This window comes from Lysinibacillus sp. BSL11 (assembly GCF_052928325.1).
In genome coordinates, this window is record NZ_JAVGCX010000014.1 from 1 (window position 1) to 113630 (window position 113630).

135 protein-coding genes, 1 pseudogene and 2 riboswitches are annotated in these 113630 nt (G+C 38.0%); of the genes and pseudogenes, 31 read left to right on the forward strand and 105 right to left on the reverse strand.

The genetic code is table 11. From position 1 onward, the window contains the following. Nucleotides 1–148: 148 nt before the first annotated feature. Nucleotides 149–673, reverse strand: a complete 525-nt coding sequence (locus RCJ95_RS16600; protein WP_446722503.1) for a GNAT family N-acetyltransferase — start codon at nucleotides 671–673, stop codon at nucleotides 149–151. Nucleotides 674–927: 254 nt separating this feature from the next. Here RCJ95_RS16600 and RCJ95_RS16605 point away from each other — a divergent pair, with 254 nt between their 5' ends. The 3 genes from RCJ95_RS16605 to RCJ95_RS16615 all read left to right on the forward strand — a co-directional run bounded on the left by RCJ95_RS16605 (nucleotide 928) and on the right by RCJ95_RS16615 (nucleotide 1860). Beyond that, nucleotides 928–1233 (forward strand): hypothetical protein, encoded by a 306-nt coding sequence (locus tag RCJ95_RS16605; RefSeq protein WP_446722504.1) that lies wholly within the window; start codon nucleotides 928–930, stop codon nucleotides 1231–1233. A 97-nt stretch (nucleotides 1234–1330) separates the two neighbouring features. Next, nucleotides 1331–1675 (forward strand): hypothetical protein, encoded by a 345-nt coding sequence (locus RCJ95_RS16610; RefSeq protein WP_221682368.1) that lies wholly within the window; start codon nucleotides 1331–1333, stop codon nucleotides 1673–1675. 32 nt (nucleotides 1676–1707) lie between these two features. Next, nucleotides 1708–1860 (forward strand): hypothetical protein, encoded by a 153-nt coding sequence (locus RCJ95_RS16615; RefSeq protein WP_221682370.1) that lies wholly within the window; start codon nucleotides 1708–1710, stop codon nucleotides 1858–1860. 34 nt (nucleotides 1861–1894) lie between these two features. On the opposite strand, the gene RCJ95_RS16620 is transcribed toward RCJ95_RS16615, so the two are convergent. Beyond that, nucleotides 1895–2368 carry a hypothetical protein gene (locus RCJ95_RS16620; RefSeq protein WP_312130964.1) on the reverse strand — a complete coding sequence of 158 codons (474 nt, stop codon included), beginning with the start codon at nucleotides 2366–2368 and terminating at the stop codon, nucleotides 1895–1897. A 134-nt stretch (nucleotides 2369–2502) separates the two neighbouring features. Here RCJ95_RS16620 and RCJ95_RS16625 point away from each other — a divergent pair, with 134 nt between their 5' ends. Beyond that, nucleotides 2503–3180: a hypothetical protein gene (locus RCJ95_RS16625; protein ID WP_257522105.1), complete on the forward strand. Its 678-nt coding sequence runs from the start codon at nucleotides 2503–2505 to the stop codon at nucleotides 3178–3180. Nucleotides 3181–3232: 52 nt separating this feature from the next. Here RCJ95_RS16625 and RCJ95_RS16630 read toward each other — a convergent pair whose 3' ends face one another. Beyond that, the gene (locus RCJ95_RS16630; RefSeq protein ID WP_446722505.1) at nucleotides 3233–4252 is read right to left on the reverse strand and encodes a serine hydrolase domain-containing protein; all 1020 of its coding nucleotides are present in this window, start codon (nucleotides 4250–4252) and stop codon (nucleotides 3233–3235) included. Nucleotides 4253–4412: 160 nt separating this feature from the next. Here RCJ95_RS16630 and RCJ95_RS16635 point away from each other — a divergent pair, with 160 nt between their 5' ends. Continuing rightward, the gene (locus tag RCJ95_RS16635) at nucleotides 4413–5114 is read left to right on the forward strand and encodes a DUF421 domain-containing protein (protein WP_221682267.1); all 702 of its coding nucleotides are present in this window, start codon (nucleotides 4413–4415) and stop codon (nucleotides 5112–5114) included. Between the two features lie 71 nt (nucleotides 5115–5185). Here RCJ95_RS16635 and RCJ95_RS16640 read toward each other — a convergent pair. The 3 genes and pseudogenes from RCJ95_RS16640 to RCJ95_RS16650 all read right to left on the reverse strand — a co-directional run bounded on the left by RCJ95_RS16640 (nucleotide 5186) and on the right by RCJ95_RS16650 (nucleotide 7557). Continuing rightward, nucleotides 5186–5837: pseudogene (locus RCJ95_RS16640) on the reverse strand (DUF2306 domain-containing protein). Nucleotides 5838–5957: 120 nt separating this feature from the next. After that, complete coding sequence (locus RCJ95_RS16645) at nucleotides 5958–6371, reverse strand: GNAT family N-acetyltransferase (RefSeq protein WP_446722506.1); 414 nt, start codon at nucleotides 6369–6371, stop codon at nucleotides 5958–5960. 604 nt (nucleotides 6372–6975) lie between these two features. Next, entirely contained in the window at nucleotides 6976–7557 is a 582-nt protein-coding gene (locus RCJ95_RS16650; RefSeq protein WP_257522103.1) for a group-specific protein, read from the reverse strand. An 83-nt stretch (nucleotides 7558–7640) separates the two neighbouring features. On the opposite strand from RCJ95_RS16650, the gene RCJ95_RS16655 reads away from it, so the two are divergent. Beyond that, the gene (locus RCJ95_RS16655) at nucleotides 7641–7784 is read left to right on the forward strand and encodes a hypothetical protein (protein ID WP_320938616.1); all 144 of its coding nucleotides are present in this window, start codon (nucleotides 7641–7643) and stop codon (nucleotides 7782–7784) included. A 93-nt stretch (nucleotides 7785–7877) separates the two neighbouring features. Here the strand turns inward: RCJ95_RS16655 and RCJ95_RS16660 are convergent, their stop codons facing one another. The 4 genes from RCJ95_RS16660 to RCJ95_RS16675 form a co-directional block, all read right to left on the reverse strand. After that, on the reverse strand, nucleotides 7878–8345 hold the full coding sequence (locus tag RCJ95_RS16660) for a hypothetical protein (RefSeq protein WP_446722507.1): 468 nt from the start codon (nucleotides 8343–8345) through the stop codon (nucleotides 7878–7880). A gap of 72 nt (nucleotides 8346–8417) precedes the next feature. Next, on the reverse strand, nucleotides 8418–8918 hold the full coding sequence (locus RCJ95_RS16665; protein ID WP_257522102.1) for an NUDIX hydrolase: 501 nt from the start codon (nucleotides 8916–8918) through the stop codon (nucleotides 8418–8420). Between the two features lie 8 nt (nucleotides 8919–8926). Beyond that, complete coding sequence (locus RCJ95_RS16670; protein ID WP_221682274.1) at nucleotides 8927–9301, reverse strand: hypothetical protein; 375 nt, start codon at nucleotides 9299–9301, stop codon at nucleotides 8927–8929. A 105-nt stretch (nucleotides 9302–9406) separates the two neighbouring features. Continuing rightward, entirely contained in the window at nucleotides 9407–9859 is a 453-nt protein-coding gene (locus RCJ95_RS16675; protein ID WP_221682275.1) for a hypothetical protein, read from the reverse strand. Between the two features lie 248 nt (nucleotides 9860–10107). Here RCJ95_RS16675 and RCJ95_RS16680 point away from each other — a divergent pair, with 248 nt between their 5' ends. Further along, complete coding sequence (locus RCJ95_RS16680; protein WP_369354175.1) at nucleotides 10108–10425, forward strand: GNAT family N-acetyltransferase; 318 nt, start codon at nucleotides 10108–10110, stop codon at nucleotides 10423–10425. Between the two features lie 193 nt (nucleotides 10426–10618). On the opposite strand, the gene RCJ95_RS16685 is transcribed toward RCJ95_RS16680, so the two are convergent. Both RCJ95_RS16685 and RCJ95_RS16690 read right to left on the reverse strand, forming a co-directional pair. Beyond that, nucleotides 10619–10852 (reverse strand): helix-turn-helix domain-containing protein, encoded by a 234-nt coding sequence (locus RCJ95_RS16685; RefSeq protein ID WP_320938622.1) that lies wholly within the window; start codon nucleotides 10850–10852, stop codon nucleotides 10619–10621. A gap of 24 nt (nucleotides 10853–10876) precedes the next feature. After that, nucleotides 10877–11266 carry a hypothetical protein gene (locus RCJ95_RS16690; RefSeq protein WP_446722508.1) on the reverse strand — a complete coding sequence of 130 codons (390 nt, stop codon included), beginning with the start codon at nucleotides 11264–11266 and terminating at the stop codon, nucleotides 10877–10879. 66 nt (nucleotides 11267–11332) lie between these two features. On the opposite strand from RCJ95_RS16690, the gene RCJ95_RS16695 reads away from it, so the two are divergent. Together RCJ95_RS16695 and RCJ95_RS16700 are read left to right on the forward strand one after the other, a co-directional pair. Continuing rightward, entirely contained in the window at nucleotides 11333–11491 is a 159-nt protein-coding gene (locus RCJ95_RS16695; protein ID WP_202342117.1) for a hypothetical protein, read from the forward strand. Nucleotides 11492–11674: 183 nt separating this feature from the next. Then, on the forward strand, nucleotides 11675–11815 hold the full coding sequence (locus RCJ95_RS16700) for a hypothetical protein (RefSeq protein WP_202342116.1): 141 nt from the start codon (nucleotides 11675–11677) through the stop codon (nucleotides 11813–11815). A 334-nt stretch (nucleotides 11816–12149) separates the two neighbouring features. Here the strand turns inward: RCJ95_RS16700 and deoD are convergent, their stop codons facing one another. Next, nucleotides 12150–12857, reverse strand: coding sequence for a purine-nucleoside phosphorylase (gene deoD / locus RCJ95_RS16705; protein ID WP_446722509.1), 708 nt, complete (start codon nucleotides 12855–12857; stop codon nucleotides 12150–12152). A 111-nt stretch (nucleotides 12858–12968) separates the two neighbouring features. Next, complete coding sequence (locus RCJ95_RS16710) at nucleotides 12969–13187, reverse strand: YozE family protein (RefSeq protein ID WP_257522098.1); 219 nt, start codon at nucleotides 13185–13187, stop codon at nucleotides 12969–12971. Nucleotides 13188–13435: 248 nt separating this feature from the next. Between RCJ95_RS16710 and RCJ95_RS16715 the strand changes: the two genes are divergently transcribed. Beyond that, on the forward strand, nucleotides 13436–15277 hold the full coding sequence (locus tag RCJ95_RS16715; RefSeq protein WP_103118074.1) for a methyl-accepting chemotaxis protein: 1842 nt from the start codon (nucleotides 13436–13438) through the stop codon (nucleotides 15275–15277). A gap of 251 nt (nucleotides 15278–15528) precedes the next feature. Here the strand turns inward: RCJ95_RS16715 and msrB are convergent, their stop codons facing one another. The 5 genes from msrB to RCJ95_RS16740 form a co-directional block, all read right to left on the reverse strand. Continuing rightward, complete coding sequence (msrB, locus tag RCJ95_RS16720) at nucleotides 15529–15957, reverse strand: peptide-methionine (R)-S-oxide reductase MsrB (RefSeq protein ID WP_048395692.1); 429 nt, start codon at nucleotides 15955–15957, stop codon at nucleotides 15529–15531. Next, the gene (gene msrA / locus RCJ95_RS16725; protein ID WP_274773169.1) at nucleotides 15950–16483 is read right to left on the reverse strand and encodes a peptide-methionine (S)-S-oxide reductase MsrA; all 534 of its coding nucleotides are present in this window, start codon (nucleotides 16481–16483) and stop codon (nucleotides 15950–15952) included. Before msrA ends, msrB begins: the two co-directional genes overlap by 8 nt. A gap of 12 nt (nucleotides 16484–16495) precedes the next feature. Beyond that, entirely contained in the window at nucleotides 16496–17077 is a 582-nt protein-coding gene (locus RCJ95_RS16730; protein WP_004230217.1) for a YpmS family protein, read from the reverse strand. A gap of 4 nt (nucleotides 17078–17081) precedes the next feature. Next, complete coding sequence (locus RCJ95_RS16735) at nucleotides 17082–18011, reverse strand: GDSL-type esterase/lipase family protein (protein WP_255601626.1); 930 nt, start codon at nucleotides 18009–18011, stop codon at nucleotides 17082–17084. Between the two features lie 373 nt (nucleotides 18012–18384). After that, nucleotides 18385–19227: a DegV family protein gene (locus RCJ95_RS16740; protein WP_446722510.1), complete on the reverse strand. Its 843-nt coding sequence runs from the start codon at nucleotides 19225–19227 to the stop codon at nucleotides 18385–18387. Nucleotides 19228–19502: 275 nt separating this feature from the next. On the opposite strand from RCJ95_RS16740, the gene trhA reads away from it, so the two are divergent. Next, the gene (trhA, locus tag RCJ95_RS16745; protein WP_016993322.1) at nucleotides 19503–20138 is read left to right on the forward strand and encodes a PAQR family membrane homeostasis protein TrhA; all 636 of its coding nucleotides are present in this window, start codon (nucleotides 19503–19505) and stop codon (nucleotides 20136–20138) included. 43 nt (nucleotides 20139–20181) lie between these two features. On the opposite strand, the gene RCJ95_RS16750 is transcribed toward trhA, so the two are convergent. Further along, nucleotides 20182–20658: a dihydrofolate reductase gene (locus RCJ95_RS16750; RefSeq protein WP_221682282.1), complete on the reverse strand. Its 477-nt coding sequence runs from the start codon at nucleotides 20656–20658 to the stop codon at nucleotides 20182–20184. A 160-nt stretch (nucleotides 20659–20818) separates the two neighbouring features. On the opposite strand from RCJ95_RS16750, the gene RCJ95_RS16755 reads away from it, so the two are divergent. After that, a complete protein-coding gene (locus RCJ95_RS16755; RefSeq protein WP_313150138.1) occupies nucleotides 20819–21736 on the forward strand; it encodes an alpha/beta hydrolase in 918 nt (305 codons plus the stop codon). Between the two features lie 62 nt (nucleotides 21737–21798). After that, nucleotides 21799–22995: a class I SAM-dependent rRNA methyltransferase gene (locus RCJ95_RS16760; RefSeq protein ID WP_313150137.1), complete on the forward strand. Its 1197-nt coding sequence runs from the start codon at nucleotides 21799–21801 to the stop codon at nucleotides 22993–22995. Between the two features lie 241 nt (nucleotides 22996–23236). Here the strand turns inward: RCJ95_RS16760 and RCJ95_RS16765 are convergent, their stop codons facing one another. From RCJ95_RS16765 to RCJ95_RS16775, 3 genes are all read right to left on the reverse strand, one after another. Continuing rightward, nucleotides 23237–25225, reverse strand: coding sequence for a S9 family peptidase (locus RCJ95_RS16765; RefSeq protein WP_312128876.1), 1989 nt, complete (start codon nucleotides 25223–25225; stop codon nucleotides 23237–23239). Between the two features lie 71 nt (nucleotides 25226–25296). Further along, entirely contained in the window at nucleotides 25297–25974 is a 678-nt protein-coding gene (locus tag RCJ95_RS16770; protein ID WP_446722511.1) for a precorrin-3B methylase, read from the reverse strand. A 51-nt stretch (nucleotides 25975–26025) separates the two neighbouring features. Continuing rightward, complete coding sequence (locus tag RCJ95_RS16775; protein ID WP_221682287.1) at nucleotides 26026–27018, reverse strand: ABC transporter substrate-binding protein; 993 nt, start codon at nucleotides 27016–27018, stop codon at nucleotides 26026–26028. Nucleotides 27019–27181: 163 nt separating this feature from the next. Then, nucleotides 27182–27368, reverse strand: a riboswitch (cobalamin riboswitch). A gap of 182 nt (nucleotides 27369–27550) precedes the next feature. On the opposite strand from RCJ95_RS16775, the gene RCJ95_RS16780 reads away from it, so the two are divergent. Next, nucleotides 27551–29488: a GTP-binding protein gene (locus RCJ95_RS16780; protein WP_446722512.1), complete on the forward strand. Its 1938-nt coding sequence runs from the start codon at nucleotides 27551–27553 to the stop codon at nucleotides 29486–29488. A 139-nt stretch (nucleotides 29489–29627) separates the two neighbouring features. Here RCJ95_RS16780 and RCJ95_RS16785 read toward each other — a convergent pair whose 3' ends face one another. Next, nucleotides 29628–30383 carry a hypothetical protein gene (locus RCJ95_RS16785; protein WP_446722513.1) on the reverse strand — a complete coding sequence of 252 codons (756 nt, stop codon included), beginning with the start codon at nucleotides 30381–30383 and terminating at the stop codon, nucleotides 29628–29630. 226 nt (nucleotides 30384–30609) lie between these two features. Then, nucleotides 30610–30793: riboswitch (cobalamin riboswitch) on the reverse strand. A 247-nt stretch (nucleotides 30794–31040) separates the two neighbouring features. Between RCJ95_RS16785 and RCJ95_RS16790 the strand changes: the two genes are divergently transcribed. Continuing rightward, nucleotides 31041–31808 carry a GNAT family N-acetyltransferase gene (locus RCJ95_RS16790; protein WP_446722514.1) on the forward strand — a complete coding sequence of 256 codons (768 nt, stop codon included), beginning with the start codon at nucleotides 31041–31043 and terminating at the stop codon, nucleotides 31806–31808. A 162-nt stretch (nucleotides 31809–31970) separates the two neighbouring features. Here RCJ95_RS16790 and RCJ95_RS16795 read toward each other — a convergent pair whose 3' ends face one another. The 9 genes from RCJ95_RS16795 to RCJ95_RS16835 all read right to left on the reverse strand — a co-directional run bounded on the left by RCJ95_RS16795 (nucleotide 31971) and on the right by RCJ95_RS16835 (nucleotide 39971). Continuing rightward, nucleotides 31971–32351, reverse strand: a complete 381-nt coding sequence (locus RCJ95_RS16795; protein ID WP_221682291.1) for a PH domain-containing protein — start codon at nucleotides 32349–32351, stop codon at nucleotides 31971–31973. Nucleotides 32352–32971: 620 nt separating this feature from the next. Further along, entirely contained in the window at nucleotides 32972–34216 is a 1245-nt protein-coding gene (locus tag RCJ95_RS16800) for a methyl-accepting chemotaxis protein (RefSeq protein WP_320940209.1), read from the reverse strand. A 161-nt stretch (nucleotides 34217–34377) separates the two neighbouring features. After that, a complete protein-coding gene (aspA, locus tag RCJ95_RS16805; RefSeq protein WP_004230240.1) occupies nucleotides 34378–35796 on the reverse strand; it encodes an aspartate ammonia-lyase in 1419 nt (472 codons plus the stop codon). Nucleotides 35797–36198: 402 nt separating this feature from the next. Next, nucleotides 36199–36828, reverse strand: a complete 630-nt coding sequence (locus RCJ95_RS16810) for an NAD(P)-dependent oxidoreductase (protein WP_320940210.1) — start codon at nucleotides 36826–36828, stop codon at nucleotides 36199–36201. Nucleotides 36829–36898: 70 nt separating this feature from the next. After that, a complete protein-coding gene (locus tag RCJ95_RS16815) occupies nucleotides 36899–37312 on the reverse strand; it encodes an Rrf2 family transcriptional regulator (protein ID WP_320940211.1) in 414 nt (137 codons plus the stop codon). 105 nt (nucleotides 37313–37417) lie between these two features. Next, nucleotides 37418–37624: a hypothetical protein gene (locus tag RCJ95_RS16820; protein ID WP_036080672.1), complete on the reverse strand. Its 207-nt coding sequence runs from the start codon at nucleotides 37622–37624 to the stop codon at nucleotides 37418–37420. A gap of 44 nt (nucleotides 37625–37668) precedes the next feature. Beyond that, on the reverse strand, nucleotides 37669–37854 hold the full coding sequence (locus RCJ95_RS16825) for a hypothetical protein (RefSeq protein ID WP_446722515.1): 186 nt from the start codon (nucleotides 37852–37854) through the stop codon (nucleotides 37669–37671). Nucleotides 37855–38037: 183 nt separating this feature from the next. Continuing rightward, nucleotides 38038–39015, reverse strand: coding sequence for a thymidylate synthase (locus RCJ95_RS16830; RefSeq protein ID WP_369354181.1), 978 nt, complete (start codon nucleotides 39013–39015; stop codon nucleotides 38038–38040). Between the two features lie 47 nt (nucleotides 39016–39062). After that, nucleotides 39063–39971, reverse strand: coding sequence for a hypothetical protein (locus RCJ95_RS16835; RefSeq protein ID WP_446722516.1), 909 nt, complete (start codon nucleotides 39969–39971; stop codon nucleotides 39063–39065). A 190-nt stretch (nucleotides 39972–40161) separates the two neighbouring features. Between RCJ95_RS16835 and RCJ95_RS16840 the strand changes: the two genes are divergently transcribed. The 3 genes from RCJ95_RS16840 (at nucleotide 40162) to RCJ95_RS16850 (ending at nucleotide 43373) form a co-directional block, all read left to right on the forward strand. Further along, nucleotides 40162–42342 (forward strand): ATP-binding protein, encoded by a 2181-nt coding sequence (locus RCJ95_RS16840; RefSeq protein WP_369354182.1) that lies wholly within the window; start codon nucleotides 40162–40164, stop codon nucleotides 42340–42342. Continuing rightward, nucleotides 42317–42943, forward strand: a complete 627-nt coding sequence (locus tag RCJ95_RS16845; RefSeq protein WP_221682299.1) for a response regulator transcription factor — start codon at nucleotides 42317–42319, stop codon at nucleotides 42941–42943. Before RCJ95_RS16840 ends, RCJ95_RS16845 begins: the two co-directional genes overlap by 26 nt. A gap of 229 nt (nucleotides 42944–43172) precedes the next feature. Then, on the forward strand, nucleotides 43173–43373 hold the full coding sequence (locus RCJ95_RS16850; RefSeq protein WP_004230248.1) for a cold-shock protein: 201 nt from the start codon (nucleotides 43173–43175) through the stop codon (nucleotides 43371–43373). Between the two features lie 163 nt (nucleotides 43374–43536). Here RCJ95_RS16850 and RCJ95_RS16855 read toward each other — a convergent pair whose 3' ends face one another. After that, nucleotides 43537–44835, reverse strand: coding sequence for a hypothetical protein (locus RCJ95_RS16855; protein WP_263082469.1), 1299 nt, complete (start codon nucleotides 44833–44835; stop codon nucleotides 43537–43539). 150 nt (nucleotides 44836–44985) lie between these two features. Between RCJ95_RS16855 and RCJ95_RS16860 the strand changes: the two genes are divergently transcribed. Both RCJ95_RS16860 and RCJ95_RS16865 read left to right on the forward strand, forming a co-directional pair. Further along, nucleotides 44986–46515 (forward strand): AbgT family transporter, encoded by a 1530-nt coding sequence (locus RCJ95_RS16860; RefSeq protein ID WP_221682301.1) that lies wholly within the window; start codon nucleotides 44986–44988, stop codon nucleotides 46513–46515. 13 nt (nucleotides 46516–46528) lie between these two features. Further along, entirely contained in the window at nucleotides 46529–47719 is a 1191-nt protein-coding gene (locus RCJ95_RS16865) for an amidohydrolase (RefSeq protein WP_446722517.1), read from the forward strand. 288 nt (nucleotides 47720–48007) lie between these two features. Here the strand turns inward: RCJ95_RS16865 and ccsB are convergent, their stop codons facing one another. Further along, nucleotides 48008–49177: a c-type cytochrome biogenesis protein CcsB gene (gene ccsB, locus RCJ95_RS16870; protein ID WP_112118749.1), complete on the reverse strand. Its 1170-nt coding sequence runs from the start codon at nucleotides 49175–49177 to the stop codon at nucleotides 48008–48010. Nucleotides 49178–49520: 343 nt separating this feature from the next. On the opposite strand from ccsB, the gene RCJ95_RS16875 reads away from it, so the two are divergent. Further along, complete coding sequence (locus RCJ95_RS16875; RefSeq protein ID WP_221682303.1) at nucleotides 49521–50258, forward strand: class I SAM-dependent methyltransferase; 738 nt, start codon at nucleotides 49521–49523, stop codon at nucleotides 50256–50258. Between the two features lie 14 nt (nucleotides 50259–50272). Here the strand turns inward: RCJ95_RS16875 and RCJ95_RS16880 are convergent, their stop codons facing one another. The 3 genes from RCJ95_RS16880 to RCJ95_RS16890 are packed head-to-tail and all read right to left on the reverse strand — an operon-like array spanning nucleotide 50273 to nucleotide 51776. Continuing rightward, nucleotides 50273–50707 (reverse strand): GNAT family N-acetyltransferase, encoded by a 435-nt coding sequence (locus tag RCJ95_RS16880; RefSeq protein WP_221682304.1) that lies wholly within the window; start codon nucleotides 50705–50707, stop codon nucleotides 50273–50275. Then, nucleotides 50704–51186, reverse strand: a complete 483-nt coding sequence (locus tag RCJ95_RS16885; protein ID WP_255601663.1) for a GNAT family N-acetyltransferase — start codon at nucleotides 51184–51186, stop codon at nucleotides 50704–50706. The genes RCJ95_RS16880 and RCJ95_RS16885 overlap by 4 nt, the downstream gene beginning before the upstream one ends. A 2-nt stretch (nucleotides 51187–51188) precedes the next feature. After that, a complete protein-coding gene (locus tag RCJ95_RS16890; RefSeq protein WP_221682306.1) occupies nucleotides 51189–51776 on the reverse strand; it encodes an SMI1/KNR4 family protein in 588 nt (195 codons plus the stop codon). A gap of 200 nt (nucleotides 51777–51976) precedes the next feature. Here RCJ95_RS16890 and RCJ95_RS16895 point away from each other — a divergent pair, with 200 nt between their 5' ends. Continuing rightward, the gene (locus RCJ95_RS16895; protein WP_221682307.1) at nucleotides 51977–52528 is read left to right on the forward strand and encodes a GNAT family N-acetyltransferase; all 552 of its coding nucleotides are present in this window, start codon (nucleotides 51977–51979) and stop codon (nucleotides 52526–52528) included. A gap of 51 nt (nucleotides 52529–52579) precedes the next feature. Here RCJ95_RS16895 and RCJ95_RS16900 read toward each other — a convergent pair whose 3' ends face one another. Further along, nucleotides 52580–53137, reverse strand: a complete 558-nt coding sequence (locus tag RCJ95_RS16900) for a histidine phosphatase family protein (RefSeq protein WP_221682308.1) — start codon at nucleotides 53135–53137, stop codon at nucleotides 52580–52582. An 898-nt stretch (nucleotides 53138–54035) separates the two neighbouring features. On the opposite strand from RCJ95_RS16900, the gene RCJ95_RS16905 reads away from it, so the two are divergent. Both RCJ95_RS16905 and RCJ95_RS16910 read left to right on the forward strand, forming a co-directional pair. Then, complete coding sequence (locus RCJ95_RS16905; protein ID WP_004230265.1) at nucleotides 54036–54206, forward strand: aspartyl-phosphate phosphatase Spo0E family protein; 171 nt, start codon at nucleotides 54036–54038, stop codon at nucleotides 54204–54206. Nucleotides 54207–54378: 172 nt separating this feature from the next. Beyond that, the gene (locus RCJ95_RS16910; protein WP_257522081.1) at nucleotides 54379–54849 is read left to right on the forward strand and encodes a hypothetical protein; all 471 of its coding nucleotides are present in this window, start codon (nucleotides 54379–54381) and stop codon (nucleotides 54847–54849) included. A gap of 124 nt (nucleotides 54850–54973) precedes the next feature. On the opposite strand, the gene thrS is transcribed toward RCJ95_RS16910, so the two are convergent. The 10 genes from thrS to RCJ95_RS16960 form a co-directional block, all read right to left on the reverse strand. Further along, nucleotides 54974–56890, reverse strand: a complete 1917-nt coding sequence (gene thrS / locus RCJ95_RS16915) for a threonine--tRNA ligase (RefSeq protein WP_446722518.1) — start codon at nucleotides 56888–56890, stop codon at nucleotides 54974–54976. 377 nt (nucleotides 56891–57267) lie between these two features. Continuing rightward, entirely contained in the window at nucleotides 57268–57498 is a 231-nt protein-coding gene (locus RCJ95_RS16920; RefSeq protein ID WP_337975790.1) for a hypothetical protein, read from the reverse strand. A gap of 14 nt (nucleotides 57499–57512) precedes the next feature. Then, complete coding sequence (locus RCJ95_RS16925) at nucleotides 57513–57869, reverse strand: hypothetical protein (protein WP_274773115.1); 357 nt, start codon at nucleotides 57867–57869, stop codon at nucleotides 57513–57515. Nucleotides 57870–57880: 11 nt separating this feature from the next. After that, nucleotides 57881–58477 carry a hypothetical protein gene (locus RCJ95_RS16930; RefSeq protein WP_446722519.1) on the reverse strand — a complete coding sequence of 199 codons (597 nt, stop codon included), beginning with the start codon at nucleotides 58475–58477 and terminating at the stop codon, nucleotides 57881–57883. Nucleotides 58478–58599: 122 nt separating this feature from the next. Then, nucleotides 58600–59106, reverse strand: a complete 507-nt coding sequence (locus RCJ95_RS16935; protein WP_257522076.1) for a hypothetical protein — start codon at nucleotides 59104–59106, stop codon at nucleotides 58600–58602. 123 nt (nucleotides 59107–59229) lie between these two features. Continuing rightward, complete coding sequence (locus RCJ95_RS16940; RefSeq protein WP_257522075.1) at nucleotides 59230–59694, reverse strand: hypothetical protein; 465 nt, start codon at nucleotides 59692–59694, stop codon at nucleotides 59230–59232. Nucleotides 59695–59741: 47 nt separating this feature from the next. Next, entirely contained in the window at nucleotides 59742–60227 is a 486-nt protein-coding gene (locus RCJ95_RS16945; protein WP_274773110.1) for a GNAT family N-acetyltransferase, read from the reverse strand. Between the two features lie 15 nt (nucleotides 60228–60242). Then, nucleotides 60243–60590, reverse strand: coding sequence for a DUF3147 family protein (locus RCJ95_RS16950; protein WP_016993931.1), 348 nt, complete (start codon nucleotides 60588–60590; stop codon nucleotides 60243–60245). Then, nucleotides 60590–60988, reverse strand: coding sequence for a MarR family winged helix-turn-helix transcriptional regulator (locus RCJ95_RS16955; protein ID WP_131520412.1), 399 nt, complete (start codon nucleotides 60986–60988; stop codon nucleotides 60590–60592). The genes RCJ95_RS16950 and RCJ95_RS16955 overlap by 1 nt, the downstream gene beginning before the upstream one ends. An 86-nt stretch (nucleotides 60989–61074) precedes the next feature. Continuing rightward, nucleotides 61075–61557, reverse strand: a complete 483-nt coding sequence (locus tag RCJ95_RS16960; RefSeq protein ID WP_446722520.1) for a hypothetical protein — start codon at nucleotides 61555–61557, stop codon at nucleotides 61075–61077. Nucleotides 61558–61745: 188 nt separating this feature from the next. Here RCJ95_RS16960 and RCJ95_RS16965 point away from each other — a divergent pair, with 188 nt between their 5' ends. Further along, complete coding sequence (locus RCJ95_RS16965) at nucleotides 61746–61997, forward strand: hypothetical protein (RefSeq protein ID WP_446722521.1); 252 nt, start codon at nucleotides 61746–61748, stop codon at nucleotides 61995–61997. On the opposite strand, the gene RCJ95_RS16970 is transcribed toward RCJ95_RS16965, so the two are convergent. From RCJ95_RS16970 to RCJ95_RS17000, 7 genes are all read right to left on the reverse strand, one after another. Then, on the reverse strand, nucleotides 61973–62947 hold the full coding sequence (locus RCJ95_RS16970) for an HD domain-containing protein (protein ID WP_221682320.1): 975 nt from the start codon (nucleotides 62945–62947) through the stop codon (nucleotides 61973–61975). The two genes, RCJ95_RS16965 and RCJ95_RS16970, sit on opposite strands and share 25 nt — an antisense overlap. Beyond that, nucleotides 62937–63584, reverse strand: coding sequence for a class I SAM-dependent methyltransferase (locus tag RCJ95_RS16975; RefSeq protein WP_221682321.1), 648 nt, complete (start codon nucleotides 63582–63584; stop codon nucleotides 62937–62939). The genes RCJ95_RS16970 and RCJ95_RS16975 overlap by 11 nt, the downstream gene beginning before the upstream one ends. Before the next feature lie 1210 nt (nucleotides 63585–64794). Continuing rightward, complete coding sequence (locus tag RCJ95_RS16980) at nucleotides 64795–65649, reverse strand: hypothetical protein (protein WP_446722522.1); 855 nt, start codon at nucleotides 65647–65649, stop codon at nucleotides 64795–64797. A 1-nt stretch (nucleotide 65650) separates the two neighbouring features. Continuing rightward, the gene (locus tag RCJ95_RS16985) at nucleotides 65651–65917 is read right to left on the reverse strand and encodes a hypothetical protein (RefSeq protein WP_446722523.1); all 267 of its coding nucleotides are present in this window, start codon (nucleotides 65915–65917) and stop codon (nucleotides 65651–65653) included. Nucleotides 65918–65991: 74 nt separating this feature from the next. Continuing rightward, the gene (locus RCJ95_RS16990; protein WP_446722524.1) at nucleotides 65992–66525 is read right to left on the reverse strand and encodes a hypothetical protein; all 534 of its coding nucleotides are present in this window, start codon (nucleotides 66523–66525) and stop codon (nucleotides 65992–65994) included. 14 nt (nucleotides 66526–66539) lie between these two features. Beyond that, entirely contained in the window at nucleotides 66540–67133 is a 594-nt protein-coding gene (locus tag RCJ95_RS16995; protein ID WP_446722525.1) for a replication-relaxation family protein, read from the reverse strand. Further along, complete coding sequence (locus tag RCJ95_RS17000; RefSeq protein WP_446722526.1) at nucleotides 67072–68376, reverse strand: FtsK/SpoIIIE domain-containing protein; 1305 nt, start codon at nucleotides 68374–68376, stop codon at nucleotides 67072–67074. The genes RCJ95_RS16995 and RCJ95_RS17000 overlap by 62 nt, the downstream gene beginning before the upstream one ends. Nucleotides 68377–68716: 340 nt before the next feature. On the opposite strand from RCJ95_RS17000, the gene RCJ95_RS17005 reads away from it, so the two are divergent. Together RCJ95_RS17005 and RCJ95_RS17010 are read left to right on the forward strand one after the other, a co-directional pair. Then, nucleotides 68717–68932: a helix-turn-helix domain-containing protein gene (locus RCJ95_RS17005; RefSeq protein ID WP_446722527.1), complete on the forward strand. Its 216-nt coding sequence runs from the start codon at nucleotides 68717–68719 to the stop codon at nucleotides 68930–68932. A gap of 102 nt (nucleotides 68933–69034) precedes the next feature. Next, nucleotides 69035–69766 (forward strand): hypothetical protein, encoded by a 732-nt coding sequence (locus RCJ95_RS17010; protein WP_446722528.1) that lies wholly within the window; start codon nucleotides 69035–69037, stop codon nucleotides 69764–69766. Nucleotides 69767–69815: 49 nt separating this feature from the next. On the opposite strand, the gene RCJ95_RS17015 is transcribed toward RCJ95_RS17010, so the two are convergent. The 49 genes from RCJ95_RS17015 to RCJ95_RS17255 all read right to left on the reverse strand — a co-directional run bounded on the left by RCJ95_RS17015 (nucleotide 69816) and on the right by RCJ95_RS17255 (nucleotide 110385). Continuing rightward, on the reverse strand, nucleotides 69816–70601 hold the full coding sequence (locus tag RCJ95_RS17015; RefSeq protein ID WP_446722529.1) for an N-acetylmuramoyl-L-alanine amidase: 786 nt from the start codon (nucleotides 70599–70601) through the stop codon (nucleotides 69816–69818). Then, entirely contained in the window at nucleotides 70598–71092 is a 495-nt protein-coding gene (locus RCJ95_RS17020; RefSeq protein ID WP_446722530.1) for a phage holin family protein, read from the reverse strand. The genes RCJ95_RS17015 and RCJ95_RS17020 overlap by 4 nt, the downstream gene beginning before the upstream one ends. A 123-nt stretch (nucleotides 71093–71215) precedes the next feature. Continuing rightward, entirely contained in the window at nucleotides 71216–78493 is a 7278-nt protein-coding gene (locus RCJ95_RS17025) for an LPD38 domain-containing protein (RefSeq protein WP_446722531.1), read from the reverse strand. Between the two features lie 40 nt (nucleotides 78494–78533). Further along, nucleotides 78534–79190: a VgrG-related protein gene (locus RCJ95_RS17030; RefSeq protein ID WP_446722532.1), complete on the reverse strand. Its 657-nt coding sequence runs from the start codon at nucleotides 79188–79190 to the stop codon at nucleotides 78534–78536. Beyond that, nucleotides 79141–80838, reverse strand: a complete 1698-nt coding sequence (locus RCJ95_RS17035; RefSeq protein WP_446722533.1) for a hypothetical protein — start codon at nucleotides 80836–80838, stop codon at nucleotides 79141–79143. The genes RCJ95_RS17030 and RCJ95_RS17035 overlap by 50 nt, the downstream gene beginning before the upstream one ends. Nucleotides 80839–80874: 36 nt before the next feature. Beyond that, nucleotides 80875–81285: a hypothetical protein gene (locus RCJ95_RS17040; protein ID WP_446722534.1), complete on the reverse strand. Its 411-nt coding sequence runs from the start codon at nucleotides 81283–81285 to the stop codon at nucleotides 80875–80877. A 26-nt stretch (nucleotides 81286–81311) separates the two neighbouring features. Beyond that, nucleotides 81312–82349, reverse strand: coding sequence for a hypothetical protein (locus tag RCJ95_RS17045; RefSeq protein ID WP_446722535.1), 1038 nt, complete (start codon nucleotides 82347–82349; stop codon nucleotides 81312–81314). A 1-nt stretch (nucleotide 82350) separates the two neighbouring features. Then, nucleotides 82351–83775 (reverse strand): hypothetical protein, encoded by a 1425-nt coding sequence (locus tag RCJ95_RS17050; protein WP_446722536.1) that lies wholly within the window; start codon nucleotides 83773–83775, stop codon nucleotides 82351–82353. After that, the gene (locus RCJ95_RS17055; RefSeq protein ID WP_446722537.1) at nucleotides 83768–84343 is read right to left on the reverse strand and encodes a phage adaptor protein; all 576 of its coding nucleotides are present in this window, start codon (nucleotides 84341–84343) and stop codon (nucleotides 83768–83770) included. The genes RCJ95_RS17050 and RCJ95_RS17055 overlap by 8 nt, the downstream gene beginning before the upstream one ends. A gap of 227 nt (nucleotides 84344–84570) precedes the next feature. Further along, nucleotides 84571–84720 carry a hypothetical protein gene (locus RCJ95_RS17060; protein ID WP_446722538.1) on the reverse strand — a complete coding sequence of 50 codons (150 nt, stop codon included), beginning with the start codon at nucleotides 84718–84720 and terminating at the stop codon, nucleotides 84571–84573. Nucleotides 84721–85158: 438 nt separating this feature from the next. Then, nucleotides 85159–85317: a hypothetical protein gene (locus tag RCJ95_RS17065; protein WP_446722539.1), complete on the reverse strand. Its 159-nt coding sequence runs from the start codon at nucleotides 85315–85317 to the stop codon at nucleotides 85159–85161. After that, entirely contained in the window at nucleotides 85317–85586 is a 270-nt protein-coding gene (locus RCJ95_RS17070) for a hypothetical protein (protein WP_446722540.1), read from the reverse strand. Before RCJ95_RS17070 ends, RCJ95_RS17065 begins: the two co-directional genes overlap by 1 nt. 15 nt (nucleotides 85587–85601) lie before the next feature. Continuing rightward, a complete protein-coding gene (locus tag RCJ95_RS17075) occupies nucleotides 85602–88433 on the reverse strand; it encodes a pyocin knob domain-containing protein (RefSeq protein ID WP_446722541.1) in 2832 nt (943 codons plus the stop codon). A 9-nt stretch (nucleotides 88434–88442) separates the two neighbouring features. Next, nucleotides 88443–89018, reverse strand: a complete 576-nt coding sequence (locus RCJ95_RS17080; protein WP_446722542.1) for a phage adaptor protein — start codon at nucleotides 89016–89018, stop codon at nucleotides 88443–88445. Between the two features lie 15 nt (nucleotides 89019–89033). Beyond that, nucleotides 89034–89450, reverse strand: a complete 417-nt coding sequence (locus RCJ95_RS17085) for a hypothetical protein (protein WP_446722543.1) — start codon at nucleotides 89448–89450, stop codon at nucleotides 89034–89036. A gap of 60 nt (nucleotides 89451–89510) precedes the next feature. Next, a complete protein-coding gene (locus RCJ95_RS17090; RefSeq protein ID WP_446722544.1) occupies nucleotides 89511–90086 on the reverse strand; it encodes a recombinase family protein in 576 nt (191 codons plus the stop codon). A 145-nt stretch (nucleotides 90087–90231) separates the two neighbouring features. Beyond that, on the reverse strand, nucleotides 90232–91386 hold the full coding sequence (locus tag RCJ95_RS17095) for a phage major capsid protein (RefSeq protein WP_446722545.1): 1155 nt from the start codon (nucleotides 91384–91386) through the stop codon (nucleotides 90232–90234). A gap of 19 nt (nucleotides 91387–91405) precedes the next feature. Beyond that, the gene (locus RCJ95_RS17100) at nucleotides 91406–92473 is read right to left on the reverse strand and encodes a hypothetical protein (protein ID WP_446722546.1); all 1068 of its coding nucleotides are present in this window, start codon (nucleotides 92471–92473) and stop codon (nucleotides 91406–91408) included. Next, a complete protein-coding gene (locus tag RCJ95_RS17105) occupies nucleotides 92470–94545 on the reverse strand; it encodes a portal protein (RefSeq protein WP_446722547.1) in 2076 nt (691 codons plus the stop codon). Before RCJ95_RS17105 ends, RCJ95_RS17100 begins: the two co-directional genes overlap by 4 nt. Before the next feature lie 3 nt (nucleotides 94546–94548). After that, nucleotides 94549–94794, reverse strand: a complete 246-nt coding sequence (locus RCJ95_RS17110) for a hypothetical protein (RefSeq protein ID WP_446722548.1) — start codon at nucleotides 94792–94794, stop codon at nucleotides 94549–94551. 251 nt (nucleotides 94795–95045) lie between these two features. Beyond that, nucleotides 95046–95420 carry a hypothetical protein gene (locus tag RCJ95_RS17115; protein ID WP_446722549.1) on the reverse strand — a complete coding sequence of 125 codons (375 nt, stop codon included), beginning with the start codon at nucleotides 95418–95420 and terminating at the stop codon, nucleotides 95046–95048. A 33-nt stretch (nucleotides 95421–95453) separates the two neighbouring features. Then, nucleotides 95454–96815, reverse strand: a complete 1362-nt coding sequence (locus RCJ95_RS17120; protein ID WP_446722550.1) for a phage terminase large subunit — start codon at nucleotides 96813–96815, stop codon at nucleotides 95454–95456. A 6-nt stretch (nucleotides 96816–96821) separates the two neighbouring features. Then, entirely contained in the window at nucleotides 96822–97409 is a 588-nt protein-coding gene (locus tag RCJ95_RS17125) for a helix-turn-helix domain-containing protein (protein ID WP_446722551.1), read from the reverse strand. Between the two features lie 292 nt (nucleotides 97410–97701). Beyond that, nucleotides 97702–97920, reverse strand: coding sequence for an Acb2/Tad1 domain-containing protein (locus RCJ95_RS17130; protein WP_446722552.1), 219 nt, complete (start codon nucleotides 97918–97920; stop codon nucleotides 97702–97704). Between the two features lie 548 nt (nucleotides 97921–98468). Further along, nucleotides 98469–99017, reverse strand: a complete 549-nt coding sequence (locus RCJ95_RS17135) for a hypothetical protein (protein WP_349531954.1) — start codon at nucleotides 99015–99017, stop codon at nucleotides 98469–98471. Between the two features lie 265 nt (nucleotides 99018–99282). Next, a complete protein-coding gene (locus tag RCJ95_RS17140; RefSeq protein ID WP_446722553.1) occupies nucleotides 99283–99537 on the reverse strand; it encodes a hypothetical protein in 255 nt (84 codons plus the stop codon). Between the two features lie 3 nt (nucleotides 99538–99540). Next, a complete protein-coding gene (locus RCJ95_RS17145; protein WP_446722554.1) occupies nucleotides 99541–99870 on the reverse strand; it encodes a hypothetical protein in 330 nt (109 codons plus the stop codon). A gap of 31 nt (nucleotides 99871–99901) precedes the next feature. Continuing rightward, a complete protein-coding gene (locus RCJ95_RS17150; RefSeq protein WP_306431970.1) occupies nucleotides 99902–100201 on the reverse strand; it encodes a MazG nucleotide pyrophosphohydrolase domain-containing protein in 300 nt (99 codons plus the stop codon). An 82-nt stretch (nucleotides 100202–100283) separates the two neighbouring features. Then, nucleotides 100284–100808, reverse strand: a complete 525-nt coding sequence (locus RCJ95_RS17155) for a hypothetical protein (protein WP_446722555.1) — start codon at nucleotides 100806–100808, stop codon at nucleotides 100284–100286. Between the two features lie 26 nt (nucleotides 100809–100834). Beyond that, a complete protein-coding gene (locus tag RCJ95_RS17160; protein ID WP_446722556.1) occupies nucleotides 100835–102271 on the reverse strand; it encodes a DNA cytosine methyltransferase in 1437 nt (478 codons plus the stop codon). A 35-nt stretch (nucleotides 102272–102306) separates the two neighbouring features. Further along, the gene (locus RCJ95_RS17165) at nucleotides 102307–102504 is read right to left on the reverse strand and encodes a hypothetical protein (RefSeq protein ID WP_446722557.1); all 198 of its coding nucleotides are present in this window, start codon (nucleotides 102502–102504) and stop codon (nucleotides 102307–102309) included. Between the two features lie 28 nt (nucleotides 102505–102532). Further along, nucleotides 102533–102916, reverse strand: coding sequence for a hypothetical protein (locus RCJ95_RS17170; RefSeq protein WP_446722558.1), 384 nt, complete (start codon nucleotides 102914–102916; stop codon nucleotides 102533–102535). Between the two features lie 24 nt (nucleotides 102917–102940). Beyond that, nucleotides 102941–103231, reverse strand: coding sequence for a hypothetical protein (locus RCJ95_RS17175; protein ID WP_446722559.1), 291 nt, complete (start codon nucleotides 103229–103231; stop codon nucleotides 102941–102943). After that, complete coding sequence (locus RCJ95_RS17180; RefSeq protein WP_446722560.1) at nucleotides 103228–103458, reverse strand: hypothetical protein; 231 nt, start codon at nucleotides 103456–103458, stop codon at nucleotides 103228–103230. Before RCJ95_RS17180 ends, RCJ95_RS17175 begins: the two co-directional genes overlap by 4 nt. Before the next feature lie 105 nt (nucleotides 103459–103563). Further along, nucleotides 103564–103881: a hypothetical protein gene (locus RCJ95_RS17185; RefSeq protein ID WP_446722561.1), complete on the reverse strand. Its 318-nt coding sequence runs from the start codon at nucleotides 103879–103881 to the stop codon at nucleotides 103564–103566. A gap of 16 nt (nucleotides 103882–103897) precedes the next feature. After that, a complete protein-coding gene (locus RCJ95_RS17190; RefSeq protein WP_446722562.1) occupies nucleotides 103898–104095 on the reverse strand; it encodes a hypothetical protein in 198 nt (65 codons plus the stop codon). Between the two features lie 2 nt (nucleotides 104096–104097). Beyond that, nucleotides 104098–104637: a Holliday junction resolvase RecU gene (locus tag RCJ95_RS17195; protein WP_446722563.1), complete on the reverse strand. Its 540-nt coding sequence runs from the start codon at nucleotides 104635–104637 to the stop codon at nucleotides 104098–104100. Between the two features lie 32 nt (nucleotides 104638–104669). Next, nucleotides 104670–104909, reverse strand: a complete 240-nt coding sequence (locus tag RCJ95_RS17200; protein WP_446722564.1) for a hypothetical protein — start codon at nucleotides 104907–104909, stop codon at nucleotides 104670–104672. 58 nt (nucleotides 104910–104967) lie between these two features. Then, a complete protein-coding gene (locus tag RCJ95_RS17205) occupies nucleotides 104968–105936 on the reverse strand; it encodes a ParB/RepB/Spo0J family partition protein (RefSeq protein ID WP_446722565.1) in 969 nt (322 codons plus the stop codon). A 44-nt stretch (nucleotides 105937–105980) separates the two neighbouring features. Continuing rightward, nucleotides 105981–106736, reverse strand: coding sequence for a ParA family protein (locus tag RCJ95_RS17210; RefSeq protein WP_446722566.1), 756 nt, complete (start codon nucleotides 106734–106736; stop codon nucleotides 105981–105983). Beyond that, a complete protein-coding gene (locus tag RCJ95_RS17215) occupies nucleotides 106733–107644 on the reverse strand; it encodes a rolling circle replication-associated protein (protein WP_446722567.1) in 912 nt (303 codons plus the stop codon). The genes RCJ95_RS17210 and RCJ95_RS17215 overlap by 4 nt, the downstream gene beginning before the upstream one ends. Before the next feature lie 299 nt (nucleotides 107645–107943). Continuing rightward, complete coding sequence (locus RCJ95_RS17220) at nucleotides 107944–108072, reverse strand: hypothetical protein (RefSeq protein WP_446722568.1); 129 nt, start codon at nucleotides 108070–108072, stop codon at nucleotides 107944–107946. Further along, entirely contained in the window at nucleotides 108069–108422 is a 354-nt protein-coding gene (locus RCJ95_RS17225; RefSeq protein WP_446722593.1) for a sigma-70 family RNA polymerase sigma factor, read from the reverse strand. The genes RCJ95_RS17220 and RCJ95_RS17225 overlap by 4 nt, the downstream gene beginning before the upstream one ends. Further along, the gene (locus tag RCJ95_RS17230; RefSeq protein WP_446722569.1) at nucleotides 108314–108604 is read right to left on the reverse strand and encodes a sigma factor; all 291 of its coding nucleotides are present in this window, start codon (nucleotides 108602–108604) and stop codon (nucleotides 108314–108316) included. Before RCJ95_RS17230 ends, RCJ95_RS17225 begins: the two co-directional genes overlap by 109 nt. 24 nt (nucleotides 108605–108628) lie before the next feature. Next, nucleotides 108629–108784 carry a DUF6906 family protein gene (locus RCJ95_RS17235; protein ID WP_446722570.1) on the reverse strand — a complete coding sequence of 52 codons (156 nt, stop codon included), beginning with the start codon at nucleotides 108782–108784 and terminating at the stop codon, nucleotides 108629–108631. 197 nt (nucleotides 108785–108981) lie between these two features. Next, on the reverse strand, nucleotides 108982–109326 hold the full coding sequence (locus RCJ95_RS17240) for a hypothetical protein (protein ID WP_446722571.1): 345 nt from the start codon (nucleotides 109324–109326) through the stop codon (nucleotides 108982–108984). A gap of 268 nt (nucleotides 109327–109594) precedes the next feature. After that, nucleotides 109595–109807 carry a hypothetical protein gene (locus RCJ95_RS17245; protein ID WP_446722572.1) on the reverse strand — a complete coding sequence of 71 codons (213 nt, stop codon included), beginning with the start codon at nucleotides 109805–109807 and terminating at the stop codon, nucleotides 109595–109597. 40 nt (nucleotides 109808–109847) lie between these two features. Then, complete coding sequence (locus RCJ95_RS17250; protein ID WP_446722573.1) at nucleotides 109848–110078, reverse strand: helix-turn-helix transcriptional regulator; 231 nt, start codon at nucleotides 110076–110078, stop codon at nucleotides 109848–109850. A 133-nt stretch (nucleotides 110079–110211) separates the two neighbouring features. Beyond that, nucleotides 110212–110385, reverse strand: coding sequence for a hypothetical protein (locus RCJ95_RS17255; RefSeq protein ID WP_446722574.1), 174 nt, complete (start codon nucleotides 110383–110385; stop codon nucleotides 110212–110214). A gap of 155 nt (nucleotides 110386–110540) precedes the next feature. Here RCJ95_RS17255 and RCJ95_RS17260 point away from each other — a divergent pair, with 155 nt between their 5' ends. The 4 genes from RCJ95_RS17260 (at nucleotide 110541) to RCJ95_RS17275 (ending at nucleotide 113431) form a co-directional block, all read left to right on the forward strand. After that, complete coding sequence (locus tag RCJ95_RS17260; protein WP_446722575.1) at nucleotides 110541–111035, forward strand: helix-turn-helix domain-containing protein; 495 nt, start codon at nucleotides 110541–110543, stop codon at nucleotides 111033–111035. Between the two features lie 14 nt (nucleotides 111036–111049). Beyond that, the gene (locus RCJ95_RS17265) at nucleotides 111050–111244 is read left to right on the forward strand and encodes a hypothetical protein (RefSeq protein WP_446722576.1); all 195 of its coding nucleotides are present in this window, start codon (nucleotides 111050–111052) and stop codon (nucleotides 111242–111244) included. Between the two features lie 107 nt (nucleotides 111245–111351). Next, a complete protein-coding gene (locus RCJ95_RS17270) occupies nucleotides 111352–112536 on the forward strand; it encodes a tyrosine-type recombinase/integrase (protein WP_446722577.1) in 1185 nt (394 codons plus the stop codon). A 241-nt stretch (nucleotides 112537–112777) separates the two neighbouring features. Next, a complete protein-coding gene (locus tag RCJ95_RS17275) occupies nucleotides 112778–113431 on the forward strand; it encodes a FusB/FusC family EF-G-binding protein (RefSeq protein WP_221682322.1) in 654 nt (217 codons plus the stop codon). Nucleotides 113432–113630: the final 199 nt, after the last annotated feature.

Genomic DNA, 113630 nt, shown 5'->3' on the forward strand with positions numbered 1-113630 from the left:
CTTCGAACAATTGAAGGATATATAGTTTCAACTCGAGTGAATGTTTGCTTCGCCCCATAAAAAATACTCCCCTTAGATAAACAGATTTTATTTTTTCATCTGTCTACCTAATAGGGAGCATATCACTTATAGGAATCTGGTCTCCCTATTATTTAATAAGTGAGTATATATAAGTATCATGGGGCACATTATGTTGATGCATATATTTTTTTAATAAGCCTTCTTGTTCGAAGCCTATTTTCTGCAATAGTAGATTGGAAGCTTCATTTTCTTTAAATACAATGGCTCCAATTCGTACTAAATCCATTTCTTCAAAACCATAGGAAATAGCTCGTTTGACAGCTTCCTGAGCATAGCCATTTCCCCAATATTCAGGCAAAAGGGCGTAGCTGATTTCCGCTCTTCGATGCTCTATTGACCACTCTTGAAAGCCGATTGTACCAATAATTCCTTCATGATCCTTTAATGCAATGCCCCATTTAACACCACGTTTTTCGGCAAAATTGTTTGCAAAATTTCGAATGATTTGCTGCACTTGACCTAAGCTCGTTAAGGGCTGTTGTCCATAATGGCGCAAAACTTCAGGATTCGAAAAGCACGCAAGTAGAGCTTGTCCATCAGAACTCGTCAATTCCCTTAACACTAATCGTTCAGTATGTAATATTGGAAACATCATATACCTCTTTTATCGTAGATTTATGAATCAAATTTTACATTTATCCACTGGCTATTGCAATCTCTATTTCCACTTGGTGCTACTTTATTAAAAGGACAAGGCTAGTTGCCCTGCCCCTTTTGTGCGTGTTAGTTTGCTTGTGCACCCCAACAGAGTAAGTCTACCATAGCTATCTATACATTCTCTCAACAAATCCTCAATGATTTCTATGTCCACAATAAGTTGTAAATTGTCAATGCGAGGTGAACGGAATGAAACACTTTCCACTCATACATACAATTTTTTTGGATGCCGTCGTTGCAGTCCTTGTAGTTATGATTATTACGCACCTAATTAAGAAAATGTGTCATATAAAGCCTTTCTGGGTTCAGACCATTGCACTAGTTGTCGGCTTATTCATTTCTATTTTCATCAGCCACCGAAATAATCTTCTTGCAGGACTATTCATGGGCTGGTTTTATGGCTATACAGCAATTGGAAGTTATGCTTCCTTAAAAACTTCTTATCTTACCTATAAGCAAAAGAAACGAAGAAAGAAGAAGTATACTGCTCCTTAATGGTAACTATTGCACCTTCATACACGAGAGTTTATACTAAATTTTAACAAAAACACTTAATAAATTTCATACTTGTTAAGTTGCCTTTTGATAAACAATGAATTGGAGAGGAGGAAAAAATATTTCTGAACAAGATCTTACACCTGAAGAAATCGATGCTATTTTATCTAGTCAGAAGAAATTTAATCGCCCTGCAAGCCAATTAGATATACAAAATATGACGACAGCAATCACTCTTGAACTAGAAAAAGAAACAAAAGCTGAAAAACCGAATGAACAAATAATCCAACAATTAAAGCAATTGCTAGAAAATTATACTACTTACACTGTCTATATTAATGATAATTCAGCCGACAGCATTTTCTATTCTTTTTACCCAAAGAAAAAAAGTTTAGTTACTGAAAATATCAACGACATTCAATTTCTTATAATTCGCCCATGAATGTGCACCCTAGGAAACGGAGGAAAATCAACGTGTCTAAATTCATTACGTTTTCCTTTAATACGAAATATACCGATCAAATTCAGGAAACATTTTCATTTGAACAATTAGGGATTAATGAGCAATTACCTAGCGATGAAATAAACTATGTGATCGTCTCAACCTTTCCTTTAGCATCTTTTTAGAAGAAGATGAATGACCGTTGTATCACCTTTTACTTTAGAATATCTTTACTTGTTCTCGCAAAGTGGTAATGAACACGCGAATTTGTTCCATCGTCACAATAATACATAATGCAGGCCCACATTCTCTTGCACCATAATGATTCTTTTCATAAGCATCTAGTACAAACATTAATTTATAACGTTGCTCTGCTTCCTCCCTCTCCTCTTCAGGAATTTGAAAGATACCGTATCCAGGAAAAAAATATTCGCCATAATGAGGGATATGATAGATGCATAGGCCAGGATCATGCGGCTCCAGCATACTTAAATAAGCAAGCTCCAATTGTGTTATGTCTTCTAATAATTGAAGGAAATCTCTTTTTAAACAGGAAATCTCAGTATTTATCGCTGGGAAAGCTGGCCCAAAGCGAAATTCAATACGAAACTTTACACTTTCCTCATTCACCATTAAAATATCTAGCTCTACCTCACAACTCGGCTGACTCGAATAATCTTTTAAAATTGCCACTATACCGCCCCTTACACTTGCTTAATCGTCGTTCTCTCTACAATATACTACGAAACTATTATTTTACCAAATAAATGAAATTATTCACATTTATGTATGGTATAATAGATTTTATTCATTTTTGGGAGGTGAAGGTGTTGAAAAGATATTTGGTGACAAGCATTTTAGTAGGAGCCATCTTCCTGACAGGCTGTGAAAAGAATGACAAAGCAGCCTCAACACTATCTACATCAGTAGATGAACAAATAATCACAACGGAATCTGTCAGGGTACCTGTTCCATTAGTCTTAACGCTAGCGCAGAAAGAATACTACTATAAAGAATATTCGGCAATTGTCAATAAACTAAATGAAGAGTATGGGACAGGCTTTAAGCTAGATCCCATCACATCATTCTCAGCAAATTATTGGCTTGAATTGAAAGATTTTGAAGACATGTTAAAAGGTAGAATAGACACTTCTTATGTCGTGGTCGATAATAAGGAAGTTTTTTCTCCAGTTAAAGTACCGAAATTCGTTGAATTACATATGGGGGCACATCGAACAATGATTCGAGTGGATGGTTCATTTGACACCCAACTAAGCATGGACATTCCTGGGGGAAGACAGTTATTTTCGGTTATGCATTCCTTGTCTTCTACAATTGAACAGGGTAAGGGCTACTGGACGCAAATGGGGTATGACCCTTCCATTAAAGATCAAGGCAGTGCTTACAATATTGCGATCGGTGGCTACTATTCATATAATGGTGTATCCTCACCTCATATTATTGAGATCGAGTATTATTGTAATATACATGGTGGCATTACTTAATAACTAGCAATACGCTTGTCTGTAATCTTTTTCACAGACAAGCCTTATTCTTTTATAGGGTAGCCTCTATTCCTTTCATCATATCAAAAGCTCCCTTAGATTTATTGGAACATACGACAACTTTGATGGAAGAAGCAGGATAATAGGCTGAATGGAAGCACACGCCAGGATCATACCCCATTACATGGTATTTCAGTATTGCTTGTTCACTATTCTTCTTAATCCATACACCATAGCCATAACTATCATTTTCATTGAGTTCAACATGTGGCATTAATAGCTGATTCGTTAAATCTTCATTTAAAAGTTCAAAATTCATCAGTGCACTCCAGAACTTTGCCATATCCTTCCCCGTTACGAATGCACCCCCATCAGAACCCCCCTTTACAGGTAAAGAATAGATATTTGTTTTCCAGGTTCCATCTGGGTTGTCTATGTACCCTAATGCTGTATTAGCTGGCAAAGAATCTAACGAAAAATAGCCTGATTCCGTCATATGCACCCGATCGAATAGATGTTGTTGAATGTAATCGGAAAAATCCATACCAGTTGCTTGCTCTACAATTAAACCTAATACAATATATCCTGCATTATTGTAGTGAAATCGCTCACCGACTTTATATTTCATTGGACGATTCTGAAATAAAGGTAAGAAATCAGACAATGTTCGAAGCTGATACATTGGATTATCAACCCATAATGCTTCAAAATTCTCCATTTCTTCCTCATCAAAATAATCAGGTATTCCTGACGTATGTGTTAGCAGATGAGCGATGGTTACTTGCTCATCGAAGTGCTGAAAATGTTGAGGCAGACAATCGTATAATTTCGTGTCAAATGCAATCTTCCCTTTTTCAATAAGCTGACAAATAGCGACTGCAGTGAAAATTTTACAGCCAGATGCAATGCCAAAACGAGTTTTGGCATGATTGTCGATTTGTTCTGAGCGATTCGCATAGCCAAAACTTTCTCTAACTAAGGCAACCTTCTCCTGATTTTCCACTAGCACCGTTCCTGAAAAATTAACCTTCTCTTGTATGTCGATTAGAATATTTTGTAATTTTGTGTGCATAGGTATTCTCCTGATTTTCTTAAAATTACTAAATAATAGCTTTTTTATTTTAACCATATCGTTTTGAACATATTTTTACAAGTCTATTTAGTTTCAATCCTGAAGATCCGCATAATCATGTAACGGAAGGAAACAATAAGAAAAAAAAGGATGTGTCGCTGTGGAATTTTTTCATAGTCAAGAATCACTTACTGCTATTCAATGGATTCTGCGAGCCATTGTCGCTTTTTTCTTCCTACTTTTCGCAACAAAAATTATGGGACAGCGCTCTATTTCTCAGTTAAGAATGCTGGATTTTGCAATGGCTATCACACTTGGGAATATTATCGCACATCCCTTATCTGATGAAGGTTTAGGAATGAAGGGTTCCATGATTACCATGACCGTTTTAGTTGTGCTTTACCTCATCGGTGTTTTTTTGAGCCTAAAATGGGTTGCCTTTCGTCATTTGATAGACTCCCCGCCGATTCCCCTGATTAAAAATGGGCAAATTATTAGCGCCAATTTGCAAAAGGCTAGAATATCTGTAGATTTACTTTTATCGGAGTTAAGAAAAGAAAAAATTGAAGAGGTTCAAAATGTAGCACTAGCATTATGGGAACCAGACGGATCGATCTCTAGTTTTTTGCACACACCCTACCAAACACCAACACGAGCAGATATGAATTTACAGCCCGAACCCTTTTTTCTTCCCACTGTTCTTATTAAAGAGGGAAAAATTGATTACCATGAGCTTAGCAAGACTAAGCATTCTGAGCAATGGTTGATGAGTCAACTAAAAACAATCTATAACCTAGAAATAAAAGATGTCCTTCTTGCCACAATGGACCAAAAGGACAATTTGCATGTTTTTAGATACTAATTAAAAATAATTGCCAACATAAAAAGCATTAGGCTCTATTTTTAATCCCAATATTGAAGAATAAATTCAAGTCAAGTCGTCTTTGTAACGCATCCTTTGTCTTTAGATGCAAAGAGCTTACGCTGGATATACCATTCCATCACGATTAAATTTGGCACCCAACATAGCCAAGCGATAGAGGCATAACTATACTGAAAATTATCAAAGCCAAATAATACCGTAAACAAAGGTAGCCAGATTCGCAATGTCACAGCTGCAAAGGTTAAAGCATAATTTCTTAGCATCCATTTCTGATGGCCTTGGATATTTCTTTTTTTAATAGGGACCAGCGCCTGAAACATGGTGAAGAGCCACCCTATGGATAATAAAGCAAAGCCTAGCTGTGCTACCCATCCTCCTGTTGCGTTCAGTGCTAAATAAAGTCCTGCCAAGCCACCAAACAAAATACTAACCATATATATTGCCTAGTAGTCTATGGCGTTTCACATTTTTCTCTCGTAACTTTGATGACAACGTAAAAGGACCGATGACGAGAGCTAATATACCGAATACAATATGTATATAGAGCACAATATACCAAAATGAATGCAATGTAGCATTAAGCATAAGCTTTAATTGTACAAATCCAGCCTTCTGTGCATCGAATAGTAAATATTGAACAATTGAATAGCCCGCTATGAACAATGCCAAGCCACATATTATCCACCACAATTTTTGTTTCATTTTTATAGCTCCTTTCAATGTTAGCGTACCATTCAAATCTCCTATCTTTTAACACAGATAAATAAGAGGGCGGAAAAAGCACATAAGTGGACGTTTATCGACAGTACAACGAATTAACCATTAGGTAGTGTAGGTTAATAGACAGCCAAAACGTTCCACTCCAGGGTATTTTTCTCCTAAACTTGTAATATGAAAGCCGTTATTTTTATAAAAAATCACTGCGTCCTGATCTGTTTCTGCGTAAATAGAAGAAAATACATGATGTTCTTCCACATATCGTATCATCTCACGGCCAATGCCTTTTCCCCGATAAGCGGGCGATACGGCTATATGTTTAATTTCACACTGATTTGCCTCTCTTTTAACAATTCCTATACAACCAACAATGTCTTGTTCAAAGGTATAGCCATACAATAATCTTTCTGGACATGCAATGTACAATGAATATTCCTTCTCCACTTTCTTTTCGGAAGTGGCATAGGATAATAATGTTTTCACTTCGGGATGAATTTTGCTTGAATGGATCATTTCCATGGAATTCTACCTTTCTGGGCATCGTCTCAACTTACTAATAATACCTTTAAATTACTATAATTGTAAATAAAGCATTCGTATTATCATTTAAAAATCCCATAATATACCTAAAAATTATCTCTTATGTTATGATGGTTTAAAAATTGAGGAGGGAGTACCTTGCTGGTTAAAGGCTATAAATTTAGTTTACCTCGCTTTTATTGGCTATTGTTCATACCTATCTTTTTGGGGACGAGTTACAAAGCATTATTTTTTGATTGGCATATACAAAAATATACTTTTCAAGAGCTAGAAGATTTCGGTCGTTATATAATAATACTAGCTACAAGCTTCATAGAGGCCTTTTTCTATCTACTTATTTTTCGATTGATTGTCTATTTGCTTCAACACGTTTTTCAAAAGTTTACTAGGAATCATAGCGAATGAGCTGGAGAAAGAATTGTGTTTGCGCCGTTGAAAGAATATCCATTGCAGCTAACAGAAGGTATGCTGCTGGCATAATCTTTTATGAAGCAGAAGAAAGAGGTATTATTTTTCCATTGCCATTCAATTTGGACAAAAAAGGGCAGCCAGCTACTCGGCAACCCCTATTTCTCTTCCCACCTCAATTAGTGTTCATGCTAGGATTATGTTGATTCCACGAAATAATTTCCACATCGTCTACGTTGACATTGCCTAAGCTAAAGAGATGCGGAATATACGCAAAAAGCCCAAAGTTCTTCCCTTTTTCGTTCTCCGTTTGGAAATAGTCTACAGTTGCTGATGGTAGCTCTTCTAGTTCTCTATAATCAGGTAATGACAGTAGTTTTATATCCTCTGCAGCAATGGCCCCTGCTGGCCCTTTATAGTGTTCCTTAGAATACAGGTACATCGCATTACGATTAGCCGCTAGTTTTTGGATTGGAATTTGGTAAAACATTAGACTTTCTTTCGTTGCAATACCTAGCTCTGTTAATGCCTTATATAGATGACTAGGATGGATTGGTAGGAAATGAACAACATCATTCCACAAGCAATTTAATTGAGGAATTTCTTTCATGAATAATTTCGGCCTCTCTGGATGATCAAAATATTTTTTCGAATATCGTTCATATAAATGTGGATACATTGCCCCTAACCTATTTAATGGCATGAGCTCCTGACCCACCATTTCCCTTGGAACCATATGATAAACATATCTCTGCATGACAAGCACCTCCACCTAACTAATTCTTCATACATTTGGAAATTCCTGTTACAATCATTGTATAAATAGAAAGTAGGTGCAAGATGGAATTATTAGTTATCATTCTTATTTTTGCGGGGATTTTTGCTATATATGATTCCATTAGACGAGTTAGCAAAACTATTTTGGAGCAAACGGAGGAACTAAAGAAATTACGAGAGGCGCTGAAAGGTAAGGATAAAAATTAGAAGGGCTAATACTTTTGCTTTGGATAATCCATCGAATTAGCAATATCAATCAGGACTTCAGCCGTCACTTGATCTGCCACATCTCGATCAATACTAAAGACATATTGCCAATTGTCTCTTTAAAAACACGAGTAAATGAAAACCAATTCGTGGGTTTTCAATATAGGCTGCCTCACTACCATTTTTCAGCTTAAATACATCCGTTTTATATTTTTCAAATGACATTTTATGTTGAACTGGTCGAACCTTGATTTTGAAATGATTTTGTGGCAATTGATCACTGATCATTACCACCTCCAGCTGATCATTCATTTCTCCTTCCAAATCACTAAACCTTCCAAAATGATGCGTAAAGCTGATTGGCGGTACTCGTAGGGGTAGCTTCAGCTCTTTATTATAGTGGTGTTCGAACTCTTTTACGGCTATTTCTACTGTTTTATAGCCGATTTCAGGAAGAAATTCTTCAAGAGGTTGTGGCGAATCACTGTCCTTTGCAGAAACCAAATAAAAAGGGGAAACATACGCAAATAAAGATAGTCCAATAAGAATACGCTTGTTCATATTAACGCTCCTCTATCCTGTTTGAGTATAGATTAACCTTCTGAATCAAAATTATGCTGGCACTGATCACTATCATGGCATAGTCTTATCGTTAAAAATGGACGTAAAATAGCGAAGTGTCGGTACTACTTTATTCGCGTGTAGCATCTTTTCAAGCTCTAGCTTTGTGACCCATTGAACAGCTGTCACTTCCTCCTCTTGAAGCATGGTGTCACAAATTTCAAAGCTTTGTTCAAATAACCAAACATCGTAAAAATCATTGAAACAATCACGACGCTCACTCTTTACTAATTGTCCATTAGTCCTCAATAATGATATCCCGATTTCCTCTTCCACCTCCCGAATAGCCCCGTCCAAACTACTTTCACCCGCGACTATAGAGCCTCCCGGACATTCCCATAAATGAGGATAATGTTTATTGGGATGTCTTTTTGTTAGAAGGAATTTTCCCTTGTTATTGCAAATCCATACGTGCACAACGATATGGTAATCTTCAGCTGCTAATTTTGTCCCACGTACATGATGCTTATTTGTTTTTTTGCGATTTTTATCATAAATATCCCAGACTTCCATTGAGCACCTCATTTCTGAATTTGAACAAGCACATACTGCTTCGTCCACATTTCCGTCGTCACAATGGAACGTTCATCATTTTTTTCGAAAAATAGACCGCTCCCCTCTTTTTCAAGAAATGCCCATCCTTCATTAGCCATCATTTGCTGAATGTCCTCGTCTACCTTCTGTATGCCCCTAGCTGAGAGGGCTGTGAGGTACCAAGTTGCCTTCTTATCATTGGAGAGCGCCACTAAATCGAAGGAGGATGCATTTAATTTTTGTATGGCTTCCTTTGGTGTAAGGGAATCGATTGGCAAAGGAGGATATAATAATTTATTGCTATCAATAAAGACCGCACTTACTACGAAAAGAGCTGCTATTAGTAAACCTATTTTTTTCAAAGCTCACTCTCCTCCTTGTCTGGTTAAGAATCGGCTGCTAAAATTTATCTGTAAAAGAGAGCTTCTATTTTGAAGCGGTCATACGTTTATTTTTTTCATTGCTATTCAAGCTTTTAATAATGAAGAAAAGTTATAGAAAGCGTTTAAAACATCTTCCCCTAATGGATCAGCAAATGCTTGATTTTCAAATGGGAAGATGCCTTCATTCTCTAACTGCTCCAAATATTTTTTGAAGCCTTGATCTATAGCCTCCATATACCCCCTAAGAGAAAATTGATAATTAAAGATTCTTTCGATAGGATAATGACTTTTATGTTCAATTAATATGTATTCACCATCGCAGGAAAAAATATAGTAATCATAGTTTCCGTGACAATCTATCATTACTTCATTTGTATTACCTTGATAAAAACGGGTGAGCGTGGAGAAAAATTGCGGGATGGCTATAAAGGCTAAACCAGATCTAAAACTAAAAAGTTGTTCATCATTTGACACATCAAATTGAATATCCCCACCCTCTAAATTAATTTTAATCGTACACATATACTTATTTTTCAAAAATATACCCCCTCTATAAACCTATACTTTCATATTTTACCTTATTAAGTAAATAAACTATAGAAGATGTTACAAGAAAAGGTATTGGAAAATACATGTTGATAGTTGGCGAACAACCTATAAACATATTGTGCCAGCAGAATATTTAAGTAAATTATCCTACGAACAAAGAACGCAATTATGGACGCAACAAATTGCCTACAAAACGAAGTATGTCCTAGTAGCTGAAAATGAATTAGGCGACATTATTGGCTTCACATCTGCAAGTAAAAGAGACTCAACCCCTACCCTATTCCAATTATGTAGAAACGCTCTATCTTTTAGAAGAATATCAGGGAAAAGGGATAGGAAAACAATTGTTGAAGGAAATCTTTCATTACTTTCATCAAAAGATCTACCAAACTATATTTGTCGAAATCTTGGCTGAGAATAAAACACGTTATTTTTATGAATATTATGGGGCGGAGCTTATAAAAAGCTTGGAAATTACAATTGGTGGGAAAGTGTTAGAAGAGTTAGTGTACGAATGGAAAGATATCGAAGAAGCTATAGAAAAACTAGTGTAATAAAATTGATTTTTCTAGTCAAAGTAAATAAGGAAAATGTTTTCAGAGATGGACAGTTTGTTTTATCCCTTATAACGTAAATATTATTGACAAATATATGTAATTATCTTTCAACAACAAAGGCCATTCATCACAAGTGACTTTTAATTGTATACTTACTATACGGCTCGTATGCTTCCTCTTGCGAAAACTACTAGGTGACAGATGTACATATTTGCTGAACGTTTTTCCCAAATACGAGCCGTCTGCGAATCCTGTTTGTGCCAAGTAGCATATGCTTTGCTTGAGCAATTCGAATTTGATTAACATATTCTGCATAGCTCCAACCTGTTTCCTTCTTAAACAATGAGGAGAAATAGCTTTCGTTAAAACCAGTGAGGTTGGCCATAAAAGAGCGAGTTAGCGGTGCTTCAAAATGTTGTTTCATATAGGTAACTGCCTGTTGAATCGCTTAATCATGTGTCACAAAACTGATATCGATATTCTTTCTTTCAAAAATCGTATCAAGCAACTCATGCAGTAGCAAATGGAGCTTAGGAGTGGCATTTACCTTTTGTGTTTGCTGAAACTGCTCCAACAAATTTTTCAGCAGTCCTTCTGTATATCGAGGAAATTCCATAACCTGTCTATACCCTGGCAAATGGGCTGTATCAGCCACATAGAGCAGCGTGTTTTGCTCATCCATGAATAAAATCCACTGCTTTACAACAAACCGTATAGCCTCGCAAAACTCTGCTAAAGGGCTGCTTCGGTTTGTTGTAAGTTCCTTCGTAATTGAAACAATTGAGCTTATCTTGCAGCCTACTGTAGCTGAAGTAAACCTCATTTCCTTATTTACCATTTTACTTCCAATTAATACTTTGCTATGTTATGATTTCTTTATAGAGGGTTATTTGGAGGTTATTATATGCGACATTATTTAGTTTACGCTCTATTACTAATGATGATTTTTATTGCAACGCTTAACTCTTGGGGTGATACATCTAAAACAGTATGGTATGTAATTGCATCTATAAGCATTACCTGTTTAATGCTAATGAAAACAATTGAGAGAAAAAAACACTAATTAATAGGCCTATTATTGCCTGCGGTATTAGTAAATCTCAACTTTTATCTACTTACCACCTCTGTACTAACTCATACACCTTACTATGTTACGATAGAGTTTTCAGCTAACCAGGAAAAAAGGTAGTTCTTTTTAGAGAGGATACTTCATGATGAATAGATTAAAAGCAGTAGGATTTGTTTTATGAATACTTATAATTCAGGAGATATTTTAATTAGTGCTTTCTCGATTTTCTGGTTACTATTTTCTCTAGTTCCAATTGTTTTTTCCTTTGGTTTGCTATCCGTACAACTAAGCAATAAAAAAGGCAATCCAGATTATTAGAGGAAATCAATAAAAAATTAAAACGTACATAAGAGATTTCATCAACCATTCGACACTTGAAACAATTTCCCGTCATGCATCAAACTAGGTACTTGTGCTTAAAATTACGCACAAGTCCATTTGTAAATGCCACGTCAATCACTTCGAAAACCTCTAGCATGTCTCTCACAACGTTCCATTTAATCATTCATTAAATTCATATGGCTTGTTTGTGAAAGTTTGACGGGACACTAAAAAAGCCCATTAGGCTCTGATTTATTCAGTCACCTAACAGGCAATTCGTGTAAAGGTTTGTCCTTTGATATTAAATCCAAACCATAAATCCTTGATACGCTTAGTCTTGAATCGCTGCGTCTAAAGCTACCACGATCATGTCATTGAATGTTGTTTGACGTTCTTCAGCTGTCGTTACTTCACCTGTGATGATATGGTCACTAACTGTTAGAACAGCAAGTGCTTTACGGCCGAATTTTGCCGCTAATGTGTAAAGAGCTGCTGATTCCATTTCTACCGCTAGTACGCCGTATTGAGCTAATTTTTCGTTTTGGTGCTCATCTGAGTAGAATAAATCTGCTGTGAAGATATTCCCTACTTGTAAGTTAAGACCTGCATCTTTACCTGCATTGTATGCTTTTAATAAAAGATCAAAGTCAGCGATTGGTGCGAAATCGATAGCACCGCCCCAGATGATTTGGTTCATACGTGTATCAGATGTTGCTCCTTGAGCTAAAATCACGTCACGTACTTTTACATCTTTTTGAATTGCACCACAAGTACCTACACGGATTAATTTTTGAACATTATATTCTTGCATTAATTCTGTTGCATAGATTGAAATAGATGGCACACCCATACCAGTTCCTTGTACAGAAATACGTTTTCCTTTATACGTACCAGTGTATCCAAACATATTACGTACTTCGTTGTAGCAAATTACATCTTCTAAAAATGTTTCCGCAATGTATTTTGCACGTAATGGATCTCCTGGAAGTAAAATTGTGTCAGCGATTTCACCTTTTTTTGCATTAATATGAATACTCATACTGCAATCCCTCTTTTCTGTCAGTTATCACTATAAATAATACTGTGTTTCTGTCATTTACGCAATGCTAGACGTCTAGCAACTACAAAATTATTTATAGTTTTCGTACAATTATGCTTGTTCCTCATAAAGTGACCACAAAGTATCAAAGGTCTGGATTGTTAAGTTTTCCGTTGCATAGGTTTCTATATAGTCGGACAACTCATTAAAGTCTGTGCTCTGCTTTGGAAAATTATGCTCATGAAACACTTCCTCTGCAAAGCGTACTTTAGGGTCAGACCAATCGCCACCTCGAAAGGTTAGGACATATAAATAAAAACTTTTCTTCATCGAACAAATTCCCCTTTTTACGCATTGGCTTTTCGCTAGTGTATCAAAAAAAATTGTATTCGTCATAAATTCCACTACTACTATATTTTATCCACTTATGATTTTAGAACTATTTTCATAGTCTATCCTGACTTTTGTCATAGTTATTTTATCTGAAAAATTTTAATTTTTAGAAATAAAGATAGAAAAATCTAGCAAAATAAGATAAAATTGAAATCGATTATTTAAAAAATAGGAAGGTGATGGCGATGAAAAAGACTAAAAAAACCCATGGTACAGCGAAAAAACGCCCGTCTCTCTTTACTTTTAGCTTTTTTAAGAAGAGGAAAGCTTCTACACAAGGGGAAACTGGGAAAAATCCCCCTCCTATTAAAGAAAAACGACAACGTTTTTACCATTTAATTCGGGGTAAAGTGCTTATTATGTTTGCACTTCTTATTGTAATTAACGGTATTATGGGTATATTGTCCTATGTCAATATACAAAACTTGCAGCACCAAATGGAAGATTTCACAAAGAAAAATGTGCAGGAGCAACTAACGGTGAATCAACTTGCCTATGAGATTGCTAGACTGACCAATTTAGAGCAATCGTATTTAATTACGGGTAACGGCATTTATTCTACTTCTTATCATTTAAAAATAGATACCATTAATAAAAAGCTAGCCGCTTTGAAAGATCAATTTCAAGATCGACAAGTGGAACTCGGTCATATGCAAGCTATCGAGCAATATTATAAAAATTACCTTGATTATTCAGATAAAGTCATGACAATGCGTGATGAGCTCGGTCTTGAGCAGGCTCGTAAACTGATGATGGGTGCTACTGGGGAAACAATGAAAACGCATATCGATCAAAACATTGAGACCATTAATACTGTCATGGACGATTCCAATAAAACAAAATTAGACAAGCTTAACCAGCAGGTAAATATTTCTATCACTACATTCTTTCTCGTTTCAATCGTTGGCTTTTTAGCGATTGTAATTTTTGGCTTTATGCTATTTAAATCATTAAAACGTAATACACAGGCGATTAATGACTCTATCCTTGATATTGCGCAAGCAGGAGGCGATTTGACAAGACGTGTAAATGTACGTAATCGTGATGAATTTTCGATTATTGCAGCCTCGACAAATACGTTAATTGAGTCGATTTCTAACTTAATTCGACGCGTAAGTGAGTTGGCGGATCATGTATCAAGCAGCAGTCAGGAGCTAATGTCCTTAGCAGATGAAAATGCGCGTACCATTCAGGATATTGCGGATGCGACAGCAGATATTGCGAGTGATAGTGACAATACAATTTCCAGTATGAATAGTGCGCAGCAAAAAATGAGCGACTTAGAGCATTCAATGCATCAATTAAATGAGCAAGCGAGTGCTGTCCATCGTGCCTCTATCGCCATGCAGCAAGCAGCCGATGAGGGTAGCCGCTCTGTGGAGCAATCATCACTCGTCATGCAATCCATTGAAGAAACAATGGCTTCTACAACATCTACTGTGGAGGCGTTGGGTCGTAAATCTGCGGATATTACGTCCATTATTGGTACGATCACGGCCATTTCTGAGCAAACGAATCTCCTCGCTTTAAATGCGGCGATTGAAGCGGCAAGGGCTGGCGAGCATGGACGAGGCTTTGCTGTCGTAGCCGATGAAGTTCGCAAACTAGCAGAGCAATCCCAAAGTGCAGCGAAAGAGGTGACATCGATTGTCACATCCATCCAAGATGAGGTCACATCCATCATTGCTCAAAATCACGAGGGTGTGACAACGGTCATCCGAGGCGTTGAAGTAACAAACGAAACAAATCAATCCTTAGCCAATATTTTATCGCATACCGAAGAAACAACGTCCATCATCGCGGCCATGGTGGATAAAATTGCAACAACGCTTGAAAATAGCAATGCGGTGGCAAGTGACTTCATTCATGTCAATGCCTACGCAGAACAATCCGCGGCCAACACCGTGACATCTGCGGCAGCAGCCACACAAGGCTCCGCATCCATGCAGGAAATCAACGCCGCAGCCACTGAGCTTGCCCAACAAGCAGATAGCCTACGCAACCTCGTGAGCGAGTTTAAAGTTTAAGCGAACTGAAAGAGAGGGAGAACCAATTTTTTATTGGTTCTCCCTTGACTTTGCGGGGCTATCCCTCACTTTGAGCATTCTATCCGCTACTTTTTCAGGTTTATCCTTCACTTTCACATTTCTATCCAATTATTTGAGGGCTATCCCCCTAATTTGCGGGGCTATCCCTCACTTTGAGCATTCTATCCTTCTAAACTGCTGTGTCATGACCACAAAAAAACCTAGCAAGGAGCTACCTTGCTAGGTTTTTACTATTTAAATAGTGCTAGGTATTCGCCATAGCCTTCTTTTTCTAAATCTTCTTTTGCGATAAATCGAAGCGCTGCTGAGTTAATGCAGTAGCGTAAGCCGCCTTGCTCACTTGGGCCGTCTGGGAAAACATGTCCTAGATGCGAATCCGCTTCTTTACTGCGTACCTCCACACGACGCATACCGTGAGATGTATCGAAATGCTCGGTTACCTGTTCTTTTTCAATCGGCTTTGTGAAAGCTGGCCAGCCACAGCCTGAATTGTATTTATCGAGTGAGCTGAATAAAGGCTTGCCAGACACAATGTCTACGTAGATGCCTTCTGCAAAATGGTCATCAAATTCATTACGGAATGGTGGCTCTGTGCCATTTTCCTGTGTTACATAGTATTGCATCTCTGTTAATTCTTTTAAACGTTGTTCCTTATTCATGTTTGTTCCCCCAGTGTTGCTCCTGAAACGCTCGACGACCTGATCCAATCGAATAGCGCTCATAGTGCATTGGATTTTTCTTATAATACTGTTGATGATAATCCTCAGCCGGATAAAACGTAGTGGCTGGTAAGATTTTTACCATAATTGGTTTATCAAATTTGCCAGACGCTTGTAAATCCGACTTTGAACGTTCAGCTAGCTCACGCTGTTCTTCGTTATGATAAAAAATAGCCGTTGTGTAGGATTCTCCACGGTCGTAAAATTGCCCGCCTGCATCTGTTGGGTCAATTAAAGTCCAATAAATCGCAAGTAGCTGCTCGTAGCTATATAACTCATCATCAAATTTGATTTGTACAGCTTCCACATGCCCTGTTGTTTCTGAGCAAACCTGTTCATAGGTAGGATTTTCAACATGTCCACCTGTATAGCCTGAGATTACGGAATCAATCCCAGGTGTTTCGTCAAAAGGCTTGACCATACACCAAAAACAGCCTCCCGCAAATGTTGCATATTGCTTTGCCATTCATTTCACTCCTTATTCACCAGGAACAATAATTTCCAATAAGATTTTATCCTTTGGTAAGTCCAACTCTTTAGCACGTACACGTGAACCAGAGGCAATGTTAATACGCGATAAATCAATATATATTTCTGCTTTATTCGGATTCACGGTAATCCAAGAGGGAAATTCCACCGAATCGCGCATGATTTTCATTGTCGTTTCTGGTGGAATGTTTAATAACCCTACATTCATGCCTGTCTGTTTTAAAATAATATTTCCCTTGTCATCCACAATGGGGTCAAAATTCATGGAAATAGGGATTTCCGTATAAAATACCGTTAGTGTGCTACGTAATTGAATATCATCCCCAATTGTGAAATCCAGTGGTAAAGGAGAGCCTTTCGCTGCATCCTTTAGGTATTTTTTTGATATCGATTCTAATTCCTTTGTTGTGGTTTGCACCACGAGTACATTCCCTTTGCTTTCACTTTCACCTGCTGAACTCTTCGCAACATGGACATCATCCACTGGTCTAGTTGCTAAAAAAACGACGAGGAGGATTGCAAAAAGCACTGTGCCCGCTAAGGCGAAAAACGCGACTTTCCATTTATTCATTTTGTCACTCCTCGAAGCCTATTGCCTTGTTAATCTTTTTTTCCATACCACACTGCTCCATTGCTGCTAGTATACGCTCTGTCATTTTTTCATACCCCTTTGCATTCGGGTGAAAAAAGTCTGTATGATAGACGAGCTCTTCATTTGAATCAAACAAATCTTCTACTGATACGTAACAAGCATTGGAATCCTTGCTGGCTACTTCCTCAATCACATTATTCCATTCTGTGATAATCGTATCAAATTCATTCGCCTCATTGGTTACAATCGAAAAAGGATTGTAAAAACCAATGAGTAATAAGGGCACTGTCGGATTTTTAGCACGAATGCCTTCTACGATTTTGCTGTAACGTTCCTTGTATGCCAATAATTCCTTATCAAAAGCATCACGTTTCAGGTTAAATAAATCCTGCCTGACGACCTTCATGACATCATTGCCACCCATTGTTAAGGAAATTAGCTGGGCTTCTTGCATCTCTTCATCATAATGCCCTTTTTTCACTAATTTTAGTAGCTGATCACTGCGTCTACCACGTTTGCCCCGATTATCAACCTCTACATCCGAAATCGAAGGCCATGCGAGCAATGAATCTGCTAATCTTCCAACATAACCGTCTTGACTATACTCATCACCGACACCATCTGTCAACGAATCTCCCAGTGCCAAGTAATGTAGTTGCTTTGCTTGTTCTTCATCAATTTGCGATAAATCCTCTGCTGATGGCTCAAAAAAATGTTCAAAAATTTGCGTCAACATATTCTTAGATGTTTTTTCCTCATCTTCTGTTTGTTGCTCATCCTGCGGTATATCTTGCTCCGTTCCTGCTTGCTCACCTTCAGGTTCTGCTTGCGGATTCGGTTCATCGATTGATATTGCACAACCACTTAGTACTAAGACGGTCAAACATGACAACATAAATCGCCAAATGTCCATTTGACCACCTTCCATCCCTTTCTATTACTTCTATTATAGAATAGTTCATGTCGCAATGAAAAGTGACTTACCCTTAGTTCTCCATAATTTTGTGCTCTTGCCAAATTTCCTCACTCAATAATGATAAATAATTAGGAAGATTTCTGATTATTTTTGGTGGCACCATGATCACTGTTTGATTGAAGCTGCTCTTCTTTGGTGGAAAACGCTCACAATTTGATTGGAGCCGCTCTTTTTTGTTAGCAAAGTGATCACATTTTTATTGAGGACGCTCATAGTTAGTCGAAAACTGCTCATCCCTCTTGTCAAAGTTGCTAGGAGAAGCACGCATAAAAAAAGCCACTACATTTACTTATGTAGTAGCTCCTTCTTATTATTCTGCAAAATAAATAAAACCAATTGCTCCTGGACCTGTGTGTGTCGAGATGATTGGAGATGTAAAGGCAATTTCAACATCGTTAAAGCCGGTTTCTTCGATCAGCGCTTTTAATGGGTTACCCATCGTTACTAGGCCATCTGCATGGGAAATGCCGACTGCCTTCACTGTTTTTCCAGCTGTATCTGCTTGGAATTGTTTAAATAAAAAATTGACTACTTGTTTATGACTACGTACCTTTGACACAGGATTGTATACGCCACCTTCAAGGTTGGCAATGACTTTGATGTTTAGGAGAGAACCGATAAAGCCTTTTCCTTTACCAATTCGACCGCCTTTGATTAAGTTTTCGAGCGTGTCTACAATAACGTATAAATGTGTATTGTCTCGTACCTTTTCTAAACGTGCCACGATATCCTCCAAAGTGGCGCCTTCATCTCGCATACGGATTGCCTCTCGTAGTTGGATAGCTAAACCAATCGCGATAAAGCGTGAGTCAATGACTGTCACATCAGCATCTGTCATTTGTGCTGCTTGACGGGCTGATTCTACCGTTCCACTCATACCGCCAGTCATATGGATGGAGATAATTTGATCGCCATCTTTACCGAGCTCATCATATAATTCTTTAAACTTACCTGGTGCTGGTTGTGAACTTTTCGGTAAATTTTTTGCATTTTTCATTAAGCCTAAAAAAGATTGTGGCTCTAAGTCCACTCCATCTGTATATGTTTGACCATCAATTTGAATCGTTAAGGGCACGATATGTATGCCATGTTGTGCTACTTCTTCTTTTGTTAAATCACAAGTTGAGTCCGTTACTATATGAATTCGTCTCACTTCGACACATCCTTTTACTTCATTAAAATTTATTATATAGACTAATGAATCATTATGTAAACATGACATTTGTCATTAGGCAAAGCTCTGTCCTAGCTCGCATGTAAACGCTACCTTGGATACTATAGCGTTTTCACCTACCTCCTGTCTATCAATGCCCCTCAAAGAATATGACAGGCTTATGACATTTTTGATATGAACTATATGACAAATGTAAATGTTCATCTATAAATTATTGGGGTATAGTAAATGTATGAACGAAAGGAGTGTTTCAAATGGTTGATTCATTTGACTATAAATCATGGAGGGAAGAGCTGTGGAATGCCATAACACACGGTATTGGTTTCATTGCTAGTATTCCGGCACTGGTTGTTCTACTGTTAGCAGCCGTACAAACAGGAAATGCCCTACATATTACAACCTTCAGCATTTTCGGTGCGTCTGTCATCATTCTGTTTTTAATGTCTACATTACTACACAGTATGCCAGAAAAATATAAACACTTTTTCGCTATTTTGGACCATTCGTCCATTTATATTTTAATTGCCGGCACCTATACGCCGTTTTTATTAATTGCCGTTGGTGGTACCCTTGGATTGACGCTACTATGTATTATTTGGTCGTTGGCTGTGCTTGGTGTGTTGTTTAAATGTTTCTTTATTAATCGCTTTGAAGTACTTTCCTTAATTTTTTATATTGGCATGGGCTGGTTAATTATATTTGCCATTAAGCCCGTTTATCTGTATTTAGGTTTACATGGCTTTGCTTTACTGTTAGCAGGCGGGCTATTTTATACGATTGGAGCCATCTTTTATGCATGGCGCTCTCTGCCCTTTAATCATGCAATCTGGCACCTCTTTGTGCTAGCTGGCTGTGCCTCCATGTACGCGTGTGTTTATTTTTATCTATAATAAAAGCAATCGCTCATTGTGAAGGGAGCGATTGCTTTTTCGTTTATTTACGTTCGAAAATTTGATATTGGAATGTATAGCCTTCTGGGGCTGTTTCAGGCTCCTCTGAAGAGACTTGAACAAAATCTTGCTCATAGCTCGGGAAATAGGTGTCTCCCTGAAAGGCATGATTAATTTTTGTGATATACAAGCGATCAGCTATCTCCATCACTAAACGGAAAATTTGCTCGCCGCCAATAATCATCACCTCAGGTACATCTCCAGCTAGCGCTAAAGCTTCTTCCAAGCTAGTCACAGTTTCAATGCCTTCTGCCTGATAGTTTTCATCACGTGTAATGACGATGTTGCGTCGCCCTGGAAGTGGTCGACCGATTGATTGAAATGTTTTACGTCCCATAATCATAGGCTTGCCCATTGTTTTTTGTTTAAAATACTGCAGATCCCCAGGTAAATGCCAAGGCATCCCATTGTTATATCCGATGACGTGATTGTCATCATGTGCCACAATTAAAGAAATCATACTGTCCCTCCAAATACTTTCGTCCCTTTTATTATAAACATAATGCGCTTATTTCACCTATTTTTAAATAAATAAACATTTGTTACACCTAAATCCTAGTAAAATTATATGAATAGTTTATAATAAGAATAACAAACCTCTCAATAAAGGAATGATGAAGATGATAACTTTAAGAAAAGAAGCTGTTCAATATCTAGAAGCTCAGCGTACTGGTACACCTTATTACAAAGTTTCACCGCAGGAAGCGAGAGCCATGCGGACGGTTACACAATGGCAATCTGCACACAAACCGAAGCTAGCATCCATTGAGGATCACAAAATTACAGTGCGAGATGGCGAACAAATTACAGTTCGGCTTTATACGCCTGTACTCGGTAAAACATTACCTGTTATTGTTTATTATCATGGTGGAGGCTGGGTCTATGGCAATCTAGAATCTGTTGATGCAGGCTGCCAGCTATTAGCAGACCAGGCACAGGCGATTGTGGTATCAGTGGATTACCGCTTAGCACCTGAATATCCTTTCCCAATACCCTTACATGATGCCTACGATAGCTTAGTGTGGGTGCACGATCATATGGAAGCCTTAGGTGGCGATGCAAGTCGATTATCAGTTGCTGGGGACAGTGCTGGCGGAAATTTGGCTACTGTGGTTGCATACTTAGCTACTGCACTAGAGGGACCATCGTTACACGCTCAAACACTCATCTATCCTGTTACAAATGTCGATTTTTCAACAGTATCTTATCTGGCATATGGTGAAGATTACGGCTTAGATACACAAGCCATGCAGTGGTTCTCTCATCACTATACAGAGGAAGCAAACTTTACAAATCCACTTGTGTCCCCTCTTCAGCTAGAGGAAGTCCGTAACATGCCGAAAACGTTTATTATAGCTGCAGAGGCAGATGTACTCTTTGATGAGGGTCTAAGCTATGCACAGAAGTTAAAGGCTGCTGGTGTGGTAGTGGAACATATTACAATGTCAGGTTTAATCCATAGTTATTTCAGTAAAATGAATTATTTTGAAGACGCAACGATTGAAACCGTGACAAAAATTGCGCAATTCCTGAAATAAGTTTGGCTATCCCGTGCAAACAGTGCGATAATAGAGCAAAACGTTTTTTAAAGGATGACACTATGACACAAACAATAGCTCTACAAATACAACAGCCCTTTTCTGATCAATTAAAAAAAGGCTTCCCACTTATTTCAAAAGATGCGGTTGATGCACGACGTTTACCTGCTGAGCAAGGAACACTCCTCAAGCTCATGGATCACCATAACCGTTTTATTGGAACAGGTTACTATGGCGTCCAAAACAAAGGGATTGGCTGGGTGCTAACGACCGATCCGAATGAAACAATCGATAAAGCTTTTTTTATAAAAAAATTCAAAAAAGCCATCGACAATCGTGCTGCATTTTTTAGCAATGAAAACACAACAGCCTTTCGTGTGTTTAATGGTGAAGGAGATGGCATTGGCGGTCTCACGATTGATTTTTTTAACAGCTACTATATGGTAAGCTGGTATAGTGAGGGCATTTACTCATTTAAAGAAGTGGTGTATGAGGCGCTTGCTGAGACAGTGGACTACCAAGCTATTTATGAGAAAAAACGCTTTGATACCAAAGGACAGTATATCGAGCAGGATGATTTTGTGATGGGCACGCCAGGAGAATTTCCTATCATGGTGAAGGAAAATGGTATGACCTATGCTGTGCATTTAAACGATGGCGCGATGACAGGGATTTTTCTCGATCAGCGTGAGGTACGAATGGCTATTCGTGAGCGTTATGCCAACAATACAGATATGCTGAATACATTTTCCTATACAGGAGCATTTTCTGTGGCAGCCGCTCTAGGAGGAGCCATCAAGACAACGAGTGTAGATGTGGCAAAGCGTAGTCTAGCCAAAACGATAGAGCAATTTAGTGTCAATCATATTGATTATGAGGCTCAGGATATAAAAGTCATGGATGTCTTCCATTATTTTAAATACGCACAGCGTCATGCTTTACAGTTTGACCTTGTCGTATTAGACCCACCTAGCTTTGCACGTACGAAGCAAATGACCTTTTCAACGGCAAAGGACTACCCTAAATTACTAAAGGACACGATTGCCATTACCGCTAAAAACGGCATCATTGTGGCTTCCACAAATAATGCCAGCTTCGGCATGAAAAAGTTCAAAGGCTTTATCGACCAAGCCTTTAAAGAGACTCATACACGCTATAAAATCGTTGAGGAATATGGTTTACCAAAAGATTTCCGTGTACCACGTGAATACCCTGAATTTAATTATCTGAAGGTCGTGTTCATCCAGAAAATCGACTAACCAATCGAGAATCACATCATGCTGTGATTCTTTTTTCTGTATCATTAAATAACGGTTCTTATACAACAATTTATTTATATAATTATAAAGCAAGTAGAGAAGATGTTTGGTACCTTTATAATAAAGGTGAACAAATCCTTTACCATGAGATTTTTCAAAAGATTGAATCGTTATAAACAATCATACAGGGCTTTTCTATTAAAAGTAGCCTAAGAAGATATTCTCTTCTTAGGCCACCCTATTATAGATATTTTACAAACCAATCACGAATATATTCAAGTCGATTAATTCGCAATGTGGGCTTTCCACTTCTTGACAGTTCATGATTCGCCTCAGGGAAACGCACGAATTTTGTTTGTTTTTTACGATACTTTAAGGCGATAAACAATTGCTCTGCCTGCTCAATTGGACAACGATAGTCTTTTTCACCATGTAAAATCAATAATGGTGTCTCCACTTTGTCTACATACTTCAGCGGCGAATGATGCCATAGCTTCTCTATATCATCGAGTCCTGCTTGAATTTGCCAGTCTGTAAAGTAATAGCCGATATCACTGACACCAGCAAAGCTAATCCAGTTCGAAATGGAGCGCTGCGTCACAGCTGCTTTAAAGCGATTTGTATGGCCCACAATCCAGTTAGTCATAAAACCACCGTAGCTTCCACCAGTTACTCCTAGACGATCCTGATCAATAAAATCATAGTGCTCCAGAGCGTAGTCTACCGCTGCCATTAAGTCCGCATAATCATTACCACCATAATCGCCACGTACTGCATCAACAAATTTTTGGCCATAGCCATGACTACCACGCGGATTAGTGTAAAGCACTGCAAAACCTTGTGCAGCAAGGATTTGGAATTCATTAAAGTAGGTATTGCCATACATTGCATGTGGACCACCGTGGATTTCAAGAATGAGAGGATACTTCTTCCCTGCTTCATAGCCAACTGGCTTCATAATCCAGCCATTGACCTTCCAGCCTTCTGCACCTTCAAATTCTATACTCTCTGGAACAGCTAATGTTTTGGTCTTTAAAAATTCTTCATTAATGGACGTCAACTGTTCTGTGTCACCCGTTTTTAGGTTCACATAAAACAGATCGCCTGGATTGGTCGTTGTGCTAATAGCCACAATAGCCTGATCGTTTTGCGCATCAAGTGAGAAGCCATAAACATATTGATCATCATGGATAGCTGGGTAAATTTCGCCATCTACATTTCCGTAATAGATCGCCGCATTGCCGTGATCTGTGACTTGGAAGTAGAAGCTATGATTATCATTCATCCATTGCACACGTGGTGACGCTACACCTTGCAGGAAATCACCGATGACAAAATCACCGACAGGCGCATCAAATTCACTTGTTACACAGTTTAGTAGTTTTTGCTCCATGTCATAAATCCAAAGCTTCGCTTGTGTGGCATTTTCAAATTCACGTTCTCCTCCTACAAAAGAAAGATAGCGACTATTCGGAGACCAAGCCGTTTGGTAATATGCTCCCGAACCTTCTGTTAGCTTGTGACTCTGTTTCGTTTCAAACTCCAATAAATAGATATCCACATTGAATGAGAAATCTAAATCCTCCGCTTTATCTGCTAAATACGTAAGGTATTTGCCATCTGGCGACCAAGTACCCAGATGGAAGTACTCTTTGCCTTCTGTCACTTGTTCTAGCTCTCCTGATTCCACATTGACAATGGCAATATGGGTAAACTGCTCCATATCAATAAATCCACCAGCATCCGATTTGTGTTTCATTTTCTCGATTTCTAGTGGCTTTAGTTCTTTATCCTTTTTCTTCTCATCCTCCGCTTTATCTAGGATGGTTTCATCTTTCCCTAGCACGACTGAAAAAGCAATTTTCTTGCCACATGGTGACCAGACAGGGGATGTCGCTCCATTTTTACAATGTGTCACCTGTTTTGCCTCTCCACCTGCTTTCGAAAGAACATAAATTTGTGACTTACCTGTTCTCGTTGACAAAAATGCAATTTGACTGCCATCTGGTGACCAAACAGGGGAACTCGTTCTATCTTCACCAAATGTCCATTGCTGTGGTGTTTTGTCCTTCAAGTTTATGTAAAACAAATTCGATATATAGTCATTTTTCTTCTCGTCCATACGAGTCTCTACATAAACTACCTCTGTCCCATCTGGTGAAAGCTGTGGATCTGCTACTGATTTTAAGCGATAAAGATCTTCTGGTTGAATCCCTTGTTTCGATGTCATGTTCTTGCTCCTTTGTATTGTAATTTTCTGTGCCTTACTACAATACTTCGACACCCTAAGTAATATTCCTGCTATTTAATTGAATTTTTTACTAGTTCCCAATATTCTGCGGACTTTGTTCTGCGATAAAATTTGTAAAAGGGCTCATTTGGGCGAGCATGCTCCTTATATAGGTTGATCAGGTGCAGTAAAAAATCTTCAATTTGTGTGACGTCTACCCTCTTAGCGAATAACGTACCAGCCTGTGCCTTTGCTCCCATCGGTACTGCCCCTAAATAGACATCAAAGCTTTCTTGTTGGTAAACGAGTCCAATATCATCATAGACAGCATTGTAGCAAGCTGATGCACAGCCATTAATATTGACACGCACTCTTGCAGGTACCTTCATCCCCGCTATGGCATGATAGAGCTGTTCGGTTATCGGCGCAGCCTCCATTTTCTCCCCATCACAAAAATCGCAGGCCTTCATGGCCATGATTGGACCAGAGGGAGCAACATAGAGACCTGCTTCCTGTAAGGCTTGCACCGCTTCTGTGGCATCGCACGTTGGTATGGATACGAGTATACTATAGGAAGCAGAATATTTTATCGCCCCCTTTTCGCCAGCAATTTCGGCTATTTTTTGAAGTTGTGCAGACGTATAATGCTTATTAATAATGCCAGGGCTAACGGCTAGACGGGTAAACTCACCATGATGGTTCAGTGTCTCAAATGTTTGATCAGGTACATTTTTTTGAAATGCATTCATTTTTATCGCTCCTTATAAAAAAGGAGCTAGCAAAACGCTAGCTCGAATGGATTAAAAGTTTTCAGGATAGAAGCCCTTGGCTAAAATTTCAATGGCCTCTGCTGCACGAACCCCTTCAGACGCTGCTGAAAGTGGCAGGATGACAAAGCGCTCATTTTTGACCGCTTCCATCTCCTTCAATGCTGGATCATTTTTTAAGAATTGGATCTTTTGGTCTGCCGTTGTTTCACCGTAATCAATCACGACAACTACCTCTGGGTTGCGGTCTACTGCATCTTCCTTCGACACAGTTGTCCATCCTGATTCCACATCACCAAAGATATTTTGACCACCCGCGATTGTCACCAGCTCATTCATAAAGTTTTGACCAGCTGTAAATACATCCTTTTCACCGCTATCAAACACAAGAACACGTAATTTTTCGCTATCTTTTGGTAATTTAGCTTGTACTGCCTCTACATCTTTCGTCATTTGCTCAATTAAAGCTTCGCCACGATCCTCAATACGGAAAATCTTCGCGATATGGCGAATATCAGTGAAAATATCCTCTAATGTTGGCTTTGTCATGTTGGAAGCCGTATGTAAATACGTATGGATGCCTAATTCTTCAAGCTCTTCTGGTGTGCCTACACCCTTTTCGCCAAAGCCACTTTTCCAGCCTGCATATAGGAAATCTGCCTCGGCATCAATGACTTGCTCCTTCGTTGGGTATTGATCGGAAAGCACAGGGACTTTGTCGTATGCCTCTTGCAGTGGCTCATAGATTTTATCATCTAAGTAAGCTGTCCCTACCATAGAATCCTCTAAGCCAAGTGCTAGCATAATTTCTGTCACATGCTGATTTAAGCTAATCGCTTTTGTTGGTGCTTCCGTATATGTTTGACTTGTGTCATTGTTTTCAATGGTTACTTCGGCTGCCGCCTCAGATGGCTCAACCTTTTCACCTTGTGCTGCTGATTCCGTTTTGTCTTTTGCATTACAAGCCCCTAAAACAGCGACCAAGGCAATGATCATCATTAGCCATATACTTTTCCATTTCTTCATGTCCTTTTCTCCTTTGTTGTTAAAATATAGAAAGAAATCAGAGATTTCTTTACTACCCAGGTGTTTGGAAGGGCATAAAAAAAACCCTCTTGTCGCCAAGAGAGTAGCATAGTGAAATAACGGTATATTACCTGTATCACTATCCCCATCCTCGTGGTTCTTAGTCAAAAAATACATACTGGCAGGTATCCTGGCTTAGGTTCATCATCTATACGCCTTCCCATAGTTTCACTACAGTGGCATGCTGTATAGACTCCCCATTTACAGTTGCGGGACAGCATCGGAATTGCACCGATTTCCCTTTTAAGCAAATGACAAATGCCATTTGCACCAATACGTTCTATAATGGTCAATACTATTGATAGACTAGCAGAAGAATATTTATCGCGCAATCAGTAGTATGACACTAAAAGTATAATCATCATTATATTAGCACTATTTCGACATAAAGACGAACTATTTTACAAGAAATATAGAAGCTAGTATTCTGTTACAATAAAAAGATAGCATTCTATAGAAACGAGGATTTCTTATGTACAAAACAATTGGTGTACTTGCGCACGTGGATGCAGGGAAAACGACCTTTTCTGAGCAAGTACTTTTTCATACAAATAGTATCCAAGCCCGTGGTCGAGTTGATCATCAGGATACCTTTCTTGATAATCACGAGCTGGAGCGCAGACGAGGCATTACGATATTTGCCGAGCAGGGGCGTATGAGCATTGGCAATGATACATACACATTGATTGATACGCCAGGGCATGTCGATTTCTCCCCTGAGATGGAGCGTGCCATTCGTGTGATGGATTATGCCATTATGATCATTAGCGCTGTCGAAGGGATACAAGGCCATACAGAAACAGTATGGCAACTTTTACGTCAATACCATGTCCCTACCTTCTTCTTTATCAACAAAATAGATCGTGAAGGTGCCAATGTGGAGGCTGTCATCAGCCAGCTTCGCAAAGATTGCTCACAGCATGTATTGTTCATCGATGAGCCACTGCGAGCAGACTATGTGTCAAATAGCATCATGGAATGGCTAGCGGAGCGCGACGAAGAATTGCTTGATGCCTTTCTGAATGAGTCATTGGAGCATGAACAGTGTCTTGCTCAGTTACAGGGAATGATTAAAAATGAATGTGCCTTCCCTTGCTTTGCTGGCTCTGCCTTAAAGGATGAGGGCATTCAGGAATTTCTTGACCAGCTCCCGCTGTTAACGAGTACCGATTTTGACAAGGTTGCCCCGTTTGAGGGAGAGGTTTTTAAAATTCGTCATGATGGTCACCAGCGTTTAACCTTTATGAAGGCGGTCAAGGGTTCATTGCATGTGCGGGATGAATTTTCATTTAGCGAAGTAACAGAAAAAGTAACTGAAATTCGCCTTTATAACGGCAGTCGCTATGAGACCGTTCAACAGGTAGAGGCGGGAGAAATTTTCGCTGTCAAAGGGCTGAGCCAGGCAAACATTGGGGATCGAATCGGTACAACGATGCTATCCCAGCCCTATGAGCTTGTCCCAACCTTACAGGCAAAGGTTCAATATGAGGGCGATCAGCATATCAAGGAAGTGCTCCAATTTTTCCGTTTACTCGAAGCAGAAGAGCCGTCCTTGCGTGTGGTCTGGCAGGAAAAATTTCAGGAAATCCATGTGCATATTATGGGTGTCATTCAATTAGAGGTCCTGACAGAGGTATTCATGACGCGTTTTTCAATAGCTGTCTCCTTTGGTGAGCCGCAAATTTTATATATGGAAACCATTGCGACCCCCGTAACAGGCTATGGTCATTTCGAGCCCCTCAAGCATTATGCCGAAGTTCATTTATTAATGGAGCCAAATCCACGTGGAACAGGTAATACCTTCAGCAATGCCTGTCATGCAGATCATTTATCTTTAGGCAATCAGCGCCTTGTTGAAAAGCATCTGTTTGAGCGTGACCATCATGGGCTACTGACAGGCTTCCCTGTAACAGATATTCATTTTACACTTCTAACAGGTCGCGGGCATAATGAACATACATCGGGGGGAGATTTCCGCGAAGCCAGTTTCCGTGCACTGCGTCAGGGGCTGGAGCAGGCACAAAATGTCCTACTTGAACCCTATTATCGCTTTAAAATGAAGGCTTCAAACGACTTTATCGGCCGTATGATGAATGATATTCAGCAAGCAGCAGGCACATTCGATGACCCGATTTTATCCGAAACGGATGTTATCCTAACAGGTCGTGCGCCTGTTGCCACTTTAATGAGCTACAGTACAACCTTTGCCGCCTATACAAATGGGAAAGGTGCACTCACTCTCCAATTTGATGGCTATGATGTGTGCCATAATACAGAGGATGTGATTGCACAGATTGGCTACGATAAAAATGCAGACCCTGAGTATAGTTCCTCTAGTATCTTTTGTGCAAAGGGCAAAGGATATTCGGTTCCATGGCAAGAAGCACAGGCAGCCATGCATTGCCTGTAGGATGGGGTGATTTTGTTCGCGTGAAGGCATTGCTTGCTTTCGCGGGTATTCGTCGCACTAGCGAGGGTATTTTTCCTGCTTTCGCGGATATTCCTAGCGCAAGATCAAACCAAGCCCTCCAAAAATGGAGGGCTTGGTTTTATAGTGCACCGACAGCCTTCTTTGTTGGTTTGTCTATCAAATAAGCGGGTTCAACTATCACGTAGTCATGCTTGTTCGTAAAATCAATCAGTACCTTACCTGGCTGACTTTTTAATAGTTGTAGATGATCAATTAATTGCAGTAAAAGCTCGTGACCGTTGCCACGTGGATGCCAGTTGAAATGATAATCATTTAACGCTTGCACTGCTTCAATAAATTGTGCATATTCCTGCTGTACAAATGCGATGAGTTTGTCATGGTGAGGTGCTAAATCGTGTAAATACGTTTCGTAAAAGCGTATAACAATCGAGCATAATAAGTCATTGACACGAGCGGCACTTAAAACAGGCTTTGGCTCCAATGAGAGACGGTCAAGGTTGGGCTTTGCGCGTGTAGAATCAATGCGTGTAATTAAGTGATACGCTTCTCCATTGACCTCATAGACAATCGGATTGGTCGGCATGTACATCATAAAGCTATTCGTCTTTGTTTTCAGTTCATCTGCTATGGCTGCTTTCGCTAAAAGATGACCGTCCACATCCCCATTTTGTATCCAAATAATTTCTTTATTATATAAGATTTGCTCAAAGAAGCGATCATTGCGAATCAGCTTCGTTGCTAATAATTGATCGATTAGAGATTCGACCACCATTCTTGTTTTCGCTTTCTTGGCAACTTCTGTGCGTGGTTGCTTACAAATGTTCAGATCTTCAAAAGGCGTTTCCAACGTTGTCGTTACATGAAAATTTGTCATACGTGCATCCCCTTTGCGTACATATTTTCAAAACAAAAAGGACTCCCTACTTTAGAGGAAATCCTTCATTTTATCTTCTTTCATCACACAATGGCAAACAAACCCTAAGTATGTGTGAACGAGTTCGATTGTGAACCCTTTCATTTACTATGGGCGTTTGACGTACTGTGACGAACAGAGTATTCTGTTTTGTCAACATGCCACCTCCTATTCCTCGTAGGTTTATGGTGTGTACTCGTAACAGGCAGGTATCCTGACTCATGATCATCGCTTCTTTTCTCCTTCCCGTCCAAAGACAGTGGATACTGAAAAGTCGCTCACATTTACAGTTGCGGGACAGTGTCGGATTCACACCGACTTCCCTTTTAAGCAAATTGCACGCAATTTACACCTATTACTACACGCTATTCAGTTGTCATAGGAATTTAGTGTACGCCACATTCCTATTAGATTACTAAAATCAATTGTAAAGTAGTATTTTTCTAAAGTCAAATATCATAATATTTTCCAAACTACTAATCATCCTTGCTTTTCGTGCCTGATTGTTTTCTGAAAATTATGGGAGGATATAAAAACGGTGAACTCCGTATTTTTAATCTTTCAATGACTCTATAATAAAAGATAGTGCGCACTACTAATAGTGAAAGGATGAAAGATATGAAAGCAAGTCAACATTTAGTGACGAGTAATTTAGAGGAAAAAATGAAACTATTTACTCAAGCTGTTTCTGGACAAATTATAGAGGAAGCTCATTTTGTCATAGCCAACACGAACATTCCAACTGATACATTTAATTTGCTAGTAGTGAAATCGCCTATGATTCATAAGGAAAATCATCTTAAACAAAGGATTAATCATTTCATTGTTAATAAACTTCCTTTCAGCACGTGGGTGGATGCCAACTATCTAAGCGATGATTGGCTACAGCTGATAAAAGACTGCAATTTACAGGAAGCTGAACGAAATATGATGATGAAGCTTGACCATACACTTCGCACAGGTCCACGAATTTCTAATCATCTTACCATCACAGAAGTAAGCAACAAGGAAGAGCTTCTACAATATAAGGAAGTTTTTCTAAGTTTATTTGGAGAAACAGCAGAAAGAGATGCATTAGAAACTTATTTTCATAAATTCTCACAGGAAAAGTTAGCATCAAATGCTCGAATGTTTATTGGCTGTTTAAAGGAAATACCTATCGCTACGGGATTATTAATAGACAGTAAACATAGCTATGGGATTTATGATGTGATGACAAAAGATGCGTATAGGGGCAAGGGGTATGGCAGTGAGATGTTTCAATTCCTACTCAGTCAAACAATTGATAAGCGAAAGCCCGTAGTCTTACAGGCATCAGAGGATGGAAAGAATATATACAAACGCTTCGGGTTTAAAGAAGTCGGAGAAATGATTGTCTTTGAATAAGACTTCGGCAAGGCGTTCTTATTTACGCTTATCAGTATTTTCGAGCCTACCGTAATCATGAAGCCGACTTAAAATCCCTTACGCCGTCCTCTTCTGGCACGACAAAAAAGCCTCGCATATTTGCGGGCTTTTGGTTGTGCACATGTACTATTAGCACCTTCATTACGTCCCCAACACATACTGTGCTAAGACGCTTTGCACCTTATAAATATTTGTCGCCTTATTGAAGTTTTTTTGAATCGGTAATGAACTGCCAGACACCCATATTTTGAGCTCTGCATCTAAATCAAATGTTCCAGCTGTTTCTACTGAAAAATGCACGATATTTTTATAGGGAATAGAATGATACTCCGTTTTCTTGCCAGTCACTCCTTGCTTATCGATGAGGATCAATCGTTTATTGGTAAAAATAAACGTGTCTCTAATAATTTTATAGGCGTTCTTGACTGTCTCATTTGGAATTAATAAATCATGGACCTCCTCCTGTAGTTTTTCTAAATTCACCTCACTTGCATTGCCGATCAATCCATCAAATAAGCCCACTATCTGTCCCCTTTCGCTCTCGTTTATTTAATGTATTACAAAGAAGTGAGAGCTACGACAGGAAATGGTGGTATTATTTTGCCTATTGAGGGGGTGAGTGGTTGCGAATAATGATAGTTGCTTTAGTGTCTCTACTAGCCGTTGTTTTACTAGGATGTAATGAAAAACCAGATGATGATTTAGGTCAGCATTTCTAATCGTGCTGAATTTGGCAAGATAAACCGTGATTTTAGTAAAAAATATCAGGATGAAGAATTACTTACACTATTCCAACAAGCCATTGCAACAGCTGTCAAAAACGAGGGTACCGTCAATATGGCTTCACAGAACATGATGTACAAATAGTGGACAAGGCAGGAAAAAAATATGGCTAGCATCTTTGGTTAGGTGATAAAGGTCAAAACAGTAGTTTGATGCATGTCGAGGATACGCATACGATCTACACACTATCTGAGGAGTTCACTGGGAAACTAATTGCGCTGGTTCGACCATAAAAACACTTTCCATGTATTCTAGGAAAGTGTTTTTATGGTCAATCATTTCTACTTTGTGGCTTTTCGTAGTATTGATGAAGATGCTTATTTTGGGCTTAAAAAACCTAGAAAAATACTTTTCATTGCCTAAACCTGAAACTGGTTAGTTAACTTTTGTAAGTTATCCGCTTGGACACTTAAATCCTGTGTGACATGATTAACTGCTTGCATTGAGGCTGTTTGCTCGTCCATTGAATGTAACACAGCTTCTGTATAATTCGATAGCTTGCCCATGCCAGCTGCGATGGTTGTCACAGTGGATGCTACTTCATTGGCGCTACTTGAAAGCTGCTCAGCTGTCGTCGAAATATCCTCAAGCTGACTTGTCATCTGACTAACATGCTGTGAAATCGTGCCAAATGATTTTGTCGCTTCGTCAATGACATAAACTCCTTGTTGAACATTTTTCAAATCATCTTCTACTGATGAGGCTACTTGTTTTGTATCACTTTCTATTCCTACAACTAAATCCACAATTTGCGTAGCAGAGTGCTTGGATTGTTCTGCTAATTGACGCACTTCCTCAGCTACAACGGCGAAGCCTTTACCATGCTCTCCAGCGCGTGCTGCTTCTATGGCCGCATTTAATGCTAGTAGATTTGTTTGATCTGTAATGGCCGTAATCATATCTGTCATTGATTTAATATCTGACATTTTAAGGGATAATTGCTGCATCAATCCACTTGTTTTTTCTGTTGAAGAGGAAATAAATTGCATTTGTTCTTTTGCCACATGTAAAATATTTGCACCATTTCCTGCTATCTCGCTAGCATCTTTCGCATGCACAAACACATCTTGTGTGGCTACTGTAATTCGCTCAATTCCATCAACGGTTTCTTGCATCGATTTAGCACTATCATTAGCCGATTGTGCTGCTTGCTTCAAGCCCTCAGAAGTCTTATCGATTTGTTGATCTACTTCTTCCACAGCAAGCGTAATTTCATTCGTACTCGCAGATAATTCCTCGATGCTTGCTGATAAATCTGTAGAGCTGTGCGCTATTTTTTGTGTCATTGTTCGTAACTGTTCCTGCATCTCTAAAAAGGATTTTGCTAGTTGAGAAATTTCACTATTGTCACGAACCTCAATGACAACGGTATCTAATTGGCCTGCCGTAATTGCTTGTGCAGCCTCTGTAATTTGTTTAATAGGCTGTATCACTTTGTAGTGGACATACACTGTGTAAGATAGTGTAATAGCGATTCCTACAATTGTTAACACGGTAGAAAACCAATCTAATGTCGTTACATTGGCTAAATCGATCAATAAAATAACGATCATTAAAACATTTAAAGCGGAAAAGCCAAGTAAACTCTTTTTTCGTAAACTCATTCCAAATTCCCCCAACTAAAATATGTATTCCATACCATTATTATAGTTGAATAATCCTAAAACACATAAGGATACGCTCTATTTTTATATGAGGAAAGGTCTACAAAAAAAAGACTATAGACAGCTTTTTAGGGCATGTCTACAGTCCATCATTGCTCGTTTTATTTTAATTTCATGATACTTGAACCCGCAATACCTGGGTGTGTCATTTCATATGGATCTAAAATTAAGTCTAATTGTTCTTTTGTTAGGACGCCTTCTTCAATACAAAGCTCACGAATTGAACGACCTGTTAGAATGGCTTCACGTGCTAGACGAGCAGCTACTTCATAACCGATGTGAGGGTTTACTGCTGTTAGCACCCCTACGCTTTTTTCTACATATTCTTTCATGCGCTCTTCATTTGCCTCAATATCTTTTAAGCAGTTTTCTGTAAACGCACGGAAAACATTATTCATAATGCTAATGGATTGGATTAGGTTGAACACTAATACAGGCTCCATTACGTTTAATTCTAATTGGCCAGCTTCCGATGCAAGAGAAATCGTATGGTCATTCCCAATTACTTGGAAGGCTACTTGGTTCAGCACCTCAGGCATAACTGGGTTGACCTTACCTGGCATAATTGAAGAACCTGGTTGACGAGCTGGTAACAGGATTTCTCCTAAGCCTGCGCGAGGACCAGAAGCCATTAAACGCAGGTCATTAGCAATTTTAGACATATTAATCATACAGATTTTTAAAGCGCCTGATACTTCTGTATAGGCATCTGTATTTTGTGTGGCATCCACTAAATGCGTTGCACCCTTTAAAGGTAAACCAGAAATTTCAGCAAGATGCTCATCAACAGATTTAATGTAGTCTGGGAAGGCATTTAAGCCTGTTCCGACAGCCGTTGCACCCATGTTCACATCATATAAATTTGGACGTGTTTGACGAATGCGTACGATGTCACGATTGATCACGCGGCAATAAGCTTCAAACTCTTGTCCTAAGCGGATTGGCACGGCATCCTGTAAATGCGTACGACCCATTTTAATGACATGAGCAAATTGCTCAGCTTTTTGATGGAAAACGGATTGCATATAATCCATCGTTACTAATAATTCATCTATTAAATTTAACACAGCGATATGAATAGCTGTTGGGAAAGCATCATTTGTTGATTGTGACATATTGACATGACTGTTTGGGCTTACTGTGTGATAGTCACCTTTTTCTTTCCCTAAAATTTCTAGGGCACGGTTAGCGATGACTTCATTGGCATTCATATTAATGGAAGTACCTGCTCCACCTTGAATTGGGTCTACGATAAATTCAGCATCCCATTTGCCATCAATCACTTCTTGTGCTGCTTCGACAATTGCCTCACCAATTTCTTTTGATAATAGGTGTACTTCCATATTACTTAATGCAGCTGCCTTCTTCACAATCCCCATTGCTTTAATAAGTGAAGAGTGAATTGTGTAGCCTGTAATCGGGAAGTTTTCCGTAGCACGTAGTGTTTGAATTCCGTAATACGCCTCTGCTGGTAATACGCGCTCACCTAAAAAATCTTTTTCTATTCGTTGTGTTGACATTATTGTCGTCTCCTTTTATGTAATACTCACACTTGATAGTAGCTAATAAAAGTCGTATTGTAAACAGTCATTTTTCTGTAAACGAAAAAAATCCTTCAAAAAAGCAAAAAAATCACAAAAAACCGAGCGCATTTTATCTTGATTCAGCAAATGTTTTGTGCAATGAAAGCCAATGTAAGGTCCTTATGATTTGCTCATAGTATTTGCTCAAAATTCCACTGAAATAGAAGAACACCGTCAAAAGCGCCACGTCCTGTGGCATTGACGGTGTGACCAACTTCGTGTTGCCCCAAAGCCTCCGGCGAATGTCACAGATTTTGCAGAGGAGCTTTTCGAGCAAGCTCGAAAAAATCTGGACGCAATTACGCCGAGGCGAAATTGATAGAAACGCTCAGTTGCATATTATTTATTCGACGTTACTGTGAAACGGCTATTAACGTGCTGTGGGTTTTCTAATTCATCGACGACAGCCACTGCGTAATCGGCATAGCTGACATAGCTTTCCCCCGCATCATTTACTAGTAAGTGGTCGACTCCTGCTGTATAGCGCCCTGTACGTGGTCCTTCTGGATCGAAAAATGCAGATGGACTAATAAATGTCCAAGTAATGGATGATTGTTGTAAATCCAAGAGGTTTTGTCCTTGATTTTGCGCCGTTGCTAAATACATGGCTGGGAAATCTGGTGTATCCATCACACGCACTTTTTTCTCTTGGTCCACAAATAGACTACCCGCTCCGCCTACAACCACTAATTTTGTAGGAATACCTTGGAAAATTGAGATCAAATGACGACCAGCTTTGACATGTAAATCTTCTTGTCCAGCTGGAGCACCGAATGCATTGACAACGACATCGAAGCCTTTTACATCATCTTGCGTCACATCAAACACATCTTTTTCAATTACTGGAATAGTAGCTGTCACTTTTGCTGCTGAACGAACGATGGCTGTGACCTCATGTCCACGTTGTACCGCTTCCTCTACTATTTTTTGTCCTGCTTTCCCTGTTGCACCAATTACGGCCATTTTCATGATTTGTTCCTCCTAAGGTTTAGTTGTAACTACTTTAGTTACAGGTTAGATACAAGAAGACCATCTTCGTCTAAGTACGAAGCTGATCTAGCACATCCTGTAGCGTCTGTGCTTGTAATTGCTCTTTTATTGCCAGCCAAACAGATGTATAGACACCCTCCAATGTATGCTGGATTTTTTGACCTACTGCACACGCTGGATTTGGCTCATCATGAATGGCAAATAGCTGTTCTGGCCCATCAATTGCCTGATAAATAGCTAACAGTGTTAAATCCTTTGGCTCTACTAATAGCTCATAGCCAGCCATGCCAGAATGAGAAGAAAGTAAGCCTGCTTTTTTTAGCACACCAATCATTCTTCTTACGACTACTGGATTGGTATTCACACTTCCAGCTATAAAATCGGACGAAAGGAGACTTTTATCAGATGTTGTAGCAATGAGCGAAAGAATATGGATCGCCACCGAAAATCGACTGTTCACCATATGTATCACCACCTGTTGTAACTATTATAGTTACAGGTGCAGAAAAAAGTCAAGCACTGTCACCTGTATATATTGTTTCCCGATATGCTGTTGCTAATGTATCGCTTATATTTTTTTTACGTAAATGACTAATTCCTGTCGTATTTGACCGTTGTCCTCATAAAAATCTAAATTATGAAATTCATATTTAAAGTGACCTACAGGAAATGTCACACTTTCTCCTTGTGCTGCTGCCAAAATGCCTGCTACATCTTGTGACACCATATGTAGCAGCTCTTCCCCAGAATAAGAATCGATAAAAATAACGTTCATAAAAAACACCTCCATAGTCATTATAGCTTAGGGGGCGCTTACATTTATAGTGTATCTTTATAACCTTTCAAGCGAATCTCTTCAATGATTTGCATCATTTCTTGAATTTGGAGCTGCGACAATTCGATCTTGTTACAAGAATATGCATGTTGCACAGAACCCATGCTTTGTTCTGGCTCACTTTGCTGTCGATCATATTCATCTACTAGAAGTACCATTGTATTTTTCACAACTATCACCCCTACAATATAATGAACTATTCCTATTATACCAAATAATGCTAATTATACCATAATAACTATAATAAAATTATTTTCATCCAGACATCCAACTACTTACCTATTTAACAAAACAAATAGTTAGACCTAGCTATTCGTTTGAAAAAACAGCAACCAAAATGGCTGCTGTTAGCATTATACGGCAATCGGTGCTTTAATCGCAGGATGTGGATCATATCCTTCAATCGATAAATCCTCAAGCTCTATATCAAAGATGGATGCTTTATTGGGATTGATGTGCAATGTTGGTAGGTTTCTTGGCTCACGTGATAGCTGTTCTTTCACTTGCTCCACATGATTCGCATAAATATGCGCATCTCCAATGCTATGAATAAATTCGCCAACCTCTAGGCCACACTCATGTGCGATCAAATGTGTTAATAAGGCGTAAGACGCAATATTGAATGGACAGCCTAATAATGTATCAAGGCTTCTTTGCATTAACTGGCAGCTTAATTTACCATCTGCTACATAAAATTGAAACATCACATGGCACGGTGGTAATGCAGCTTTACTACCTTTTGCGCCCGCATTAATAACATCCTCAGGATTCCATGCATTGACAATAATACGGCGTGAATCAGGTTGATGCTTAATTTGATGAATAACATCCTGTAGCTGATCAAGGCTATCGCCATCAGAGGTTGTCCAATGGCGCCATTGTTTGCCATAGACATTTCCGAGATCTCCATATTGCTGTGCAAAGTCATCATCTGTTAAGACACGTTCACAAAATGAGGCAAGCTCCTTTTGATACATTGCATTAAATGACTCGTCTACTAAACAGCGTCGACCAAAATCTGTCATATCAGGGCCTGTATACTCATCAGATTCCACCCATTTTTTAAATGCCCATTCATCCCAGATGTGGTTGTTATGCTGCAATAGGTAACGGATATTGGTATCCCCTTTAATGAACCATAATAATTCACTTGCTACAAGCTTAAAGGGCACACGCTTTGTCGTTAGAAGAGGAAAACCTTTGCTTAAATCAAAACGCATTTGATACCCAAAGACACTATATGTACCTGTCCCCGTTCGATCCTCTTTCTTTGTGCCATTTTCTAATATATGTTGTAGTAAATTTAAGTACGCGAATTCTGGATGCGACATTTTTCTTCAACAGCTCCTTCAAGTTTGCTGTTGATCATTATACCATTTCACAACGAATTATTGTTGAGCTCCCTTGAAATTTCACTCTCTGTTGTGACGAAAAAAGTGGGCAGCAAGATGATATTTAATAAAACAGGTCCAACGATCACTAATAAATCAATGCCAGGACTAAAGTATAATCCAAATGCTGTAATTAGACCCGATAAAACAAGGAACACGATTTGTGCGACAATAATCAAGATCGGCACCAATTGATACAGGTAATTGAGTTTACGAAACTGATGCATATTGTCTGGATTTTCAATGATTTTCCTTTTTAACCGTCTGGATAAAATAAGACAAGCAAGCAGTTGGATGGCCATAAAGCAAAAATAAATGACACTGTATACAAGCAACTGACTTTTTTGAATGGTGCCATCAAAATGGCCTACTCTTTGGTTTAATAACTCTTGGACTGCTCCCTCATAGACATATTCACGTTCACTTAAAAAAGTAAAGGGCTCCATAAAGCCAAGCGCTGTCCAATCCTTTGTATTGACAGTCCACTTGGATAATTTACTTGCTAAAATACGCAATTGAATAGGATCTTGCTCGCCAAACATCCCTACTAGATGACGATAGGGTATGGCTACTTTTAGCTGACCATCCTGCTTTTCTTGAAATAAATCCTGAATATAAAAGGTATAGGCAACATCGGATTTATTGGCCTCATAACGACTCTCTCCAATTTTCCAATGATTAGCTAAGGAAGCTTGAATGCCGTTTTTCATTTCTGTATAGGGCATATCCTTATGTAAGTGCTTCGGAATCTTATAGACGAAATGATGATCACTGCCTATGAGACCAATTTCTACCTCGACTTTATCCTGATTCACCGTTTTGGCCTTCGTGGTCAATGGAATGGTGATCATAGCGATGAGAAAAAAAAGTAAAAGTGTTAAAATGCCTTTTTTCACGCAGAAGTCCCCCTATTCGTCACTAATGATTAAATTTACCCTATCATAGCCATGTCCGAAAAAACTATTTCGTTATTCCGAAAAAACAATAGTGGTTTTCCGAAACTCGTTATTTCGGTATTCCAAATTTATCAATAATTAGCGATAATATATAGGAGATTATGATCATAAGTAAATTCGAGGTTTTACAATGAAAAAATGGACATATTGTATTTTTCTTACATACCTAATACTCGGTATTTATGTGTTAGGTATTACTATCAAAACACCCTTTGTTAGTCTCACTCTCGATACAACAAACGGTCAGCCTGTTTTTGTGGATAGCTATTACCCTCTATGGGCAGAGCAAAAAAATATTGAAAAAGGGGATATTATTGTGGCTATCGATGGGCAGCCTGCCATGGAGAATCGCTACGTTCAACAGCAAATGATCGTTAGAAGCGCCAATGCAATAACGATCCAAAAGGCTGATAAGAGTATTCAAACCATTGCTGTCAAACATCGGGACATACCAGAAGAATTATATCTGCAAATTTTGTTCCCCATCTTTTATTTTTTCCTAGCTTTTGGAGTCGCACTTTATGTTTGGCGACGCAATCAAAATAATCTTTCAACGTTTTTATTGATCCTATTTTTATTAACTTGTTCGACTGCCTATATCAGTACTGGCGCATCAGCTAGAGGAAATATGATTGGGATGTTTGTCATTAGTAGCTGTATTATTTTATGCATGGTTCTCTTTATTCACTTTTTACAACACTTTTTCAAATACCTGCAAATCAAGTGGACCTATCCTCACAGCAAATGGCTGTACTTTTTAATACTTATCATTTTACTGGAGGAAGTGGTGCCAACATTACGTGAGATAATACCTATCTTGAACTTGAGCTTATTTGCTGTCCTAGTGCTCTATGCAATTTTTATTTTAGTAACGAGTTACTTACGTACAAAATTGGCCAAAATTCGTTTAATTGCGCTTGCCTTTATCATGCCGTTTTTACCCTTTTTATTATTCTTCGTTACACCTGAAATATTAGGACATAAGCCGATATTACACGCTGAAATCGCCGCATTGTTTTTATTATTTATTCCGTTCTCTTTTCTGTTCATTCAGGTGAACGAACGATTATTCGATATTGAATACCAATTATCACGATTACGCTATTATTCAACGCTAGCCTTTTTCAGTGCGCTTCTGTTGACAGCAGGGATTGCCCTGTTATTTATGGGGGAGCTATCCATCGTGCATGTCACAAGTATTTTTTTACTTGTCTTTATGGTGATCATTGCGAGCTTTTATATAAAAGAACGCATTGATTTTAAGTATCGGAAAATTATCTTCTCTTCTACTGGAAATTATGTACATAATTTATATGCAGCCGTTCAGCGCATGGGCAAAGCAAAAAACCAACAAGAATTATTGGATCGTTTTAAATATGAAATCACCGAGAAGCTTGGAACAACAGCGTTTCATATCTGTACAATAACAGACGATTCTCCACAGCAAGTAAGCTACTATCCGCAATTATTGTTACATGATGCTGGTGAGGAAAAGATTATGTTAGAAATACGCCATGCTCTGCAAAAGGAAGAGCTACTTTGGTTAGAATTGCTTGCACTGTATGTGTCGATGTTTATCAATAACTTACAGCAAATTGAGGATTTAGTGCGAGAAATTCAGCATATGAAAAATACCAGTGATACACCGCTTCCTTGGCTCGATAAATTGCTATGGAATATTATTGAGAAGGAAAAGAGTATTTTAGCACAGGAATTACATGACACCATTTTGCAGGAGCAGCTTCATTTAGCCAGAGAGCTTGATGTCCTAGCTGGCTCCCCTACTATTCAAAAGGAGACCGTGCTAGCTATACGCGAGCAGCTATTAAATGCAACGAAGGACTTACGAGAATATTGCGAGAACTTAAGTCCCCCACTATTGGATACCTTTGGTTTACAAATGGCATTAAAAAAACTCATTCAAAAGGTAAAAATAAGGGCTAATTTTTTATTAAGCGCACAAATTGATCGTGTAGAATTTCAGGATGTCACCCTGCATCTCGTAGTCTATCGTCTCGTTCAAGAGCTGTTAAATAATGCAATCAAGCATGCCGAAGCAACAGAGGTTTCGCTTCAATTACAAGTGATTCCTCAAGGCTTTATCCTTCGATACGATGATAATGGTATAGGCTGCGACATTGACGATTTAATACAGTCCTCTGCATCAATGGGCATTAATGGCATTCGTGAACGTGTCCGTGCTTTTAATGGTGACATTACGATTCAATCGAGCCTTAACGAGGGCATGCATATTTTTATACAAATACAAGAGGACGGGGATTCATATGATGAACATACTTATTATAGATGACCATCCTGTCGTTTTAGATGGTACGAAAACATTGTTGCAAGATTTAGCCAATGTTCAAATCGAAACAGAACAGGATAGCGCAGCCGTTTTATCAAGAATGGATACAGATACCTTTCAGTTGTTTCTCATTGATATCAATATGAAGCCAATCAACGGTATTCAATTATCAGAGATGATTAAGAAAAAACAAGCTGATGCTTTGATTATACTTTACACAGGCTACGAACTTTCCGATTATTATGAGCTATTGATTGAGAAAAAAATTGACGGTCTATTATCAAAGCTGGCGACAAAGGAGCAAGTGATTCAAACCATTCAAGCAGCCATAAGAGGTGAGATTTTACTTGCAGCCGATTTCTTAGACTTTGTTCAGCAACGCACGAACCTGCCGAATGTGCAGCAGGAGGTTCTACTGAGCGATAAGGAACAGGAAATACTACAGCTCGTTGCCCAAGGCTGTACAAATAAAGCCATCGCCTCTGCAATAGGTGTCACCCAGCGTACGGTGGAGAACTATTTATCCAAGCTATTCGTCAAGCTGAATGTAGAGTCGCGGGCAGAGGCTGTCATCGTTGCTAAGGAAAAAGCATGGATTAAATAATGAGGAAATAGCGTTTCTTTACTATTAGATTACAAATGTAAATTTTTCCTTACTAGAAACGGAATTTACTGGATATACAAACAATTCTGTACTATAATAAGGGTAATAATTACATTACTTCATTGCGATGATTAAAAACACGTATTCAAAAGTAATACGAGCTTTTGAATATGTTTTTTATATGTGATAGAAGCAATTGATTGTTGAATTTTTTTGGGAGGGTGTTTACATGACACAAGGTACAGTAAAATGGTTTAACGCAGAAAAAGGTTTTGGCTTCATCGCAGTTGAAGGTGGCAATGATGTATTCGTACATTTCTCAGCTATCCAATCTGATGGCTTCAAAACTTTAGAAGAGGGCCAAAAAGTTGAATTCGGCGTAGAAGAAGGCAGCCGCGGACCTCAAGCAACGAATGTAGTGAAACTATAATCTTCACTTAACATAGACGTGCATATAAAAAGAGACATTCTTAAATGGATGTCTCTTTTTCCTTTTCAGGATTTATAAATCCGAGTTACTCCCTCGTTATACCTTTACGATGATCCTATCAACTTGCGCAGGTAGCCCCTCCGTATGATCCATTCCATCCTGACTAATATAAATGAATTTGATAATACTTTTTTGGGCGTCCACGCGTGGTGGACGTGTTGCTTGGTAATTCGTGTGCTAAATTTTTTTCATGGAGCTGCTTTAAAATGCGGTTTGCAGAGCGTACAGTAATGCCGAGATGTGTGCTGAGGAGTTCCCCACTGACGATCGTTGTCGTTAGTTTTTCCAGCATCGCTTCTATTTTTTGTAATTGTAATAAGGGAATATCATATGTCGTACTTAAATTTTTTAAATGCTGTTGTTTTTCATCGTCAAACTGTAGCATCGTTCCATATAATAAAGGCCCGATTTCTCGTGAATTTTCAATAATGTATCCCTGTGTTTCCTTTGAAGAGCAGAGGGTTGCGGCTTTTTTAGCAAACTCCTGACTTTCAATTAGAGAGTCACCAATTCCCCACCCTATTCTGACAGGAAACGATAGCTTCTCATTTAAAAAATCAACTAAATGACAATGTGAATAACGATTCGTTGTACTTAAAAATTGCTTATACGTCGTGATAATTGCAATAAAGGATGCCTCACGATGGACGATAAATGAGCTAGCATACAGTTGTTTGAAATCTAATATCGTTTTATATAGGGCAATTTGCCGATATTCTAGGTCTTCTATATTCGATTTATCAATCGGAATTAAAATATGCACTACCACTACTTTATTTTGGTTAAGCTGTCGAATTTGCAGTTGATTGAGAAAATGATCTAATGTTAATTGCATGGCATATGGAGACGGGTAAAAAGCAATAAATGGTATATTTTGATCTGCTAAGCGCTCACGTATTTCTGCAATGCGGGTAAAGCTCAAATCAACCTTGTTTTCCTTATGCAATTGTATGTGCCATTCAGCAGCTTTATCGACAATATCGTTACTTGCGTACTCGCTCATCGTTTGGCTAAAAAGATAAGGTTTTTTTCCAATCGACCATTCATGAATGCCCAAATAGCCGTTTTCTTCATAGCAAAAGTCGATGGCAATGCGATTCATAGCAATCTTTTTTTCATAAAAAAGCTCCGTAACGGTACGGTAAAAATCACGCTCTGAAATATCAAAATAATGCATGGGTACCGTTGCTTCTTGAAAATGTTTTTGTGCATAGAAATATGGAATTTGCCCGCTAAAAAGTGCTCCATCTCCCCCTTCTAAATACTTTTCTAAAAGCTCCTTCAAATGTTCAAAATCAGTATAAGCATAGTAATGAAATTCACAAAAAGAGGGTTTAATTTTTTCAAGCTGTTGAACCCATGAAAGTGAGCGTTTAGCGGTAAAAACATTAATTTTATACATACATATAGCTCCTTAATAAAAAATAAATATTGAAAATAGTCAGAAAATATGGTTTCTTTGTATAAAGGACATAGATTTTCAGCGTCTTAAAATAAAGACATTGGATTTTTAAAGGTTAAGTCTAATAAAGTATAAAAGGAGATGAAATTTATGCAAGGGAATTCACAAACAATTAAGAAAAAATCTTGGATTGATAACATGTTAGATAAAATCGAGCGTGCAGGTAATAAACTACCAGACCCGATCACGTTATTTATTATTCTAGCAGGTGTAGTACTAGTTTTATCATGGGTTTTATCCATGCTCGGTATTTCAGCAGTTCAACCTGGGACCGAAGATGTCATTCAAGTAAAAAATCTGCTAAGTCAAGAAGGGCTTATCTTAATATTAACGCAGATGGTTTCAACATTTACAGGCTTCGCTCCATTAGGGCTAGTAATCGTGACAATGATTGGTATTGGTTTAGCTGAGCAAACAGGTTTAATTTCAGCTGTCATGAAGAAAATTGTGATGTCAGCACCTACAAAATTAATTGTACCTTTTATCATTTTTACAGGTTTAGTTGGTAACTTAGCTGCTGACGCGGCATTTATCATTTTACCACCAATTGCTGCCATGATTTTTATGAGTATTGGTCGAAATCCATTAGCAGGCTTAATTATTACATATGCGGCTGTAGCGGGGGGCTTCAGTGCGAACATATTAATTAGCTCTCTAGATGTATTATTATTGGGGATTACAGAATCAGCAGCACAAATAGCAGATCCAGCGTACGCTGGTCGCGCAACGATGAACTACTATTTCTTAATTGCTTCGACGTTTTTATTAGTCATTATTGGTACGTGGGTTGCAAAGAAGTTTACAGAGCCTCGCTTTGGTTCGTTCCATGGTGAAATTGAAAAGCTGGAGCCATTGACAGCTTTAGAAAAGAGAGGTTTAAAATGGGCTGGAATTGTAACGCTAGTTTATATTTTAGTCATTGCTTTTACAGTCATACCATCAAACGGTCTTTTACGTGATCCTGCAACAGGTGGCTTTTTAAACTCACCTTTCATGGCAGGTATTGTCCCTATCATGTTATTCTTCTTCCTATTACCTGGCCTTGCCTATGGGATTGCAGCGAAGGAGGTTAAAAACGATAAGGAAGTTGCAGAGAAAATCTTTAAATCCATTGCAGATATGGCACCGTTTATAGTATTAGCATTTGCCGCTTCACAAATGATTGCCTTTTTCAATTGGAGCAATATTGGTTCTATTTTAGCCATTAAAGGTGCAGAGCTTTTACAGGCATTAAATTTTACAGGTTTACCAATGATGATAGGTTTTGTTTTAATTTGTGCCTTTGTCAACTTATTAATCGCCAGTGCTTCTGCAAAATGGGCTTTACTTGCACCAATTTTCGTACCAATGTTCTTATACTTAGGCTATTCCCCAGCGGTTACACAAATGGCCTATCGTGTAGGTGATTCGATTACAAATCCAATTACCCCTATGTTACCGTATTTCGCGATTTTACTATCATTTGCAAAGCGCTATGATAAAAATATCGGAATTGGTACGCTTATATCTTCTTTATTGCCGTTCTCGGTGTTTTTCGCAATCGGTTGGATTATCCTCTTCGCCATTTGGTTCCTATTCGGTTTACCGCTTGGTCCTGGAGATTATATTTACTTAAAATAAGGAGTGTTAGTGAATGACAACTTTACAACAACAGTTAGCAGATTTATTAAAACATTATGAAGAAGAGACAATACAGCTTCGTCGTCATTTTCATGAAAATCCTGAGCTTTCCTTTGAGGAAGTAGAAACACCAAAAACCATTGCTGCCTTTCATCGCGCGTTAGGTCATGAGGTTCGTGAAGGTGTAGGTGGCAATGGAGTTGTGGCAAAGCTAATTGGTGGGAAACCAGGGAAAACAGTTGCGTTGCGTGCAGACTTTGATGCTTTAGCCATTACGGAAGAAACTGGCTTACCTTTCCAATCAAAAATTAAAGGGCGTATGCATGCTTGTGGCCATGATGGACACACAGCTTCCCTATTAATCTTAGCGAAGGCGTTTAACCAAATAAAGAATGATTTAGAAGGAACAATCGTCTTTATTCATCAACATGCTGAGGAGCTTGCGCCAGGTGGAGCTATTTCGATGATTAGAGATGGCTGCTTAGAAGGTGTAGATGTTATTTTTGGGACACATTTATGGGCACCAACTGATCTTGGTAAAGTGCAAACAGCTAAAGGACCATTAATGGCTGCAGCAGATGGTATCTATATAACGATAAAAGGCAAGGGTGGCCACGGTTCAAACCCAAGTGACACCAAGGATTCCATTGTCCTTGCAGCTCAGTTTATTACAAATTTACAGCAGCTTGTGGCACGTCGCATCAACCCATTACGTCCAGCAGTAGTATCAATTGGGCATATTGAGGCATTAAATCCTTTCAACGTCATTGCTGATCAAGTGTACATGAAGGGTACGGTGCGCACTTTTCACGAGGAGGAGCGTAGTTTGTTAGAGCATGAAATCGAAGAGCTTCTAAAGGCAACTTGTTATTTAACAAAAGCCGATTACGAGTATGAGTATGTGCGAGGCTATCCGCCTGTTGTAAACCATGAAGCAGAGACTGAGCATATAATGGCGTCCGCAGAGAAAATTGCAGATGTTGAGACGGTTGAAATAGTTGATCCGAATATGGGCGGTGAGGACTTTGCCTATTTCTTAGAGGAAATCCCCGGTGCGTTTTTCTTCACAGGGGCAAAAAATCCTGATTGGGAGGAAGTCTATCCACACCATCACCCGAAATTTGATATCGACGAGCGCTCATTACGAATTGCCGCCAACGTTTTAGGTCAAGCAACTCTAGACTATTTCGCAAAAAATAATTAATAAAAAGCATTACGAAGTGCTCAATGCATTTCGTAATGCTTTTTTCGGTTGAATATTTTAATAAGAAGAAAAGGATGGCCAAAGCTAAGAGGTTCTCTCACTCGTTGGAGCGATTCACTCATCAGTTTGAGCACTTTTCAGTTATTTTGGAGCTGCTTCCTTGCTGGGTTGAGCGCTTTCTCCTCACTTTGGAGCGGTCACCTGACTAGTTTGAGCGTTTTCCTCTCACTTTGGAGCGGGCTCCTTCTCACTCAGGATCACTTTGGAGTCACGAATCCCCCCTTTTAGCTAGGCATAGGAGTGTAAGCCGGCAATGACTAGATTGACAAATACTTGGTTAAACACAATAATGCCGAAGCCGATAATGGCCAACCAGGCTGTTTTTTCCCCTTCCCAGCCTTTGGATAGGCGGAAATGGAGGAAGGCAGCGTAGAATAAAAAGGTAATTAATGCCCACACCTCTTTCGGGTCCCAGCCCCAATAGCGACTCCAGGCAATTTGCGCCCAAATCATGGCGAATAGCAGGCCACCTAATGCAAATAATGGGAAGCCGATAACAACAGCCCGATAGGAAATTTCATCCATTAATTGTGGCTGTACGCGGCTTGTCCATGGCTTTAATAAGGCACTCACTGATTTTCTTGTGATGAATCGAATGACACCATATAAAATAGTCCCCACGATAAATGCCCAGACAATCGAGTTTAATTTCTTGGCATCTATTTTATTTGTGATTTCGACACCACCGATTGCTTCGCCCTTTTCGGTGACGGCTCCTTTACTTACAATCAGGGGCATCATGGAGTAAGTAGCTTTTTCCTGCTGTCCCTGTGCATTATCGAATTGTACCTGCACCTCTTCTGTGGCAAGGCTGAAAAAAGTAGATACGCCGATAAAGCCAATGACAACCACCAAACAATACAATACAAACTCAAGCCCATATGTACTGATAGATTTTTTGGAAACATCCAGCGTTCTTAATAAATAAATTAAACCTGTAGCAAAGGATACAGATAAAATGGCACTAGAAAAGGCCACAGTCATGACATGAATCGTTAACCAGTGACTTTGTAATGATGGAACAAGCGGCGATACTTCCTTCGCAAAAACGCTTCCATAACCAAGGATGATTAAGGATACAGGAATCGTGAATAAGCCAACCACGATTTGCTTATATAAGAAATGGATAATTAAGTAACTTCCTGTAAGCATGATGCCAAAGAACGTCATAAATTCATACATATTACTGACAGGCGCATGGTCAACCGCCACCCATCTGACAACAAAGTACACGAGCTGTAGGGCAAAGGCTATATAAGTGAGCAATAGGCCTAGCTTACCGAATGTTTTTCTCTTTGATTTGACTGCTAGCCCTAATGGCACAATAGCAATGAGTAGTAGAATAAAGGCAATAAATAAGGCATTGCTACTAATGGATAATAAACTTTCTTGATTCAATAGAATCCCTCCAACGTCTCTTTTTCGGAATATGCTTCCAAATACTAAGAACGTTATAGCGTGTGAGAAGTGCCATGTTTTCCCTTTAAATATATTTATTTTTTCGAATTGTTACATTTTTATGACATAGAAATGAGGATGTGCTTGGTAGGTTCAATCATTATGTAGAGGGAACGATAAAATACCCCATTAAATGGAAAACGACTGTATCAAAAAATGGTATGCCTCTATCTACATCTTACAAAAAATTGTAATAAAAGTCTATTTCTTTTTCTATCTACATGGGACAATAATGATGCGCACAAATGACATAACGTTATGTTTCATAAACTGGAGGCTTTTAATGAAACAAAATATTTATGATAATCCGATATTTTTTCATCACTACAAGACATTGAGACAAAAAGCAACTAATTATAACCGTCTTTTGGAGCAGCCCACGATGAAGGCTTTACTTCCACCTTTGACAAATTTACAGGTACTCGATATTGGCTGTGGTATGGGGGATTTCGCCAAGTATTGTATCGACCATCAAGCCAAGCACGTAACCGCATTAGATGTTTCGAGCAATATGCTGTCCGTCGCTAAACAGGAGCATGCCCACCCACAAATTGACTATCAGCTACAGGCAATAGAGGATTATGAAGCTCCTTCGGCTAGCTTTGATTGTATAACCAGCTCCCTATCTCTTCATTATGTCAAAGATTTCGATGCGGTCATTGGTCAAATTGCTCACATGCTCCGTCCTAACGGTGTATTTATTTTCTCGGTGGAGCATCCTATTGCTACAGCTCGTCATACAACGGATGATAATTGGGTATATGACGACAATCTTCAACGTCTACATTACGCTGTGGATCATTATCAGGAAGAAGGCTTGCGTGAGCAAACATGGTTGGTGGATGGTGTTGTTAAATATCATCGCACCATAGCGACGCTGGTCAATACATTGATTGCTCATGGATTAACGATTGATAGTATTGTAGAACCAATTCCAAGCACAGCAGCCATTCAACAGCTTCCTTCTATTGAAAAGGAGCTACGCAGGCCATCCTTTTTATTCATCAAAGCGAAAAAATAAACGAAAGCCTCACCCTATGTTTGTGGTGAGGCTTGTTTCATATAAATAATTTCTGGGTCTCCCTCATCCAAATTGTCGATAAAACCGCTTTTGACAAAGCCTAGGTTATGAAAAAGCTGGTGCATACGCCTATTGGACTGATTTGTAGAGGAGAAAACCTTTGCTGTTTTAGCCATTTGGATATAAGCGATCATTAAGGCAGAAGCGATCCCCTGTCTGCGCTCGGATGGCTTGACAATGACTAAGGAAATAAAGCTATAGCCAAAAAAGTCATTGCTAAATAACAAAAACCCCCCAACGGTATCGGTGGATTGGTATAGCAAACAGCGTTTCTCTTTAATAGCTTGCTGAATTTCTTCCACTCTGGATGAATCTCCAATCACTTCTTGATCGATTGTACAAAGCGCCTGTAAATGCTCCATTCTTGCTTCAATTACATTGTGGCTCAATTTTCAGCCTCCTTCATATAATAGCTCATCACCTTTAGCTCATCTCGAAGTCCCATTGCCTGTATGCCTTCATCGACAAAGCCACATCGCTTATAAAGTTCTTGAGCAGCTCTATTTGGTACATTGACCCCAAGCACCAGCTCATTGATGTATGGGAAATGCTTGCGAACAAAGTCAGGCAATAATTGGAGTGCTGTCTTGGCATAGCCTTTGCCCTGCTCATAAAAATCAGTGGAAAAGGAACGGATTAATAGCGCCTGTTCATTGGAGGAGTAAGGCATCACCCCTTCTTTTTCATGTAAGACAAAGAACGTGACTAGCTTGTTACTGTCCATTGCTAAAATGGCATGCCGACTATTATCCTGCTTAGCAAGTGCAATGCTTTCTTTTGGAGACTTTGTATAGCGTAGCTGCTCTTTAGTTAGCGTGTATTGTTCTACTAAATTTTGTGCTTTGTCCTCATAGAACATGAGCTGCATAGTCACTCGAATTCCTCCTCGTAAATAGCGGTGAATTCATAGTCTCCCTCTATAAGTTGCTGTAAATAATCCTCAAACGAAGCTGCAATCACCTCAAAGCTATCAGGATCATGTACATAACGAACCACCTGGCCAACTTGTCCCGCTTCATTTGGCGTAAAATCAATATATAGGCTTGATGTTCCCCCATTATTCATACAATCTGCAAAGCAGAGCCGTTCATTTAACGGGACATGCATATTAATCTTTTCATCTACTTCCACATACGCTAAAAATTCCTGATAGCGCTCATAAATTGTTTCACGTTTGTCATGATAATCTTTCACGATTTGCTCCACCGACTTTAAATAATATGGATAATCCCCTAAATCAGAGCCTAGCACTAGAACACAGATCGTTTCTTGCCCATGCTGACAATAATATGTACCATTGACATCCTGTAATAGCTCCACCAAAACTTGTGGGCAGTTCGGAAATACTTCTAACAAGGCCTGAATTTGTGCCTCTGAAGCACCAAAAGCCTGTTGTAATTGTTGCTGCTCTTCTTGTGGTAAGTATTGTAATAAATTCGCAAAATATGTTGTGCGCATCTTAATCCCTCTCTCTCTTTAACTATGACATATTTTAGCATAATTTCTTCCATTCTCTTAGTCCCTCATGCTACTATGGAAGTATGCACAAAAAAGGGGTGGGTTTATGAGTGTGAAAGATGCAGTAGACGTGAAAATATTACCAACAATCGTAGGGTTGTAACGCTACTTGCAGCCCTTATACAAGGGAGAATATAATAATGGAAAACTATTTGACAACATTTTTAACAGGGCAATCGATCACTTTACAGCAAATGACTGCTGCTGACCTAGAGGCTTTTATAGCAATCGAAAGCGAATTCACCTCTTTACTACTTGCTAATGATGAGATTCCCTTTCCACAAACTGTAGAGGATCACACCGCTTTCTTTAACAGTATCAGCGGAAAGAAGGAGGAATACTTTTTCGGTATCTATGAAAAAGCGTCACATCAGTTAATAGGCTCCTGTGGCGTTTATGCAGTGAATTGGCAAAATAGCACTTGCTCAGTGGGCATTTCAATTGGGAAAGAGTGGCACGGCAAGGGCTATGGCACGGATGCAATGAAAACGCTTATTGATTTTATCTTCCAATATATAGCTATTCAGAAAATCAAGCTTCAGGTTTTCAGCTTTAATCCAGCAGCTATTCGCTCCTATGAAAAATGTGGCTTCACAAAAGAAGGCATTTTACGCCAAGAAATCTTCCGCTTCGGTACATTCCATGACGTAGTTTTATTTGGCCTCTTACGCTCGGAATGGGAGAGGAACTAACTAAATAGCACAACAGAGATACTATGATCGCTGTAGTATCTCTTTTTTTGTTCAGTCCTCTTGCCACACGCGTGTTACTTCCTGTAAGGATAGACCTTGAAAGGCTAATCGATAGATATCTGGCATACTTAACGTTTGCCAAAATGCATAATCGTACTGGGCATCAAAATATTGCATCATCAATGCCATGATATTACCATGTGTACCGATAACGACAGACTCCTCTTGATGAGTAAGAAGGATGCGCTGCAAACTTGGAATGGCACGAGCCATCGCCTGTTGATTGGACTCTCCACCTGCCCATGCAAAGCTTGGCTCCTGCCACACCCGTTGCACTGCTGCATGAAAATCCTCCAGCTTCCCAGTAGCAAGTTGTCTTTCTTTTAAAGCATCTATCGTTTGGATGGGTAAATGACGCGCCTGTGCAATCCCCTCCACTGTTTGAATGGCTCTTCGATAGGGACTAGCATAAACGGCATCGATTCGATAATGCTTCAAAAGATTTGTGACACGCTCTGCATCCCATTGTCCCTGAGCAGATAGTGGACGATGATATTCATCCTCTGAATAATGAGCATGTGCGTGTCTAACAAAATAAATTTCAGTCATCTGTTTCTCCTCTTTAATATTAACTAAATGAATCTACCAAATTCCCTCTTGCTATTGCAGCGTGTATGTTTTGCTGTAGCGCTGACTCCCAATGGAAATTTCCAGTTGAACGACCTGTAAATCAGGGGTGCTCGATTCATTAATAGCTATTCGATCATAAAATCTATAAGAAAATACGTAATTGAATCCGTTAAGTATTGCTTAAACAATTCTTTTGTGGGGAAATGCTTCATGGCTATCAGTCATTGCAAATCATGAGGTTCCTCCACTAAATCAAACATAATGAGCAGTATTTCCTCTATTTGAAGAGGTTTGTAAAAGACGAATCTTACCGGCCTTTAAGAAAGCTTAATAGGTCTCTCTTTTTTCCAAAGATAAATTCGCTTCATCACCTCTTCTCTTACCCATTATTCCATTAATTTCAAAAATTCTCAACATTTCACCATAGACAATGAAATGTCCCCATTTCTAAACAACAAAAAAGGGAATTTGCTAAAATGTGACAAGATATGAATTCCGCGCTTAATTATCGGAAAATTCAATCTCTAATCACAACTTTTTTCTTAGTATAAAAGACTTAATATCGCTCTGTTTTCCCCTTAATATTTTCTAAAACAAAGAATGTGAATAACCCTATCCATCGCATGAATAGGGTTTTAAGTCATGTATTAAATTCTATAAAAGGGGAATTATACAGTAATTTTTATCTATAATATATAAAAAATTTCAATCAATCTAAATAGGATGAAGTACCTTATCTATGACTAAATTACGAATTTGAGAAACGATACACAATATGACATTTTTTTTAATATAAGTGATATACAATGAAAAAGTTGAATCGAGGTCATAAAAATTTATTTCAAGAATATGGATAAAAAATTAGGAGGAAAATATCTTGGTTAACTTATTACTTAAACAATTCTTGAAGGCGGAAATTGAGATCAAACGAAGAATTATGTATAAAAAAGCAAAGGATCTTGGTTTCACCCACCCTATTGTAGTAGATTACAGTCAAGAATTGGATGTCTTACTTAATAGATATTTAAAACAAGCACAAGCTTCCTAATCATAACGAGGCATATAATAGAAGAAAGTATAGATATGATAAAGCCAGGCCATGTTTTATTGGCTGGTTTTATCGGGGATGATACATGCATTCACCTAGCCATTTCTCAGAATGTATAGAGAATGAAAAAGTAGGCGATGTTTTTGATAAGAAAACATTTGGAGGTTGAATGATGCACGTATTCATCTTAACTTTTATGGTTGTTTCCAAAATATTAATGCCACCTCAACATTCAGTAGACCATACAACACCCACACTTTGCACACCAACTGAAATAAATACACTATATCAATATCCAAACAACCAATTTCAATCGTTTCGTGATGAGGACAAATTTTATCAGCAGCTTAATCGTGCGATTTATGAGGAATATACCAATGCTTCATTGAATATTCGTCAAAAGATGGCTTTTAAAGATGTAGCAAATGCGACAAAACGTTTTTATTTACAAACAGATGGTAAACAGGAAACAATAGACCTCTCTCAACATACTTTTATTCATCCCAATCGACAAGTTTATTTTTTAGCATCCTTTCAGCACAATACCGATGAATCCTATCGCAAATTTCTTGTCATCGACGCTGAAACACAAGAAGTAATACTGGGACATTCGCATTTTCAAGAAAGTTCCAAGCACCTTTAATTCATTGTATGCACACCATGTAGATTCTAGTAGTCATTTCAAAAAAATAGAAGTAAAAATTTCTTAACAATTAAAAAGCTTGCGATGAATGACGAACATGCATCGCAAGCTTTCTTTACTTGAATTAAGCTAAACTTTTTTGTTGAATGGCTGCTGTGATTTCTACTATTAATTGCTGTAGTGACTTATCAGTGGAATTTTGCTGACCATGTCTGCGAACAGCTACAGTTTGGTTGGCAACCTCACGATCACCGATAACCACAATATATGGTATTTTTTGCAATTGGGCTTCTCGTATCTTTTTGCCGAGCTTTTCTTGGCGATCATCTAATTGCACACGGATTTCTGCCTGTTGTAAAGCTTCAACAACTTGCTTGGCATAGCCTTGATGTGCCTCTGCTACCCCAATCACTTGGACTTGCTGTGGTGCCAGCCAAGTTGGAAATGCTCCGCCAAAATGCTCGATTAAAATACCTAAGAAGCGATCAATTGAGCCAAACACTGCACGATGGATGACAACAGGTCTCACCCTTTCATTGTGCTCATTAATATACGTTAAATCAAATTTCTCTGGTAGCTGGAAATCAAGCTGAACCGTTGCGCATTGGTGACTGCGCTGAATCACATCTTTAATATGGATGTCAATTTTCGGTCCATAGAAAGCCCCGTCCCCTGCATTAATTGTATAGGCAATGCCTAAATTGTTTAGGACATTTTCAAGTGCTGCTTCTGCTTGATCCCACAGTGCCAAATCACCCATATAATCATCTGGTCGTGTCGATAATTCAATCGTATACGCAAATCCAAAGACGTTGTACACTTCATCTATAATCTTTAAGGCCAGTGCAATTTCATCCTCAATTTGCTGCGGTGTGGCAAAAATATGGGCATCATCCTGACAAAAAGTTCGTACACGTAACAGACCATTCAAGGCACCACTAAACTCATGTCGGTGCACTTGCCCAAATTCTGCCATACGTATTGGTAAATCTCGATAGGAATGTAAGGCATTTTTGAAAATCAGCATATGCCCAGGACAGTTCATCGGCTTTAAGGCAAAGCTTTGGTCATCTACCTGTGTAAAATACATATTGTCCTTATAATGATCCCAGTGACCTGACTGCTCCCATAAGCGTTGGTTCATCATCAGCGGTGTTCGTACTTCCCTATAATCATATTTTGCTTGTAAATGTCGCAAATACGATTCTAGTTCATTGCGTAAAATTTGACCATTGGCTAAATAGAAGGGCATGCCAGGTGCTTCCTCTGAAAACATAAATAACGATAGCTCTTTTCCTAGCTTACGATGATTCCGTTTTTCTGCTTCCTCCAAGAAGATAAAATGATCGCGCAGTTCCTCTTTTGTAGCAAAGGCAACGCCATAAATACGCTGAAGCATTTGATTATTGCTATCGCCTCGCCAGTAAGCGCCTGACACATGCATTAATTTAAAATGCTGTAATTTGCCTGTAGACGGGACATGTGGACCACGACATAAATCATAAAACTCTCCCTGCTCATAAATCGTAACTAGCTCATCTGCAGGAATTGCCTCCAACAGTTCGAGCTTTAACGCATCATGGGCGAATAATCGCTTCGCTTCTTCACGAGAAACCTCGCGTCTATGAACCGGTATATTTTCCTGAACAATTTGTTTCATTTTCTTTTCAATTTGCTGCAAATCACTCGGTGTCAGTGTATCGGCAATATCTATATCATAATAAAAGCCATTTTCAATGACTGGTCCTACCCCAAATTGTGCATGTGGGTAAAGTCGTTTAATTGCCTGAGCGAATAAATGGGCCGTAGAATGGCGAATGACCTCGATCCCTTCCTTGGAGCTTGCATCGTACAATGTAATTTGTGCATCTTCCATAATCGGGCGCGTCAAATCAATGATGGTTCCATTAGCACTCCCTGCGACTGCCTTTTTGCGAAGCTCTGGACGAGTCGCTTGTGCAATATCGGTTAGTGTCACACCTTTTGTAAATGCTTGTTGTTGGCCATCTGGAAATTGAATGTGAATACGTTGATTTGACATGTTCTCTACTCCTTTTTAATAATAAAATCAATTACACCTTGGCATAATTGTGTAGATAAAAAAAACACATATCCGTCCCTACTAAGGGACGAGTATGTGTTGTTTACCCGTGGTTCCACCCAAATTCCCACTAGTTTATAAGCTAGTGGCTCATTGAATTTGCAGTAACGCCGCAAAAAACGGTGCAAGTTTCCAAGCACGGCTCCAAGGTAGTAAGATGGGATTACGACATTAGGAAGCTTGCAGCCAAGGCCTCCCTCTCTAAAAATGGTTAATCGCATCTCTTGTCCTTATCATTGCCCATTTCATTTTGTATGAAATTGTTAATTACTATAACGAATAGTGAATTCTTTGTCAAACCCTAAAAAAGAAAAAATTTAGCGACGGGCTTGCAATGGACGTTCTGGACGTTGTACACAGTAGTGACAATTCGGGTCATCACATGCCGCCTCTTGCCACTCATTACACATCGCACAAAAATAACTATCGAACGTGTCATCATAGATGATGGAATTTTGACAACTCGGGCATTGTTGATTCTTTTGAATCGTACCGCTGATCTCTAGCCCATCAATAATCACTATATCTTCGCGCTGTTCAATTCGCATTTTATTATTATCTCCTAATAATTTTTCACTTCTAAGGTCTCATCTTCAGATTGCCATTCTACATGGATCATTGGCTTTGTTTCTCGTTTAAAGATTTTCTCACTTTCTTTTTTTGTGAAGGAATAATAGCCATCTTTATTTAACTGAACATCACTTAAATTTTGGGATTCTTTTGTCCCCTCAATCGTAATTTCTAAAGGCCCCAAATCATCATCATCTCCCAGATAAAATAAGCGTAAGCCCACCTCGCCATTACTATGATAGATGGCTTTCCAATGCTCACTTTTGGCGATATAATGTATCTCCTGCTTGGGGCTTTGACAAGCTGTCAATAGGATGATGAGGACAAGTGGAAACATCCATTTTCTCATTAAATATCCCCCTAACCTTGTATGGTGACAGCCCATCCTGTCGGCTTTTCTTCAAAGGCATCCTCGTATTCTGTAAAAACAAAGTGAAGTCCCCTTAAATCATCTGGCAAGGGTGGTGTCACCACATACGTACTGCTTTCATGTCCATTTGAGCCACCTGTACCTTTACTTCGGCATTCATAGGACGCATCAATGTATAGACCAAAATGATTTCGTTGTAATTTTTGCTGAATCGTTAGCTGAGGTTCTTGCTGCTCATCCCAATCGATTAATAATTGTACTACACTTGCATTGTCATATTGACGAACATAAGAAACCGTATACAAACGCTCTCCCTTTTCTACCGTTTTCAATACAGGGATATAGTGACGGAAGCCTGATGGTTCTACCTTTGAAGTATAGTATTTTTCTGATTTAATCAACTGGAAGAACAACGCTAAAAAAGTATCATCGAAACCATATTGCTGTGCCCATTTCGAAATGGTATCATCCGAAGGCAAGCCTGGAGTATGAGCTGCTTGCTCTTTTCGTTGCTGCAAAAGTGCACATATTTGCTCATCTATTGTGACAAGCCTTGGAACATTGTATTTGCTATGTTGTTCGGACATCTATATCCTCCTTCCTCCTGCAAGTCCTTCTTCTTTCTATACGTTATTTTCCTCAATTGGTTCCATAAACAGCCTATTTTTACTTGTAAATACCAAAAAAAGCTATCCAAAACATTGGATAGCTAGTTCGCTAGCATATCATTGTGCCAGCTAGCGGAGTCTGATAATTGATATGTAACCATATTGGCTGTCACAGCGAGAATAACACCCGCTCGGGACATATGAGAGGTATTTGGCTTTTCCAATACAAGGACCACGTAGCCCTCTCCACGTCCTTGCTCATCAAGCGCATTCGTCGCATTTATTTCAAAGGTGGAATACGTTTGCTCATTCGTCGCATACAGAAGTCGTTCTTCATCATACACGCCATGTTCTTTTAAATTATAGCTGACAGGCATCCACCCTTCAGACCATTCAATACTGCCTATCATTTCTCGTTTCCTTCTGGCAAGACGTCCAATGGAATACCTAAAATATATCTTCATAATCGCTTGATTGTCTTCATTTTTCCCTTCACAAGTGGCTGTCACTTCAAGCATAATATCATTTTTCGAAAGCTTTTTCATAAACACTAAAGCCACAGTGATAACACAGATAAATAGTACTATACCCAAGATGATAAATGCCATTAGGTCCCTCCTAGTATCACAATTGCTGTTAATACAATATTACCATGTTCTAGGAGAGATAGGAGCTTTTCACCAAACAATCTTAGGAATTGACACAGGCATAAAGGATAAGACAAAAAGCGATTATTTATTGGCTTGAAGCTCAACTGTAAGCGTAAAAGGTATTTTTAAGTATTCATAGTGTATCGTTACTTTCTGGTTGTTAGACGCTTGAACTTGAACAGCATAATGCTGCGGCTGCTCACCAATAGCTTGTTGATTTATGTATCTTTGAGGTACGATCGTTCGCTGTGCTAATTTATGAAAAGATAGTTGATCATTTCCCTCTAGCTTTGTTTCCGCCTCAAACGGTTCTGACTTACTTATTACAAGCTTCGCGCTATCAGAAGGCTGATCATTCACCAGTATTTGCTTCAGCTTAATTTCACGCAACCCTGTATTTTCAAGTGCGATGATTTTGATTGCTTCATTGCCTTGTTTGCTGGTATAGCTTTGAATAACAAGTGGTGGATTGCTCTTAAGATAAATCATAAAGATTGCTCCGACCACAAGCACACTCAGTAGTAAAATAAATAGTATTTTTTTCATACTTTCCCTCTCTTTCCTCCTCACCAGTATAGCAAAAACAACCTGACTTATTGACAGTCAAGTTGTTTTTGTAAACGTATTTCATCTCGTATTGGAATACCATCATTACCAATGAGCGGGATAGAAGGTTTATAGGCTCTTGCTTTTTCCACTGCATTACGTAGTATTTCTATTAAACAATAGCCACGTTTTTGATAGAATTTTAATGCATGTAAATTATCGTTTGTTGTAATAAGTGATATGCTTGTACAGCCCTGCTCCATTGCTGCTTGCTCTAGCGCATTCACAAGAGCAGAACCGATGCCTTTCCCCTCAACCGTACTATCTAAAGAAATGATTTCACAGTCCTCTTTTCGCACGATATAGGTGATTAAACCGATCATCATTTGTTGCTCATTCATAAAAGCAAAGCCCGCTAAATCACTACAGTCATAAATGCCACTGGAAATGACCATCTCCGTTGAACCCCAATGCTCCTGAAAAAATTCTCTTACAGTTTGTTTTGGTACTTCATGTATGGCAATAATCGTCATGTTATAAACTCCTTCTTAAATGGAAATATGAAAAACCCCTGCAATCGCTTTTTGTATGCCTAAAAATACAGCCCAGGACAGCACACCAAGACCAATAGCTAGTACAATATGTACGGAGGATTTCATCGCCATGTAAATCACAAATAGCATGCACATCGTTGCAGGCAAGCCAACGATAACGCCTACTGTAAAGCGTTGAATATGCTCACTCGACTCACTTTGCACGGTCAGCCAAATAATGCTTAAAATACTCACCAATGGCAACGCAGCAATAATGCCTCCATAGGTAGGGAATCGACGTGCAACCTCCGTCACAACGCCAATGATGGCTGCTGAACTCAAAATTTTAAAGAATGTATACATTATTTTGCCACCTCACTTAGACGTCGAAACGCCTGTAGAATGGCTTGCTGCTCCTGCTCAGTTAGCTGATTAAGGGCTTGCTGTAGCTTATCATCATCTAGCTCCGAGTTTTTCTTCAGCACTTGTAGCCCTTCTGCTGTCAAATGTAGCATGACCTTACGCTGATCGTCACTTGCACGCTCCTTCATCACCCAGCCATGACGCTCTAGCTTTTTCACATGCTCTGATGCCGTATTAGGAGAAATATTTAGTAACCCTGCAATATCACGCACCGTCACTTCCGCTTCCTTTTGAATCATTTGCAAAATACGCACGCTTTGATGGGAAATAACATCTTCATGGGTTGTATGTAGATGATAGAATATCGTTGTAAAATAATCATTTATATCTTTAATCATTGTAATAGCTCCTTTAATATATCGTTACACACGATTATATCGTATATCACGATATATTAAAAGCTACCTCGTTAAAGTTTATATTTTCAGATATTTTTCTTCAGTAAGCTTAGCATTTGATAGCCATCTGAGGGTAATCCTGCATAGGGCTTATACCAGTTTGGATAAATTAGCGGGAATGCTGTTGCAAGAAATTGAAAAGTATTCCAATAAAAAAGGCCATTAAAAAAATAGTGTATCCCTGCATAATCAGTAAAATAACGGGCTAGATAGCTAGCACAAAATAATACTGCTAAAGTCATGATAGGACCACCCGCTATAAATCCAAGCGACTGCTTGCGCGTGAAGCTACTCCCTTTTTGCGGGGTACAGAAGCCAAAAAATCCCCATCGAATATGGAAATGTATACGACCTATACGCAAGTTTTCAGGAAAATTTTTTGCCCCCAAATAAACATGGGCTCGTTCCTTTGAACATACTATAACACCCAATGCATGCCCAATTTCATGCAACAGCGTGGAGATTGGTATGCCTACTACATATAAAAGCATAAAGGATAGAATGGACATCACAACTCACCCCCTCCCAAATATACTATCTATTTTTCATAAACATCTATCTTTCTGCGTTTCTTGCTAAATCGTATCAATGAGTACTTGTGAACACTCTCCTTCTACAGTATTATCACTCTAATCTGAATTTAATTTTGGGCATCCTATGTTATACTTTCTCTATTTTTTAGTAGGTGGCACAAAATATGAAAGAAGATACCTTTCATACTGTTCTTCAAAACACGGTATTTGGAGCGGTTGGCATGCTATTATTTACTGTGCTCACGTTCCTCCTAACAGGCTGGTTTAAACCAGGCATTTCTGTTATGAGCGCGCTCGCTGTCTATGCCCTATTTATGCTTTCTGCAAATATATTTTATCCATGTTTGCCTAAAGAAAAGGAGCTGCCTTTTGACAGCTCCTCAATGATTGCCTACCCTTTGATTATTTTCACATAAACACCCTGCTCAAATCTTTCCAAAGCACAGGCATTCATTGCTTTAACATGGTTAGATACCTCGCTCGCCTTCCATAGTCGCTGTTGATGATAGACAGCTGGATCGATGAGTCGCACTTTATTACGAAAATGAATGTCATGATTCTCTTGTTCTTCTCTTACCTCTACATTTTCATGTAATTGTTGTAAAAGAGCTTGAACGTCTTGATCATGTGAAGCCTTCACCAGCTGCAATACTTCATGATCAGTCTTTAGGAAATCTTCAAGCGTTAGAATTTGTTTTGCTAGCGACAGTTTTAATACATTCGCTAACGAACTAGTCGCATAGATATTTAAAGGGTGCAAGAAAAAATCTAACACTTCCTGATAATAAATTTTCACAAACCATTCTGCACGCTCAATCGTTTTAACACACAATTTCCCCTGAAAAACGAATAAGTCCTGTAAAAATTTTTGGATATCTTCCAAAGTTAAATTTCTATAAAAATACATATCTCTTAATGTATAATCTATACGATCCGCACACAATGCTGGAGCAGGTTGTTCAAGTAACGACCACCTTGATGTATCGAGTATGTTCTCAACCTCGTAGCCATATTTTTCTAGAATCGCAGGTATCGAAGACTGTTTGATAACATCCATGAATATTGCTTCATGATAATCTTCCGCCTCATTTTCAAGGACAACATCCACAACATGGGAAAAAGCGGTATGGGACACATCATGTAATAAGCCTGCCACCTGCTCCTGCAATGAACCGCCAAACTTTCTAATAAGCAGCATGACACCTACAGAATGCTCAAATCTTGAAATAGTCCACCTGCTATTTACTAGAAAGCCTGCCCCAGCCTGATGAATTTCCTTTAAGCGTTGAACTGGCTTACTTACAATCAATTCCTCTAACAAACCATCTATTTCGAACTCCCCATATAAGGGATCACTAATCAGCATTTATATTCTTCCGACTAATCACAAAGACTCCACCACAATGCGATAGTGGGTAAAAGGTTAACTCACAAATTTTCTGTAAGGCGACCTTTAGCTCCTCATGGACAAAGTAAAATTCATCCTCATCCCAGTATCCCTTGCTATCTTGACGACATTGCTCCAGCTGCTCTCTTGTCTGGAAAGCTACATCGCCAATTAAAATTTTCCCTGTTGGTGATAGGTGCTGTAATAATTGTGTGATATACAAAGCCTTTTGCTCATCTGTAAAATGATGGAGCGCATACGTACTAATAATCGCATCATAGGGCTGCTGCAATAGCTCCTGTGGCAAGCCATTCATTAAATCCCACTCCATTAAGTGGGCATCTGGCATTTTTTCCTTGGCAATGGCAATCATGTTCGCTGAAAAATCAAAGCCATAAATTGAATGCCCATGTTCATAAAGCTTCGCCGTTAATATCCCTGTACCAAAGCCAATATCTAAAACAGTGGAAGCAGGAACAGCCATCACTTCATTGAAAATTTTATTTAAAATCGCTTTATAGCCTGCAAATGGATATTGATCCTTTTCCTCACTGTGTTGTACCGTTTGATCATATCCATCGGCCCATAAATCAAAACCTTGTTTATTTAATAGCATAGTGCCTCCTACAATGTATAAATTCTCCAAGCATTCATTAATTTACGTTCAGTCATCTGTTTCATCATAAATCCCCTTTCATTAACCAATTCAGTCCATTATACCAATTTATTACCTTTCCAACAATTCAGAAAATAAACATTGCTTTATCATTTATCAAATTGTCAAAAGCTGTTTTAATAACGATATTTATTTAAATTACAATAAACATTTTGGATAATGTTTCAATAAAAATTCCCAAAACATTACCACACTCCACTTTCTACGATATAATAATTATATTGGGTAGTTAAAATATAAAAAGGAGATGACTTTATGCAAGGTACAAACAAAAAGGCGTTGTTATGGATTAGCGTTATAATGAGCGTATTGTCCATCTTCTTTGCATCTTATGATTCTAACAAATTTGGAGCCCCATTCCCCTTTATAAGTTACATCGGTGAGTATGAGTTATCATCCGCAATTGCTTTATTTACTAAAAATGGCATTACTCAAATTCACTTTAATATACTTTATTTCTTTATAAATGTTACACTAGTTTACTTTATCCTTTTTTACGGTAGAAATATAATTAATTCATTAAAATCAATTAAACAATCCTAATTCATATACATCAAGATTACCAAAATCAGCCTAACAAAAGAAAAATGAATAGTATCCTACATATAATGAAGATGGAAATGATTTATTATAGACAAATAATTTCGTCTAATAAATTTGCATGAACCTTTGCATCTTATCCCATTGTAAAGGGAGTAAATTTCAAAACAATTCAAGAGCAATTAGGACAATCACATGTTACTATATCTATAGACACTTATAATTTTTAACAAATTAATGTAAATTGGTCGCCTTTTTAATTCAACTTATTATAAAACCTCATGTAAATCCATATAAATCAACGTTTCCTTTAAAGGAGGGATCTAAATGATCGCATTCACTTGTAATGCTCATTAGTGGTTTTTCTGGATTATTTATATGATTTTTAGGTTGATTAGTCTTTAAAATATCGGTGTTTATTATATTTTTTCTTAGTTAACGGTTGCTTAATTCTGATTAAAATTATTTAGTTGGTCGCTTTTTTGGTCGCTAATTTTAAATTAACTTTAAATATATGTTTATATTTATTTCAACAACTTTATTTGGTTTAATAGCAAAAACAGACAACTAATTTTTCTAGTTGTCTGTTTTTTTCTTCACCGAAATCAACTTATATATCAAAACTATCTGTTCTTTTTTCGTATTTTTCCTTATGAACAACCCCAATATAATTTTTAATTTTTATACTTAACCATGTGTTGATTAAATTTCTCAAATTCAAATCAAGTTCATTAAGATCTAGTGGATTTTCATCATAAACATTTTTAGATTGACCGTGCCGTGAAAACAAACCAGAAACCTCAGTCCCATCAGAACTTGTTATAGTGTTAGCATAGTGCGTAAAATTCCCTAAAATAAAATAATCTAAATAAGGTAACATATCTGGTATTGCTAAACCATTACAAATTTTTTTATATGACCTTTTTTCTCTTGGAATACCTAGGTCAGCACAAATAATTTCATAAACTTTATAAGCATTTACTAAAAGATACAAATTATCCCTATGATATAGATACAGTAGTCCAATTACTCTTCGAACTTTTTCATCATTTTTAACCATAGTTAAGCAGTTAGCTAAGTATAAATCGCTTTTCAAATCTTCTATTTTTATATTTTCGAATGGATTTACAAATTGTGCATACTCAATAAGATTTCTTCCAGATACCTCTTTACCCCTCGTTAATGAATTATATGAATCATCAAAATCAGTCAAACAATTATCCACTTTCAGTAAATTATCGCCCTTTAAAAGTAAGCACCCATTTATTAAACGAACAAAAGATAATGCTTTGTAGTAGGCTTTTTCATACTCTTCTTCGGGCAAATCACTAAAATGAGGGGATATTAGATAATAAGTCTCATGTTCACTGTAGTCTGTAAGATACATTATTTGTATATCTTTCGAAAAATTTTGTCTTGCTAGACTGTAAGTTATATTATTATCCGATAATCCCAAATGCCACATTTTAATTCCCCTCTTTTCTGTCGCGTTTATTATTCTTGTATTTTTTATATACCTTTACTGCTGCAAAACCAGTTGCTCCAAGAACTAGTGGAGTAGCTGCTACAGCAACAATGCCTAAAGCCATCCCTCCTCCAACTACAGCTCCTGTAGCTGCTAACCCACCTGTCATAGCTGCCGCATTTGCTCCCATAACTCCTATTCCAACACCAGCAACCCCTATGCCCGCTCCTGTTGCACCCGCAATCGCTTCTTCCTTTTCAACTTTCATTTAATCTACTCCTTTATAATCACATATTACAATATAATAGTAATGCATTTGAGGTAACATTTACCATAAACTTTTTAAAAAGATTCTCCAATCATTCTAAGTATATCCAAAAATAATGGCGACATTTGAATTAAGCAATATCCTAAACCAGCGTTCATGATGGTGTTCCAAGCTTTTTCTGAATTACCAAACATGAAATAAAAACAAGCACCGACTGATATAACAGAAGCTATAGGGAAACTAATGGCTACTAACACTTGAACAAGTGGGTCTAATGCAGACGCTAATATTTCCAATGACTTATCAGCGATGATTCCCACAGGTTGCCCCACCGCATTAACAGGTACAATAGACGGCACTTGAGAGACAATCGGCTCTAGGACAGGTTGTTGAACTGGAACATTAACTGGAAGGAGTGTGGAGGAAGTTGTATCATGAAATTTGTTATATAGAAATAAACCTGTTCCAACAGCTGTTAGAGTGGGGATTGCTCCTGCTACAGCCACATGCTTTAAAGTTGCATACTTTGCATCATTTGGGAAACGCTCCGAAAAATCTGTGTACTTGGTTGCTGGCACAACCTCTGTTTTAATATGCCTTTTAAACATAATTTTTTCCCTCCTTAATAAATATCATCCATTGTGTATACTTGACACTTTAAACCTTCGCACGCTTCTACTAATTGTTTTCTGCGCAGCTCCGTAGTCGTAAGCCAAACTAACGTAGGGATATATCCGAACTGTTGTATTAGGCTTGGCATTAGATTTTTATATCGTTTTATTTTATCTCGATTCACCTTCATTTTTTGAATGTTATCAATTTCTAAAAAGTATTGAAATCCGTTTCGTGTAAACATCGAATCAGTAACAACCGTATTTGTTCCATTTGAAATTTTTATTTCATTCTTCCAATCTTTCGGACATTTAAAAAACAACCAAAATTCGTTGCGCATAATCGTATGCTGGACATGATTGCCTTTTTTTCGCACTTTGGTACATCCTACATATTCACGACCTATCTTACTTAAATAATACACACTCTGATTTCCTTCACGATAGCTCACAAGATAACTAGAGAGATTTTTCAACACTCGATTTGTATTACGTACCTTTCCTAATTTAAAGTATTTATTTATTTGATCCCGTGTCAAAAAATCAAATTTCTTCAAAGCTAACAGTATTTGTTCGTCTCTGTCTGATAACTGTTTCTTTTTCAAAACATTGTTCCTCCTTCTCGATAATAATGTAAGGAAGAATAGTGGAATGAATAATTTCGGGTGTTATAAGTGGTGTTTGCAGAATTTCTCTTTTATCAGCAGTTTGATAAATGGCCCGACCTGGTATCTGTGGAAGTAGTTCAGCACCCGATTCATCAAGAACCACCCTAGAAGCTATTGCAGATTGAACCCGAAAAGATAACTTGGCATCTGAATTTTGTTTGCATTGTCTTGGAATTACATCACCAGTTGGATATTGAGTAGCGAGAATTTGCCGAAATCCCAATCCAGCACCAATCCTGGCAATCTTCGACATGATTGTTTGGCATTGCTGCTTTAATAGCTTTTCTTCTTTCGTAACCGCTTCAGCTGGGTTTAATTCACCTACTTCATCTACAATGATAAAATAGCGATCTTTTATCCCCATTTCTTGCACATTTTTCTTTCCTCGTTTTCTTAGCTCAACCTGTATTTCACGCATACGATCATAAGCTTGTTGTAGCGTTACTAGTGCTTCTTCTGGTTCGTACGCTATTGATACAGTTTGCTTAATTTTTTCATAGTCGCACAGTTCAACTCCACCTTTTAAATCAATCAAGAAGAATTTTACGTTGTTTGAATTGCTATGTATTAAGCTGCAAATTATAGAATTAATGAGATTACTTTTACCATAGCGTGTAGCACCACCTAAAACGACATGAGGCACTTTTTCAAAGTCATGGTATCTAAAGCTATTCATTTCTCTTGCAACTCCTATAGGTACTTCCCAGTTCTCTCCTGCCGTAAACGGTACACTTTTTGCCATTGGTTTATCATAAACCCTTATAATCAACAGTCCATCAAAATCTAATTCAATTTCTTTGCAATCTGTTAGCTTAGACTTCCAAAGTTGTTGCAATTGTTGAAGTACGTCTTTATCCCATTTCAAAGAACTAATTTCATTAAAAGTAATCCGTTTTCTTCGATTATTTATTCCGTCCTCCAATACTCTTTTTTTGCCTAAATAGTCATCGAAGCTACGCCCGTAAGGGATGCGATATTTATATTCCCACCCCCATTCATATTGCTTTTTCTTAATTAATTGCGTGGTCAAAGTGTCTTTTCCATCTTTAACATTTAAACCACTCAGGGATATGATTTTTTGGATTTTTCCACTCTCATTTGTAGCCAGGCTTTGCTTACTTAAAAATGCTTTTAATGCGATTCCTCCAAACAACGTGGTTGTTACAATCTCAAATATCATTTACTTCCCCCCATCTTTTTTTGAAAAAAACAGTCCTCATTGACGGTCTCAACCTACCTATTTCAATGCTTTAATTAATGCCTGTTTGAATGCCACACAAGTATTGAGATTGGTATTTTGAATTCCTAGTTACATCAACAGCTGAGTTAACTTTTATGTATACCTGATTAATGGGACTCTTACTTTCGTAAGAGAACCTGTGGTGCGTTCATTACTGTAATAATATTTCTCTAAATGTAATTGTGTTACAAGGTATATGATGGTATTTCTTGTGATATTACAAATTGCGTAATTTTGTTTTTATTTCTATAATTATTTTCATAAGAGAGGTGAGTGTGGTATGCGTATAAAATTAAGGATTAAAGTATTGTTGGCTGAAAGAGATTGGACACAAAAATATTTAGCTGAAATCACAGGGCTGTCCACACGACTAATCAGTGATTTAGCAAATAACAGGGCTAAACTATATTCAAAGGATGCCCTAGAAAAAATCATCATTGCATTTGGAATTACCGATATAAATGAATTATTTATAATTGAGGCAGACGACAAATAAATTCGTCTGTTTTTTATTACTTTTCACATGTACTTCCTGAATATTATAATGTAAACTGTAATCTTGCTTTGTAAAAATTAATCAAACAAGGGGAAGAATGTAATGGAGTTTCTGGGTAAAAGTATTCGTTTTGTTGCAATACCTACAATGGTTATAGTGGCATTTTGTTTGTGGATTGGTTTCTTTTGGGAGCCAGCATGGTACGTTCCAGGAGTTTTCTTCGTTTTTATGATTCTGGTATTTATTATTCTTAACGTTTATTCTTGTATACTATCTTTCATTGAATTTAAGAAAAATAATAGTACGAAATCGCAACATACTCGAAAAAAGTATTTAACAACGGTTATTTCTATTACTGTTTTAATATTTATAATTGTCAGCTCAGTTATTTTAAGTAACAAATATAAAAATACTTACGATAAGTTAACTAGAATTGTTCCTGCTGAGACTATTCCTAGTAATTACATATTAACTTTAGAAAACATCGATATTGAAAATAATTCAGTAGGACAAGATTTTGATTTAGAAGCTGTTATCGATCATAAAGAAACCACTTTATTCAATGGTTCTCAAATTATTCTGGATGGTGCTTACACTACATCTTTCATACGTTTTCAATTACAGGCAACCGAAAAAGATTCAATCCCCGAAGTCGGCTTGATTGATGAGGAATTCACTATACAAAAAATGATGATGGATGGACAATTTTATTTACAGGTATTTGTAGAGGAAAACAGAGGTCGTTATGCTGGAAATGTAGCTACTGTAAAATTCTATTTTGATATAAAACGAGAGGTTGAATCAAGCGAAGTTTGGTCAAATATTTTTAATTGACACAAAAAATACCCAGGCTCAAAATTAATTGAGTACCTGGGCTTCTTTATTACTTTATAAATTTTTCATGGTATCGCTTGAGCATTGTTGCCATTTGCTCACGTGTTAATACACCCTTTGGATTCATATTTTTACTACCATCCCCTCGAATAATACCCTCCTTTACTGCCCAATCCCATGCATCCTTATGAGATGCACCAACAGCATCATTAGATTGCAACTCTGCTTTATTTTCTTTTAATTGTTTAATTTCCTTTTGTAGTGTATCAATATATTTTTTTAACTCATCGTATTGGCTCATTGTTAAATCCTCCTCTAGTCCATTTTTAATATCTAGCTTAAATTGTTCTTCCGTAATGCCCATGCTCAGTAAATATGAGTATGGGTCTCTATGATTTGTACCACCTAAATTATCTGAAATCCAACGATGTGACTTAATTCCTTTTCCACTACCGTCTAGTACAACTGGGATATTAGCTGCCTTTGCTAGCTCTCTCAAAAGCCAAATATACGCAGCATAATCCTTTTTGAATTGCTCCTTATCAGAAGTTCTTGCTAGTTCTACTTGGGCATAACTATACGGATTCCCTTTTGGACCACAACCATATTGCAGTTTATTGACTGGTGCAACTTGTACAATACGACCACCATCACCTACCCAATGCGAGGTGTAAGCATTGGCCTTATTCCGATTCATATAGGCAATTTCGTTTTCTAATGCTTTAGGACCTGTATTGTTAGGGTTTCCTGATTCATGAGCAATTACATACCTTATCCCTTCTAATGCAATATTGGGTAGTCCTGACATTATGCGTTTTTCGATGTTATATGTCATTCTGCATCACCATCCAAATATCTATTTTTTTCTGCTAAACGCTTGTTCGCACGTGCAGTTTTGTGTTCAATCTCGTCTGCCACACGCTCCAATGCAAACCCTGGAACCCATCGTTCCCAACCTGCACGATATACATTTGCAGTCATGGATTTCCATGTCGGCAGACCAAAATTGAAGATAAAGTATGCGTACAATACATAAGGCAAACCTAATGCCACATCTACACGAAAAGCAAGTACAATAATTCCTATCATAAATGCCGAACGATATGCACCATTAATCCCATATTCACTTGCCATCGTACCATCCCTCTTTGAAGCAGCCCGTCCAGATAACCAATCAAGCGTAAGAACAGCTAAAAAGATTAAACCTGCTGTACGTGTAATTCCTGTACCAAACATAAAATTAACCATCATCATAACTGCTGTACCAGTTGCTCCCACTACAGGATGAGCAAATAATGATTGTGAATACTCTTTTAATAAATTCATTACAACACTCCCTTTTCCCATAATAAAAACACTCTCACAAGAGAGTGCTTTTTAAGTATCTATATAAACATAGCCAGAACACTTGGGGTGTCCTGGCTATGGAAGGTTAATTTTAATCCGCTCCTATAATTCTCGCTGTAATTTTTTCGCTTCTTTACGTTGCTCTTTTTCAACTGCTTTCAAATATTTTTCATAATCCTCTAACATAATTATTGCCTTATCTAGATTATCTTTATTTAAAACAGCTTTATCTAAATCTTTCATAATAGCTTCTTCAGATTTATTCGACTTGTCACCCTGAGCACGTGCAATTCTCGCCATGTCTCGGAGAGCAGTGTTAATTGTATCAATGTGATCTTTTTTTACTTCTTTTGAGAATGATTGACCGTCCGTATCTTTTAAGCGATCATACATCATTGCATCACGTAATTTTCTTAAAGTTTTCATATCGTCTTGCACTTTTCGATACAACTTTAAATCTTCAGGAGGCGAATACCTAATACCATTCGAAGCATAATCTCTTTCTTTTTCATCTAATTCTTCGTAAAACTGCGTTATAGAATTTGTACCACCATCATTGACGCTAGAAGTAAGATACCTTTCTGTATAGCTCCTTTTCAAGCCCTTTGTATCTGGCTTTTCAACAACACCCGCAGTAATAAGTAATTTGTCTAGTCCCCACAAATAACCTTGCCCCATTTGCCCAAACTGCGCTTTAAATGTTTCTTCAAGTGTCATTGGTGATTTATTTAACTTCCTTCCTAGAAACTTCATTATTTCAGATGTGTTTTCGTTATATTGGTCAGGCTTTTGAAGCTTTTGTAAAGACATTGGTACAAAATCTCTTTTGAAGTTTGCATTTTTTTCAAATACATAAGAATACCACACCGTTGCAAGCGTTGGTAAAAAACTAGGTGTCATTGTAGAAAGAGCATTCCCATAGATTTTATCCCAACTTTGTTTATCTTCTCCTTTTGATGAATCTAAAAATTCACCAAATAGTTTTTCAGGAATCGTTTTGAATAATACACCTAATTCGAAAGGTATTGGTATTTTTACAAATTCCCCTCCACCCATAGGTATCATCCAGTTCATATCCTTTTCCCATGAATCTAATTCTTGATATTCCTCGTCATCACGGTTCATCGCATACAATAACAATGTAGGTAATGTTACTAGTGTCAACGCACGAATTGATGTTCGTGTAGGATGTTTAGCAAAAGTTCTCGCTATATTATCTGGTCCTTGCAAAGATACATTAAAGAATAATGTAATTTTATTAAATTCTCGTACACCACTTCCAAAACGTTTATAATCGACATCTGCTTCACGTGAAGCTAGTGCGGCTTTTTGTTTACTACCTGTTTGCTTCTTTACAACTTGATACTCTGCTAACTTCAATGCTTGGTCTAACGTATCATTAAAAGTTTGTAATACTTTAAATGGTAAACTGACTGTAGATTTTGCTATATACCAATTTAAAGCCAGTCGTTCTTTTCTAGTTCCTTGTTTCATGCTCTTTAGATAGTGCCAAGCTTTCTTGTTCAAGGCAATTTTATCTAGCTCTTTGTTTAAATACTGTTGTTCTACTGATATAAAAGTAGATTGAGCACCACCAGATTTCCACCATTCAGAAACAGCCTTACTTTCAGGAATTTTCGAATTTACATCTGAAAATACGGATTTCAAAACAGACCCCCAGGCTTTTGCCACACGTGCTGGGTGAGTAACATAATTAAACCCTGTCGCCTCCGTTTTGACTAATATTTGAGCTAAAGAACGCCAAAATGTCCGTACAGTAAAATACGGACTCGCTGTAATCCCTGACCGAATAAGGTTGTTAGACTTTTCAAATGGTTTAAAGAAAATACCCATTGCTTCAGAAATAGCACGGTTGTCATATGCGATCAAAGAATTATATAGTATATCATCATGGACTTTATAAAGTCTTGGTTTACCTTCTTTCCAAACCAAGATTTCGTTATTGGCATCACTAGGTTTGAACATTGGTTCAAACACTTTAAACGTTTGTTCCATGTCCAAATCTTCTAGCATATCCGCTTCTAAGCCCGCATCTAAAAGTGACTTTTGAATTTGCTTAATTTGTCCCTCGTAAAGTTTCATTTTGCTAGGAATTTCTTCTATGATGTCTCTTGTTACTTCTGCCGCAAACTCACTATCAGGATTCGCTAACTCTCCCATTGCATGACCAACAGCGTTTCTATCAGCTAAACCGAAATAAAGGTGCGTATTACGAATAATACTTTCGATAGGATTAACAATATTCCTAGCAGACCCCGTCTCTGTCATTCGTTTTATTCCTTGTTGCTGATTCGTAAATTGTTGGCTACTTCCTCCGCCAGAACCGCCCTTACCTTTTTCTCCCGTTTCAGTCATTACTCGATAAAACGGCACATAGTATGGATAGGCTTCTTTCAACTTACCTGGTAGTTCTTCAGGAATTAGATGGCCGTCTACTAATACTTGCAATAAATCATGTTGATACTGATAAATTCTTTCAGCTTGCGCCTCGTAACGACTGCCAGACTCTAAATACTGCTTCATCAAGTCTGGACTTAATGGTGTTTTGGTTTTCCCCTTTTTCTCTATCAAGTACAATCCATGTCTCGCCACAAGATAGCGCCCAAATGATTCAACATCATCGACATCCTTCAAAATACTTTCTAATGACTCTCCTGTACGTTCACCAGTGACACTATTAAATGTTTCTCTTTTAATAAACGTAGCAGCCCTTGCCACAGTACCACGTGTCAATACTGCCATTTCATACGCATTGTTACGCCCTTCAAACTTTAGTCCTGTCTCCTTCTCTATTTGCTTTAAGGCATTGTATATTGGATGCTCTTTTTCAAACACTCTAGCATACCATTTTGTAATAAATTGTTTTGGTGTTAATCGTTTGTTCTTTCCGTCACCAATAGAAGATACAACACCACGCAACTCTTGTTCCGCATCACGATTCATCCAGTCCAACATCTTAGCTTGCAGGCTCTCTAATGGTTTTGACCACTTACTTTTTTCAAGTCCTTCAGCAACTTTTTGATGCAGTTGGTCACTTAGTTCCTGATAATCTACATTTGCTTCCGTTTCAGCATATAGATATTGTCGGAAATATTCCGCAACACCTTCTTTAGCCTTTTGCAACGGGGTCATGCTTTCAGGAATCTCTAAATTTGCTTCAGCAAAACGAATCCATTCTTGTTTTAATTCTGGATCACTTGACCAACCGTGACGAATATCAAAACGGTGTCCTATCTCATGGGCAATAACCTCAAAATCACCATAATCTTTTGTACGGATAATAGAGAACTTATTTTTATAAATACCCTTTGCTTTTTGACGGAACTGCCCAACATCTAGACGCACTTGGAATTTATCTTTAATGTATTTAAGAATCTCTACTCGTGTAGTCTCTCCTGGTGTTACTCGATCTTCTTTTCTTTTTCCTTCCCTGGCTCTAACGAATGTTTCCGTGTTTGAACTTTGTGTACTTCGTCCACTCGGCTCATTACTACTGCTCTCGTCATTAAACAAGTCTGTTTGTACTTCATCCGTTTCAGCACTCACTTTCTTTATGGCTGCTTCAAATAATCCATCTTTTGTAGGTGCTTCACCTTCAAATAAACTGATTTGATTAGGATTCCCTGCACTTTGCAAGACATCTGCATATGCTTCTAATAAGCTCTTATACGCCTTTGTACTTCTCCTTGCTTTCCCTTCTATCACAACACCTTTGTCAAATAGTTGCAAAAACTCTTTCGAGACATTTGAAAGACCATCATCAAACAAAGAAGCTTGATTCAAAAAGTTTTCGACGGTCACACCTTCTTTTCGTAACTCTGAAAACTTTTCTACAGCCGCTACAAAATCATGGGATATATCTTCTGGGAAATAAGCTCCCGCATCTATACTTTCTTTCATATTTGCGATAGTTGGAGCTGCTTGTAACATAGCATTAGTTAATGTTTTAACATTGTTATCATTAGATTCAATCATTAATAACAAGGCATCGTTATTACCATAAGCTTTCGCAAGAATTGCATTTTGAACTCGTCTTAAACCATCTTGGCTAAGATTACCGTCAGCAGTCATTAACGAACCTCGCTCGTTCTGCGGTACTACAGATTGAATAAATTGAGATATAAACGCACGATTACTCGCCACATTCAAATCACCATTTTCCGAAGGACTGAACAAATACATTACTTTATTAGTTAATTTCTTAGCATCTGCTATAGCTTGCTCTGTAGCACTCATAGACGCAACGTTAGACACATTTGCTTCTTCAACAAATGATTGACGGTTTACCTCATTTGTACGGACACGTACTAATACTGGTTGTTCCATCTGTTCAATTGATGTTTTATCTAAACCATATTTTTCGGCATGTTCTACTAGATAAGACTTGTAATCATTTGCTGTACCATAGCTTTCTTGGTACATCTTTTGAATAGCAATAGTCCGACCATTACCACTTTCTACTGTATAGTCCTCTGACACGATTGGCGCACCATCTGAAGCCTTTGCCGACTCCGCAACTAATTCAGGATTTAACTTTTGTGCCATCGTTGTTACTTGTTGTTTTGAGGCTTGACGACTTCTATCTCGTGGCTGTAACTCGGCAGGGTAATCAGGATTGATACTTAGAGCAGTATCATGTGATGCTGTTAATTGACTTGCGTCTACTACCTCATAACGAAACTGAATTTCTGTCCCTGCTTCTGTATACGTTTTACCCGAATCCCCTTGCACACTATCTAACTTCTCGTTTGAAGGGGTATCTATATCTCGGACTGTATCGTCTTTATTTTCAAAAGCATTATCTTCATTTCTTACTGATTTGATTTCATCAGATTTTATTTCTTCACTTTGAATATCATTTATTTGTGTTGAATTATCTTCACGTACTATTTTTGATGACGAATCAGGAAGTGCTTCTAAATCCGCTTCAGTAATTAATGACTTATAAGGTTGTTGTCCCCCTTGTTTCGCCACTAATCCTTGCTGTTCTAACATCCCTATTAAACTTGACGCTCTGGAATGGTCAATCTTAAATCTCTGTTGTAAAGAAGATGGAGAGACATCACCTTTCTCACTAACATACCGAACAACATCAGCAAAAAGTTCGTCCGCTTTTGCCGACTGTTCTTTCACACCTTCTTGATTTGACGTTACATGATTAGCACTTTCTGTTTGCTCTGGTTGTGGCACACTATTATCTATCTGCAAATCCATCTCGTCAGGTATATCCTCAATATGGTCAGCCAATGCACTTGCTGCTGAACGGCTCATTTTGACATTCTCAATAGCATTTCTGGCAACTTTAATAGTGCGGCCATTAGGAGTGGTCACTTGGACATGTTTTCCACCATCATCTTTGACCACAGTATAAGTAGTGTCTGCTCGTGTTCCTTTTAATTTTATTTCATCGCCCACTTCCAGATTCTCAAACAACTCTCTCGATTGCTTAGAGGTACTTTCATTTGTCTGAAGATTATCTTGCTCTAGAGTAGGCGCATTAACTGATCTAGCCGTCTCAGGGGTGTTAATATTCGGATTTTCATTAATCACTTGTTGTGGTAATGGTTGAATTTGTTCGCTTTGTAATGGAGTTGCTGTTGTAGCAGCAACATCTTGGGTAGGAACGGTTTGATTATTTTGAACCAAAGCTTGTTGCAATAACTGTAGTGGAGACACTACTTGTTCTTGACCTACATTTGGTTGTTGCAACGATGCTTGTCTTATACCAGGTAATTCAAGTGATTGCCCTTTTTCCGCAATAGCGAGTGGATTGAATTGATAACTTGGTGATTGGTCAGCAAATGTGTAATCTAAAGTATTCCTTTCTTCTTGTTCCTTCAGATTACGTTCCATAGCTGATACGCCATTCAAAGAACCTGATTGACGTTCTAACTCTTTATCAATCATATATTCCCTTGCGCTTTGTCCAGTTGATTCTTGGACATCCTCGTACTTGCTAGCCATTTCTTCTAACGCTTCAAGTTGCGCTTCTTTAAATGACTTTCCACCTTGCCTTGCTGTATCTACTAGTTCATCAAATTCTGACCTACGTTCTTGAGGTAAAGAATTAATAGTACGCTGAGTAATGTCATCTAATGTACTATTGCTTGGTGAATTGTTTTGAGTTTCAGTAGGATTGCCTGTTGCATGTGCATTTTCTGCCTGGAATAACGACATTCCCCCCGTACCCGCTCCGCCAAGCAATCCACCAATTACCATAGCTTCAACTGTATTTGGATCAGTCCACTTAAATTCATCCCCCAACGCTTCTGTAGAAATCTTGTTTTGGAGTCCTTCTTGGACACCTTCCGTCAATGCGCCCCCTGCTGTAGCTGCCCCTAGTTGACCCATCTTCCCTATCCCAATCTTAGAAAGCCCTTTTGTCAAAGGTGTCATAGCAAGCGTTAATTCAAGCGCACTTGTACTGCCAGTTAAAGCTAAATTCTTTTTGAATGTTTCATCTGCTGCATCTTTAGCCGCCTTTTCATCCAGCCCTCGATTTTTAGCTTCTTCATAAACCGAACCCGCTTCCATAGCACTTTCTAATGTTGTCATGGCTGCTGTACCACCCGCAACTCCTGCAATCGTTTTAGCAATGGTAGGTAATTTTGTCATTGCGGTAGCGCCTCTAATACCCAACCCAACACCGCCACCAATAAACATAGTTCCTAACTGTGGTATTTGCCTTGATACATTCGTTGCATAAAATTCAGGGTCTAATAAGTTATTCCATGTAAATTCTTTACCGTTTTTATAACTTTCTCCATATCCTTCCGCTATATTTTTACCGAAATCAGAAACTCCTTTACCTACTGCATCCATTCCCAAATAGTCTAAAGCTCCGCCAACTTGACTGATAAAATCACCAGTACCAGCCCGTAAATTTGTCCCTACTTTCGCCTGAAGAGTATCATTTTTGTTCCCGTGAACAAGAGTGCCTGCTAACAATGAATCATTAGGTAAGTTCTCTGTTGTATCTTTCTTAGCAGCATTCCATCCATCGACTATACTCTCCCAAAACGTTTTCTTTTTTTCTTTTTTCTCTGTTGCTTCCGTTTTTCCTATTTTCTCTGTTTTCCCGTTTTTCTCTGGTTGCTTTTGCTGAGTTGAAATTTTCTTATTATCTTCTAACAACGCTTTTGTATTTGCTGCTCGTCCTCGTTCACCTGGCGTTCTTTCAATTGCTTTTGCTAATTGTCTAGCAGCATGATTTTCATAAGTAGCTTCACCAAGTCCTTTTGAGATCAATTGAGCTTTCGAGTGAGTACCATTCCAATCTTCAAACGAAGGCATCGTAGATGTTGTTGCTTTAACACGTTGATTATCACGTTTTTTCCATTCTTCATAACTAAATGCCATATCTAATCCTCCTTATAAAAGAAAAAACGCTAGCAATTCGCTAACGTTTTAACATTGATAAAGCATCATTCAATTCTTTCTGGAAACGATTTTTAACACTGTTTTTAATATTCTGTGGTGATGATTTAAAGTAAATATCCACTTTCATCCGTTCATTGTAGACTTTCTTTAAAACATCCTCCCAAGACATACCGCTTTTCACGCCTGCGTTTTTAAAGATTGTAAATGCTCCACCCGCACCATGTTGGACACCAATTGACCAAATCATATCTTGTATAGCTGCTGGCGCTTTACCTGGGTCAATGCCAGTAGCTTTTTGGAAACGAGATGCAGCAGGATCATAATGTGTTTGTTTTGCGTACTCATGTTGGGCCGTTTGGAATTTCTCAGGATTTTTAGATGCTTCAGCTTTCCAAGCATTATCGAACGCTGCTGTCCCCGCTTTTAACCCTTTTAAAGCCCCGCCATATTGATTTGCAAACTTTTGAGCATGTCCACTAGCAGTTGTTAATTGATATGTTCCGTACGAAGCTCCACCTATATCGCCTTTGGTATGCGCTACCGTACCTGGATTACCACTTGATTCGTACTTAGCTGAAAGTGAACCTAAACCACTATGAGAGCCTCCACTCGAAGTGGAGGACTTCTTAGGGAGTACCGTAAACAGTATTGCTTGAACCTGAAGTAGTAGCAGCATCTTTGATTCCTGGGAATTTATATTCCAATGAATCTAATACTGCTTTCACGTTGACACCGCTTTGTGACCAAGTAGAAGCTGATTCAGCAATAAAGGCAATCGCTTCACCAGCACTTTTCGCCTTTAATGCCTCCCCAATGGCTGCATTGGTATTTTGTTCTGCTGTTTTTGCATTGATTTCAAGGTCAGCTAATTGTTGTTTGTATTGCACCTCTGATTGTGTAGCAAAGCGATCAATTTCAATGCGAGCTGAATCTAAATCTAAACCTCTGGATTTTAAATCAGCTTCAATCATTGCTTGTTGTTCCTCAAAATTCATTTTTCTATCAAACGAACTTTCTTCAAAATTCATCTTACGGTCAAATGATTGCTGTTCAAACGCTAATTGATCTTTCTTCAACCCTAGCTCACTATTAAACTGGCGTGCCGCTTCAGTTTGCGTACTCATACGACTCGCATTAGCTGCCGCCTGTTGTGCTGTGACATTAGCTCCGAATAGTGCATCTGCATTAATACCCATAGAACTTAGTTGAGAACGAAGTTGTTGCGCTCTATTCGCATTACCTTGTTTCTCGCTTTTCGTAATGCCACCCTTTTCATTCTCCTGTTTCAAGCGCAACAGTTCATTCACCAACGACTGAGCGCCAGTAGGTGTATAACTACCTGTCATTTCACCTACCGCAAGTGCATTATTAGCTTGCAACTTCTGATTTTCCATAGTATTCATTCCCGCTCCACCAAGACTATTTAAGGCATTCATCGCTTGGCGATATGAAGAATCAGCGCCCAACATACCAACATTCACTCCTTGTGATACCAACAACTGACGAGCTGCGTTTGCGTCAGCATTCGCCTTTTTACGCTGTTCTAATGGCGTACTAGGATCTTCCGCTATCTGTTTTGCATTTAGTATAGCTTGTACTGCATCTTGCGCTCCCTGGGTTAGATATTTACCCGTAATGGCTGCTTCATCTAAAGAAAATTGCTTATCGTAACGGCGCTTATCTTCATCAAACCCTTTGTCGTAGCGAAGATTATCTTCAGCGAAAGTTTGTTGGAATTGTCCAGCACCTATTACTGAATTCAATAGATTTTGTAATGACGCTGCGTTTTGGGCTTGTTTATTACTATGATTTGCTGAAAGACTAGGAATCGAAGCCAATACCGCATCTGACGCCCCTTGTTTTATTTGCCCCAAACGATCTGCCGTGACAGCACTATTTAAGATACCTCTTTCATTCATCACTTCCATCGCTTGCAATCCAGCCGCATCGGCTTGTTTCTGGCTCAATTCCAACATAGATTTATAAACAGGGTCTTGTTCTGGGTCATAGTATTGAGAGCCACTTGTAGCCCCTGCTAAGGCTTTTTGAATCATATCGGATGTCATACCCAAATAATCGGGAACAGTTTGCTTAGACTGCCACCGTTCGTCAATTTGAGGCGTTGAAGCTGCCATGCCATTTTGTATTGTTTGGTTAGGCACAGCATTATTTATGACACTTTGATTATTTGACGATACTCCATTTGAAGATACCCCATTTGTCGGTGAAGTGATCCCTGGTGTTTTATTTGATTTAACATCTTTAAACCTTTGCTGTGCCGCTTTTAATTGTTTCTGCATTAAATTCGCACTAATACTCGCCATAACCCTCACCTTCCTCTCTAAAAATAAAAAATAACGCTAAGCGTCTGCTTGCGTTTCATCTTGGTTACCCATATCATTTTCTGCAATTTTTTTATCATCGTATTCAGCATACTGATAACAACCACGATTAATTAATATATCATCATTAACAAGAGCAAACGCTTTTTTATTTATACCATCAGTTAATGTATCTAAAATTTCATCAGATTGAGCAGTAGTGAAGAAAAATTTGTTCGCGACCATTACTTTTAGGTTACAGTCATCTGTTTCTTTAATCGCCTTTATTTTTGCAACTGCCGCAATCATACTTTTAACCATGCTCTTTTTACCGATTCTGACAGCAATAGATTCTGGTTTATTTATTAATGTTTCTAACGCTTTTAAGTTAACCCCCGAAACCCTCACAGGAATACTATCGTTTGTCATCAAAATAACACATTCATCCATTCCAACAACTCTCCTTTTATTTGTAATTAAAGTTCTTTTACAGTTACCCCATTTACTTTTACATACAATTTCCCACCCGAATATGAGATGCCAATACCTGAAGACTCCGCTCTGACGACACCTACCAAATTTGTAGTATAGGGAACATTTAATGTCCCATAAATAGTGTTATAGCCGTTTAATTCATTGTTCGTTCCACCCAGTCTAACATTAGGTGAAGATAATTCCATATAAGTTCCGTTATAAGTAATATTTGCACCTGATCCGAAGTTTACTGATTTAGTTCCCCATCCATTTGCACCAAGCGTCAAATTATTACCTACAATAGCATCTCTTTCTACTCGAATATCTGTTGTACCTGTAATAGAACCATTGACCATTACAGCGCCATACAAATCAATACTAGCAGCTTGAATTTTAACATTATATGCCGTCTGATTAATCAGCGAAGCAATAGTGTTCCCGTTATAGTCCGTTTGGGACACCTTTTGACTTATCTGCCATGATTGCTGACTTATAGTTGATTCTGCACTGCTTACACGTGTCCCTAAATTGGATATAGATGTTGATTGCGAGGATACCGTTGATCTTATCTCGTCCGCTTTTTGGTTAACCATAGAAACATTATAATTGGTTGTTGCTATGCTTCCATTAATGGTTGTAACCTTCGCTTCAACCTCACTACGAATACTACTAGCAGTTTGAGTGATTTTTGAAGATAAATTATTTTCTAAATCGACGACACTAGTCTTAATTTGATTAGATTCAATTGTTAAAGATGCTATTTCCCCATTGATAGATTCTACTGTAGCAGTAATTCTATCGTTCGTTACCTCAAATAATGCACGAGTATCATAACCATCTTCAAACTCCGTATCAGAACCAACCCTAAGATGTTTCGCATTAATACGACCTGCATTAATCACTTCTGCATTAAGTTCTTTTACATTTGTAGTATCCAATGATTGCAATAGCCACATTAGCTCTTTACGTTGCTTTTCTAGGGAATCAACGATTTCCTCGATGTCAGTGCCAACAACAGGCGAAAACCCTGGAACAGGCATGTTAACCGCCTCCTATCCCAAATCTGAACACTCTCGATTGTCGAGCTATTTCATGAATGACGACTTGCCCTTGTCCTTCAATTTTTATTCGTACCCAATTAGAATAAAAACTTTTATCGACAGGGATATGAATTGGAGTAGCAACAATAGCTGTATCAGCATTTATTGTTTTAACTAATGACCAATCTATATCGCCTCGTTCTTTATTCGAAATATAAACGTTCATCGTGGCTCCAATAGGAACATCAGCCACAATCCACAAACGATACAAACGAGCATGAGCAGCCAACGAACCATACGAAAACGGCTTTGTCTCTAACATATATGGAATCGGACTTCCTCCATCATTCACACCACCCATTTGCAATACTGCATTTTCCCTCACACCAATACACATCTTCCCTTGATTTCTGCCATAAACAGTCGGAACATACCCCATGTCCCAAACATTCCAAATATCATAAGCAGGATCATATTCTAGCGTTACGTTTGGTTCTGTTGCATTATCAAGTGGTAGACTAATATAATATCGCTCCCCATCTGTTCCAGCAGCTACAGCAGACCAGGCATTTTTATTAATACGATTTACAATCTCTTGGACTTTTAAAGAAAAGTCCCTTTTTGGAATTGCACCACCCGCATAACGATAAATGCCATCATGCGAAAGGAAAAATAAAATCCCTCCTACCATGACGGCACTTTGATGACATACACATCCTATTTCTTCAGTTATTACCTGTAATCGAAAATTAATCGGTCCTGTTCCATATAATTCATGCATCGAGTGAGGTAAAAATACAACGATTTTCCCTGTACCTCCTACTACACAACTTATATCCTCCCCACCTTTATTTTCAATAACAATTTGCCCTGATTGGTCTACCGTATTCCAATCTGTAGGCTTCCTCAAAGCTGAGTAATGTAGTTCATTTTTTACCGCTCCATATAAACGGTTTTCATGACTTGTCACAAAGTTTAATCCTGTCGGGGCATTTTCTAGATTAGTTACCGTTGTACCATCATATACCTTCACTGCATCTACACCATTAGACGCAATCAATGCCACATCTGAAAAATTCCCTTTGAAATTTGTAAAATTCCATTTGGAACTATTACTAAGCCCCGAAGCTAAATCATTCCAAGACGACCCATTCCAACGTTTCCATACACCGCCCGAAATTACATTTAGTTGATTTTCTTTATGCAAAGCAATTCCCATCACTGGCGCAACTAATGTTCCTAGCTTGGTAAAACCCGAACGGACTTTAGCGGCAGGAACACCTTTAGAACTAATGTTTTTATTTTTGACCATAACATTATCATTCAGCGAAAAGGCATCTCCCGAACTAAAGCCCCCAAATTGTCTTATGATTTCAGGTGATTGAATCCCTTGTATTTCTCCCCAGGTGCGTTGCGGATTAAGCACTTCCACCGCCCCCTTCAGAACGATTTTTATAGCTTTCTTGCGCTACACTCAATTGCCCTCTATAGTCATTAGCATAATTATTAGCTAACGGCACATCATTCATTGCTTTAGCAATACGTTCACATAAAGCTAAAATATATGTCCAATGAAACTCACTTGGAGCATCAAGAGTAGCAGATAATTCACTTACCAAGTACGTCGATTCAGCTTTTTTACGGTAACTTACAATAGCTTCAACACCTAGAGTCGGTCTAGGGAATAACGTCAATTTCTTCGTGTCATCATCTAAACTCCAATAGTTGCGCCCTGGTTGTACTTTTTCATATTGGATTGATTCATACATTACCGATTGATTACGAACATTCTCTATAGCATAACTTTTTATTACGGGAGGCATTTCATATGTGTCCGTTCCTGCCACAATTACAAATCGCCATACTTTGGGAATACGGACTATTTCAAAAAATTCAACATTGATCTCGTTTAACCAAGAAATTTTCTGCGCTACATCAAAAGGATTAGGCACTCGCACATCCGCTTCTTTAATAATTTGTTGTAAGGTGAGCACTCTCACACCTCCATTCTTTTATGCATTCTTAACCAACCACACTGTTACAGTTACATAAAGTAACCATGCATAAATACTACAATTGAAAGCTGTGTATAAAATATTGCATAATCATTACATTTAGCAACAATATAGAATGCCTATTTAACAACGTTTAATCAGTTGTTTTAGTTTACATAATTGTACTTTTGGGAAGCTGTAACGAATAAGTATTCACACTTTATTCATTAGAACTCCTTACCATTCAAAATTACGAATGATGCATCAATCGTAATTACTGAAGTAATTTCCAAAATTTCGGTAGTAACCGTTGACTTGCGTCCATTACCTTCAACTGTGCAGATAACTTTATCCTCTGTCATTTCAATTTTTGACATGTTCTCACCTTCTTTTGTAATAAAAATACGCTACCCAAATGAGTAGCGCTTACTGAACAATATGGAACTTTTAATCAATTTGTGCTAATAATTCTTTGCGTAGTAAATCCTCAGGGAAAAATGCCAGCCTTCCTGTTGAAAGCTTTAAATGATTTTCAGATTCTTCTATCTCCTCTTCATTTAAGTCGATTACCTCTTTAAGGACAATTGAACCCCAATCACCATAATTTAATGTGAAAGTGAATTCCCCCCTATCTCCTCTATTTCTTCAACTGTAAAACCGAAATCTTCCATGATTGAAAATTCAAGCATTGATATACCACCTTTTTATTTTTAGTATATCAATGCTTTCACGTTAAAAATTAATTATCTTTCTTAGAAATGAAAGTTTTGGTACATTTTTAAAGATTTCTTCAGATTTTGTTCATTTTCGAATGATTAAACGCCTTCAGTTGCAGTTAAAATGTAATCCTCAACTGCAACTCGATAATCCTCATTTGTAATATCATCAATAACATACACTTTTTCAGTTTTTGGATTTAAACCACCTGTCATGATGCGCTCTGCAGCAATACGTACGACGATTTGATTTACCATTATAAAATTCCTCCTGTGTCTGAATCTGTTTTTAATAAGAGAATATCTTCTTTCAGTTTTTCATTTTCCAACTCTGATTGAGATAACTCTTTTGCTTTTATCACTGGATTGCCTTCGGGATCAATAGACTCAATAAAGTGAGAATCGTAGTTGATCTCACCAGAAGGAATCTCCAAAATAGCGAAATCTGTCACTGTTTCAGGATTATCCATAAACATTTGATAAAGAATTTTACCAGTAGACCTATCATAAAAAATCCTATTGAACATGTTATTTCCTCCAATTTAAGAAGTTATTGTATACCTTATAGAGCCGCCTACCCAACTTCCTAACCCACCTCCTAAATTGAAAGTGAATCGTACAGTAGAGCCGATAACCTCTATGTTAGATACGAACAATCCATTAGATACGGCAGAAGTACCGTAATACATTCCGTGAATTAGCAGTCTGCCTCCGCACTGAGCCGTAACATTGCGTGCTGTACCACCTGTAAACACAACGTCCACCTGAACATAACTACCTCCTGAAAATGCAGGAACGATCATGGTACTCTCTTGCACTGTTTTTCCTGTAGGTATAGCTCTAATGTTGGCAGCAGTAGTCGCAAATGGTGCGTCAGGCGCAGTGTAAACACCCTTGTCAGTGACTGCCTGATTAACTGCTGCTTTCCCGTCACTGACAGATTGCTTTAAACTTTGAAAACTAGGAGACCAAGCAGACCATACACCACCATACCTATAGCGGACCTTCATGTCACCGCCGCCCTCTGTGTACTTTGTCGCCACTTGCATCTGACTCGATGTGGTATTTGTAGCGTTTCCTAACCATCTATTTTCTACATACCAGTAGCCACCTCCAAGGTTAGCATGAGCTGATACGAAAAATGGAAGTGTTGACGTATCAGGGTTTTCTGTTTCGCTAGTGCTATAGGAGGCAAACACAGGAACTCTTGACGGGAATTGAGGAATCCACGGAGATATACCGCCTCCTGTAGGAGAACCTGTATCAACTACTTCCAAAGTAGAATCTTTAACAACGGTAAATGCGTTCGGGAAAGACGTTTGGAAATCTAACTCTACAGCTACAGCATTTTTAGCTGTAGGTTTCTTTGAGATGTAGATAAGTATATGAGTTTCTGTATGCCCAATCTCGCCTATGAAGTATTGCTTAGAGAAGGTGTCTGATATGGACACTATCTCCATTCTATTTTGAAAGACTGTATTTCCTGACTTAGCAAAGTTGAAAATGACATAAGCTCCACCGCTTGCGTCGGTTACTTCGTATATTGACGTTACAGTCATTTTTATGAGTCCTGAAAAGATAACGAAAGGTATTTGAATAGTTATAACCTCTACATTCGTAGAACTTTTCCAGTCAGTAGCATTTACTATGAATGTCTTAGTGACGTTATAATTACCTAAGTTAGTTATGTTGCTATCATTCTCTATGCCTTTTTGCCATGAGTTATCAACTTTAGGTTTCATTTGTCCCAAATGTTCAGTAACATCTGTTTGCAGATCATCAACCTTTTGATTGATTTCTGTCAAATCTGCTGGCGGGCCTGGTGGGCCATCTGGTCCAGGAGGGCCTATCTCACCTTTTAACGATTCAAGCCATTCTTCCATCGTTCCAACAAATCCGTTTTCCACCGCTAAATCGTACGCTGATTTTCCCTCCGGCCCTTGGATTGGCCCTACATTTTTCCATGAACTTGTATTTTCTTGCCAAACATACATATCGCCTTGGATCATATACATATCACCAGGTAATCCCGTTGACGGTAGCTCATCCTCGCTCTGCAATTCACCTAACGGATTGATACCAATTCCATCTTTACCATCTTGTCCTGTTGGTCCAGGAGGGCCATCTAGTCCAGGAGGGCCTATCTCACCTTTCAGTGATTCAAGCCATTCTTCCATCGTTCCAACAAAGCCCTTTTCCACCGCTAGATCGTATGCCGATTTTCCCTTCGGCCCTTGAATTGGCCCTACATTTTTCCATGTATTCGTATTTTCTTGCCAAATATACATATCACCATAAATCATATACATATCACCAGGTAATCCCGTTGATGGTAGCTCATCCTCACTCTGTAATTCACCTAACGGATTGATACTTGTTCCATCCTTACCATTTTGTCCAGGCAACCCTCGTTCTCCTTGCGCTCCTTGCGAAGCAATTAATTGCCAATACGCATTTGATATTGCTGAAGGCGTAGGTGGAGGATTACCTTTTGTATTCTGTCGCGCAATGAAACTGCTACCATTAAAAGTCACGATATTATTGATGTAGTATTGCCTTTCAGCGTCATACTCATCTTCTGGTCTTAATTCATTAACATATTCCTGCATCAAAATAACTTCATTTTGGACATCTTGAATAGCTTGATTTGTATTACTAGTCGCAACATCAGCCCTTTGAGCAGCATCACTAGCATTTGCAGCAGCTTCAACCGCTCCTTCAACTACTTCATTAGCATTAGTGATAACCTGTTCCAATTGATCCAAATATGAATTAACACCTTCTATTGCCGCTTCCGTTTCTACAACTGCATCTTTAGCTTTATTTGCCGCATCACGTGCATCATTCACTGCACCTTGCACATCTGACGCAGCTTGATTAGCATTATCAGCAGCACTATTCGCATTGTTTATCGCTTCGTTCACTTCATCTACATTTAAGTAAACACCATCATATTTAGCCTTGAATTTCAAATAACCGAACAAACTTCGATGATCTATTGTTGAACCAATATTTCCATTTGCGTCTACTGGAATAGTCCATAGACGTAAATAGTTTTCGAACGGCTCCGTCTCACCAAACACATAACCTTTTTCATCCAGAAAACCCACGTAGTAAGTTGTATTGTGCTTAGTTATACGGAACTCTTTAATAAACGCTCTCCACAGTTGGTCATTCAACGAAATAATACTTTCACTTAGTAAAACCTTATAAACATCCACTGTATCAAACGTTAAATCTCCACCATAGATAACATAGTCATCCAAAAAAAAGCCAAATGATTCCAAACGAACATCATTTAAGTACCCATTATTTTGTTGGAATTCTAGTAACCTTTGTGCTGATTTACTTGTTGCAGCAGCTACCTTTGTCATCCCTCTCACCTACCTCCATAATCTTGTCTGTACAACCCTTTTCCGATTGTTTGGGCGTAGCTTTCGTTTCGCTTCTTCTTGCAAAGCATACATTTGTTGCTGTATTTGACCGCTAACATCCAACAGTTGCAAGGATCGTGCCACACGAAACGCTATGCCATAAGTCAGAATCTCATGAAAGTCTTTCGGAAATTCAGGTTCTTCTTCTTGCATGTCTAATCGCATTTCTCGTGGTTCAGGCTTGTACACGATGTACACTTGCTTTTCTTGAACTGGCATAGGATAAAACCAAATGTTATCGTCAATTATTGTCCAACATCTACCCTTTAAATCTTCATCTACCGAAACATAATCGTATTCCAAATCATCTACAGTAACACTTGAAATTCGCTCCCTAGAGCAGTTATCAGGAAGTGGGTATATATCTACATTAGATTGCTGTGCAAAGGCATATGAAGTATCTGGAAAGCCGAAATCACGATACAATTGCCGTTGTGTTTCGTTGAGCCAGCGTACCTTTATTTCATCGCTTATGCTGTTTGGAATCATTAAGTTTACATCCAGCAGAATATCCTTCAATTTCACCTTCTCACCCCCTCCCTATAACCAAGCATCTTTAGCAAACATGGATTTCGTTTCACTCGCTACCGCACGTAACCAATTTTTATAATCCCGCTGTTTTCGTTTTTCAATTAATTCTTCTTGTCGTTCGATACGCTCGAATATCTTCCGTCCATGTACTTTAATGTCATTGTCGTACACGTGGTGTAATGTTCTAATGTCTAATTTTTCATATGGTATGGTCGTTTGGAATGTGTCTTTAGGAGAGGCAATCATAGGAGCAAATTCAAGACTATGAACTTCAAAAGCTTTCTTTCTTTTATTGAATACGATAAACATATCTTTGTCGTATTCCTCAATACGGTCTGATATATTAAATACATCATTTTCAATAAGAACTAAATCATGATTCTTGAATAATACTGCCTGTATTTGATTTCTTTTTGTCTCTTTCATCTAGAAACACCTTCCCTTTTTCGTTTATGTACAAAATAAAAACGACAGAACATTTTAAGTTCAATCGTTTATCATTTCAGAATCTTTTCTTTTTCTAACTTCACGTGATAAAGTCGCAACGGAAATATTAGTTACCGCTTCAACTTCTTTGTAACTATTTGTTTTAAGCAATTCAAGCGCATGGTCAAGTTGCTTCTTTGTATATTTCTTAGGTCTACCTTCTTTAAAATCAGCACGCTGTTTAGCGATTGCTTTCCCTTCTTGCGTTCGCTCTATGATAAGATTACGCTCCATTTCCGCAACTGCCAAAAGCGTAGTAAGGAAGAAGCGACCCATTGTTGTGTTCTCTAGCAGCCCTATATCCATCACATGTACCTTCACATTCTTTGCAAACAACTTTTCAATGACCTCAATACCTTCACGTGTATTACGTGCTAATCGGTCCAACTTGGTAACAACTAATGTGTCACCCTCTTTTAACCGTGACAGCAAATCATTGAAAATGGGACGTTCTGTTGTCGTGCCAGTGAATTTCTCTGTGAAGATTTCCTCGCAACTTTCTTGCTGTAAAGCCTGTATTTGCGCTTCTAAATCTTGATTAACAGTAGACACTCGACCATAACCGTATTTTGTCAAAACAGCACCTCCACTTATGATAATAAGTTATGATAACGTTTATAATGCTATCTTATCAGGTTGGAGTTTCTTTGTCAAAACTGTAAAGTTATGATAATGAGAATATGAAAAAAAGAGAAGGTTTCCCCTCTCCTTTTGCACAAAATTACGCTTCAGTAATACCGCTCATTTTAAATGAACCAGCAGGCTTGTTCATTCCTAAGTCCATATAGCGCGCTAAGATTGCTGACCATACCGCTTTATTAGGTACACGTGATAGAATTGCTCCATCTTCATCTAACCAATTCCAATCCATAATGTGATACAACTTGAATGTATCCATATCTAAACCGTATAAAACACCTTCATGAGCATATTTACTAACCGTCATTGGTTTATCGCCATAAAGCAATACATCATAGCCGCCTTTTAACTTCATCGTGTCTGTAGTTCGCTTAGTAGCTAATAACAGTTCTTGATAAGCACGACGTACACCATACGTAGTTGCCATCAAATTAACTTTACCGCCAGCTCGACGATCTGCTTCGTCAATTGCTTCTTGGATTTTTACTTCACTAATCGTTCCCACATTTTCAATAACAGTAGGGTTAAACCAAGTATTTTTTGTTCTGTCGATTCCATACAATGTATTATCAGGTGTAAAGATAGCATCTAACCCCGTTAATTCTAATCCAAAGTTTCCAGCACGGGTAACAATATCTGTACCAGCAGTTGTCACTGGTGCTCCCGAGATAGTAATTGTATTACCTTTATGATTAACTGATACTATTTCACGATTACCAGCCAATATAACACCTGAAGCAGCAGTTACAATATCAACAATTTGTCCTTCTGCGAAATTCCTCGTATCGTCAACTTCTACTTCATTAGAAGCTGTAGTTACACCACACGTTGCCATTTTCCCTGAACCATCACCAAATAATTGGCGTTCTAAGTCATCCTTCGCATCGTTTAATGCATCTTCTAAATCCGCTTCTAATAACGATACGAATGCGCCATCTCCACGTGAAGCACGCATAGTTTTATCAGAAATTTGGATATGACCGAAAATATTTTTAGTTTCCCACTTCGCTTGCTTTGTTTGTCGAGAACGTGGAGTTGGTAAATCACCATCATCTGCACGGTTACCAATACCACCATGACGGCCATACCTAAGTGCCATTCGAATTTCTGAACCAACTACTGATTTTTGGTCACGGTCCATTACTGCTAAAATCGGGGTTGCGTTATTTAATTGAAATTGTAAACCTGGTAAATAGAAAAGTTTTAATGCTTCTTGTGCTTGTTTCATGTTTGTCATAATACTTCACCTCATATAATTATTGGTTTCCAAAGAATTTTAAAGCCGCTTTTGATGCTTCCGCTAAAGTACGTGGGCGATTTTCTCCAAGGCTTGTAGGAGTTTGAGCCACTTGTTGCGCCATTACTACAGGCGGTTGACTTTGCGTTTTTATTTGTTGGTAGCTTTGTAGTACCATATTTCGAATTTGTTCATTTTGAATAATCTGTTGTTGGAAACTTGGGTCATTCAAAAGTTGCTCTGGTTGTGGAGCTGTTTGTGCTGCACGACCTTTTGCCATGAAGTACAGATTATCAATAGCGTTTGGTAGCTCTGCTAATTGAGGACTCTCTTGCAATAAAGCTTGCATTGTATCTGTAAAATTATCGAAATCTTCATAGCGTGCCTTAGCTTCTGATACCTGTTGGTTAATTTCTCGCTCTTGTTGGATTGGTCCAACTACTTCATTTACACGTTGTTGCACAAGTGATTCAATTCGTTGACGCTCCATTTCTTGCACTTCTGGTTGTTCATTCCACCACTTATCCGCTTCAAACTTATTTTCGTACATTCGCTCCTGGTATTCTTCATGGAGTTCTTGCATACGTACAGGGTTAATAGCTGGTTGTTGTTGCACTTCTGATTGCTGTAACGGCTGTTGATGTTGCATTACCGTCTGATACTGCGCCAATAACTGGCGAGCTTGCTCTAATTCTTGCGATTGGTTTTGAACGGTTTGATTTAGTTGATTGTAATCTCGATGCAATTCCCTTACATCTTCGCCATACGCTTTAATTTCACGATCCCCAAACTTCAACACTTCTTCTTGTGGTTGTTGAGATGGTGGTTGTTCTTGTCCGTCACCTACAATTTGTTGCTGTTGTTCACCTCCTTGCAAAGTAGGTGTTTCAGAAGATTGAATTTCGCTAATTAATGGATTAGGTTGCTCTGCAAATTGCGAAAAAGTGCTACTTTCTTCAGAAGCAAATGGATGTGGCTCTGTTGGCGTAGGGTCTGCTGCAAACCGATGTCCCTCTCCGTCAGCAAAGTATTGTAAATTCAAGTCAAGAAGTGTTTTATAATATCTTTCTAACCAATCTGTTTTCATTGATTTTTACCTCCATTAATAGTTGTCTGTGACTGTTGCGCGGCTATTTGCTGTTGTAACTGTTCCATTTGCCGCATCATAATACGTTGTCGGTGCATTTCAATATGTTCTCTAAGCATTTGGTCAATCTCCATACCTTGTGGCGAATTTAAAATATCTTCATATTCCGCACTCATTCTTAAACGATTATGCATTTCGATGTGTAGTACATCATCATCATAATCATTTATCATAATTGGCTGCCCTTGCTTAAATCGCATATTTTCCCGCTTCGCCTTTTGTTCTTGCAGACGTTGCATCTCCATCATGCTACCTTCCCAGTTACCATATTCGAGCATTTCAAGTATCTTTTCTCTAGCAGCATTGCTAATAGGGGATGTTTCCTCTTTGTTAAACAAACCTGCTGTAAGCATGTCGAATACCATTTGTTTACGTTGAGCTGGTGTTTCGGCAAGTGCTGAACTATTCTCAATAATCACATCATCGGATTTTAATTGTGAAACGGTCCAATCGGACACTTCTACATCTCTATCTCGCCCAACTGTACGCAAGACACGCGGCTCTTTAACAAATTGCCGATATAATCTCAACCATTGCTTACCCATTAGCTTTACGCACTGTGCCAAATTTGAGGCAGTATTACTTATACGTGTATTATCTTGTTCATTAGCAATAGATAACGCCACACCTGACTTAACTCCACTTGGTGCTTGGGAATATCGTGAAAGCTCGGACACACCTGAAATAGCAGTAAATTCGTTTAAAAGTGTCTGTATTTCATTTTCAAAGGATGCTGGTAAGTTAGGGAATGATACAGGTTCAGGTTTTCCTCCATTTACTGGACGATAACGAATAATATTACCTGGTGAATTATCTAACTCAACATCTTCATCTAAAGAACCTTCAGGCTCGTACCATTGTCCCATAGCTACAAGATTTAGATACTCTGCTTTCCGATTACGTAATGCGTTATAGCGTCGTTGTATAGGTATGATTCTTTCAAGGACTGAACCTCCCCAAAATTGAGCAGGCTTTTTTATTGATCTCGCCAGAACAAACGGAAAATCCCGCTTCCCATCGTCACCAACCTTGTAAGGTAGTTCACTCAAAGACAACACTTTGTTATTTGAAACCACAATAAAACGCCCGTTTGGATACTTCTTTGTCGGGCGTTCATAATATTCTTTTACTATTGCATGATTTTTCAATTGCATAGATTTCCCTCTATAACCACCTACACTATAACCAATACCACCAAGTCCTGCTTGCATCTGTTGCAATGTCATAACATCGACTTTTTCAGGTTCTACTTTGACACCCCATATTTCTTCAATGTCTTTTATGGCATATGCTTTTGCATGTATAACACTATGACACGCCTTTAATGACGATGCAAAATTGTTATCAGGGAAGAACTCGAAAGGCGAAACGACACACACATCCATATCTCCCTCTTTCAATTCAACATCCTCATATTCACCTTCAAGCAACTGACTTGCATGTTTTGTATCTCCATTTGAAGCCTTATTTTCTTGTTGTTCTTTCGGTACTCTCATTATCATGACTGTTCGACCTTTATCTTTATTCCAGACATTTTTAATAAAAGCTGTTCCTGTTAGCTCCGTCCACGCACATAAATCATCCCAAATGACGTCCATATCTTCTTCATGCCATGTTGATTGCAATAGGCTTGATGATACCCTTGCGGCAGAAATATCTCCGTCATCCTGTGACGCTGGACGCACTTTAATCATCGGTATCGTTCTCGACAACTGTGCAACTCGTGTTTCGTAAATTGTTGCCATTTGATTAAATACTTCTCTTTCTTGATACCAATACATTGTAGGTATCTCTTGAATAGAAACAGAAGCAGGGTCAATGTCTAAAAATTGATTACCGTTTAGAAATTCGATGTTAAGTCTCCATTGAAGCTCAAATGGCAAACGTCCTGATTTACGACTCTCATACTCTTGATTGACAAAGGCCGCTATTTCCTCGTCATACAAGTCCTCACGACTTTTATCCGCACTTTTTCTTCCTGTAATCATGTTTTTAATTACACCTACTACCAATCATCACACCTCCTTTTGTTCTCCATGTAAAAGATGGTATGATTTATCAATTCGTTTTTTTAGTATATTAGTGCCTTGTTTTGTTTTATCGCCACTCTCGCCACCTCTGACACCTTTAGTAATTTGGTTATATTCATAGAGATCACGAGCCATTAATCGAGTATATAAGTCTTTTCGCTCTCTGCTATGAACAATCTCTTGTAGTAAGATAACAAGTACCAATACAATAATGACAATATAGTTAATCATCCCACATCATCCCTTCATCTTTTATTCAAAAATTGAATATGACATTCGTTTTAGGTTTACATAATAATAGTTTCAGGAAGTTAGGATTTCTACAAACGCTGTTATATCAACGTTCTTCAAACTACCTTTTTTATTGATTATGCAGGATTTTATACATCGTTGATTTATCAGGCTTTATAAGGCTTGCTCTTAATTATTTCCCAAGTTTTAATGCATAAAATTCCTTAGCCTTTATGAAGAAAAATGCTACATCATTCCACTGTTTTTAATATCTCATCTTTACGTGCCTGGACAGTTGCTCCATCGGTTTTAGTTGGAACTCCTTGTAAACCATACTTTTCTACGATTTTATCTACTTCAGCATGTGTACGGGCATCTGCCACCGCTTCAGTTAAACCATTCACATCTACATCTGTATGGCTTGTTTCATCCTTCGCCGCTTCCATAGGATATTGCTCATGAATTGATTGCACTAATTCACCTAGACATTTATCACATAACACATGCGCCACATTTAAAGGCGCATCAGGACGACCTATATATTTCGTTGCCCATTGACCACACGCAAACGTAGAACACAGATTTTTGTACCCTTTTTCAAATAACTGAACTTCATTAACCTTCAATCCTAATCCCTCCTTAAAACACAAATAAACACACTAAATCAATCGTTTAGTGCGCTGCTTACTCTTTTTAATTGTTGCTTTTTTTAATTTACTAATTTTACTTTCATCTGGTGGTGCAGCCTTTGATTTCAAAGGTCTAGACATAAGAGAATACCTTGTTTCATCTGCCGCATGATCTTCTAATGAATCATCTAAATCCTCTATATTTCTTTCATCATAAATCATCATTGGTAAAGTGCGTATTGTATCGGCACAATTTTCAAAAACCATAAACCAAGGTTTTTCATCTGGTGCATCTTTTAGATACTCCCTTACCCTTTGCCAGCCTACAATACGGGAAATATCGGCTTTTTCTAATGGGACACCATTTTGTGCAAACGTTTCAGCTATCGACTCTCCTTGCGAATTGTCATTACCTCGCTTCTGCCAGCAATCATGCCCTGCTACCGTATATCGGATTTTTTCACCTTGCGATAGCTCAACAACCTTTTTAGCTATATCAGATGCTAGCATTTCACGGACATATAATTGACGATATTTATATACATGTCCTTCTTCATCTGCTGCATACCACCCAACAGAACAGTTGTCATTAAAGCCCCAGTCCATAGCACGCCATTTACGCCAGTGGTCGGGTATTTTAAACGGTTTAATAACATGTTTTTCACGCATCCATTCCGTAAAGTATTGTCCAGAGAATATATCCCAATCCCCATGTAAGAAAGCTCGACGTTCATTCTCAGGCAAGTGTTCTAACCGCTTCACGTAGTTAGGGTCATTTGCCATCAGGACAACGTTGTCATATACAGACGCAGGAATAAACTGCATCTTCCCGCCCGTAATTGGGTCAATTAGGATTTTTTCACCATAATTTGTCCCTAGCACAAAATCTTCTTTAACCCACGCATGACCACGCCCACCAGGGTTACACGTACCCCTAAAACGTGGCGGAAACCCTTTTGGAGAACGTAGACATGACAAAAGAATTTGAATCCAAGCTTTATCAAACTTTGTAAGCTCGTCTACTCCTACAAAATCCATAGATCTCCCTTGATACCTGTCAGCGTCTTTCTTGCTACTAATAAATCGAAACATAACTTTTGTGCCATTAAAGAGCGTAGCTATATGTTTCGATTCGTTATACTTATACAGTTCGCTAGGCCACTTAGCTTTCATCTCACTTATTAAATTGGCTTCAAGGTCATCATACGTCTCACGGAATAGATATATTTTTGCTCCTGGATATTCAATGCCATACGCTAATGCCTCCATGACAATAGCGCATGATTTACCGCCACCCTTTGCACCACCATATACGAGTTGGTCAGCGTCAGACGCATGAAAAAGGGCTTGTTTTTCATTTGGTTCATAATCAATGGTTATGGTTTGTGCCATCCTTCATCACCCCTTCTCGCCCTTCTTAGGAGGTCTAGGGATGTTAAACACCACATCTATCGGACTGCCACCAGCACCCGTAATTTCATTTTGCTGCTTATCTCGCCAATCATCAGGCTTGCGGTTCTTTAACCAAAAGATTTGAGCTGTTACGTCAGGTGCAACTTCTTTTGTTTTTTCCTCCACTAATACGCTTTTAAATTTCGAGACGCTCATTTCAACAAGACGTATTTCTTCAAGCGTAGCTTCTGGATTATCTAACTTGTATTGATTAACAGCAATTTGTTTCCTTACATGGTGTTCTTCAGCCGCCATCTCCACCTGAGCAAACTTTCGCTCCATGTATTCGTAACCTAAAGCCCGCTTCAATAAGGAATTTTCTACCATTATGTCAACAACTTCCTTACCTCTTTTAAGGGTGTCCGATATGTCCGAATACTTCTTTTTCCACTCATTCAAAGTGGAACGACTAATCCCCATATTATGGGCGATTTGTTCATCTGTTAAGCCATTCCTAGCCCAGCCTTCAATCTTCAATAAACCTTCTTTTGTAAGCCATTCAGTGTATTTACCTCTTGTCTTAACCTTATTCATTTTCCCAATGGCATCACCTTCTTTACGCTATTTGCTCTTTCACTATCTACCAAACGACAATGAGAGCAATCGAGGAACATGCAGGTGATACATTGTCCGTCTCAATTACTCTCACAACAACTTTATTCGATAACTACCGGCATTTTACGATATTTCATTCCCTTTCACACCTTTCTAATCTTTATACATATTTTTTATTTTCAAAAGCAAGTACCGTTTAGCAAGGAAAAGGGGGTAAGCCTTGCTCGATACTCACTTTCCAAAATAAAAAAGCCTCCATGAATGAAGGCTCTTAATTCCTAGCAATTGATGCGTTAGCCCAAAACACAGCAGTTTCTAAATTAGTCATAGCTACTGATTTTTCACGACTGTTTGGGCTTAAATAGTCAATCAAGTATGCAAGCTCTTTAGCCTTTTCACGAATAGCCTCATACATCTCTGGTTGTGCCTCTTTCGGAGCATGGGACTTAAAATTATTTTCAATTTGTTGGTTAAAATTTTGTTTTGGCATTATTCAACACCCCCCCAATTTAATAAAAAGCACTGCAACGAAATACTGTTACAATGCTTTTTTCACAACCTATTTAAGTAAATGAAGTAGACAAGGATTTGCACCTTGTATGGTAATTTTCGTGGTATCTCGTTTATGCCCGATATTGCTGAAGCTTCAGCGCCCTATTACCAAGAGCCATTAACTACACCACTACATTGCGTCTACCTATTCCGCCACTACTCCTTTACATTAGCCTTACCGTGCTAGGGATAAGGCTCGTCTACTGCGGTAAAAATATTTAATTGTCGATTGCTCTTTTTCGACATCACGGTAGAGCGCACCATGTTGTTTTGCAACGATAGTTTGTGTTTCAGTGCGTTTCCGCGCACTTTAACAGTAGTAAGTTTGTCTTTTAAAAAAGGGGGTTGCATAATTCACATGATAATCACCCCTTTCGATCGTTGGAAGACTAATTTCCTCCGCTTCCAGATATACACATTAGTCTTACACTATCATCATACATTGTTAATAATGAAAATAATATGAAGTGTTTTTGCAACGACATCTCAGATTCGAAATCGTAAACCATCTACCCCAAAAATCAATACGGTCAAGTCCTCATAGGCTTTTTTAACATCATTGTAAACAGTCCTGTCGGATAAAAACTGAATTTCACCAATTTCTACATATGTTTTTTTTACAGGAGCTAGATATAAATGATAGATGGAATTATATCGTCTGGCTTCTTCTGCTGTAGTAGCTTCTTCGCACATCGCTTTATAAACATTTAACATGCGATCAAGAAATTTAATAATGGCTAGCGTTCTTTTTTTCGAACGTTTAATCGCCTCTACTGCTAAATCATCTGTGTCCAGATCATCAATAACAAGTTTGTGTTCTAACTTTACAATGTCGTTCTGAACGTCAGCAACATGTTCTACAAAACTGCGATAATTACGCAACAGCATCTTTACGTTACGCAATCGACGGTCATGCCTTTGTTTTTCTTGTTTTTGTGACTCTTGTTTGTATTGTTCGATCGCTACTACTGCCGCAGCCCTAGAAATCACCTCAATATGCTCAGTTGTTAAAACTGTTGTCTTATGTTCTGTCATAGTTTTACCTCCTATGAAGTGTTCAAATTTCCGACCTATCTTTCACTTGCATATCAAGGTAACTACAACACTTTCTTTTTTATGCTATAATTACCTTGTGTATAGTTTGGCTGAGTAGTAGGTGTTCCTGCTGCTCTTTTTTTATATCCTTCTTTCTTCCTCATATTCCCTTTTTAATTTTTCATCGTCCAACCTCTCATAGTATTCTGGCACTAATCGTCCGAATGCTGTAAGATAGGCTAACATTTCTTCCCTCGTCAGATTTTCATTTTCCATCTTTTTCACACTCTCTTTTTGAAGTGTGCGGGTTTTTCTTTGACCATCTACCAGCCTTGCTAATCTGTTCTAATTCTTTCCCTATGCTTCTTAACTGCTTATATACTTTGCAACCTCTGCATTTTTGAGATGGTTTGTATGCTCTACGGTTAAGACAACCTTTGCATCCAAAGTAAGAAACATGGTCTTGCTGGTTAATCAATTCCGCTCTACGTTTTCTAGTTTCCTTTCGTATTGCGTTCATATATCATTCCTCCTTACTTATAACCGCTTTCTGATTATTTTCGCCAGGAACTATACTTTTAATTTTTATATTATCTACATTAACGAACTGTAGTACGTCACTTTCATCAATAAATTCTGAACCAAAACCCGCTACTAGTTTCAAAGTTTTTTCCGCATCAAGTGAGATAATTTGTATCCATTCATCCTTTTCTGCATCAACTTCATGATCTTGAATTTCAACAGTACACTCATTAAGTGCCTTCACTAGATTTTTATACTTCCTTTCATATCCATCTACTCTTTCTCGTAAATTATCGAAATCTTGTATTGAAATTTGTACTGTACCTTCCATAATCCATATCTCCTTTCTTTATCCAATCTTTCTAGTATAATTTTCCACCATGTTTATATGGTCGCGTTTTGTTATACGCCATCTTCGCCATGATGATTGATTCTAAGTCGATTCCTTTTGAACCAGCTAAATCGAACACCCTGATACATACATCAGCTAATTCTTCTTGGAATTTCTGTGATTCCCCTTTTCTGTCCGCTTCTAGAGCTTCGCTGACTTCACTGTGTACTAACGCTAAAATTGTACCCGTCTCACGTTGTTCGTCATACCAGCCCTTTTGAATTGCTGTTTTATGTGCTTCTTTACATAATCCATTGATTGTCATATCCATGTAAAAATCTCTCCTTAAATTTTTCTAATGCTAAACAATATTCTCAAAATGTTCCGTAGCTTTGATGGATTGTTGATTAAAATTATTGAGTTATATATGCTACTAACGTATCTACGAAAGTTTTATTGTAAGCTTTCATTTGGTGCATCATCCAATCAACATCTTTGCCATCAACTTTTAATTTAAAGAATCTTTTAAAATCTTCCTCATTCAAAATCAAACCGTATTTTTCAGCACTTTTTTTAACTTGACAGAAACACCAGTCTTTATTTTCATTAGTAGCTAATTCTGACTTCAAACGAGTGTAATTAGTTACTTGATGTTTTACTTTTACGACAGGCTTTTCTAAATGGAATTTTCCACCTTGATACCATTTAGCTTTTGTGTATTCCCACGCTGCCATTGAAATTTCAATTGCCGATTTATCATTGTCAACATCACCGAAATCTTTTAAATACTGTTCTAAATTGGGTACTATTTGCGCTAACTTTTCTAAATTTTCTTCGTTGTAGTCAACTAGTACATAGATCAGTGTTTCACCATCGCTATCCGTTTCAACGATTTCCATACTATTTAACAGTTCTACTTTTTCTTTAGTCGATAACATGGTTATTCCCTCCTGTATATTATCTTTCATATATTCATTGCATAACGACTGCTACTCGCACACATTTCTGGTAAATTCGCTCTTACAAGCGCTTCTGCAAATGGTGGTGGTACTGCATTGCCACATCTTGCTACTTGAGCAGTTTTAGGATATGTCTTCCCTTCGAAATCCTTGTCGATTACATAATTTTTAGGAAAGCCTTGAGCAGCAAATAATTCATGAGGTTGAAGCATTCTCATTCCAATATCCACAATCTTATAATCTTGACCATGAATTGTGACTAATCCAAAGCGATCTCTCGTTGTGATAGTGTGTAAAGGTTCGTCCATTTGCTGTCCAATGTCTGACCCGTAATATTTTGTGAGAAAAGCATTAACCAGTCCAAATCTATTTGCAGTAGGAATCGTTGCAATAGGCTCTTTTAATGTTTGACCTCTTACTCCATTTTTAGTTGTTTCTGTGTAATAAGTCGCTAAAAAAGGAGTTACTAATGCATGATGTCCACCAGTAGTTATTGTCTTGATTGGTTCGTCAAGTTTACTTCCTGAATGTCCTGTTGTATTTACTAGAAGCATAGGAGTTACTAAACAATGCTCTGCTTTCGTTGTAATGGTAGTTAATGGTTTGTTAAGTTGATATTGAAGTCTATCTCCACCAAATCCAGTTTGACCAATACGCACAATAAACGGTGAAGGATTATTAATAACAAATCGTTCTATCCCTCGAGCAATTCTACGCATCGTATTTTCAGCAAGAGGTTTCTTTCTGTCGAAAATTGAAGGTGTACCTATTGACCAATCTATAATCTCACTGGCTGTTCTCCAAGGTAATAATTTACCCACTTGAACTTCTAAACTATCGGGATTTCCATGAGTAGGTTCTGGCCATTTGATTGCTTTCCCATCACATCTAGCAATCATGAAAAATCTCTTTCGAGTAGTCGGCGCACCATAATCACATGCTCTTAACTCTTTGAATTCAACCTGGTATCCTAATGATTCAAGTGCTTTTACAAATGATTGGAATGTTTGACCTTTTCTGTTCTCGTCTGGATACCCATCTTTTAAAGGCCCCCACGTCTTAAACTCTTCAACATTTTCTAGCATTATAACTCTTGGTTTAACTGCAATTGCCCACTTAACTGCAATCCAAGCTAATCCACGTACTTTTTTATCAACAGGCTTACCACCTTTAGCCTTCGAAAAATGCTTGCAATCTGGACTAAACCAAGCGAGCCCTACTTTTCGTCCATTAACTGCTTCTTTAGGGTTCACATCCCAAACGGACTCACAATAATGTTCTGTATCTGGGTGATTTACTCTGTGCATAGCAATTGCAGCTGGATCATGATTAATTGCAATATCCACACTCATTCCTGTTGCCATTTCAATACCTGTACTTGCCCCACCACCGCCAGCAAAATTGTCTACAATTATTTCTCTAAATAGGCTTAATTGCTTCACTGTAGCTACCTCCGTTTCTGCACATTTTCTGTCAACTAAAGATTAGACATATCGTCTTTTAACCACTCTTCGTTTTTTCCATCATCGTACCCATAATCTGTGACAGTGCCTTGCGTTCCTTCTGGACACCACTTATCACATGTATCCTCTACATGAACTTTATTGTCGAATTCGCCTGTTACAAAGCAAGCAAAAGCATAATGACCACAAGTCCAGCAAACCTTTTTACACATAAATTGCAACCCTCCTGTACAAAATGGTTCAATTCTGTTCTTTCAATTTTTCTACCTTAGACCGTTCAACCCATTCGTCATTTCTTCTATGGCTAACTATCGGGAAATAAACAGAATTGTCGTTTGCCAATAACTTTAAAACTTCTAAAAAGACATCTGTTTTTGTATTGCCGTAAACTACCCAACAATCCCAAGAACCTCTATAGTGCATTTTTTTACTTCCAACAGGGCAGTACTTCTTCGTGTCATGTTTGCAATAAGGATACTTGTCAAATCCTTCTTTGCTATGTTCAATTTTCAATTGGTGATTCCCTAATACTACTAAAGCTAATTTCTCGATTTCCTTTTGAACTTCTGCTTTTAGTGTTTTGTCAGCAAAAACTCTTGCTCTCCAATGTATGTTTTCACTCATAAGCTACCTCCTGCACAAAATCTTTCAATAAAGTACTACTTTTAATTTCCCTTCCTTCGCCATTTTTTGTTGTAATGCCATAAATTTCAAAACCGCTTCTTGTTCTGTTTTAGCTGGCTCAATCAGTTTCAAATCAGCAAAGTATTTTGTTACGCTTTTATAGCAACGGATCACTTGATAAACACCCCACTGACCATTTACGTTATCAACTACACGTAGCTGCTGTTCTTTTGGTGCTAAGGCTATCTTTATCCCTAGCACCTTTTCAACTTGGCGTACCTGTTCAAATTGTTCTTTCGAAACAACAATCTTCATGAACATTCATCCTCCCAAACCCTTTCGTAGTCTCCAAATAATTCACCGTATTGAATTTTTCTCTTTTTTCGCAAACTATCCATACACTTTTCGTATACAAGATAGCCGTCAAAATCTTCATACCAAACACGGATCACTTCATCAGTCGTTTCATGTTTAAACAGGCTGTAAAATATTTTCTTGACCTCAATTTCTTCGCCTTTGAAGATTAAAACAGGATTATCCATTTCAATCCCTTCCGCTTCTTTTAAAAATTCCAGTCACATTAATAGCATTACTGATTAAATACAGCCTTTTTTCTAGAGGCATAGACAAGAACCATTTTTTGAATTTCATCTCTTATGCCCCCACTCTGTTATTAATTGCATCGGGAACGGCAATTCATCTGGCAATATATTGATTGACTTTAAATTTTCTGAGGTTTTCATAGCATCTTTTATACACCCTCGATATAACCCGCTTCCTGAAAACCATTTGTCTTTGGCAATTATCATGTTGCACTCTTCATGAAGATGGAAATTGATATGCTGTTCATCTTCTTTCGCTTTAACGTAAACTGCTTGTTTGCCTTTCCCTATTTCGTTTTCACAACCAAAACACGGATGAACTTTTCGAGTTATGACCACTCGCTTGCCTCTAACCTCTATCATTGTTTAGCCCCCTTTTTTATTTTTTTGAATTTGCTTTTGATTTACGTATAGAAACATTGTGTGGCAACCCATATTCCTTCCGTATTTCTTCACGTGTCATTCCGTGTTCCATACGACAATGCGCTTCAGTGATAATATTACCTATGTGGTTACAATTCTTTACTGGACACTTGATATAACCGCCGCCTTGTTTAGCACTCCAATATTCAGCCATTATTAATCAACTCCTACGGCTTCTAAATAGTGAACTGTATATATCCCTGACCTAATACGAGGGCAATGATCTCTAAAGAATTGAATTGGTATTTGTTTTGAACCTCCATTTAGCGCAGCTACCCAAGCAGTTTCTAATTGCTCAAATTTAAGTAGATAAATTTCAGGTTCGTTTTTCCCTTCTAGCCAGAAGCAAATTAATAAAAATGATTTACCACCGTTAAAATGCCAAGAACGTAATTGCTCATATTGCTTTTTAGTTAAGTTTCTCAAAGGGAAATTAGTGCCACTACGGATTTCTTTGGCATCAAATAAGATGGCTTGCCCTTTGTACACACCGCTATAATCTACCCATGTCGCACTACCAAATTTACCCTCAACATCTTTTCCTTTTACTTCAGAAATCTTCACTGGCGTTGGTACTTTTCGGACGTCAGCAAAATTGTTATTACGATATTGATTGTTTGTCCCGTCAATTAAATTTTCGAACACTTTCCCTCTGTTCGCATGGCTGCGTGAATAAGATTGCTTTTGTTTCCTCATTACATCTCAACCCCTCACTTGATTTTCTATATTTATTTATTCATTAATTTTTCATTGATAAATTCATAGCATTTTTGAATTTTATAAATGTTAAAAACTTCTTCAAATTCCGCTTCTGTAGCAACTACAAAGAATTTTTCATTACGACATACACGTATATCCCCAAAGCGCAATGTGCCATCAATTGGCAATGCCTCTAATTGCTGATAGACGTAATCATTAATTCGAATATTTGTATCACACTCAAACATATTTAATTGAACAATCGACATAGCTTAACGCTCCTAACGAGTATTAATTGAATGCGGCCCAATAAATGGACCGCATTTGCTATCTAATTTTTTTAATGCTCATGATGACATAATCTTCAGGGATGCCATCATCGCCACCTTCCTGAAGATAAGTGACTCGCACTTCAACAAAACTACCTGTATACACTTGATTGTCAAAGTCAAATTCATTTATTTTCAACTTGTCGCCCACTCGAAAACTTTGATTATTAAAGCCATACATAAAAGTTTTTAATCCAGCTTTTATCGCTTCGAATTGTGGTGTGTAGCTGTCTAATTCGTGAGTCATTGGCTTTTCCTTCTGTTCTGACCCAATGACTTCTTGTTGCATCTCTTTTGCAATTGCTGGCGTTAAAGGTTTACCTTCCTTAAATTCCTTCACCGCTTCTTGTTGCTGTTCTTCAGGCAGTCTCGATGTTTCATATGCTGTGGTAAAATTAATTTTTTCATTGCTAAATTCTTCTTTTAACTCAGGAATCAATTTATTGTTAATGCTGTCCATTCGAGCAATTTGTGTAGGGGAAACGTTCATAAGCTGTGCTATGATGTCTCGCTTTCTTCCTGAAATCGGAATACCGCTTTTTTTCAGTTCAGTTAGCAGTTCTTTTAATCTAGCAGCTTGATATGTTTTCTCGTAATCTGTTAATTCCCGAGCAGTAGAGTTAGCCATAATTAATTGCAATTCAGCTTGGATGTCATCTACTGATTTTTGGATTTTGCAAGGTATACGTTTAAATTCCTCGTTACCTTCCTCATAAAGCTCTTGCATGGCTTTAAAACGTCTATGACCACTTATAATCTCGTAACCACCTTCAACTTCACGCACCACTAAATTTTGTTGTAGACCATGAAGTTCAATGCTAGCTTTAAGCTCCGTTACGTCCTTTACTACGTACTTATTCATTTCTGACGGAAACAACTTTTCAATTGGAATATGGTCAACCTTAAAGGCTACACTTTGCTTCTGTGATTCCTTGCTCATAAGTTGTGATAGATTGAATTTCGACATTTGCGCACTCCTTTCTCAAAAGATTTAACATGTGTCCGAATGTGTCACATATCTAAGTATTCATTCACCAGGGCTACATAATCTAAGCAAGCTGTTGACCGCTTCGCATACTCTAACAACGGCTTTCCAGCAAAGGTCATTTCATCAACCTTTACCGTCTTTCTAATACGTGTTGCAAACATTGGATAACCCTGTTGCTCTAGTAATTCTGCTCCTTGTGTATTTACACTGCTACGCTGATACATTGTTACAAAACAACCCGCAAAACGAATTTCACTATTAAACTCGCTTACATCGTCAATCTGTTCTATGATTTCTGTTAATCCATCAAAAGAAAATTGATCAATTTTGATAGGCACTAACACATCGTCAGAAGCTACCAGTGCATTTACCACTGTTAAATTGAGATCAGGCGCATTATCAATGATGCAATAATCGTATTGCTCCCTTACTTTTTTCAATTTTTTACGTAGCCTTGTTTGCTGTGGACGGACTGAATCCATTAATATTTCCTTATTTGCACGCAACAAATTCATATTGGCTGTAATTATGTCTAGACCTTCATAAGCTGTTTGCAAAATGACGTTATCCACATCTACTTTTTTGTCTGTTAATAACTCTGCAAGCCCTACACTGAATGGGTCATATAGTCCGAAAAACTTAGATGTATTGCCCTGCTTATCGTTATCAATGAGCAAAACACGCTTACCATGCACCGCTACTAATGTATAAGCGATATTGATAGCCGAAACCGTTTTAGCTACTCCGCCCTTTAGGTTGATAATGCTGATTATTTTCATATATCTAATCTCCTTTTTGTCTTTACTGGGTTATCAATTCGTATCATCTCCACATATATATAGACACCCGAAGTAAAAGGACTATATTTAACTTTGATTTCATTGAACTGATAACCTGGATACATTTTTTCAAATGTTTCATGAGCAGTATTTTGATTTAGTGCAATACGTTCCGCACGTTTCCTTGTTACTTTGTTATTTGCTATTGTGATAATTGGTTGTTTCAAATTGCGAGAAGGTGTATACCGTTTTGTGCTGTCTTTGCGCTGCTGCTTCATCATGTATCGAGCAATCTCTTTTAATCCACTTTCATTCGGTTGTAACTGTTGTGAATTAGCACGTCCTTTAGCCCATAATTCCTCCGCTACAGTGCGGTCATTGAAATTCATGATGATGTGGGCATGTACCCTTACCTTTTTTCCTTCCGAATCAGCAAACTCTATAACATAGATGTATTTAAGCTCCCCTAATCCCATCTTTTTCATATAACGTTTTATACGACGTATATAATTTGTTACATCTTTTTTTGCTTGTTCGTAACTTTCAGGCAAATTAAAATTGTCATACGTAAGATGCATAGCAATATCTTTAAAAGTGAAGTTTCTATTCACTAACCTTACAAAGTGCTTTATAGCATTTTTCATATTCAAATTCTTTTGCGCCATGCTACTTCTGCCATCTTGCTTCTTTTTCCCACGCTCCCACTTACCCATATCAGAACGAATGGGATAGATTTCACATTCAAGTATATTTCCGCTCTTAATTGTCTTTCTTCGACATTTAACTACTCTCTTATCACGTAAGTTTTCTAGGTGATCTTCAACTGAGTCTTCATCTACTGTGAACATTTCTTCATAATCTTCTATGTCGATTCTTTTATTAAGCGCATTAAACGGAGCACCCTTCATATGCCTATCCTCCAGTCAATCTTTTATAGCACCTAGTATGTTTACTGAAGTACTCCACCTTCACTTGTTTTCTCTGTGGTCGTAAACTTAATACTCCATACAAGGCCGTTAATTGACTGATTGCCATGAGGGTTGCTATACTAGCAATAAGGTATTTGGCAATAGTCAAATAATAAGTACTTACATGTCAGAATGTTTGTACAACAGATTTTTTTTCGTAAGTGTAAAGCCCCTGTGATGTTTCACAAAGGCTCATATTTCGGTTTTATAGGTAGGACTTGTTGTTACAGCAACTTGTCCTATTTTTCTATTAAAGCAACATAACCTTGCTGCCACGCTTCTACAAATTCATGAAATTCCCAACCTCTATTTATTAATTTCTTTTTATAGAAGTAATCGCCTAAAATATCTAGCATGTACTCACTCATGAATAAGCACCTTCCAATTCTTCCCTCAGCTTTTTTAATGCACCTCTTTTTAATCTACCTATATGCATCTGAGAAAGATTGACCATTTTTCCTATTTGGGATTGCGTTAAGCAAATGCCCGTATCTATACCAAAGCTGTGTTTAATAATGAATAATTCCAACTCGCTCAACTTTGTTAAAGCGTTTTTCAAATCAACATTTAACACAACTTCTGTTTCCACGTTTATATCATTTGCGATTTCTATTCGTTGTGTTGAATCCTCAGAAAAGGTTTCGTCAAGCGATATAGCTTGTACACGTTTTTTTCGAATTGATTTAATAATTTCACCCTCGATGCACTTTCCAGCAATAGTCGAGAACTTGTATCCTTTTTTGCATCAAAAATTCTACTGGCTTTAATTAACCCAATCATGCCAACTTGAGCAAAGTCATCATGCTCCATATTTTGTTGGTAATAACGTTTAGCGATAAAATGAACCAAACGTTTATTCTCTACTACTAATCGCTCTTGTTCAGCAGTCTGCATGGACATTTTTTTCACTCCCTTGTTATCACTCTATAAAGGTGGTATTTTTCGTGTTCTTCCAGAAATACGGTGGATTATTAACCAGTAATCTACTGTTCTCTTACTAATTAACCAATTGTCACAATTTAATCGTAGAGACCTTAAATAGATTTTTTCTTTTCTAGTTGGCTTTTTTGGATTTTGCATTACTATGACCTCCAATCTTAAAACTATTTAACAGAAGTAAGCTAGACACTAACACCGCTTCTTGATATACTGATTTCATTGACTAAATAAATCAGTGTGTTTAAGCTGCTTGATCGCTCCAACGATTGAGCAGTTTTTTATTTGAGACATACGCCAAACACCTAATACGTTGTTTCACCGTCATTTTTCTCCATGCTCTAATTTTGATGCGCATTGAAATTCACCACTTTTGCTGGTACTTCTTTTTCAAAAAAGCTACTAGCGATATTGCAGAAATTTGTAAGACGTTTTCCTTTGATATGTTTTTCTAAATTTTCCATATAATTAACACTGTTTTCTAAAGCTGAAAGACGTTCACGAACTGAGTCGTAATCCCCTTTTCTTATGAGCAAGTTAATTGCTGTCATGACATCCTCACAACAAGCTTTTTGATTTGCAAGTTCCAATTCAATTAGTCTCATTTCACCTGTGGCATTCTTAAAATCCACGAATACCAAATTTTTCAACCCCTCGTTATAAGCTTTTTGCAATTCATTAAGCATTCCAATACCTCCTCTTTTTATTGAAAAATAATTGACGTTGCTACCGCCGCATAAGCTATAAGTCTGAATGAATGATTGATTTATACCGTCATCGGCTCGGTATCACAGCGCTTTGTTTTATGTATGATGACTTCACATCAAGCAGCTTGTAAAATTCCTTAACAATCCTCATTGCATTTACAAACTGCTTGACGAGAGCGAGTTTTTTTGTACTCGCAAACGTCTGAAAAATTCTCACGTAATACAAGTTGACTTATTACCTTCAAAACTATGAACCTTTAGCTTTTTTCTTATTTTTTCTACTAAAAGTAGAAATCCATTTACCATTTGGGCCTTTTCTATGAGTCATTTCATAGTCACGTTCTATACTAGATACATCAACTTGATCTCTTGGAATCAAATTATTTCCTACTATTTTTTCTAACCCTGGCACTTCAAATCTTTCACCTTCAATGACAAATGCTATTTTGTAATCAAGCACAGGTACACCCCCCCTTCTTAGGACACTTTTAGTTCCACTTTCAACCTAATCTTTTTTGGCTTGATTCCGTTTGGCTATCTACACCTTTTAACCATTCATCAATCGTATCAAGATTGAAAACTATAACCCTTTCACTAAAGCGCATGTGCGGGATTTCCTTAGTTCGTATTAGCTTGTCTACAGTTGATTTCCCCATTGGGCAATTAACACTGGCTAGGTATTCGACAATTGCCTTTACACCCCTAACAGTTCTCATACTCTCCGTTCTCATGCTCTCTCCTCCTTTTTAAATACGGAATCTGTAGCATCGAAAATCATTAATTATTGTTAAAGATAAAATTAAGTAATTTCTTCTGCTACAGACTGAATCATCCTCTGATATATGGAACATTTAGAGACTGTTTCTAAGCTGTCTCTTCTTGATGCCCTTTCGCAATACGCAAACCCACTCGAATACCAGCTTGGTATCCCTGAAGCAACATCATGAAAGCTTGTTTCTCTTGTTCAGTCATGTCTTCTAGCTTAGTAGCTAAATTGTCGAAAACCGCTTCATCTTTGATGTCATAAATTACATCCACTTGCCTCTCCCCTTTCAAGGTAATATTTTTATCGCAAACAAAAAGTTGTGTATGAATACATAATAGTATTCAAAGTAAACTATGTCAACATATTTCAACTCAGAAGTTTTCATACAGAACTTTTTGTGTTATATTCACTTCAAGGAGGTGATTAAATGAATGTAGAAAACGAACGAATTAAGGAATTGCGAAAAACTCTGAAATTGAATCAAGAGGAATTTGGAGATGCCATCGGGCTTACTAAATCCAGCATTTCAAACGTTGAAAAGGGTGTTCGAAATGTTACAGAACAACATGTAAAACTCATTACCTCAGCTTTTAATGTCAACGAAGATTGGCTGCGCTTCGGTGAGGGCGAAATGTTTGTAAAAGAGGAAACGTTTTCATTAGATGAAAAAGCGAAGAAATTTAACCTTTCAGAATTAGAGATTGACATTATGAGAGGTTATATGGAGTTACCGCCCGAAACACGTAGTGAACTCATGGGGCTATTCGGTGGAATATTTAGCAAACACGCTGAAACTGCTGCTACAACTGTTGAAGACGAGATCGAAGCAGAATTAGCAAGCTATCGTCGTGAATTAGAAGCCGAGAAAAAAGCGAGAACGTCATCAGCTTCACAAGAACAAAGAAAAGGCTTAATAGGATGAGAGGCGTGTAAAAATTGGAGATGAATGATAGATTGTTACATTTATTTAACCAGCTAACTCAAAGCAACAAAGAGTATGTACTTAACTACCTTGAATCTTTAATAAAAAGCCAAGATACATTCAAAGATTTTAATGCCACTACTCCTAGTAAAACTATTACAGAAGAAGAGGAAATAAATAATTTGAAATTACTATTAGAGTTAGATTAATAAATTTTTGGATACTTAATTGTTGATAGAAATAAATAGTTTAGAGCAGACTCACTGGGTTTTGCTCTCTTTCTTTAAATATGAGGTTTAGTATGAGGTGAATTAATGTGTCTAGTTACGTGGAATTGCCTCCTAATAAAAAGGGAGAGCCTGGTATTAAAATAACTATCGAACTAGGGTATGACGAAACTACTGGGGAACGTATAAGGGAGTATAAAACCGTTCGATTGAAAAACTTATCTGCTAGAGCAATAAAAAACGCTATTAAAGAAGCTGAAATTGAAGCTCGTGAAAATTTGAAAAAGAACAATAACATTGTTAAAGGGATGACAACAGGGCGATTCATTAAAGAATTGTGGGAAGATTTACATTTAAGTAAATTAGCCCCACGCACTCAGACAGAATATAAAAAGATAGTTGATAAATCCATCTATCCGTATTTTGATAAACATATTCTAGAGAAAATAACACCTCTTAACATTGAAAAATATTTCAAGCACGAGTTAAATGCTGGCAATAAAAATTTCAAAAACAAGTATATTGTATTGAAAAGCATATTTTCATTTGCATTAAACATGAAATTAATAAATGAAAATCCTACGGAAACGATACAGTTGCCACAAATTGAAAACAAAGAGCGTGAATTAAAGCACTATGATGAAAAGGATCTAGCATTGCTACTCAACAAATTACACAATGCAAACCCTAAACATCGCATAGCTTTTAAATTAGCTTTTATGTTAGGTTTAAGACGTTCCGAAATTGCAGGACTAACGCACGATTCTATAGATTATGAGCACAATAAAATCTCCATTAACAAACAATTGCACTATAACGAAGATAATAAAACATTTTCATTTGGACCACCAAAAAATAAAAAATCTCGCACAATTATTGTACCTGAATTGTTCATGTGCGAAATTAAAGAATATGCTATTCATCACAGATTACAAAAATTGGATAAGCAAAAAAAAAATGAATGGTGTCCTGCTTTTACTGAAGATGGGACCGAAATGGACTTATTATATACCAACAATTTCGGTTATCCTGTACTCCCTAATTCGTTATCCAGAGCATGGTCAAAGTTTGTTAAATTAAACGATTTGAAGTATATAAATTTACATGGCCTGAGACATACTTTTGCATCTTATGCCATTGTAAAAGGAGTAAATTTTAAAACAATTCAAGAGCAATTAGGACATTCACATGTTAATATGTCTATAGGCACTTATGGTCACCTGACTGATGAAGATAAAGCCAACGATTTGAAGATATTTAACAAATTAATGTAGATTGGTCGCTTTTTGGTCGCCTGTTTAATTCAACCTATTATAAAACCTCATATAAAACCCATATAAATCAACGTTTCCTTTAAAGGAGGGATCGAAATGATAGCATTCACTTGTAATGCATGCTCTAGAACGACTTCTTTAGGTCAAAGAGGTCAAGATTAAGTTATAAACTAACAGAAATTGAATGATCTCTTTAGGCCAAAAAGTAATCAAATAGCCTAATAAACAGGAGAGATTTCAAATGGAACAACAAACAATTCAGCCGTTTTTAACGGTTGCCAACTATCATTTACTAGAACAGCAATTAAATAAAATTTTACATGCACTGACAACAACAAAGGATAAAAACGTTATCCTAGCAGTACGTGGCCTTGTTGATACGGAGGTAACAACAAAATTAGCATTATCAGAAGCAGAAACAATGCTGATTGACCAGCTTTTTGCTGTCACAGATCGTGCACAAGGTGATGCATTTTTAGAGCAATTAAAACCATATGTCATCCCGTTCAAGCCGGTGACCGCTAGTACGCTTAAAGCCATATTTAAAAAGGAAAAGAAGCTCAAGCTACCAAATCTAGAAGCACTCGATTTTCAGCAAATTTGTTATCTTGCTTGGGATGATGCTGGCACACATCGAAAATATGTTGTCCTTGAGCAAAATGGGCAGCTAAAAGGGATCAAAGGGATATTTGCTAATAACACGGTTCGCGGCATTTGTGCTATCTGTAATCGCCATTCAGATGTAGGCTTATTTACTACGTCCATTAAAGGACAGGTGGTAGGCACGTTTACCAACCACAGTAATTACATTTGTGCAGATAGTCAAACATGCAATGAACATGTTACGGATATGAACAGAACACTGGAATTTTTCGAGCGTATAACTCAAAAATAAATGAACGAAGGCAGAAATGTTGTGCAAGCAACATTTCTGCCTTTAAACTTTATTTAAAAGGTCAATTTTAGGGTATAGAGAAATGTTATCGGTTGGGATTACGATCAATAAATTTCTCTATTTCATCCGCTAATCCGTAGACAAGATGGAAATAGTGTTTTTCCGTCATGACACCCTTTTTTCGCCATTTTTGCATTTC

Coding starts and splice junctions, on each gene's coding strand:
- RCJ95_RS16600 (WP_446722503.1), bottom strand. CDS start 673: ATGTTTCCAATATTACATACTGAACGATTAGTGTTAAGGGAATTGACG.
- RCJ95_RS16605 (WP_446722504.1), top strand. CDS start 928: ATGAAACACTTTCCACTCATACATACAATTTTTTTGGATGCCGTCGTT.
- RCJ95_RS16610 (WP_221682368.1), top strand. CDS start 1,331: ATGAATTGGAGAGGAGGAAAAAATATTTCTGAACAAGATCTTACACCT.
- RCJ95_RS16630 (WP_446722505.1), bottom strand. CDS start 4,252: ATGCACACAAAATTACAAAATATTCTAATCGACATACAAGAGAAGGTT.
- RCJ95_RS16645 (WP_446722506.1), bottom strand. CDS start 6,371: ATGGAAATGATCCATTCAAGCAAAATTCATCCCGAAGTGAAAACATTA.
- RCJ95_RS16650 (WP_257522103.1), bottom strand. CDS start 7,557: ATGCAGAGATATGTTTATCATATGGTTCCAAGGGAAATGGTGGGTCAG.
- RCJ95_RS16655 (WP_320938616.1), top strand. CDS start 7,641: ATGGAATTATTAGTTATCATTCTTATTTTTGCGGGGATTTTTGCTATA.
- RCJ95_RS16660 (WP_446722507.1), bottom strand. CDS start 8,345: ATGAACAAGCGTATTCTTATTGGACTATCTTTATTTGCGTATGTTTCC.
- RCJ95_RS16665 (WP_257522102.1), bottom strand. CDS start 8,918: ATGGAAGTCTGGGATATTTATGATAAAAATCGCAAAAAAACAAATAAG.
- RCJ95_RS16685 (WP_320938622.1), bottom strand. CDS start 10,852: ATGAAACAACATTTTGAAGCACCGCTAACTCGCTCTTTTATGGCCAAC.
- RCJ95_RS16690 (WP_446722508.1), bottom strand. CDS start 11,266: ATGGTAAATAAGGAAATGAGGTTTACTTCAGCTACAGTAGGCTGCAAG.
- RCJ95_RS16695 (WP_202342117.1), top strand. CDS start 11,333: ATGCGACATTATTTAGTTTACGCTCTATTACTAATGATGATTTTTATT.
- RCJ95_RS16700 (WP_202342116.1), top strand. CDS start 11,675: ATGAATACTTATAATTCAGGAGATATTTTAATTAGTGCTTTCTCGATT.
- deoD (WP_446722509.1), bottom strand. CDS start 12,857: ATGAGTATTCATATTAATGCAAAAAAAGGTGAAATCGCTGACACAATT.
- RCJ95_RS16710 (WP_257522098.1), bottom strand. CDS start 13,187: ATGAAGAAAAGTTTTTATTTATATGTCCTAACCTTTCGAGGTGGCGAT.
- RCJ95_RS16715 (WP_103118074.1), top strand. CDS start 13,436: ATGAAAAAGACTAAAAAAACCCATGGTACAGCGAAAAAACGCCCGTCT.
- msrB (WP_048395692.1), bottom strand. CDS start 15,957: ATGAATAAGGAACAACGTTTAAAAGAATTAACAGAGATGCAATACTAT.
- msrA (WP_274773169.1), bottom strand. CDS start 16,483: ATGGCAAAGCAATATGCAACATTTGCGGGAGGCTGTTTTTGGTGTATG.
- RCJ95_RS16730 (WP_004230217.1), bottom strand. CDS start 17,077: ATGAATAAATGGAAAGTCGCGTTTTTCGCCTTAGCGGGCACAGTGCTT.
- RCJ95_RS16735 (WP_255601626.1), bottom strand. CDS start 18,011: ATGGACATTTGGCGATTTATGTTGTCATGTTTGACCGTCTTAGTACTA.
- trhA (WP_016993322.1), top strand. CDS start 19,503: ATGGTTGATTCATTTGACTATAAATCATGGAGGGAAGAGCTGTGGAAT.
- RCJ95_RS16750 (WP_221682282.1), bottom strand. CDS start 20,658: ATGATTTCTTTAATTGTGGCACATGATGACAATCACGTCATCGGATAT.
- RCJ95_RS16755 (WP_313150138.1), top strand. CDS start 20,819: ATGATAACTTTAAGAAAAGAAGCTGTTCAATATCTAGAAGCTCAGCGT.
- RCJ95_RS16760 (WP_313150137.1), top strand. CDS start 21,799: ATGACACAAACAATAGCTCTACAAATACAACAGCCCTTTTCTGATCAA.
- RCJ95_RS16765 (WP_312128876.1), bottom strand. CDS start 25,225: ATGACATCGAAACAAGGGATTCAACCAGAAGATCTTTATCGCTTAAAA.
- RCJ95_RS16770 (WP_446722511.1), bottom strand. CDS start 25,974: ATGAATGCATTTCAAAAAAATGTACCTGATCAAACATTTGAGACACTG.
- RCJ95_RS16775 (WP_221682287.1), bottom strand. CDS start 27,018: ATGAAGAAATGGAAAAGTATATGGCTAATGATGATCATTGCCTTGGTC.
- RCJ95_RS16780 (WP_446722512.1), top strand. CDS start 27,551: ATGTACAAAACAATTGGTGTACTTGCGCACGTGGATGCAGGGAAAACG.
- RCJ95_RS16785 (WP_446722513.1), bottom strand. CDS start 30,383: ATGACAAATTTTCATGTAACGACAACGTTGGAAACGCCTTTTGAAGAT.
- RCJ95_RS16790 (WP_446722514.1), top strand. CDS start 31,041: ATGAAAGCAAGTCAACATTTAGTGACGAGTAATTTAGAGGAAAAAATG.
- RCJ95_RS16800 (WP_320940209.1), bottom strand. CDS start 34,216: ATGAGTTTACGAAAAAAGAGTTTACTTGGCTTTTCCGCTTTAAATGTT.
- aspA (WP_004230240.1), bottom strand. CDS start 35,796: ATGTCAACACAACGAATAGAAAAAGATTTTTTAGGTGAGCGCGTATTA.
- RCJ95_RS16810 (WP_320940210.1), bottom strand. CDS start 36,828: ATGAAAATGGCCGTAATTGGTGCAACAGGGAAAGCAGGACAAAAAATA.
- RCJ95_RS16815 (WP_320940211.1), bottom strand. CDS start 37,312: ATGGTGAACAGTCGATTTTCGGTGGCGATCCATATTCTTTCGCTCATT.
- RCJ95_RS16820 (WP_036080672.1), bottom strand. CDS start 37,624: ATGAACGTTATTTTTATCGATTCTTATTCTGGGGAAGAGCTGCTACAT.
- RCJ95_RS16830 (WP_369354181.1), bottom strand. CDS start 39,015: ATGTCGCATCCAGAATTCGCGTACTTAAATTTACTACAACATATATTA.
- RCJ95_RS16840 (WP_369354182.1), top strand. CDS start 40,162: ATGAAAAAATGGACATATTGTATTTTTCTTACATACCTAATACTCGGT.
- RCJ95_RS16845 (WP_221682299.1), top strand. CDS start 42,317: ATGATGAACATACTTATTATAGATGACCATCCTGTCGTTTTAGATGGT.
- RCJ95_RS16850 (WP_004230248.1), top strand. CDS start 43,173: ATGACACAAGGTACAGTAAAATGGTTTAACGCAGAAAAAGGTTTTGGC.
- RCJ95_RS16855 (WP_263082469.1), bottom strand. CDS start 44,835: ATGTATAAAATTAATGTTTTTACCGCTAAACGCTCACTTTCATGGGTT.
- RCJ95_RS16860 (WP_221682301.1), top strand. CDS start 44,986: ATGCAAGGGAATTCACAAACAATTAAGAAAAAATCTTGGATTGATAAC.
- RCJ95_RS16865 (WP_446722517.1), top strand. CDS start 46,529: ATGACAACTTTACAACAACAGTTAGCAGATTTATTAAAACATTATGAA.
- RCJ95_RS16875 (WP_221682303.1), top strand. CDS start 49,521: ATGAAACAAAATATTTATGATAATCCGATATTTTTTCATCACTACAAG.
- RCJ95_RS16885 (WP_255601663.1), bottom strand. CDS start 51,186: ATGCAGCTCATGTTCTATGAGGACAAAGCACAAAATTTAGTAGAACAA.
- RCJ95_RS16890 (WP_221682306.1), bottom strand. CDS start 51,776: ATGCGCACAACATATTTTGCGAATTTATTACAATACTTACCACAAGAA.
- RCJ95_RS16895 (WP_221682307.1), top strand. CDS start 51,977: ATGGAAAACTATTTGACAACATTTTTAACAGGGCAATCGATCACTTTA.
- RCJ95_RS16900 (WP_221682308.1), bottom strand. CDS start 53,137: ATGACTGAAATTTATTTTGTTAGACACGCACATGCTCATTATTCAGAG.
- RCJ95_RS16910 (WP_257522081.1), top strand. CDS start 54,379: ATGCACGTATTCATCTTAACTTTTATGGTTGTTTCCAAAATATTAATG.
- thrS (WP_446722518.1), bottom strand. CDS start 56,890: ATGTCAAATCAACGTATTCACATTCAATTTCCAGATGGCCAACAACAA.
- RCJ95_RS16920 (WP_337975790.1), bottom strand. CDS start 57,498: ATGCGAATTGAACAGCGCGAAGATATAGTGATTATTGATGGGCTAGAG.
- RCJ95_RS16925 (WP_274773115.1), bottom strand. CDS start 57,869: ATGAGAAAATGGATGTTTCCACTTGTCCTCATCATCCTATTGACAGCT.
- RCJ95_RS16930 (WP_446722519.1), bottom strand. CDS start 58,477: ATGTCCGAACAACATAGCAAATACAATGTTCCAAGGCTTGTCACAATA.
- RCJ95_RS16935 (WP_257522076.1), bottom strand. CDS start 59,106: ATGGCATTTATCATCTTGGGTATAGTACTATTTATCTGTGTTATCACT.
- RCJ95_RS16940 (WP_257522075.1), bottom strand. CDS start 59,694: ATGAAAAAAATACTATTTATTTTACTACTGAGTGTGCTTGTGGTCGGA.
- RCJ95_RS16945 (WP_274773110.1), bottom strand. CDS start 60,227: ATGACGATTATTGCCATACATGAAGTACCAAAACAAACTGTAAGAGAA.
- RCJ95_RS16950 (WP_016993931.1), bottom strand. CDS start 60,590: ATGTATACATTCTTTAAAATTTTGAGTTCAGCAGCCATCATTGGCGTT.
- RCJ95_RS16955 (WP_131520412.1), bottom strand. CDS start 60,988: ATGATTAAAGATATAAATGATTATTTTACAACGATATTCTATCATCTA.
- RCJ95_RS16960 (WP_446722520.1), bottom strand. CDS start 61,557: ATGTCCATTCTATCCTTTATGCTTTTATATGTAGTAGGCATACCAATC.
- RCJ95_RS16965 (WP_446722521.1), top strand. CDS start 61,746: ATGAAAGAAGATACCTTTCATACTGTTCTTCAAAACACGGTATTTGGA.
- RCJ95_RS16970 (WP_221682320.1), bottom strand. CDS start 62,947: ATGCTGATTAGTGATCCCTTATATGGGGAGTTCGAAATAGATGGTTTG.
- RCJ95_RS16975 (WP_221682321.1), bottom strand. CDS start 63,584: ATGCTATTAAATAAACAAGGTTTTGATTTATGGGCCGATGGATATGAT.
- RCJ95_RS16980 (WP_446722522.1), bottom strand. CDS start 65,649: ATGTGGCATTTGGGATTATCGGATAATAATATAACTTACAGTCTAGCA.
- RCJ95_RS16985 (WP_446722523.1), bottom strand. CDS start 65,917: ATGAAAGTTGAAAAGGAAGAAGCGATTGCGGGTGCAACAGGAGCGGGC.
- RCJ95_RS16990 (WP_446722524.1), bottom strand. CDS start 66,525: ATGTTTAAAAGGCATATTAAAACAGAGGTTGTGCCAGCAACCAAGTAC.
- RCJ95_RS17000 (WP_446722526.1), bottom strand. CDS start 68,376: ATGATATTTGAGATTGTAACAACCACGTTGTTTGGAGGAATCGCATTA.
- RCJ95_RS17005 (WP_446722527.1), top strand. CDS start 68,717: ATGCGTATAAAATTAAGGATTAAAGTATTGTTGGCTGAAAGAGATTGG.
- RCJ95_RS17010 (WP_446722528.1), top strand. CDS start 69,035: ATGGAGTTTCTGGGTAAAAGTATTCGTTTTGTTGCAATACCTACAATG.
- RCJ95_RS17015 (WP_446722529.1), bottom strand. CDS start 70,601: ATGACATATAACATCGAAAAACGCATAATGTCAGGACTACCCAATATT.
- RCJ95_RS17020 (WP_446722530.1), bottom strand. CDS start 71,092: ATGAATTTATTAAAAGAGTATTCACAATCATTATTTGCTCATCCTGTA.
- RCJ95_RS17025 (WP_446722531.1), bottom strand. CDS start 78,493: ATGGCATTTAGTTATGAAGAATGGAAAAAACGTGATAATCAACGTGTT.
- RCJ95_RS17030 (WP_446722532.1), bottom strand. CDS start 79,190: ATGCTGCTACTACTTCAGGTTCAAGCAATACTGTTTACGGTACTCCCT.
- RCJ95_RS17035 (WP_446722533.1), bottom strand. CDS start 80,838: ATGGCGAGTATTAGTGCGAATTTAATGCAGAAACAATTAAAAGCGGCA.
- RCJ95_RS17040 (WP_446722534.1), bottom strand. CDS start 81,285: ATGGATGAATGTGTTATTTTGATGACAAACGATAGTATTCCTGTGAGG.
- RCJ95_RS17045 (WP_446722535.1), bottom strand. CDS start 82,349: ATGCCTGTTCCAGGGTTTTCGCCTGTTGTTGGCACTGACATCGAGGAA.
- RCJ95_RS17060 (WP_446722538.1), bottom strand. CDS start 84,720: ATGTCAAAAATTGAAATGACAGAGGATAAAGTTATCTGCACAGTTGAA.
- RCJ95_RS17065 (WP_446722539.1), bottom strand. CDS start 85,317: ATGGTAAATCAAATCGTCGTACGTATTGCTGCAGAGCGCATCATGACA.
- RCJ95_RS17070 (WP_446722540.1), bottom strand. CDS start 85,586: ATGTTCAATAGGATTTTTTATGATAGGTCTACTGGTAAAATTCTTTAT.
- RCJ95_RS17075 (WP_446722541.1), bottom strand. CDS start 88,433: ATGACAAAGGTAGCTGCTGCAACAAGTAAATCAGCACAAAGGTTACTA.
- RCJ95_RS17085 (WP_446722543.1), bottom strand. CDS start 89,450: ATGAAAGAGACAAAAAGAAATCAAATACAGGCAGTATTATTCAAGAAT.
- RCJ95_RS17095 (WP_446722545.1), bottom strand. CDS start 91,386: ATGACAAACATGAAACAAGCACAAGAAGCATTAAAACTTTTCTATTTA.
- RCJ95_RS17100 (WP_446722546.1), bottom strand. CDS start 92,473: ATGAAAACAGATTGGTTAGAAAGATATTATAAAACACTTCTTGACTTG.
- RCJ95_RS17110 (WP_446722548.1), bottom strand. CDS start 94,794: ATGATTAACTATATTGTCATTATTGTATTGGTACTTGTTATCTTACTA.
- RCJ95_RS17120 (WP_446722550.1), bottom strand. CDS start 96,815: ATGGCACAAACCATAACCATTGATTATGAACCAAATGAAAAACAAGCC.
- RCJ95_RS17125 (WP_446722551.1), bottom strand. CDS start 97,409: ATGAATAAGGTTAAGACAAGAGGTAAATACACTGAATGGCTTACAAAA.
- RCJ95_RS17130 (WP_446722552.1), bottom strand. CDS start 97,920: ATGCCAAAACAAAATTTTAACCAACAAATTGAAAATAATTTTAAGTCC.
- RCJ95_RS17135 (WP_349531954.1), bottom strand. CDS start 99,017: ATGACAGAACATAAGACAACAGTTTTAACAACTGAGCATATTGAGGTG.
- RCJ95_RS17140 (WP_446722553.1), bottom strand. CDS start 99,537: ATGAACGCAATACGAAAGGAAACTAGAAAACGTAGAGCGGAATTGATT.
- RCJ95_RS17145 (WP_446722554.1), bottom strand. CDS start 99,870: ATGGAAGGTACAGTACAAATTTCAATACAAGATTTCGATAATTTACGA.
- RCJ95_RS17150 (WP_306431970.1), bottom strand. CDS start 100,201: ATGGATATGACAATCAATGGATTATGTAAAGAAGCACATAAAACAGCA.
- RCJ95_RS17155 (WP_446722555.1), bottom strand. CDS start 100,808: ATGTTATCGACTAAAGAAAAAGTAGAACTGTTAAATAGTATGGAAATC.
- RCJ95_RS17165 (WP_446722557.1), bottom strand. CDS start 102,504: ATGTGTAAAAAGGTTTGCTGGACTTGTGGTCATTATGCTTTTGCTTGC.
- RCJ95_RS17170 (WP_446722558.1), bottom strand. CDS start 102,916: ATGAGTGAAAACATACATTGGAGAGCAAGAGTTTTTGCTGACAAAACA.
- RCJ95_RS17175 (WP_446722559.1), bottom strand. CDS start 103,231: ATGAAGATTGTTGTTTCGAAAGAACAATTTGAACAGGTACGCCAAGTT.
- RCJ95_RS17180 (WP_446722560.1), bottom strand. CDS start 103,458: ATGGATAATCCTGTTTTAATCTTCAAAGGCGAAGAAATTGAGGTCAAG.
- RCJ95_RS17185 (WP_446722561.1), bottom strand. CDS start 103,881: ATGATAGAGGTTAGAGGCAAGCGAGTGGTCATAACTCGAAAAGTTCAT.
- RCJ95_RS17190 (WP_446722562.1), bottom strand. CDS start 104,095: ATGGCTGAATATTGGAGTGCTAAACAAGGCGGCGGTTATATCAAGTGT.
- RCJ95_RS17195 (WP_446722563.1), bottom strand. CDS start 104,637: ATGAGGAAACAAAAGCAATCTTATTCACGCAGCCATGCGAACAGAGGG.
- RCJ95_RS17200 (WP_446722564.1), bottom strand. CDS start 104,909: ATGTCGATTGTTCAATTAAATATGTTTGAGTGTGATACAAATATTCGA.
- RCJ95_RS17205 (WP_446722565.1), bottom strand. CDS start 105,936: ATGTCGAAATTCAATCTATCACAACTTATGAGCAAGGAATCACAGAAG.
- RCJ95_RS17210 (WP_446722566.1), bottom strand. CDS start 106,736: ATGAAAATAATCAGCATTATCAACCTAAAGGGCGGAGTAGCTAAAACG.
- RCJ95_RS17215 (WP_446722567.1), bottom strand. CDS start 107,644: ATGAAGGGTGCTCCGTTTAATGCGCTTAATAAAAGAATCGACATAGAA.
- RCJ95_RS17220 (WP_446722568.1), bottom strand. CDS start 108,072: ATGAGTGAGTACATGCTAGATATTTTAGGCGATTACTTCTATAAAAAG.
- RCJ95_RS17230 (WP_446722569.1), bottom strand. CDS start 108,604: ATGTCCATGCAGACTGCTGAACAAGAGCGATTAGTAGTAGAGAATAAA.
- RCJ95_RS17235 (WP_446722570.1), bottom strand. CDS start 108,784: ATGCAAAATCCAAAAAAGCCAACTAGAAAAGAAAAAATCTATTTAAGG.
- RCJ95_RS17240 (WP_446722571.1), bottom strand. CDS start 109,326: ATGCTTAATGAATTGCAAAAAGCTTATAACGAGGGGTTGAAAAATTTG.
- RCJ95_RS17250 (WP_446722573.1), bottom strand. CDS start 110,078: ATGAGAACGGAGAGTATGAGAACTGTTAGGGGTGTAAAGGCAATTGTC.
- RCJ95_RS17260 (WP_446722575.1), top strand. CDS start 110,541: ATGAATGTAGAAAACGAACGAATTAAGGAATTGCGAAAAACTCTGAAA.
- RCJ95_RS17275 (WP_221682322.1), top strand. CDS start 112,778: ATGGAACAACAAACAATTCAGCCGTTTTTAACGGTTGCCAACTATCAT.